The organism is Krasilnikovia cinnamomea (assembly GCF_004217545.1).
Taxonomy (GTDB): Bacteria; Actinomycetota; Actinomycetes; order Mycobacteriales; family Micromonosporaceae; genus Actinoplanes; species Actinoplanes cinnamomeus.
Genome location: NZ_SHKY01000001.1, coordinates 5743966 through 5859308, shown reverse-complemented (window position 1 = coordinate 5859308; position 115343 = coordinate 5743966). Strand labels below are relative to the sequence as shown.

Below are 115343 nucleotides of genomic sequence, written 5' to 3'. Positions count from 1 at the left end.
CGCACCACCTGACCATCCGCGGCAACTACCTGCATCACTGTCCGGGCGCCGGCATCGGCATCGTCTTCGGAGATCACGTCCTGGTGGAACACAATCGGATTCACTCCACCTCGTGGTACACGGTCTTCGGCACCAGCGGGGTCTCGGTCTACGAACCGGTCGACGTGGCAGCCCCGGCGGTTCATCAGCACTACAAGATAACGATACAAAACAACGTCTCCTACGACAACGAGAACAAAATCAAATGGATCGGATGCGGCTGCATCTCTGACGGAAACGGCATCATCGTCGATGACACACTGCACAAGCAGAGCGGAAAGAAGCCCTATACCGGAAAAATTCTCGTCGCCAACAACATCGTTTTCGACAACGGGGGTTCCGGAATCCACGCCTTCTCGAGCAAGAACGTCGACATCGTCCACAACACCGCCTATCTGAACTCCCGCAGCCCGGCATTGAGCAATCCCAACATCGGCGCCTGGTTCAGCGTCGACGTCAACCTGCTCAACAACATCTCCTACGCGCGGGCGGGCAAAGCGACGACCTTCTCCTACGGCAACAGCAACGTCCGGTACGACTTCAACGTCTACTTCGGTGGGCTGCCGCCGCAGGCGCAGGGTCCGCACGACATCATCGCCGACCCCGGTTTCGTCAACCCGGGCACAGATCCGGCCACCGCGAACTTCTGCCTCCGGCCGCATTCGCCGGCCGTCGACAGCGGTACCGGCTCTGTGCCCGTCGTCATCGACTACTACGGCACCCGGCGGCCGCAAGGCGCCGCTGTCGACCGCGGCGCGATCGAGCGCATCCGCTGATCCGGCGATGCGGGCGATGGACGACACATCCGCCATCACCGCCACGCCACCACGAGGAAGAACACGTGAACGAACACTGGATTCTGCACACCGCGCAGACCACGTACGCGGTGAGCCTCGCACCTGACCGCGGCGGCCTGGTCCTCGACTTCTGGGGACCGGCCACCGACGGCCCGGTGACCCGCTGGACGCCGGAGAACCTGCCCCCCTTCGAAACCGCAGCCGACATCGCACCACTGGAGTACGCGACCGACGGCAGCCGGCACATCCACCACACCGAGATGAGGATCGACCGAGGCAACGGCTGGTTCGGCGCGCGCTGGTCCGCGACGTCCGCCGATCTGGACGCCACCGCACAGCAGAGCGAGCTGACGGTCACCTTCACGGATGAGAGCGGCACCCTGCAACTCGTCCAGCACATCCGCGTCCGATCCGACCACGACGTGGTGCAGCGCTGGATCGAGATCACCAATCACGGGTCTGGCGCCGTACGGCTGGACCGGGTGTTCAGCGGAGGGTGGACGGTGCCGTCGCGCGGAGGACTGCGGATCCGCTACCTGGCCGGCGGCTGGGGCCACGAGTTCCGCGAACACGACCTCGAGCTGCGGCTGGGTAGTTTCAGCATGGGCAGCAAGCAAGGCGTCACCGGGCACCTGTTCGCCCCGGCCCTGGCCGTCGCGCCGATGGCTGCCCCACCGGCCGGCGCCTGGGGCGTGCAACTGGCCTGGAGCGGCTCGTGGCGAGCCGTCGTCGAGAACGGTCCGTACGGTGATCGTGCCCGGCTGTCCATGGGCATCGACGATGAATCCGTCACGGTGACCCTCGATCCGGGACGGACCTTCACGACCCCGGCGGTCCTGGGGGTGTTCAGCCCCGAAGACTTCGCCGGCGTCGCGCGTGCGTGGCACCGCTACCAGCGAGCGGCGTTGAACCGTTCCACGGACGCCTATCACCATCCGGTCGTCTACAACTCCTGGTTCGCCACCGGCTTCGACGTTCACGCCGAGCATCAGCTCGCCCTGGCGGACATCGCCGCGGAGATCGGCGCCGAGGTCTTCGTGCTCGACGACGGCTGGTTCACCGGCCGCAAGAACGATACGGCGGGACTGGGCGACTGGCGCGCCGACGAGCACAAGTTTCCGGGCGGCCTGGGGGCTTTCGCCGACGCGCTGCTGCGGCGCGGACTTCGGTTCGGGATCTGGATCGAACCCGAGATGGTCAGCCCGGACAGCGATCTCTTCCGCGATCATCCGGACTGGATCTACCGGGCCCCCGACCGTACGCCGCTGCTGTCGCGTCATCAGTTCGTGCTGGACCTGGGCCGGCCGGACGTGCTCGCCTGGATGGCGGAAACGGTGCGCGGCCTGCTCAGGCGCTACCCGATCACCTACCTCAAGTGGGACATGAACCGCCCGATCACCGATGGCGGGCGCCCGGGCGATCCGCGCGGCGGTGAATGGGCGCTGCAGCACACGGCCGGCTTCCACTCGGTGCTGCGGCTGCTGCGCGAGGAGTTCCCGCACGTCACCGTCGAGGTGTGTGCCGGCGGCGGAGCCCGGGTGGACGCCGCGGTCCTCGCCGCGTCGGACCTGGTGTGGCCGACGGACGAGGTAGGTGCCCGGGACCTGCTCGAGATACAGCACGGGTTCCTGCAGGCATTCCCGGCGTACACGATGAACTCCCTGATCTGCGGCCAGCCGGGCATGCGCCGGCGTGGCGCATCGTCCTTCGGCTACGGATTCGTGGTCGCCATGTCCGGTGTGCTGGGCATCGGCGCGGACGTGTTGCGCTGGACCCGGGAGCAACGCGCCGAGGCGCAGCAGTTCATCTCGCTCTACCGCGAGTTGCGGCCGCTGCTGCAGTTCGGCGCGATCACCCCGCACGGCACGCCCGCAGACCATCCGTACGCCCGCGAGTACTCCGACGGACCGGGCTGCGACGGGCGCGTGTGTGTCCTGGTGTGGGACACGGCCGGTCAGCGCCCCAGCACCCGGCCGGCCGTGGCCGGCAACCAGATCCATCACCATCCGCGGATCTTTCCCCGGCGGCTCGATCCGGACCGGACCTATGCGCTGCGCGGTACCACCATCGTGGCGTCAGGAACGGTGCTGAGCTGCCAAGGCGTCGAAATCCCCTGGCGCTACGCCCCCGACGCCGACGTGCTGATCTTCGATCCCCTGCCGGACCACCCGGCCGGGAACTGACAAACAAGCCGCACAACGCCTCCTGGAGAACAACTGTGAAGGCACTTCGAGCCGGATTGGCCGCCGCGCTGGCACTGGTCACAATGACCTGCGTCGGCGCCTGTTCGGGTACCAGCGTCGGTACGGACACCGAGCCCGGCACCATCACCTTGAAAGTCAACTACTGGGGGGACTTCGGGCTCAAGAACCTCATACCGCTTTACACCAAGGATCATCCGAACATCAGGATCCAGCTGAATCCCGGCGACGTGGCCCAGCAGCACGAGGATCTCCAGAAGTATCTCGTGGCCGGTTCCGGAGCGCCCGACATCGCGGCGCTGGACACGTCCTACACAGTGTCCTTCCGAAACCAGGCGCAGAGATTCGCCGACCTCGGGCAGCTCGGGGCCAGCACGTACCAGGACAGATACCTGCCCTGGAAGTGGCAGGAGACGCTGTCACCCGAGGGCCGGCAGATCGGTCTGGGCACCGATATCGGCGGCCTCGCCATGTGCTACCGCAGCGACCTGTTCAAGGCCGCCGGCCTGCCCACGGAACGCGACAAGGTTTCCGCACTGATCCAGGATTGGGACGCCTACATCAGGACCGGCGAACAGTACCTCAGCAGATCCGGAGGCAAGAAGTTCGTCGACGGCGCCGGCCTGCTCATGGAGGCGGTCCTCCAGCAGCAGCAGACCGGATATGTCACCCCCGGCGACATTCTGAACATGGACGGCGGCCCCAAGATCGCCTGGGACACCGCGACCAAGGTGGTCGCCTCGGGTCTGTCAGCCAACCTCAAGCCCTTCACCCCGGAATGGAACGCGGGGATGAAGAACGGCTCCTTCGCCACCATTCCCTGCCCGGCCTGGATGCAGGCCTACATCAAGGACCAGGCACCGAACACCGCGGGTAAATGGGACATCGCACGCCCGCCGGGCGGTGCCGGCAACTTCGGCGGATCCTTCTGGTCCATTCCGGCCCAGGGCAAGCACATCAAGGAGGCGTACGCGTTCGTCGAGTGGCTGGTCCAGCCCGCCCAGCAGCTCGCGATCTTCAAGGAGGTCGGGAACCTTCCCGCTCAGCCTGCCCTCTGGGACGACCCCGCGATCCGTGACGCGCGGAACCCGTTCTTCAACGGCGCCCCGGTCGGCAGGATCTTCACGGAGTCGGCGAGGAATGTGACGCCGCAGTACCAGGGCAAGCAGACCGCACGGGTACGCACCGAGGTGTCCAACGTCTTGGATCAGGTTCAAGAAGGCAAGATCAAGGGTGCGGCAGCCTGGGAGAAGGCGAAATCAGCGGCCGTACGGGCCGCCGACCGATGACCAGCCAGCTCAGCGCGTCGCCGTCCGCAGTGACGAGCCCGGTGACGGCCTCGTCCGCGGCGGCGCCGCAACCGCCGTCCTGGCGCAACCGGCTGACCCGCTGGGACACCGCCTACACCCCGTACGCGTTGATCGCGCCGTTCTTCCTGATCTTCGGTGCCTTCGGATTGTTTCCCCTGCTCTACAACGCCGTCGTGTCACTGCGTACCTGGCGGCTGGACGACCCCGCGAGTGACGGCTGGGCCGGATCCGCGAACTACACCGCCGTGCTGGGTGACGGCCGGTTCTGGAACGCGATGCTGAACACGGTCGGCATCTTCCTGTTGTCCTCCGTGCCGCAGCTCGTCCTGGCCATGCTGCTGGCCGCGGTGCTCAACCGGCGGATGCGGTGGCGCACCGGTCTGCGCATGGGGGTGTTGCTGCCCTACATCACGCCGATCGCCGCGTCGACAATCGTCTTCGGTGCCCTGTTCGCCAACGAATTCGGACCGATCAACTACCTGCTCTCCACCGCCGGTCTCGACCAGGTCGACTTCCGCGCCGAGAAGTGGTCGTCCTGGCTGGCCATCGCCACCATGGTGAACTGGCGGTACATCGGCTACAACGCGCTGATCTACCTCGCCGCCATGCAGACCGTGCCCAAGGCGCTGTACGAGGCCGCCGTGCTGGACGGCGCGGGTGCGTGGCGGCAGCTGTGGCACATCACCGTGCCGTCGATCCGGCCGGCAGTGGTCTTCACGGTGATCCTGTCGACGATCGGCGGCATGCAGCTGTTCACCGAACCCCTGCTGTTCGATCCCGAGTCCCGCGAAGCCACCGGTGGTTCCGACGGTCAGTTCCAGACCATCGCCATGCTCATCTACCGAACCGGCTGGAAGGAGCTCGACCTGGGCCGGGCGGCAGCGATGTCCTGGGTGCTGTTCCTGATCATCGTTGTGCTGGCCGCCGTCAACGGGCTGATGACCAACCGCCTCGGTGGGGGACGACGATGACCGGATCAACCGACGTGCGCAACCGGACAGCGGTGACATCGATGCGGCGAGGACGACCGCCGGCGGACAGCCCGGCCGGCCCGCTCACCTATGTCCTGCTGGTGGTGACCATCGCGCTGTCCGCACTTCCGCTCTACTGGATGTTCGTCGTCGGATCCAGCGGCGAGGAGGACGTCTTCCGGTTGCCCCCGGTCACAACGCCCGGAGATGAACTCGGCGAGAACGTGCGTGCGGTGTTCGCCGCCGACAATGTCTTCTTCATCGCGTCCCTGCTCAACAGCCTGTTCGTCGCGATCGTCGTCACCCTGTCCGTGCTGCTGTTCTGCTCGCTGGCCGGCTTCGCCTTCGCCAAGCTGCGCTTCCGCGGGCGCGGTCCCCTGATGCTGTTCCTCATCGTCACGATGACCGTGCCCAATCAGCTCGGCGTCGTCGCGCTCTACATCGTGATGGGAAAGCTCGGGCTCAACGGCACCCCGGCAGCCGTCATCCTGCCCGGACTCGTCACCGCGTTCGGGGTCTTCTACATGCGCCAGTTCATCACCGATGCGGTGCCCGACGAGCTGATCGAGGCGGCCCGGGTCGACGGCGCCACCACGTTGCGGATCTTCCGCAGCGTGGTGGCACCGACCCTGCGGCCCGCCCTGGGCGTCCTCGGCCTGCTCACCTTCACGGCCACATGGAACGATTTCCAGTGGCCACTGATAACCCTCGGTGGGTCGGAGTACCCGACCGTGCAGGTCGCCCTGTCGAATCTCGCGTCCGGCCAGTACGTGGTCTTCTCCCGGCTGCTGGCGGGCGCCCTGCTCGCCACCCTGCCGCTGGTGATCGTGTTCGTCATCGCCGGCCGGCAGATCGTCACCGGGATCATGGAGGGCGCGGTGAAGAACTGACGCGCGGCACCGAACGGACAAGTCATGCATGATGACCGCGTCCTGGTGGAACAGCGCCTGCAGCGAGTGCTTCGCGAACGGATACGTCCGGCGGGTCACCCGTGCCGATGGCGGCGCCACCACGACGGTACGGCTGTCGCTGCTGCAGCGCGTCACGCTACCCGGACCCGGACACCGACCAGGGGATGCACCGGCTGCGGTATGCCGTCGTGACCGGCGCCCGGATCGCCGACGCGGTCCGGTACGGGTACCGGATGAACCTGCCGGTGCGCACCGTGGCCGGCGCCTCCGCGGTGCTGACGCTGCGCCCGTTCCAGATCATCACGCTGCGCTTGCGCCGGCGTCACCCGGTCGCCCGCAGCCGCGTGCCCAGCACGGCCATCTCCTCCGCGTGACGCTCCCGCACCAGCGCGCGCGCCGCACGCGCGCGGGCCTGGGCCGCGGCGAGATCCTTCGTCACCGCCAGTACGGCCGGCACGATCCTGCCGATCGACGCCTCGTCGTCCATGTCGAACAACCAGTCGGCGAGCCCGATGCTGCGCCACATGAATCCCTTGCTGGTCTGCTGCTTCCACCGGCACAGCAGCGCCGGCACCCCGTGGCCGATGGACAGGATCGGTGAGTGCTGCTCATTGCTGAGCATGCCGGCCGACCGGGCATAGACACCGACCGCCTCTGCCAGCGAGGTCCAGAAGGAGTCCCGCCAGACCACTCTGGCCCGCACGTCGGCCGGCAGCGGGTCGACCAGTACCTCCTTACCGAGTCTCACCTGGCTGGCGTCCTCGGGACAGACCAGTACCCGCAGTGACGTCTGCCGGACGACCTGGATCATGGCCGCGCGCAGCGGGGCGTGGTCATGCTCCTTCATCGACTGGTTGAGCGCGTCGTTGCGCCGGTCCGCGTCGGTCATCGGCCGGTTGTAGATCTCCCAGTACGGCGTGGTCCGGTACCGCGGAATGACACACAGGAACTGGCCGGTCCGCAGGCCGGCACCATCGCAGAAGGCGGACGCCGCGACATCGTCACGCAGGTCCGTGGCGAAGGCCCCGTCCGGGCCGAAGCCCGTCACGGGCGTCTTCAGTCCGTCCGCCTGGGCGCGCTGCAGCGAGGGGTAGTCGCGGAAGTAGGCGAAGCGTGCCGCGTTGAGCAGGTCGAGTTCGTCCGGGCCACCGTAGGTGATGCCGAGGACTCCGTACGGTTTGCCCGTCTCGGTACGCCACCGGGCCACTTCCCTGGCACCGAGCAGCATGGGTCCGGAGCCGTGCAGCAGGAAGTCGTTGTACGCGAGCGCCTGCCGTACCTCTGTCTCGGACGACTGGTTGATCACCTTGAGCTTCGGGAAGCGCGCCAGGAGCATCTGGCGCACGCCGTGGCCGACGTCGCTCGGCCACAGTTGCACCTCGGCGTGCGGAAGGTGCTTCTCCAGCAGGGCAAGCACGCCGGGAGTATGGGCGACATCGCCGATGTTGACCGTCTGCCAGGAGGAACGCAGCAGGATGCGGGGTGCCCGGTTGCCGGGCGCATCCGCTCGGCATCCGGGGTCGGCGGCGGCTTGTGCGCTGCCCGGCGCCTGTGCGATCAGCCCGGCCGCGAGCACCGCTTCCAGGAAGTTACGTCGGTTCGCCATGTCACAGCCTCGTTTCGTGGTCAGGGGGTCGTCGATGTCGAAGCGGGCGGGTGGACTGCGTGGGTGGTGCCGGACCGTCGGCGCGGCCCGGCACCGTTTCAGGAGAGGGTCACGGCCGCCGTGTCGGTCACCGTCTGCCCGGCGACGGTGGCGGTCACCTCGACGGCGTTGTCGCCGGGCCGCAGCACGTCGGCCCACTCGAAGATGCGGTCGGTCGGGCTGCTGCGCTGCTGTGTGCCGATCTCCCGGCCATTGATCTTGAGGGTGACCCGCTCGGCGTTGGAGTACACCCGCAGGTCGTCGATCAGCGGTCCGTTGTGTGCGGCGTTGTCGCGCCGGCGGTCAGTCCAGCCCTTGCTGGTCAGGTGCAGCGTGGGATGCGACGACCAGGTGGCCTTGTAGAAGTAGAAGGGGTCCTTCTTCACGCCGCGGTCGTAGCTGATGAGTCCCTTGTCGTTGATGCCGGGGACGGCTCCTTCGGCGCGCCAGTCTGAGGCGAACTCGTTGAGGTTCCAGATGAAACTGCCCCACACGAAGGGCCGTGCCGACAGCTGTGCCCAGTAGCGTTCGTGGAAGTGGTTGCCGTATTCCACGGGGTGGAAGTCGCCGTCGTTCTTGGGAATGTAGGTGAGGTGACCGGTGTGATCGTCGACATCGATGCCGGCGCCGTACTCGGAGACCGCGACGGGCTGGTTCGGCAGGGCGGCGTGGATCGCGTCGAGTTGCCTGCCGAGCCCGTTGATGCCGGCGTCGGCCTTGCCATCGCGGGTGGCGGGATCCTCCGAGTTGGTGTACCAGCCGCTGTAGATGTTGTGCCCGGTGGTGTCGGCGTGGTTGGCGATCCTACCGGTGTCCGGCACGCAGCAGGTCGCATAGGTGGTGAGCCGCTGTTCCGGGCTCTCCCGCTTCGCGAGGGTCTGCAGGTCGGAGAGCAGGTCGTTGACGGGTTTGGCGTCGTCGGCGTAACGCTGCTCGTTGCCGATGCCCCAGAACGCGATCGACGGGTGGTTGTAGTTCTGCCGGATCAGTTCGGTCAGCTGCGCACGCGTGGACGCGCGGAACTGGTCGGTGTCCTTGACCGAGTTGACGAGCGGGATCTCGGTCCACAGTACGATCCCGCGCTCGTCGGCGAGCGTGTAGTTCAGCTCGGGATGCTGGTAGTGCGACATGCGTACCGCGGTCGCGCCCATCTCGTCCAGGTTGTCGAAGTCGCGGCGGCTGTCCCCGTCCGTGACGGCGCTGCCGCGGCGCTTGACATCGGTGTGCAGGTTGACCCCGTACAGCCGGTAGGGCTGGCCGTTGAGCCTGAAGCCCGTTTGCGCGTCGACCGCGATGGTGCGCAGGCCCAGCGGCTGGGACACCAGGTCGGTGACCTTACCGGCGGCCTTGTCCCTGACCTGGACGTGCACCCGGTACAGGTACGGGTCGCGGCGGCCGTTCCAGCGGTGCGGGTTGGCGATGGTCACCCGCTGCACGAGGTTGCCGGCCGAGCCCGCCGCCAGGTCTCCGGCGGAGTCGGTGCGCTCGGCGACGGTCATGCCACGCTTGTCGGTCACCACGGTGCGCACCTCGACGGCGCGGGCGCCGGCGTGGTTGTTCCACAGCCGGGTGGTCACGTCGACCGTGGCGGCGGCGTCGGTCAGGTCGCGCTGGTTGAGGTAGACACCGGGGCCGCCATGGTCGAGCATCCGGATCTGCAGGGGGTCGGTCGCGATGAGGCTGACCGGACGGGTGACGCCGCCGAAGAAGGTGAAGTCGGCGTCGAGCGGCGCCAGGTCCTGGCCCCAGGCGTTGCTCACCTTGACGGCGATGACGTTGTCCTGGCCGGGTCTGAGCCCGTTGGCCTGGATCCGGAACCGGCTGTAGCCGCCCTCGTGGTGGCCGGCGGCCACCCCGTTGACGTAGACGTCGGCGATCCGGCTGACGGCGTCGAACTGCAGGTACAGCATCTTGCCCCGGTAGCTCGCCGGTACAGTGACGTGCTTGCGGTACCAGGCGACGCCGCGGGCCACGCCGTCGTAACACGGTTCTGTCGTGTCCTGCTCGAAGATCTTCTGGATGGCGGTGAGGCCGGTCCGGGTTTCTGTCCTTGCGTTCCTCCCGGGGCAGCCGTCGGCCCCATCGACGGCGTTGTACGTGTGTGGCACATCGACCGTGCGCCAGGAGCTGTCGTCGAAGTCGACGGCTGCGGCGCCGGCGGGCCCTTGACCGCCGGTGTCCGGGCCGGTGAATCGCCAGCCCTGGCTCAGGTCGAGGCGTTGCCGTACCTCGGCCGGAACGGGGGCCGCCACCGCGGGTACGGCGACGACGATCGCACTGCTGACCACCGCCAGCACCGCGGCTGTCGATGCGCCGAGCCGGACGCTGCGACGCCGCGGTGACATCGCGCCGGATGTTTGCGAGGACATGAGGCTCCTTTCGGTGCCCGGTGGCCCGGGCGTCGGGAGGGATGGCTGAGGCTGGGCCAGCGGCGCCCGCGGGACGGGACGCCTGAATGGGGTGTGATCAGCTGCCGGCTGAGCGCGATGGCCGCCGAGGCGTCGGCGTGAGTAGCCGGGCCACGTGTGCGGTGAGCAGATCGCGAAACACCGGATGGGCGGGCAGATCGTCGCCGAATATCTCGGTAACGCCGAGCAGCACCGCCACGATCCGGGCGGCGTCGTGGGGCCTGGGTCGGTCGCACAGTCGGCCTAGCTGGGTCCGCAGGTGGCCCAGCATCGGATCCTCGACGGCCAGCACCCGATCGTCATCGGTGCGGCCACGGACGAGCAGGACCATCCAGGCGGCTACCGCGAGCGCCGCCCAGGTGGGTTCGGTGCCCGCGGCGAGACGATCGCGGACCGTACCCAGCACTCTGATCGGCAGCTTCAGTGAACCATCCGCGGCGACCTGCAGCGTCCGGTGCCCCAGGGCGGGGTTGGCGAAGCGGCGCAGCACGGCGTCGCAGTAGCCGGACAGTTCGAGGCCGGCCGGCGGGCGCAATGTCGGGCTGGCATCGTGCACCATCAACGCCGCAGCGGCGGCGGCCAGTTCCGGGTCGGCGACGGCCGCGGCGATGGTTTCGTGGCCGGCCAGCGCTCCGGTGTAGGCCAGCAAGGAATGCGCGGCATTGAGCAGCCGAAGCTTGACCGCCTCGTAAGGGGTGACGTCGGCGGTCAACAGGGCTCCGGCACGGTCCCAGGCCGGACGCCCGGCGGCGAAGTCGTCCTGCACGACCCATTGGCGGAACGGTTCGGCCACCACCACTGCCGCGTCCGTCACGCCGAACGTCCGGGCGATCTCGTCGCGGTCGCCGGACCGGGTGGTGGGCACCATCCGGTCGACCACGGTCGACGGGAACGACACCTCCCGCGCGACCCAGGCAGCGAGGTCCTCGCCACCCGGGGCCGGCAACGCGGCGCAGAACCCGGTGACCAGTTTCCGCAGCACCGATCCGTTCCCGGGCAGGTTGTCACACGACACCAGGCTCAGCCCACGGCCGTGCCCGGCCCGGCGCCGCGCCAGTGCCGATACCAGCGTGCCGACCACCGTCCGGGGCCGGTGACCGGCCCCGGCGTGCCCAGCCAGGTCGGCACGCACGCCGGCGTCGCGCAGATCCGGTTCGCCGTGCCGGTCCAGGCGGTAACCCTTCTCGGTCACGGTGAGGGTGACGACCCGCACCGCCGGGTCCGCGAGGCGGGCCACCACATCGTCCTCGGTGGTGGCCAGTACCTGGCGGACCGACCCGACCAGCCGCGGCTCGCGGGCGCCCGTTCCCCGCTGCAGCACCGTGTACAGACCGTCCTGCGGAACCAGCTGGTCGCGGACGTGCGCGGAGCGTTGGGTGACACCGCAGATGCCCCAGTCGCTCTCTCCCGCGGCAGCGAGGGCGTCCTCGGTGTAGACGGCCTGATGCGCGCGGTGGAAGGCGCCGATGCCCAGGTGCACGATGCCGATGTCCAGCGCGGCCGGATCGATCCGCGGCGCCCGCATGCCGGCGCCAGCCGCGCTGGGCAGCGTGGCCATGCTCAAGCGCGGTGGCACGCTCACCTTTGTCCTCCTTCGTTACGGGCTCACCGGCCCGGCCGCCCCGCTGCTCGATGAGGTTGAATGCCGACCGGGAACGCGCGGGGGTCACCAGTGGTGCAGCGTGCCGTCCTCGAGGCGGTTCACCGGCAGCGAAGCCGGCCGGTACGGGTAGCCGGCAGCGAGCTCCTCGTCGATGTCCACGCCCAGCCCGGGTTCCTCCGACGGGTGCAGGTAACCGTCGGCGAAACGGTAGGTGTGCGGGAACACCGCGTCGGTGGCCTCGGTGTGGCGCATGTACTCCTGCAGCCCGAAGTTGGGGATGCTGACGTCCAGGTGCAGGGCGGCGGCCATACACACCGGAGACAGGTCGGTCGCCCCGTGCGAACCGCTGCGCACGTGGTGCAGTGCCGCCAGATCGAAGATGCGCCGCAGGTGCGTGATGCCGCCCGCGTGCACCACGGTGGCCCGTACGTAGTCGATGAGTTGCTCGCGGATGAGCTGCTGGCAGTCCCAGACGGTGTTGAACACCTCCCCCACCGCGATCGGCGTGGTGGTGTGCTGCCGGATCAACCGGAACCCCTCCTGCAGCTCAGCCGGCACCGGATCCTCCATCCAGGTCAAGGCGTACGGCTCCAGGAGCTGGCCGAGCCGGGCCGCCTCGATCGGGGTGAGCCGATGATGCACGTCGTGCAGCAACTTCAGGTTCGGCCCGAACTCGTCACGGACCCGGGCGAAGACTCCCGGGATGTGGTGGAGGTAACGGTCGGTGGACCACTGCGCCTCGGTGGGAATCGCGGCGTCCGCCGGCTCGTAGAACAGTTTGTCCTTGCCCACTCCGTAGGTGGCCGCCAGGCCCGGGATGCCGGTCTGCACCCGCACCGCCCGGTAGCCCATCTCGACATACCGCGCGACCTCGGCGCAGACCTGCTCGACCGATTCGGCGTTGGCGTGGCCGTACACGGTCACGCCGTCGCGGGAGCGGCCGCCGAGCAGCTGGTACACCGGCAGACCGGCGACCTTGCCCTTGATGTCCCACAACGCGGTGTCCACCGCGGCGATCGCGCTCATCGTCACCGGGCCCCGCCGCCAGTACGCGCCCCGGTACAGGTACTGCCAGGTGTCCTCGATGCGCGCCGCGTCCCGTCCGATCAGTGCCGGCACCACATGGTCGGTCAGGTAGCTCGCCACCGCCAGTTCCCGGCCGTTCAGCGTGGCGTCGCCGACGCCGGTGACACCCTCCTGCGTCTCCACCTTGAGCGTGACGAAGTTGCGTCCGGGGCAGGTCACGATTACCCGGGCATCGATGATTTTCATTCCACGTCCTCTTTCACCCGGGCCACCAACTGCGTCGGATTCACGAACCGCAGTGCCACCAGCAGCAGGACGAGCATCATCGCGGTGTACATCACGGCCATGGCATCGACCGACTGCTGGGCCCGGATACCAGAGGCGGACATCGAGTAGTAAAGCGCGACGATCAACGTCTGAGAGTCGGGACCGGCGGTCAGGAACGTCAGTTCGAACATGCCGACGGTGCGCACCAGCACGAGAATGGACGCGGCCAGGACTCCGGGAAGCAGCAACGGCCCGACGATCCGTAGCAGCACCCGGCGGGTGTTCGCCCCGCACATGCGCGCCGCCCGCTCGATGCCGGGATCGATCTGTTCGATGAACGGTGTCATGGTCAGGATCACGAACGGCACCGACGGCACGAGGTTGGCCAGCACCACACCCGACAGGTTGCCCGCGAGCCCGAGCTCGTACAGCAGCGTGGCCAGTGGGATCCCGTAGGTGACGGGCGGCATGAGGATCGGCAGCAGGAACATCAGGTACACCACGTTGCGCCCCGGAAATGTGCGCCGGGCCAGCACGTACGCGGCCGGCGCACCGATCAGCACGGAGATGCCGACCACCAGCAGCGCCACCTCGACGGTCACCGTGAGCACCTGCAGCAGGCGGAACTCCTCCCAGGCCTGGCCGTACCAGTCGGTGGTGAAGCCCTCGGGGAGCCAGGTGTCGAACCAGCGCCGGCCGAAGGAGTTGACCAGCACCGATCCGATCACACCGGCGACGTTCAGGAAGAAGAAGATCACCGCACCCCAGAGCAGCCAGGCGACCGGGGTGGCGCGTACGCGCCTTCGGCGGGGTGGCCGCGAAGCGGGTGCGGACGGATCCAACACGGTGGACATCAGCCCTTTCCTCCCGCCGTCGAGCCGGTGTACAGCAGCGAACGGGCACCGAGCACGACCGCGATGACGATCAGCTCGACCGCTCCCATGACGATGGCGATCGCCGAACCGAGCGCATAGTCGAACTGTTCGTAGGCGGCCTGGTACGCCGCGATGGAGATGACCCGGGTGGACCCGGACGGATCGCCGACCAGTACGGCCGACGGGAACACCGCGAACGCCAGCACGAACGTCAGGCAGAAGGTGGTGGCGAGCCCGGGCGCCAGCAGCGGCAGGGTGACCCGGCGGAACCTGTTCCACCAGCCGGCTCCCAGCGTCGCCGCGGCTCTCTCCAGGCTCGGGTCGATACCGGACAGGTAGGAGAGCACCAGCAGGAAGGCGAACGGGAACCCGGTGATGACCAGCGACATCACCACACCCCAGTAGTTGTGCGTCAGCTCCAGCGGCGCGTCGACCAGTCCCGTCGAAACCAGGGCCCGGTTGAACCACCCGGTGGGCCCGAGGAAGTTGAGCAACCCCTGGGCCGTCAGCACGGTGCCGAGCGTGATGGGCACGACCAGCGCGGTGGTGACCAGCCGCTTGCCCCGGAACCGGCCCCGCATCCGGTATGCGATGGGCACCGAGGCGAGCACGTTGGCCAGCGCGACGGGCAGCGCGATCCACAGCGTGGTGCCGATGGTGTCGCGCTGGAAGGTGTCGGTGAAGAACGCCCGGTACGCGGAGAGCGCGTCGCCTTGCCCGGGCTGGAACGACAGCGCCACCCCGTAGCCGAAGGGGTAGACGAACAGCCCGAGTACGAAGATCGCCGCGGGCACCAGCAGCAGCAGCTGGCCGTCGACTCCACGCTCGGCCAGCCGGTGCCGCAGCGCCGGCCGGGCGCCGGGCGGCACGGCACCGGCGGTGAGGCCGTTCCCGGTCCCGGTGGCGGACTGCGTGGTGACGGTCGTCATCGGCTCGCTCCGGCACTCACGGCCGGCGCTCGCCGGGCGGACGCCGCGACGGAGCCCGGTTCGCCCGCCACGGCGTCCCGATCAGCGGGGAAGACCAGCAGGTGCGCAGGGTCCACGGCGACGCTGATCCGGTCGCCCGGTACGGGCCGGCACGCGCTGCCGGCACGGATGTGCAGGTTGGTGCCGCCGTCGGTGCGGGCCTCCACCGCGACCTCGCGTCCCTGGTACTCGACCACCTCCACGGTGGCCGCCACGGCGTCCGGTGCCTGCGGGCTGCCGATGCGCAGATTCTCCGGACGTACCGCCGCGATGGTCTCCGTGCTGCCGGCGAGCGTGCCGACCGCCGTCCCGGTCAGCCGGAGGCCGGCGCCTTCCACTGTCACGTGGTCGCCGGCGCGGCCGGTCACCCGCAGCGGCAGCAGGTTGCGGAAACCCATGAAGTCGGCGACGTGCCAATTGCTCGGCCGATCGTGCAGGTCTTCCGGTGTGCCGACCTGCTGGACCCGTCCGCCTCGCAGCACGACCAGACGGTCGGCCAGCGACAGCGCCTCCTCCTGGTCGTGCGTGACATAGATGGTGGTGAGGCCCAGCGACTGGTGCAGGCGGCGGATCTCCGTACGCATCTCCAGCCGTAGCTGCGCATCCAGATTGGACAGGGGCTCGTCCATGAGTACCAGAGACGGCTCGAGCACGACCGCACGGGCGATGGCGACCCGCTGCTGCTGTCCACCGGACAACTGCCCGGGCAGTTTGCCGGCCTGCTCCTCGAGATGCACCAGCCGGATCGCCTCCGCCACGCGCCGCTTGATCTCCGGGCGCGGCAGGCGGCGCATCTGCAGGCCGAAGGCGACGTTCTTGCGGACCGACATGTGCGGGAACAGCGCGTAGTTCTGGAACACCATGCCGAAACCGCGTCGTTCCGGCGGCAGCGTGTCCAGCCGGGTGTCGTCGCGGAAGATGCTGCCGGCAGTGAGGGGGACGAGCCCGGCCAGACAGTTCAGCGCCGTGGACTTGCCGCAGCCGGACGGGCCGAGCAGGGCGATGAACTCGCCCTGTGTGATAGTCAGGCTCAGGCCGGTCAGCGCGTCGTGGTGGGCGAAGCGGCGCGACACACCGTCCAGGCGCAGCTGCTCGAAGCGGCGGTCCGTGGTGGTCACTTGCCGACCTGCCGATCGAACTCGGCGAACATCTCCTGGATGGTGCCCGCCTCGAATGACGGCACGACGGGGCACTGCTCGATGAGCGGTCGGTAATAGTCGGGCCGGTCGAACTTGTCGAACACTTCGCGGCTGCTCGGCGGCGCCTTGGACAGGTCGACGCCTTCGATGGCCCACCCCGTGTACAGGTAACCCTGGTCCGCTGTGATCGCCTGCTGCTCCGGGGTGAGCATGAACGCGATCAGCTTGCGGATGACGTCCTGCTTACGCTGGGACAGCCCTTTGGGCATCAGGACGTAATGCGCGTCGGCGATCCAGGTGAAGGTGCCGCAGTCCGCTTTGCCGGCGGTAACCGCGGTGCCGGGCGCCACGACCTTGACGTCGGGCGGCACCGTGCCCAGCGCCCGCGGGTTGAGGTCCCAGCCGGTGCTGCTGACGACGACCTTCGAGGAGCCGTTGGCCAGGTTCTTCATGGTCTCACCGGTGCTGGAGGCCAGCGTCACGTGGGGCTTGAGCAGCTTGAGGTAGTTCCAGGTCTTCGTCCACTTCGCCGGCGGCAGCTCGTTCTCGCCGAAGTGGTGTGCCAGGGCCATGAGCAACGCGCGGCCGGGGCCGGACTTGGCGGGCAGGGCGTACTGGAAGCGTTTCGGGTTGGCCCGCGCCCAGGTGAGCAGCGATTCCCAGGACGTCGGAGGGTCGGTCACGTCCGCCGCGAATTCCAGCAGTGGACCGTTGGGGTTGTAGTTGATGGTCACGGCGTACGTGCCGGCGAGATTCTGCGCGGCCCGGGCGCCGGCGAGGTAGTTCTGCTGGCCGGGGATCGCGCCGACCGGGTCCAGCAGGTTCTTGCTGACCGTCGCGGCGTACCCGTCGATGCCGGTGAGGACCATGTCGATGTCCGTGCGGCCCGCCTTGAACTGGGCTTCGAGCTTGCCGGGCATTTGAGTAACATCGGTCTTGCTCGCGGTGTAGGCCTTCAGCTCCTGCGGATAGGCCTTCTGGAAGTTCTTGATGATCTGCTCGGTGAGCTGCAGGTTCCCGGCGACGTCGACGATGTTGAGGGTGACGGGTCCAGCGCCGTCGCCGCTGCGGGAGGAGGGGCCACCGCATGCGGTTGCGGTGAGGGCCAGCGCGAACGCTGCGGCCACGAGGCCCGCACGGTGGAGGGGGGAAGCCATGCTGTACCTTTCCGGTGCTCAGGGGTCGGCAGGACGGCGTGCGTTAGGGGCTGGTGGCGCGGGCCTGCGGTTACGCTCACGCCTCGATGAGATGACGACGGCGCGGCCGTCTGAGTCGGGTGGTTTCGCCCGGGAGATCAGTCGACCGGTCCGGGCACGCCGGTGGAGCCACGGACCATGAGCTGGGCGGGCAGTTCCCGCCGGCGTGCCACGGCGGGGTCCTCACTGCGCATGATCTCGAGGAGGAGATCGACACCGACCCGGCCGATCTGGTCTTGCGGCTGCGCGACGGTGGTCAGCGGCGGGCTCACCATCTCGGCCATCGCGATGCCGTCGAAACCGATGATGCTGATCTGCCCGGGCACGTCGATGCCGCGGTCCGTGAACCGGCTCAGCATGCCGAGGGCGATCAGGTCGTTGTAGGCCATCACGGCGGTGACACCAGCGGCGAGCACGAGGTCCGCCGCGGCCACCCCGCCGGCGAACTGCGGTGCCACCGTGCCGACTTCGACCAGATCCACCTCCTGCGCGGCGGCGGCGCCGCGCAGGGCCCGTACCCGCTCCCGGTTCGACCAGGAAGCGCGGGGCCCAGCCACGTATGCCACCCGGCGGTGGCCCAGCGCGGCGAGGTGGCTCACGGCCTGCCGGACGCCGGCGAGGTTGTCGATCGTCACTGCGGGAATCCGCCCACTGCGCCGGTTGATCAGCACGAGCGGGGTCGCGCCCACCAGGGCACGCAGGTCGTCCTCGCTCATCCGCGGCGCGCAGAGCAGGATGCCGTCCACCTGCTTGGTCAACGCCCGTACGAGTGCCGCCTCCTCGACCGGGTCCTCGTTGGCGTCGGCGAGGAACACGGAGTACTCGAAGTCCCGGGCACGGGTCTGCACACCCTTGACCACCGCGGGAAAGAACGGGTTGGTCAGGTCGGGCACGATCAGGCCGAGGTTGCCGGTGCGGCCGAGGACCAGGCCCTGGGCGGTCGGGTTGGGCTGGTAACCCAGCTCGGCGACCGCTCGCTGCACCTTCTCCCGGGTCGGCGGCCGGACCAGGTCCGGCATGGACAGCGCGCGGGAGACCGTGGCCGGGGACACCCCGGCCAGCTTCGCCACGTCTTTGATCGTCACTGCCATCTGGTGCTCCCCACCGGCCAGCTCCTACGTGGACTCAGTCTGAAATCGTTTTCGGAGCTCGTCAAGGGACTGATTGGTTTCAGGAAGATCACGAAGGTTTCCTTGCTATGAACTGCGGCTTGACGCCATCGTCGTCGGCTCGTAAACCTTGAAAACGTTTACACCGACGCTGCCTCAGGAGGTACGTGTGCGCCGTTTGCACCTGGACGAGGATCGAGCCTTTCCCGCGGAAACCATGGCGAGGGACGCGGCTCGGCGGATCTACGCGGCCACCCGGCATCTCCCGTTAGTGTGCCCGCACACGCACGTCGACGCGGGCCTGTTGGCCGACGACCTGCCGTTCCCCGACCCGGCTCGGCTGTTCGTCACGCCCGACCACTACGTGACCCGCATGATCCACTCCGCGGGCGTGCGGCTGGAGGAACTGGGCATCGACGGCCTCGGCGACCAGGGGAACGCCCGTGCCGAGGCGGACGCCCGGCGCATCTGGCGCACGTTCTGCGAACATTGGCACCTGTTTCGCGGCACACCCAGCCGCTTCTGGCTGACCCACCAGCTCGTCGAGGTCTTCGGCGTGGCCACAGTGCCGTCGGCCGAATCGGCCGACGCGTTGTTCGACGAACTCGTCGACCGGCTGCGCAAGCCGGCATTCTCGCCACGGGCGCTGTTCGAGCGGTTCGGCATCCACCAGTTGGCGACGACCGATTCGCCGCTGTCCTCGCTGTCCGGACATGCACGACTGCGCGCCGCCGGCTGGGGCGGGCGGGTGGTGCCCACATTCCGGCCCGATTCACTGCTGCACGTCGCACACCCGCACTGGATCGCCGAGACCGACGAGCTGGCAGCCCTGACCGGCATGGACACCGGCGACTACGCCGGCTTCGTCTCCGCCCTCGCACACCGGCGCCACGTCTTCCGCGCCGCCGGCGCCCTGGCCACCGACCACGGTCACGCAAGCGCCGACACCACCTCGCTGTCCCCCGCCGAGGCCGCCCGCATCTACACGGCCGCCCGGGCCGGCCGGGCCACCCCGGCGCAGGCGGCCGCCTTCGCCGGACACATGCTCTTCGAGATGGCCCGGATGTCTTGTGAGGATGGTCTGGTCATGCAACTGCATCCCGGAGTACTCCGCAACCACCACCGCGGCATACTCCGCCAGTACGGCCACGACCGCGGCTTCGACATCCCCACCCGGATCGAGTTCACCCGTGCCCTGCGTCCACTGCTGGAGGCCTTCGGGCACACCCCCTCCTTCCGGATGATCGTGTTCACCGTCGACGAGACCACCTACTCGCGGGAACTGGCGCCCTTGGCCGGCGCGTATCCCGCCCTGACGCTCGGCGCTCCCTGGTGGTTCCTCGACAGTCCGCAGGGGCTACGCCGCTACCGTGAAGCGGTGACCGAAACCGCCGGCTTCTACAACACCGCGGGATTCGTCGACGACACCCGTGCCTTCACGTCCATTCCGGCACGCCACGACCTCGCCCGCCGCATCGACGCCGGATACCTGGCCACCCTGGTGTCCGAGCACCACCTCGACCTCGAAGAGGCGATGGACACGGCCATTGACCTGGCATACCGCCTGCCCTTGACCCACTACGGACGCCGCCCGGCCAATGCGCCGGCATTGGTCGATTCCACACCTGTGAGCACCGCTTCCCGTGTCACCGGGAAGCGCTGACCTGTGGTCGGGGCAGCCGGCGGCGACGGCGGCGCCTGCCGGAAGGCGCCGGGACCGCAACCGGTACCGAGCCAGCCGAGAACCGGTGCGGCGCTGTTCGCGTTCCGGCTGCCGAAACCGGCGGGTGCGACGGGCAGCCCATCCGCGCCCTTCGTCAGGCGAACGGCATCCCTGCGCGCGACCGCTGCCGTGCCGACTGGAACGGCTCCCCTGAGCCGACACGCCTCACGGGACTTCTACGCCGGCGTGGCCGACGCCCTGCAAGATCATAATCGCGGAGAGTACCGCAACGATCTTTTTCGGCGAGGTTGAGTCTTACCACGCCTGGGCTCCGTCTTGAGGGGCATGGATGAGACGATGACGGCGGGAATGCCGTGGTGAGCCATGCGCAGGGCCGGTGGACGGAGCCCTCCTCGATGCCGGCCGGACGACAGGATGCCGCGGGCGGCGCGCGGGCCGGCACGACGGCCGCGGCGCTTGACGACGACTTCGCGGCCTTCGTAGGGATTCATCACGCCCGGCTGCTGCACCTGGCCGAACTGATCATCGGTGATGAACACCGCGCGCAGGACCTCCTGCAAGCCGTACTGGCCAAGACCTATCTGCGCTGGTCACGCATCCGTCAGCAGAACCCGGTCGGCTATGTGCGCACGGCTCTGATCCACGCGCGCACCGACTGGTGGCGGCGGCGCTCGTCCTCAGAAACACCCGTGGCGGTTGTACCGGAGCCCCGCAGCATTCCCGACCACGGCGGCCAGGTCGCCGACCGCGACGCGATCCACCGGGCGCTGGCCGTGCTCAACCGCAAGGAACGGGTGGTCATCGTCCTGCGATTCTACGAAGACCTGGAACTGGCTGACATCGCCGCCGAGCTGAACATGCCCATCAGCACGGTGAAGAGCCTCTGCGCTCGCGCACTGACCAAGCTGCGCATCTCCCCCAGCCTGTCCGACATGCACTCCACCGACTCCCTGACCTGAGGAGAAACCATGCACACCACCGAAGACCTGCGGGCCGCGCTGCAGAACCCGCATACCGTGAGCGAACCCAACATCGCGGCAATCGTCGCTCGGGGCCGCCGACGGCGACGAGCCCGGCGCATCCTCGGCGCCGCAACCGCCCTGCTCGTCGTCGGCGCCGCCGCGGCCGCCCCTAACCTGGTGTCCGGCCTGCGCAGGCCGGCATCGGCGCACACGGCCGCCGACACGCAGCAGCACAGCACGGACAACCGATTCCACTACTACCGCAGTATCGGTTACCGGCAGGACTCCCCCGGCAGCCCGCGATGCGGCTACGTACACGAAGCCTGGTACCCCTTCGACAGCCGCCAACCCGGCCGGGCGGTACTGGCAGACGGCGTAGTTCTGCCGGCCCCGGACTGGGCCGGTGACCCCCGCGCACTCGCCGCGCAGCCTCGATGCAGCTACAAGGTCCAGGAAACCGACCGCCTCATGCAAGGAACCACCGGCATGCCCGGCATGCCGGAAAACCGCGGCAGCTGGGGCCAGCCGAGCAAAGAGTTCATCGCCGCGCTTCCGGACACCCCCGAGGCGCTGCTGCAACACGCCGTCACCGCAGTCGTGAACGACCCGGTCAACCAACAGCAGCGCAAGTCACTCACCGATCCGAGCTCCAACCTGCGGTACGTGTACGCGTTCGGCAGCCTCGCGGACCTCATCAGCAGCGACTACCCCGACGTGACCCCACAGGTGCAGGCAACCACCTTGCAGGCGATGCTGCTCATCCCCGGAGTCCGCAAAGACTCCTCGATGAAAGACCTTCTCGGCCGTACCGGCATCGGGCTGGTCGGGCCCGCGGAGAAAGGCGAGTCCCCCCGCGACGTCGTCACCTACATCATCGATCCGCAGACCGGGCAGTACCTCGGCGCCAGCTACACCGGCGGACGCTCCGCCAGCACGTCCACGACCGTCGACGACACCACCACCCGCCCCGGCGAATAGCCACCTACCGACGTAGCCGGACCGACTTACCGGCAGTTCGTCAAGTCGCCGATCCGTACCGTCCTGCGGCGCGGTATCGACCGCGGCGAGCTACCCCCAAACTGACCCCGACGAGGTCATCTCAGTGCCCTGTCGGCGTTCTCGCGGCGTGGTGCAGGGTGTCCGGCGGGGGCGACGCGAATCCGCGGCATTCCGGGCCGCAGGGTGGCGATCGCCCTGAGCGCGGCCGCGGCACTGGCGGCCGGAGTGGGGGTCACCGCTCGGACGATGGCCCCGGCGGATCAGCTCGGCGATCCTGGAGTGCAGGTGCGGCTTGGTGGTGCCGCGGCCAAAGCGCCGCGGCACCACCAGCCACCGCTCAGAGCGGGACAAGCGACCGGTCGGCGAGCAGCACGGGTGAGTCGTACACCGGCACGCCGGTGAAGGTGTACGTGGCACCCGACCTGGACCACGACCCGTCCGGAATGTCGTAGACCTCCGCGGTCCGCAGGTCGACATAGACCGGGTCGGTGAAGTTGCCGGCGGGCACGGTGACCGTGGCGAACTCGCGGGTGGTGCCGGCCGAAGGGATGCCCTCCTGGCCGCCCCGAAGCCACAGGGCGACCGCCTGACGGCCGATCGCGTTGCGGAAGGTGTGCACGGCCGCGTCGCGCCCGTCGACGGTTGCGCCACTGGACCTGGTCGGCGTCAGCCTGCCGTCCAACACCGAGGCGGCCGCCTGGATGGAGTAGTACGCCGGCTTGGCATACCGGACGGCGCGTGTGTCGTCGTGGATGCGCAGCAGGCCCTTGTCGTTGATGCCCGCCGGGGGCGCGCCGTAACGCATGTCGGATATCCCGAACACATTCGTCGGCACCCCGTTGCCCAGGTCGGCGATGAGCCGGCGCAGGTCCCACTTCGCCTGGCTGACCGGGGTCCACGGCTGCTCGGCGAGCGCTCCCGTACCGCCGGAGCGGCTCGGCGCGCCGCCCTCACCCATGCGCAGGCTGACGCCCGGTGCGATGCCGGCCAGCCGGCCACGCACCTTGGCGATCTGGTCGTACAACGCCTTCTGGTCGGGGTTGTAGCTGTACGCGTGGTAGGTGACTGCGGTGACCAGGTGCAGTTTGCCCAGCTCGGCGAGCCGGCTGAGCACCTGCTCGGGGTAACTGGGATTGCCCCACAGCCCCGCAGCGGCAACGCCGTAGATGCGCGCGTTCGACTGCGCCGCCCGGATCCGCCGCGCGGTGAAGATCAGGAAGTCGGCGTACTGCTCCGGGGGCACCTGGTCCCGCAGGTCCGGTTCGTTCCACACCTCCCACTCGTCCACCGCACCGCGGAACTCGGTCACCAGCGCGTCGACGTAGTTCCCCCAGGCGGTCAGCCCTTCGCCCGTGGGTAGCCGGCCCCCCGAGCCGATCTCACCGCCCGCGCTGCCGTACACCGCCGGATTGCCGTACGACACGCTCAGCCACGGACGGACACCCCGTGCCGTGGCGTCGTCGACGACCGAGCGGAGCCACCCGAAATCGTAGACACCCCGGGTGCGCTCCGTCTTGGCCCAGCCGGTCTGCATGCGGATGCCGGTGGCGCCCAGCGGATCGAGGTAGCGGCGGTAGGACGCGTAGTCGGTGTAGTCCCGATCGAGGGTCTCGCCGCCGACCGACACCGAGGAGGCGCCGATGGCGCCCGCGTCCCGCGGCCGGACGACACCCAGAGAGGGCCATGATGCCGCGGCAGCCTCGGCCTCGATGCGGACGTCGTCGACCCACACGGCGCCGACGCCCGATCGGGAGACGGTGATCTGCAGGTGGTCCAGCGTGTCCACCGGCGACCGGAAGGTGAGGCCCGAGGCGAGGAGCCGGCCGTCGAGATAGACCGTCGCCGTATCGGTGGCGGGGCGAGCAACGATCCGCAGGTCGTACCACCGGTCAGCGGTGTAGCCGCGCAGTGTGGTGCGCTGCGCACCCCGGTAGCTGTACCAGTTGGCGGAGTCGTCGAGCGCCACGGTGACCGCCCGGCCCTGAGGGCCGTCGAGGTGCACCCCGATCACCGCCGAGGACTGTTCGGCCCGCAGCCGCAGACTGACCACCACCGGGTCGGACGTGGCCGCGAAGCTGCGGCCGGCGAGCGTGGAGGTCGACGCCGACGTGTCGGTCAGTCGCAGGCTGCGGTCTCTGGTCGCGGGCAGCTCGGCCACGGCTGCCTGCCCGCCGGAACCGGTCCACCCGGCCGGCAGTGCGCCGATCGCGGTGCTGTCGAACTCGTCGTCGGCACTGGGCGCCGCGGCGGCCGGCGCGATGCCCAGGGCTGCCGCGGTCAGAACTGCGACGCCGGCGGCCAGCCAGCGCCGGTGGTGAAGGAGAAACACGGAGCGACCTCCTGAACGGGAAAGGTGTCAGGACTGCGCGACCGGTCCCGTCGCGGTGCGTGCGGTACAGCCGGATCGGCGGCCGTCCCGGCACTGCTTCCGGAACGACGCGCCGACCGCGTTTACGGCACCGCGGACCGGCGCTGTTTCATACCGGTCCGATGGCCACCTGGTTTAGCGGTGCCGCATGAACGGCTGTCGGGCTGCTCGTTCGACCGTCCAGTGACGGCCTGTCGCCGCTGAGCGATGCCTCGCCGCATTCCCGGGCCGGCTCCCAGTCCTGGATCTGCTTCCAGCCTCGGGCCGCTTGATCCACCCAGTCTCTCAACAGGCGACCCTTAACCGTCAGCCGCACCAGTCGAGTGTGGCGATCCAGGAGACGGTTGCCGAAACTCTGCTCCAACCGGCGAATTCGCACCGAGAGAGCCGGCTGTGTGATGTCGAGCCGGACCGCCGCCCGCGTGAAGCTGAGCTCTTCGGCGAGTACGCGGAAGGCGATCACGTCGCCCCAGTTGATCCCGGCTTGCCCGGCCCAGCGGTGATCAGCCTTCTTCACGGCTCTTCCTCCCACTTGCACCCAGGTACCCACGTCCTGTGGTTGCGATGGAGATCCCTCCGGGACGCCCGGCGTAACAGGAATCGGAGGATCTGTCACGGCCGGTGGGAACCTGGCCCCGGCAGAGCGGTCATCGCGTCGCCGGTATCGCGCGGCTGGGAGCCGGGTCGGCGGGCCATGACGAGCCGGTCCTCTGATGCGGGGAGCGGGTGCTGCAGCCGATCTGGAGCCAGCCGACGACCGGTCCGGTGCCGAGGGCGTTGCTGCTACCGAAATCGGACGGCGCGACAGGGAGCCCGTCGGTGTCCTTGGTCATCGGGACCGCTGATTCGGCATCGGAGGTGACCAGGAGATTCACGTCTTGGGAAGGGATCCTGGGGTTGATGAGGAAGCTGATGCCGCCGCCCTCGTGCAGGGGTGGCCCGGCGACATCCACTGCGGCGCTGACACCGATGAGGCGCCCGGCGGGGCATCCCTCTGCTCGGGTCTCGATGAGGGTGGTGGGAACGCCGTGCCGGCGTAGCGCCTTGTGCAGTCCGTCGATCTGGTCGAAGTCGGCGATGTCGTCGATCGTGACCTTGACCAGGCCACTGGGCATGACGTCGACCGCGTAGGCCTCGGGTGTTTGCACATTCACGCCCACGGCGAGAGCGGCGGTGACGGTGACGGTGACGGCCAGGGTCGCCCACGCCCAGCGGTGCCCATGTCGGCGGCGTACCGGGGCGGGCCCGGCAGTGTGGGCGCAGTCGTGGTCGCGGCGGTAGGCGTCGACCACGTCGAGCAGTTCGGGAAGCAGGCGGCTCTGGAAACCGGTGAGCGGTTCGGTGGGGGGCATCAGGAGACCTCCGTACGGGCGAGCGATACAGCGGTGGGGGCGGGCGTGGCAGCGCTGAGCAGGGCACGTAGTCGACGGCGAGCGCGACTCAGGCGCATCCGGGCGGTCGCGGGCCGGATACCGACGACGGCTGCCGCCTGGCTCGGATCGAGCCCGTCGAGGCTGACCAACTCCAGCAGCTGCCGCTCGTCGTCGCTGAGCTGGTCCATCACCGTGGTCAGGGTGTGGGCATCGCGCGCGGCGTCCAGCTGGCGTTCGAGAGTGTCGTAGTCGTCGGCCTGCAACAGCCGACGTCCGGACAGCCGGCCGACAGCTTGCGCTTCTCGAGCCCGTCGGCGGCGCTGCTGCGCGGCGACGTTGGCGGTGATGCCGTACAGCCACGGCACCGCCTTACCGCGGCTGGGGTCAAAGCGTTGCGCTGTCTCGATCACGGTTACGAACACCGTGGCCACCACGTCCGCGACGTCATCGGCCACCTGAAGGCGCCGTACCGCGGCGGCCTGCACCCGTGCGACGTGGCGCCGGTAGAATTCCTCGAACGCGGCCGGATCGGTGGACAGCCGGGTCAGCAATTGCTCGTCGTCTACCTCACGCATCGCGCCTCCGCAGCCGAAACGATCTTCATACCTATGACTTCACCGCAGCGACGTCAGCGCAACGGGTCAACCTCTACCTCACGGAGGCCCTGTCTTGCGATGGAGACCTCCGCGCCCAGCCTCGCGTAGCCGCCGGGCCGTGCTCCGCGCGAGTGGTCGCGGTTCCAGAGGCCGAGCACAGCCTCGACCAACCGACGGCTCTCCGGCGGCTCCGCTATCGATAATCGCGGCGACATAATTCGTGAGCCAAGGCGGTTACCGCTTCGTCACCCACAGCTGAAACTCATTGATAACCTTTCCTATATAACTGCTGTTCAGCGCCAGAACCTCGTCCCTGATGGCACTTAAAATATTCCTGAATTCACTGCGGGCGATTCGACTCCGGGAATTGTTGTGGCTAATCTGGCGCCGCCGCACTTAGCGAGTGGCGGCAATCCCGGACCCCGAACCACGGAGTTGTCATGCCCGTTCCGCACCATGCCATCACCGGCGCCGCCGGCCCCCGGCGGCGCCGGCGTTTGCTGATCACGGCAGCCGTCTTGGCCGCCGTCGCCACGCTGGGCGCGACCGCCCGTACCGTTGCCTTCGCCGGCGACAAACCGGCGGTCAACTCCGTGGTTCTGCTGGATGCCACAAGCAACCAACGGATCGCCGGCCGGGCCCCGCTGGGTGCGGAGGAGACGGTCGATCTGGCGGCGTTGCGCACCCGCGAACTGAGCGTCCAGGCGCTCACCTCCGGGCAAGTGGGCAGCGTGCGTTTCGAGGTGGACGGTCGGACCACCCGAATCGAGAACCACCTGCCTTACGTACTCAACGGCGACGCCGCCAAGGGAACCGACTTCCTGCCGTGGCGCCCGGCTCCCGGCCGGCACCGCCTGGTGATCACGCCGTACAGCAAGGACGGCGCGAAGGGTCGCAGCGGCGATCCCGTTCGCATCACCCTGGTCGTCACCGATGGCCGTTCCTCGGTTCCCGAAGCGACCAAACCGACCCCGACCAAGCCGACCGCCAAGCCGGACAAGACCAGCCCTGCGAGTACGCCGCCGGCGCCCCCCGGAGCCACCGGGCTGCCGGTGGGCCGGATCGCCGGCGCCGGCATCGGCGGGCCGACCTGGTCCGCCGGCCAGCTGGCACCGACGCAGGGCGGACGGCACCTCTACGTCAGCGGCAACGGCAACGACAAGGCGGACGGCCGGACCCCTGCCACCGCGCTGCGCACCCTGCAACGCGCCGCCGGCATGACCCGCCCGGGTGACACGGTGGTGATCGGCAACGGCACCTACTCCGCGCCAGGCAGGCAGTTTGTACTCGGTATCGACCGATCCGGCACCGCCGACAAGTGGATCACGTACGCCGCCGCGCCGGGCGCCACCCCGAAGATCAAGGCCGCGGGCTGGCAGGGGATCGCGGTCAACGCCCGGTACATCACCGTCGCGGGTCTGACCGTGCAGGGGCCGACCGACCTGCTGACGGATAGGCAGAAGGACGCCGCCCGCAAGGGCGACCTCAAGGATCCCATGATCAATACGAGTTGCATCGCGGTGTCCGAGCCGTTCGGCGGTGGCGAATCGACCTACCCGCACCACGTCCGAATCCACGGCAACACCGTGTCAGACTGCCCCCTGGTCGGCATCGGCGCGCTGCGCGCCGACTATGTCGAGGTAACGAACAACCTGGCCTTCGGCAACGCGAACTGGTCGCCGTTCGGCGGCAGCGGCATCTCCCTGTTCCAGGCGTGGAACTCCGACAACAGCACCGGCATCAAGATGATCGTGCGCGGCAATGTCACCCGGGACAACGGTTCGTTCGTCAAGTGCAAGTGCAGCCGCTTCACGAAGATCACCGACGGTAACGGCATCATCGTCGACTCGTTCGACAACAAGGAATCAAAGGTCAAGATCCCGTACCGCGGTCGCACCCTGGTGGAGAACAACATCACGTACAACAATGGCGCGCGCGGCATCAACGTCTTCCACAGCGACCACGTCAGCGTCGTCAACAACACCGTCTACCACAACGGCGCGCAGCCTTCGATCCGGAACAACCTCGACGTCAACAAGGCCAATGACGTTCAGGTGGTGAACAACATCCTGGTCAGTGGCCGAGGTGACATCACCGCTGCGACCGCGTCCTCAACCGCCCGGGTCACGTTCGATTCCAACCTCATCGTCGGCAGGACCAACATTTCGGATCCCCGTCGGCTGACCGGCGACCCGAAACTGGCCAACCCGGCCAAGGACGACTTCCGGCTCAAGAAGGGTAGCCCGGCCATCGACAGCGGGACGGGAAGCATCGCCGCGCGGACCGATGCCAGCACCGCGTCGCGCACCGGCCCTGTCGACCGGGGCGCCCTCGAATTCCGCTGAGAAGACGGCGGCGGCGATCGTCACCCGCCAGCGCTATCGGTCGTCGAACCGCCGTCGGACACAACCACCCGGGATCATGTGGGCCCACCGATGGCCGACGGCACCCTGGTTCTGCACGAGGTCGTGTCCGGTGGCACCGTGGTGCCACCGGACTCGGCTGCGGCGGGCGGCAACCTTCGCGCAGATGGGGACCTACCGGTTCGATGAGAAGGCCGCGTCGAACGCCGCCGCCGGCGCCTCGAACGCCAACCGGCGAACGAATGCCGAAGCTTGGTCAGACGCGCAGGAGCCGATCATCTGTGTTCGTGGAAGGGTGCTGTGGCGCGGCAGTCGGGAGCCGGATCGTGATGGCGGTGCCGGCGCCTTCGTGGGAGTCGACGTCGACGGTCCCGCCGTGGCGTTCGACGATGGTCGCCACGATGGCCAGGCCGAGTCCGGTGCCGGGGACGGCCCTGGCGGGTGGCGTTGCCGGCGCGGAAGAATCGGTGGAACAGGTAGGGCAGGTCCGCGGCGGCCGGTGTGACCACCTGGGATACGGACTCGATCAGTGCGGCGAGGTCGACCGGTTCGGGGATGAGCACGAGCTGGCCGGCCTCGATCCGGGACATCAGCAGCAGGTCCTCGATGAGCCGGCGGAGTCGTTCGACGTTGCGGTCGATCACGCTGAGCATCTTGTCCTGGGTCGTGGTCAGCGGCCCGACGTCCTCGTCGAGGATGACCTCCAGATACCCGGCCACGCTGGTCAACGGGGTACGCAACTCGTGGGAGACCGTGGCGAGGAATTCCGTCTTGGCCGCGTCCACCTCCTGCAGGCGGGCCACCAGTTCGCTCGCATGCTCGAACAGCCTGGCCTGGGTCAGGATCCGCCCTAGTTCGGCCGCGAGCATGCTGATCAGGTGCACCTCGTACGGGCGCCAGGCCGCCCGTCCGTCCCGCCGGATACCGGTCAGGTGCCCGACCGGTTCGGTGCCCTCGCCGAACGCCACCGTGATCACCGGCCCGGCCCCGGCCGTTCGCAGCGCGACGAGCTCTTTCTCGGAGGGCTGCGGGCCGCTGTCGGGGACGGCGACGAAGGCCATCGACGGGCCGACCGCGAGCCACTCCACGGGTATGGCGGCCAGCGGGCTCACGTCCCCGGCGGCGTCCGGGGCACTCCAGACGTGCGGCCCGGACGGCCCCTCCTCGTCCGGGACCAGCCGGATCACCGCGTGGTCCGCGTCGACCAGTTCGCCCGCCGACTGCGCGGCCGCCACGACCGCGTGCGTCCGCGAGAGGTGCTGGCGCACCGCCGCGCTGTGCTGCTGAAAGGCCCGGAGCATGTCGCGCTCCGTGGCTGCCTCGTCGGCGGCGGCGTTCAGCGCGGTGGCGACGGTGTCGACCTCTGCCGGGGCCTCGGTGAGCGTCACGCGCGCGTCATGATCGCCCCGGCCCATCCGGTCGAGGACGCGGAGCATCTGAGCCAGCGGGGTGGTGATGCGCCGGGTCATCGACCGGCCGATCCGCGCACCCAACAGCACACCCACCGCGACGGTCCCAGACCTTCCCCGCCGGGTCGAACAGGCACGGCAGGCGCCGACTCTCCCGGAATGTTCAGAGCCCGGTACAGGACCCGCAGAGGCTCAACAGCTACAGCAGCCGGGCCGCCCTCGGCGCCGCCCCACCGCTGCGCTCGCTGCTGCCGAAGCTGTTCGGCCCGGTCTCCGTGGTCAGCGCCTACGTCGGCAGCGGCCTCCACGGGGATCGGCGCGCAGCCCCGGCTGGCCGTGACTACCCCGGTGCGGCACGCCACAGACGCCGATCGTGAAGCCACGAGGGCAGCCGCCGCGCCCGGCCGTCCAGCTACACCGATGGCCCGGGGCGCGCCCACTGGACGGGCGGCCCGCGTCAGTCTCGATCGTCCGACGTGAGCACCCGTCAGTAAGGGCCGGCCAACAAGACGATCGTCACGGCGCCGACGCCGCCTCGATGATGTGCCGCAACGCGGCCAGGTCCTTGGCGTTGGCCCGCCGCATCGCCGCGGCCAGCGCGGGAGATGCGACCCGCGCGAACCCGGAGGGCGTCCCACGGTTGCGTAACGTCATCAGCGTGCCGGCGTCGTGGGCGCGCCATGTGTAGGTCGTCTCCATCGGGAAAGGGCCCTGCGCCGTGCGCATCACCAACCGCTCCCCCGGTACGAACTCGACGAACTCGTACGTGTAGGCCAGCCGCCGGCCCAGGAAGTGCGCGACGAACTCCACCCGCGAACCGACCGCGGCCGGCGCGGGTGTCTGCCACCGCACGGACTCGATGTTGGCGTACCACCGTGGCGCGTTGTCCGGATCGGCCGCGTACGCGGCCACCCGGTCCGGCTCGGCGTGGATCACGATCTCGGAGATCACGTCGACGGTCACCCCCTCAGTGTCGCTCCGCGGCGCAGCCGGGTGCACCGATCGAACCCCCATCCGCCCGCGCGACGCTCACGCCAGCCGCAGACGAGCGCGACCGCGTGATCAACTTGCGCGACGCGCTGCGGTGACGGCAGCCCGGGCGGCAGGCTGGCGAGAAGCAGCATTCGACTGCGAAGGGAGCAGCCATGGCAGGCCGTACGATGACCGGCAATACCGCCGTCGCGGGCGAGACCGCCACTCGTCCCGAGCCTCACGGTGCCACCCGGCACGCCGTGTTCGTCCAGCTCAACGACCCCACGGGAAACAGCGTGCTGGCGTACCAACGCTCGGGTGACGGCAGCCTGCTGGAGGCGGGCCGGTATCCGACCGGCGGCAACGGCGGCGCCGCCCTCCAGGCGCCCGTCGACGCGCTGGCGTCCCAGGGATCCCTCGTCTACGACCAGCACCACCGCATGCTGTACGCGGTCAACGCGGGCAGCGACACCCTGACCGTGTTCGACGTCGACGGCGCCCGGCTCACCCGCCGGCAGATCATCGACTCCGGCGGCGCGTTCCCGGTGAGTATCGCCGCGCACGGCAACCTCCTGTACGCCCTCAACGCCGGCGACGACGGGACGGTGCAGGGTTTCCGGATCACTCCCGACGGGTTGGCACCGCTGCCCGGCTCGCGCCGGTCCCTGCGCCTGGGCAATACCAACCCACCGGTGTTCATCAGCGCCCCGGCACAGATCGGCATCAGCCCGGACGCGCGGCATCTGGTGGTCACCACCAAGAACCACAACGCGATCGACGTGTTCCTGCTCGACTCCGACGGGTGCCCGCAGGGAGAGCCGGTCGTCACCGCCACCGCGAATCCCGTACCGTTCTCGTTCGCCTTCACCGATCAGGGCATCGCAGTGACCGAGGTCGTCACCTCCTCGGTGACGCACTACCAGCTCCACCGCGACGGCACCCTGACCCCGCTCAGTTCGGTGGCCGACGGTCAAGCCGCCCTGTGCTGGATTCAACCACTGGGCGGCAGGCTCTACGGCGCGAACGCGGGCAGCGGCACCATCACCGCGTTCGACCTCTCCCGCGACGGCGGTGTCGCCCTGTCCGGCCACGACGGCGGTGTCGTGGCCCAGCCGGGTGGAGCCCCCATCGACATGGCAGCCAGCGGTGACTACCTCTACGTCCAGAACCCCGTCTCCGGCCGTCTCGACGGATACCACGCCGCAAGGGACGGCACGCTGCGCCAGGTCGCCACCGTCACCGGCCTACCCGTCTTCGCCGACGGCAACGGTATGGAAGGCATCGCGGCCAGCTGACCGCCGCGGGTTGGCGCGAAACGCGCCTTGTCTGCGGCAGCGGGCGGCCAGGTGCTGGAGATGCACCTCGTCGGCGATGGCCGCGCCCGTACGGTCCGGCAGGATCACGTCGGTGATGAGCAGGTCCACGTCGTCGAATTCGGTAGGCAGCGCGGAGTCGGCGTCGGATACGGCGGCGGTGCGGTAGCCGTGGCGGCGGAATAGCGCTCGGCCGGCGGGATCAATGGCCTCGACATATGCGGTAATGCCTGCAGCATCGAGATAGGCGTGGTGGTGCCTGAGAGGCTCGTACCCAGCCCGCAACGCTGCCGTTCTGGTCGCACGGCCAAGAAAGGCCAGTTCACCCTCGTCGCCCCGATCCAACCGGTCACGACCAGCGGTCCTGACCTCCAGCCCAAACACGAAACAGACCTAACGCGCACTTATAGCTCCCTCACGGTGCCGACTGGGCAGCTGGGCTTGGTGCCTCGGCGTTGTCCGGGTCGGAGCTGAGTGGCTCGCGGCAGATCCAGAGATGTGCGGGTGGCACGTTGCGCCAGACGATCGGACTGCGCGTCACCTCGCCGAACGTCGCGGTAAGACGCCGGCGGAACTGCCTTGCCGCCGGCAGCGGCCGGACCGGGACAGTGATGACCGTGGCGAAGGTGCCGTGCGGGTGCAGTACCTGGGCGACCCCGCTGAGGATCTGCTCCTGGGCTGGCGGTGGTATCAGTGACCAGGGCAGAGCGCTGATGATCAGGTCGACGGGTCCGATGCCGACGTCGTTGAGCAAGCGGGGCAGGTCGGCGGCGTCACCGTGGATGACGTTCAGCGCGGGCCACGCCTGGGTCAGGTAGGCCGCCATCGCGGTGTTGCGTTCGACCGTGCAGAACGTGCTGCCGGAAGGCAACCAGGACTGTATGGCGCGGGTGATGGTGCCGCTGCCGGGGCCGAGTTCGACGACGGTGCGTGGCGCGCGGGCGGTGTCGATCAGGCCGGCGGCCTGTGCCGCCAGGGCCCGGCCGGTCGGGGCGATAGCGCCGATCTCGCGGGGCCTGCGCAGCGCGGCCAGGAGAAACCAAGTCGTGCCGCGCGACTGAGCAGTCTTGGTCTGGATGCTCTGGGGGCTGGGTTGATGCTGGGCCGTGGTCACGGTGATGCCCTTCTGTCGATCTCGGACGCGGCGGTCAGCGATTGACTCACTGCGTGACTGCTGGCCGCCCGGGCCGGCGCCTCCGGCCGGCCGGTGAGGTGCAGCAGCGTGACACCGCCGATGATGAGGACGATCGCGGTGATCTTGCGGGCGGTCATCGCCTCGCCGAACAGCGCTGCGCCGATGATGGCCAGCGCTGCCGTACCGACTCCCGACCAGATGGCGTAGGCGACGCCGACCTCGATGCCGGCCTTGAGGGCGCGAGCGAAGCAGACGTAGCTGACGACGTAGAGGGCGGCCGTAACGAGGGTCAGGATTCGGCTGCTCAGACCGTTGGAGGCGGTGAGCGTCGCTGTTGCGATGACCTCGGACAGGATCGCCGCGCTGAGCAGGAGCCACGCCGTCATGGCTGCTTCTGCTGGGTCTCCTGGCAGACCTCGCGCCCGGCATGTCGCGTTGCGACAGCACGCAGTGCTCGCAGCAGCTGGTGGTCGATGGGGCGCTCGGGTGGCCTGTCGGCTCGTTGCGGGACCGTGCTCAGGGTGGCCGCCGGCGAGGACCGTGATGTCGGCTCAGCGGCCAGCCGACGGCGCATCATGGCGTAGCCGTGCAGCAGGAGCCCGAGGTCGTTCGCGTGGATCATCGCGGGTTGACGATGACGGACAGCGACGGCGTACGCCTCGTGCGCGTGACGCATGAGGCCGGCAGACTGCTCCATGTCCAAGGCGAACACGTGGGTATACTCACCACTGTCAATGTGCAATTTGCACCTCCCTTACACGCATTAGTTCAAAAGTACGGCGGATAGAGATCTCTCACGAGCGGAAACGTGTCACGTGGGTTATCCTCGCCAGTGTCAATGTGCAATTTGCACATCCTTTACATGTATTTAGTTCAAAAGTACGGCGGATAGAGCTCTCTCACAAGCGGAAACGTGTTCGGAAATCGAGAGTGGACGGGTATGCATCAGCAAGCCGGACGCCCGGCGCCGGGCTCGGATTTCCTGAACCCGCCATCATGGGTCGGGGTCGGATCGTGGCGGAGTTCCTCGACGCCGGTACGTCGCGCAGTGGCTCGGTGGTCCGCGACCTCGGGATTGTCCTGAATGTACTGTTCCATGCTGGTGCCGATGGACCCGTACGCAGAGCGCCGAGCAGCCCCAGACCGATCACCCATCCCGCCAGCGCTCCGCGCTGCAGCCGCCAGGCCAGCGCATAGGCGTTGCGCAAGGACCGGGTGGCAGCCGCCCGTCCGAGCCGGGTTGCACGAGGCCGGCGCCGAAGTCGCGGCGATCCTGCGGCACCACCGCAGCGATCATCAACAGAACGGCGGTGGCAAGCGGCGGCAGCAGCGGCCACCAGCGATCGCCTGCGTACGGGAACGTGCGCTGGCCCCAGCCGATCGGGGACAGCCAGGCCAGCGCCTCGTGGCCGGCGTCGCCTGCGGCCCGCAGCGCGTACGCAGCTCCGAGCACCAGCGCGACCGAGCCGTAGCCCGCGCGTACGCTGTCAAAGACCTGCGCAGCGACAGCCGTGAGTGAGGTGAAGGTGAGCCCGACGGCCGCGACCGCCGCGCCCAGCAGGACCGAACCGCCGGTCGGCAGGCCGGTGGCAACGGCCACGGCGAGGACGAGTACGCCCACCGCGGTTCGCAACAGCGGCGAGGACGACCGCGGCGGCCAGCGGAGCGCCTCGGCCGACCCGTGCCGATCGGATGAGCTCGGTTCTGGTCAGCTTGCGAGGAAGACCGGGCAGTTGGCGTGCTGAACCATGGCCCGACTCACCGAGCCCAGCATCGTCACTGGGTTGACGCCGATCCCCCGCCGGCCGACGACGACCGCCGCCGCCTGGCGTGAGTAGTCGATCAGCGCCGGTGACGGGTCCGCGTCGACCGTCCGGTGGTGCACGAGAACGCCGTCGATGGTCTCGGTCCGCTCCGAGGACGCGGCGTTGGGCTGTGCGTGCAGCATTACCAGCTCGCATCCGCGCAGGCGGGCTTCGTGCAGGGCGAAGGTGACCGCCGGTGTCGGCGATGCCGGGTTGTCCACGCCGACGACGAGGGGCAGCGCGCCGAATCCAGGCCCGGGTGGCCAGTACGGCATGCGGACGACCATGACGACTCCCGCATGCTGGGCGGCCACTCGATCGCCGACGCTCAGTCCCAGCGTGGTGCCCATCGCGCTGTGCCGGTGTCCGACGACGAGCAGGTTCGCGTTGCCGCCTTCGATGAGCAGCAGCGACGCCGCCGATCCGGTCGCCAGATGGCTGGTCACCGCCACCGCCGGCGCAGCGGCATGCACCCGCTCCGTCACGGTGTGGAGCAGCTGAAGATTGGCATCGTGCGTTGCCTGCCGCCCACTCGCGTGCTGTACGTGCAACAGCCGCAGCTCCCAGCCATGCATTTCCGCTTCGATCGCGGCGTGATCGACCGCCATGTAACTGGCTGGCGAATCATCCACGCCCACCAGAACCGTTCCGGTGACCGTCGCGACCGGGCGCTCAAGAGGCCTGGCCGGGGCCGACTCGCCTGCGGCTCCGAGATACCCGTGGAGAGCATTGGAGTACCGGCTCGGGCGAGAAGGCCCCGCACCAGCACTCCAGGACTCCTGTTGAACGTGATACCTGCCGACGTCACTCATGACCCACCTCCCGCACCAGTTCCGGCTTTTCCCCACTTTCAGCACACCGCTCGGGGCGGTTCACCGGCCAGGGTCATTGGTCCCTCGCTGGGCGGCCCCCGCCCCTGCCCGTCAGCACCGGGGACCACCGGCTTCAGCTGAGCGGACACACGATCCGGGTCCGGTAGTCGGGTTCGCTGGCCGTCCCGGGTAACGCTGTCTGCCGACGGCGCCGCAGCCTTACCGGTCATGATTCCCCCGTTGGCCATGCAGGTACCGACCATGGCCGCGCCTGGAGCATTCAATGCCGACTGCCCGGGCGCGCAGAGGCGTTCTGCCCCATCGGCCAGGCCTTTCGCAGGTCGCCATCCGGTAGATCCGCCGCGGAACGGTCGGAGTCCCCGAGGCGCTGGGACGTTCGGCTCTGCGATGTCGCCACAGCCCCGGATGACGATGGCGGTGTCAGCGGATCGACCCCGCTGGGAGGTGACCATGCCGGGCTGGCGGGACATTCTGAACCGCTTCCGCGCCGCAGGGCCGCCGGGACCGGCCGCACCGGTCGCGGTCCCGGTCGACCGGCGAACCGCGCTGATCGAGGAACTGGCACCGGTGTTCGCCGCCCTGCGGGAAACCCGTGCCGAGGCCGCCGACGTGATCCGTTCGGCGCGTGAAGCCGCGGAGACCGTCCGGACCGACGCCGACCGAAGGGCCGCGCGGTTGGTCACTGACGCCGAGGCGACGCGGGCGCAATGGCGCGCGGCGGCGTTCACGGCCCAGCGGACCGGCGCCCAGACCGAGGCTGCGGCACGCGTCACCGGCGGGCGCCGGGAAGCCGACCGGGTGCACCGCCGCGCCGCCGAGCGCCGAGCGGCGCTCGTCGATCGGGCGGTCATCGAGGCACAGCAGATCCTCGGACCCGCCGCCGGCTCCGGCACGACGAATCACGATCACCGGCCCGCGCCGACCGGGGCGCGGTGATGGGCGCCGCCGAGGTCGCTGGTGCCGTGCGGGCCCGGGCCCTGGCCCGGCGCCGCGTCGGGCCCGCGGCCACCCGCCGGCTCGCCGGCTGCCCGAGCCTCGCCGCCGCCGTGGACGCGCTCGCGGAGGGACCGTACGGGCGGCAGGTGCATCGCGGACAGACGCTGGCTCAGGCCGAAACGGCCACGCTGCAAACCCTCCTGTGGCATCTGCGGATGCTCGCCGGGTGGCAGTCCCGGACCGCCGCGGCACCGGTACGCCTGCTGGCTGCCGCGTTCGAGCTGGCGAACGTGGACGAGCAGGTGCTGCGCTGCGACGGCGGCGCGGCGGCGGACCCCTTCGACCTCGGCGCGCTGGCGGTGGCCTGGCCCCGGCTGGCGCAGGCCTCGACCCGGGCCGAACTGCGCGACGCGCTGGCCCACTCCTTCTGGGGCGATCCGGGCGCGGACAGCGGCTGGGCGCTCACGACCGTCCCCCGGCTGGTCTGGCTGCGCCGGGTGGCCGAGCGGATCCCGGTGGCCGCGGGCTGGGCCGGTGGCGCGGCTCTGCTGATCCTCGCCCGCGAGCAGATCATCCGCGGGCGGCCACTCGATGCGGCGGCCGTCGCCGCGGCGCGCCCGCTGGCCGGTCCCGGATGCCTGGCCGCGACGACGGTCGGCGCGCTGCGTGACGCGGCGGACCGGCGCGCCAGGTGGGCGCTCGACGGCGTGTCCGGGCCGGAGGATCTGTGGCGGGCCGAGGCCCGGTGGTGGGGCACGGTGGAGAAGGAAGGACTACAGCTGGTCCGGGGCGCGGGGTTCACCGGGAAGGTTGCCGTCGGGTGTGCCGCGGTCCTGGCCGCCGATGCCTGGCGGGTGCGCGTGGCGCTGGCGTCGGCCGTCCGCGGCGGCGGATTCCTGGACGTGTTCGATGCGATCGACTGACCGGAGCCGGCCGGCGCGGCGCGAACCCGTACGGATGCAGCGGATCGCGGTCGTCGCGCCCGTGGACCGGCTGCGCGACGCGCTGGTGGGGGTGGCCCGGTCGGGCGCCGTTCAGCTCGACGACGCGGTGGACGGCACGGTCGAAGGCGCCGCGGCGGCGGCGTTGCGCCGGACCGGTGGCTCCGCCGCTGCGGCGCGGTTGGCGGCCCACCCCGTCGACCCGGTGGCGCTGGCACGCTCGGGGCGTGCGGACCTGCTGGCCGGCGAGGCCCAACTGGAACGGTACGCCGCCGGTGCCGTCACCGACGACGGTGTGGCCGCGTGGGCCGGCTGGTGTCCTGCGGACCGGCTGGAGCGGCTACGGGACACCCTGGCCGCGGTCGAGGCCGCCGCCGTGTCGTTGCGGCGGCCGCCCGGTGCCGTCGCACCCACGCTTCTTCGCCAGGACACCGCCGTACGGGCCTCGTTCGCGCCGCTGGTGTCCACGTACGGCACGGTGCCCTACGCCGATGTCGACCCGACCGTGTTCGCCGGGGTCGCCTTCATCGTCATGTTCGGGGTGATGTTCGCCGACGCGGGCCACGGCATGCTCCTGGTGATCGCCGCGCTGGTGTTGCGGGCCAGCCACCGGCCCCGATGGCGTCGGCTGCGGCGGATGTGGCCGTTCGTGGCGGGCGCCGGGGTGGCGAGCGCTGTCGCCGGAGCAGCGCTCGGCGAGTTCTTCGGCCCGACCGGGGTCGTGCCGGTGCAGTGGCTGTCACCGTTGGACAAGCCGGTCAGGCTGCTCGCCGCCGGTGTCGGGCTCGGGGCGCTGCTGCTGGCCGTGGGTTACCTGGTCGGCACGGTGAACCGCTGGCGCGAGGGTGGCGCCCGCGTGGCCCTGTACGCCCCGTCCGGCATCGCGGGGGCGGCGTTGTTCGCGGGCCTCGGCGCCCTCGCGGTGGGTCTCTACCTGGGCCACTGGGCCATCGCGGGACCGGGCGCGGTGGTGGCCGGGGTGGCGCTGATTCTCGCGGGCGCTGGCCTGTACGCGGGCTCCGGCGGTGGCGGCGCCGGGCTGGCGCAGACCGGGGTACAGCTGTTCGACCTCGTCATCCGGCTCGGCGCGAATCTGGTGTCGTTCGCGCGACTGGCCGCGTTCGGGCTGACCCATGCGGCGCTCGGGGCGCTGGTGTGGGCCGGCGTGACGGTGCTGTGGGGCGCTGGCGGGGCGGCCGCCCTGGTCGGTGCGGTGCTGCTGTTCGTGGTGGGCAACGCGGTCACGTTCGGTCTCGAAGCACTGGTCGCCGGCATCCAGGCGTTGCGGCTGGAGTACTACGAGCTGTTCTCGCGGGTGTTCGAGGGAGAGGGGCGGCCGTTCCGCCCCTGGACGGTCGAGGTCGAGGGGGTGCCCTGATGATTTTCTGGTTGACCACACTGGCCGTGGTGGCCACGGCTGCCCTGGTGGGTGGCTGGTGGTTGCGGCGCCGCAGGGTGCCGGCGCGCCGGGCCCTGGCCGTACACGCGGCGCTGCTGACGGCTGCGGTCGTGGCCGGTGTGCTGGCCGTGAGCGGGTCGGCCGCGCAGGCCGCCGACGCGGCGGGTGGTGGCTCGGGCGCGGGTTGGGCCGCCCTGCTGGGCGCCGCGATCGCGGTGGCGGGGTCGTCGATCGGTGCGGCCATCGCGGTCGCCTACACGGGGGCTGCGGCCCTGGCCGCGATGAGTGAACGGCCTGAGCTGTTCGGCCGCGCGATGGTGATCGTGGGCCTGGCGGAAGGCATAGCGATCTACGGACTGATCGTGGCGATCATCCTCATCGGACGGGCCTGACCATGGGACAGATAGCCGTGCTCGGCGAATTCGTCCAGGTCCGGGGCTGGGCGACCGCCGGCCTGCTCGCCGTGGCCGCCGACGATGCCGAGCAGGTGCGAGCCGGCTGGGCGGCGTTGCCCACGGACGTGGACCTGGTGCTGTTGACCCCGAACGCGGCGCGCGCCCTCGGAGAGACTGCGGACGCCCGGCTGGTGGCGGTGCTGCCGTGACCGGGAACCTCGACAGCCTCGCACCGGTCCGTTCGGCGCTGCTCAACCGGGCCCGCGCCGACGCCGAGAAGATCCGGGCCGGCGCGGCAGCAGAGGCCGGGCAGGCGACCGCGGCGGCACAGGCGCGGGCGGAGGCCATCCGCGCGGAAGCCGAGACCGCGGGCCGCGCGGAGGCGCGCGCCGCGGGCGCCGCCGAGGTGGCCGCGGCCGGACGGACGGCGCGCGGGCTGATCCTGCGGGCGCGGCGGGAGGCGTACGAGGAGCTGCGCGACGCCGTACGGCAACGGCTCGCGGAGGACCCGCTGCTGATCGAGGTGTTCTCGGCGCGGATCCGGCGCGCGCTGTCCCCCGGCGCCACGCTGACGGTGGTGCCCGGCGGTGTGGTCGGCGTCGACGAGGACCGGCAGGTCGAGTGCACCATCGACGGACTGACGGACGAGGTCCTGCGCCGCCTCGGCTCGTCGGTGGAAGACCTGTGGTCGAAATGAACACGATCCCGGTCCGTACGGGCACGGTGATCCGCGTGGACGGCCCGCTGGTGGAGGCCGCCCAGGCCACCGGCATGGCCATGTTCGACCTGGTGGAGCTCGGGTCCACCGCGATACCCGGCGAAACGGTGGCGATCCGGGACGACCGCGTGACCATCCAGGCGTACGAGTACACCGGCGGGTTGCGACCGGGTGACCCGGTGCGGGGCACCCATGCACCGCTCACGGCTCGGCTGGGCCCGGGCCTGCTGGGCGGCGTGTTCGACGGGCTGCTGCGCCCGCTGACCGGTGGCCCGGTGTGGCTGCGGACGGGAACCCGTGCGGCGCAACCCGCCGGCTCGGAATGGACCTTCACGCCCGCCGTACGGCCGGGTGAGCGCGTCCGGGCGGGTCAGCTGATCGGCACCGTCGCGGGTTCCGGCAGCGTCGACTACCGGATCCTCGCACCGGCGGGCGTGGACGGAACCCTCGACGCGGTCGCCGAGCCCGGCATGATCCAGGATCACGCGGACGTGGCCACGGTGGACGGCACACCAGTGCCCATGCACGAGCGGTGGCCGGTACGAACGCCGCGGCCGTGCCGTCGCAGGCTGACTCCCGACACCCCGCTGCAGACCGGCCAGCGCGTGATCGACCTGCTCTTTCCGGTCCTCAAGGGCAGCACCGTCGCGGTGCCGGGCGGATTCGGCACCGGCAAGACGGTCCTGCTGCAGCAGATCGCGAAGTGGTGTGACGCCGACGTCATCGTCTACGTCGGTTGCGGGGAGCGGGGCAACGAGATGGCCGACGTCGTCACGGAGCTGTTCGCGTTGCCGGATCCGCGCACCGGGGGGCGGCTCGCGGACCGCACCGTGGCCATCGCGAATACCTCGAACATGCCGATGATGGCGCGCGAGGCGAGCGTGTACTCGGCCGTGACCGTCGCCGAGTACTTCCGCGACATGGGCTACGACGTACTGGTCATCGCGGACTCGACCTCCCGGTGGGCGGAGGCGCTGCGCGAGTTCGCCACCCGCAACGGGGCCCTGCCCGCCGAGGAGGGCTACCCGGCGGATCTCGCCTCGGCGCTGGCCGCGTTCTACGAGCGCGCCGGCGCCGTGCTCACCACCGAGGGCCGCCAGGGCTCGGTCACGATCATCGGTGCGGTGTCCCCACCCGGCGGCGACCTCACCGAGCCGGTGACCGCGCACACCCAGCGCTTCGTACGCTGCCTGTGGACCCTCGACCGGGACCTCGCCTACGCACGGCACTACCCCGCCGTGTCCTGGTCCGGGTCCTTCTCCCGCGACACCGACCGGGTCGCGGCCTGGCACAGCCGGCACGATGCCGGGGCCTGGGCAGTGGCGCGGGCGCGCCTGCTGCAGTCCCTGGCGGAGGGTGACCGGCTGTCGGCGCTCGCGGAACTTGTCGGCCTGAGCGGGCTCGCGGCCGCCGAGCGGGTGACCGTGCTCACCGCCCGCCTGATCCGCGAGGGTGTGCTGCGGCAGAACGCCCAGTCGTCCAACGACGGACACTGCGAGGTGGGCAAGTCCGCCGCCCTGGTCGACGCGGTGCTGAGCGTCGGCGACCGGATCCGCGCCGACGTGGACTCCGGCGCGGATCCGGCCCGCTACGAGGAAACGGACTTCGGTCCCCTGGTCCGCCTGCGGGACACCGTCGGTCCCAGCGACGCCGAGGCCGTGTCGGCCGGGCGGGACGCGATGCTGGGGAGGCTGCCGTGACCGGCTTCGGGACCCTCACGTACACCGGCATCCACGAGTTGCGGGGCCCCTTGGCCGTGCTCGGCGGGGTGACCGGGGTGGGCTGGGACGAGTTCGCCACCCTCCGGCTGCCCTCGGGGGAGGTCCGGCACGGCCTCGTGCTGGCGGTCGACCGTGATCTGGCCGTCGTCCAGGTCCTGGAGGGGACCGCGGGCATGGAACCCACCGGCACGACCGTGACGTTCGCGGGTGAGCCGCTGCACGTCGGTGTGGGCCCAGGCTGGCTCGGGCGTACCTGCAACGGCCGCGGCGACCCGATCGACGACGGGCCGCCGGTGCTGGGTGAGCGGCGGGTGGCGGTGAACGGCGCGCCGCTCAACCCCGTCTGGCGGGAGCCGCCCGCCGACCCGGTGCTGACCGGCGTGTCGGCGATCGACGTCCTGACGACCCTGGTCCGGGGACAGAAGCTGCCGATCTTCTCGCATGCCGGTCTGCCGCACCTGACGCTGGCGACGCAGATCGCGCGGCAATCGTCCGCGGGTGGTGCGCCGTTCTGCGTCGTCTTCGCCGGCATGGGGCTGACCCACACGGACGCCGACGCCGTACGCGACGCCCTCGACGAGCGCGCCGCCGCCGGTGAACTGACCCTGTTGCTCAACACCGCCGACGACCCGGTGATCGAACGCATGCTCACCCCACGGCTGGCGCTGACGGTGGCGGAGGACCTGGCCTTCACCGGCGGCCGGCACGTACTCGTCGTGATGACCGACATGACCAGCTACGCCGAGGCGGTCCGGGAGGTCTCCGCGTCCCGCGGTGAGATTCCCGGCCGCCGCGCCTACCCCGGATACCTCTACAGCGACCTCGCGTCACTGTACGAACGGTGCGGCCGGATCCGCGGCCGCCCCGGCTCGGTCACCGTCCTGCCGGTCCTGACCCTGCCCGCCGGCGACATCACCCACCCGGTGCCGGACCTGACCGGCTACATCACCGAGGGCCAGATCGTCCTCTCCCCCGACCTGCATACCGCAGGGGTGTATCCCCCGGTGGACGGCCTGTCGTCGCTGTCGCGGCTCATGCGGCACGGCGCCGGTCCCGGTCGCACCCGCGACGATCATCTGGATCTGGCCGCACAGGTGCTGGCGGCGCTGTCGCGGGCCCGGCGGGTCGCCGAGGTCGCCGACCTGGTCGGACCATCGGGTCTGAACAGCACGGATCGGCGCTACCTCGAATTCGCCCGCGCCTACCGGGAGATCCTCGTCAGCCAGCGACCCGATGAGCGGCGGGATCTCGGCGACTCCCTGGACCGGGCCTGGCGCGCGGTCGGTGTGCTACCCCGGCGTGAACTCACCCTGCTGCCGGAGGCGATGCTCGACGCGAAGGGACCACCGGCATGACCGCGCTGCGGGTGCCGCCGGGCCGGGCCGGGGCGCTGGTGCTGCGGCGCCGGCTGGCGGCTGCCGACTCCGCCGCCGACCTGCTGCGCCGCAAGCTGGCCATGCTGAGCGCGGAACGTGACCGTCTGCTCCGGCTCGCCGACGAGAGCGCGAAGCGCTGGCACCACCGCGCCATGGAGGCGCAGCGGTGGCTCGACCGGGCGGGCGCACTCGGCGGCGACCGGGGCCTCCGGCTCGCCGCGCTGCCACCGTCGGCCACGGCGTCGTACACCTGGACGAACCTGATGGGGTTGCGGTACCCGACCGCGGTCGAGTGCGTCCTGCCGGACCGGCATCCGGACGACGTGTCACCCGGTTCCAGCGCGCTGGTGTGCGCCGAGGCCGCGGTGCGCGCCGCCGTACCGGCAGGCGCCGAGTACGCCGCCGCCCGCCGCGCGGTCGATGTGGTGGAACGGGAGACGGCGCTGACCCGGCAGCGGCTGCGCGCGCTCGAACACCGCTGGATCCCCCGGCTCGGCGCGGCCCTGGCCGTGGCCCAGGCGCAGCTCGACGAGCTGGAGAACGCCGACGCGGTACGCCGACGCTGGGCCAAGGCAGCCCAGACCACCGGCGGGTTCTGACGGGGCGGGGGCACAGATCTCCGGGCCGGACGGCCGCATCGGCTGGGCCGCTCGCCCCTGTGCCAAGCGGGGCGAATCGCCAACGGTGAAACCTATGGCCCGGACGACGTATCCCGCCGACGATCCGCAGACCGCCATCGACGAGCAGGAGCCGCTCACCGCGCTGTTCCGTGACCTCCGTACGTCCCCGGCGGGGCTCGGCGGCCGGGAGGCCGCCCGCAGGCTGATCGTGTACGGGCCCAACGAACTGGTCCGGCGCGGCGGCCGACGGTGGCCGCGGGAACTGCTGAACCAGTTCACGCAGCCGTTGGCCGTGCTGCTGTTCGTGGCCGCCGCCCTCGCCTGGTTCAGCGGTAATGCGCCGCTGGCCGTCGCGGTCGTCGCGGTCATCCTGCTCAACGCGGCGTTCGCGTTCATGCAGGAGATGCAGGCCGAGAAGGCCGTCGAGGCGCTGGCCGCATACCTGCCCGCGACCGCGCGGGCGATACGCGACGGCATCGAACGAACCGTCGTCGCTCGGGAACTGGTCCCCGGAGACATCCTGCTCGTCGCGGAGGGCGACCGGGTGTGCGCGGATGCCCGCTTGATCGACGGGGCCGTCGCGATCGACCTGTCCGCCCTCAACGGCGAATCTGCGCCGGTTGCCCGCGCCGCGGGCGCCGCCGCGCAACCCGGGCCGCTGCTGGAAGCGCAAGATCTGCTGTTCAGCGGCACCGCCTGCACGGCGGGCGCTGCCACGGCGGTGGTGACCCGCACCGGCATGCACTCCGAAATCGGCCGGATCGCCGCCCTCTCCCAGCGGGTCCGCACCGAGCCCAGCCCACTGGAACGGCAGATCTCCCGCGCCACCTGGATCATCGCAGCGGTCGCGGTGCTGGTCGGCGCGGCGTTCCTGCCGCTCGGCCTGCTCGCTGGACTCGGATGGGCGGCCGCCGTCAGCTTCGCCATCGGCCTCATCGTGGCCAACGTACCGGAGGGGCTACTCCCGACGATCACGCTCGCCCTGGCCGTCGGCGTCCGCGAACTGGCCCGCCGCGGTGCGGTGGTCAAACGGCTCTCCGCCGTGGAGACCCTCGGCTCCACGACCGTGATCTGCACGGACAAGACCGGGACCCTCACCGAAAACCGCATGCGGGCCGTACGGCTGTGGCTGCCCGGCGCCGGCGACGTGCCCGCGACCGGCGTCGCCGCGGACCCGGACGCCCTCGCGCTGGCCGCGGCCGCTGCCGCGTGCTCCACCGCCCGGCTACCTGGCGACGGCGCCGCCGAGGGCAGCGGTGACCCGACCGAGCTGGCACTGCTGCGCCTCGCCGCCGACCTCGGTACCGGCGTGTCCGGGCGGGAGCGTGACGCCGCACGGGCGGCCGTGTTCGCCTTCGACGCGCGCATCAAGCGCATGTCGACCGTGGACCGCGTCAACGGCGTCGCCGTCGTCCACACCAAGGGCGCCCCCGAGAGCGTGCTGGCCTGCTGCACCGCGATGGCCGGCACCACCGGCCTCGACGGCGCACAGCTGACCGCCGCGATGGACCGGTACGCGGCGGCGGGCCTGCGCGTCCTGGCCGTGGCGCAACGCCCGGTCGACGGCCCGATACCCACCGGCCGGGAGACAGCCGAGACTGAACTGACACTGCTCGGGCTGATCGCGATGGTCGACCCGCCCCGGGACGGGGTGGCCGACGCCGTGACCGCCGCCCACGGCGCGGGCATGCGGATCCACGTCATCACCGGCGACTACGGCCCCACCGCGGCGGAGATCGCACGCCGGGTCGGCATCGGCGGCGCGGCACCGCGCATCGTCGCCGGCGCCGATCTCGACCGGATGAGCGAACAGGAGCTGGACGACCTGGTCGCCGGAACCGACGAGATCGTCTTCGCCCGCTCCTCCCCCGAGGCCAAGCTGCGCATCTGCGAGGCGCTGCGAGCCGGCGGCGAGATCGTCGCGATGACCGGCGACGGAGTCAACGACGCCCCCGCACTGCGGCACGCCGACATCGGCGTAGCCATGGGCCGCTCCGGCACCGACGTGGCCCGCGAGGCGGCCACCATGGTCCTCACCGACGACAACTTCACCACCATCGTCCGGGCCGTCGACGCCGGACGCCGCGTATTCGACAACGTCCGCAAGTTCGTGCTCTACATCTTCGCCCACGCCGTGCCCGAAGTCGTCCCCTTCCTGATCTACGCCCTGTCGGGTGGCCTGATCCCGCTGCCACTGACCGTCTTGCAGATCCTCGCGATCGACCTGGGCACCGAGACGCTGCCCGCGCTGGCCCTGGGCCGCGAGCCCGCCGAACCCGGCCTGATGACCCGGCCGCCCCGACCGCCCGGAGCGGGCGTCATCGACCGGCGCCTGCTGGCGCGCGCGTGGGGTCTGCTCGGTGTCACCTCCGCCGTCCTCGTCATGGGCGCCTTCCTACTCACCCTCTGGCAGGCCGGATGGCGTCCCGGCGACCCGACCGGTCCCGGCTCGCCGCTGCACCACGCCTACCTTCAAGCCACCACGATGACATTCGCCGGCATCGTCGCCTGCCAGGTCGGCACCGCCATCGCCGCCCGCACCGACCGCGCCTCGCTGCGCGCCATCGGACTGTTCAGCAACCGCCTGCTGATCTACGGCATCATCTTCGAACTCGCATTCACCGCCGCACTGATATACGCCCCACCGCTGCAGACGGTGTTCGGCACGGCGGCGCTCCCCCCGCAGCAACTGGCCCTGCTGCTCCCCTTCCCCTTCATCGTGTGGGGTATCGACGAGCTGGCCCGATGGATCCGCCGTCGGCAGACAGATCAAACCCCCTCGGCAGTGTCATAGGCAGGGGATCGCCACGACGGGCGCCGGGCCGTGACGCACACGCCTGCGACATGTCGCGGATGAGCCGCACTCCGGCCAAGCTGAACGTCGTCAGCTCGGCCGTCCTGTGCCGCAGGCACCTGCCTCCGCCGGCCGCACGGGTCCGTGGACAATGCCCGACATGACACATAGGCCACACCCATGACGCTGCCACCACGACAAAGCCGAGCGAAAGGGCCGGAACGCACCGCCCGCATCGCACGACTGGATCCCGCCGACATGCCGCCGAGCTACCCCACACACTACGAGCGGGTGGTACACCTGCGCGACGACCGTACCGTCTTCATCCGCCCCATCGTGCCGCGCGACGCCGCGGCGCTGTCCGAGGCGATCGCGGAGGCCGACCCGGACACCTTGTACCGGCGCTTCCTTGGCGCACCGCCCCGCGTCACCCCACGCCTGCTCGCCCGCCTGACCACCGTCGACTACGCCCAGCGCTTCGCGGTCGTGGCCGGCGACGCCACCGGCCGCGGCGTCGGGATCGCCCGGTACGAGGCCGCCGGGGAGGGCAGCGCCGAGGTGGCCGTCGCCGTCGACCGGGCCTGGCGGCGCGTCGGCCTGGCCACCGAACTGATCACCACGCTCGCACGGGCGGCGCTGGACCACCGCATCCACACCTTCACCGCGACCTACCTCGCGCAGAACCGGCCCGTCGCCGCGCTGCTCGAGCACACCGACGCCGCCGGACGCGCACAGATCAGCCAAGGAATCGCCGAGGCGATGATCGCGCTCGACGAGGAAGACAACGATCTGTGAGCCGGCAGGGGAACAATCGCGAGGGCGCCGACGCCACGACGGCGAGGGCTGTCCGGTGGCTCTGCCGCCAGTAGCCGGCGATCGGATCAGGATGCTGGGGCGCCGGCGGGCACGGTGGCATGGTGGTGTGGGGCCCGGCGGCCGTGCGGGCGGCAGGCCTCGCGCAGGAGGGCGACCTCCTCGGTGACGAAGCCGGCGAACTCGTCAGCTTCCGGCACCGACGCGAAGTCGGTCGTGACGCCGAACGCCGCCTGACCGCCGTACGTGAAGACGGCGACGCCGATGCGCAGCCGCTCGGCGATCGGCACGTACGGCAGGATCTCGCGGATCGGGCGCCCGAGGACGTACAGCTGCTGATCGGGACCCGGAACGTTGGTGGTGACGGTCGTGATCGCCGACTGCGGCACGCGCAGGGCGGTACGGATGATCATTGACACCGGCGTGAACGGCTCCAGATCCGCGAACGCCACCAGGGCCGCCTCGGCCTCCACCTCGCCGCTGGCGCGCAACTGCGCCACCCGCTGGTGCACCGCGTGCACTCGTCGCACGGGGTCGTCCAGCTCGACCGGCAGGAGCAGCAACATCGAGGCGAGCCGGTTGTCGAGCATCCCCTCCTGGCCACGGGCACGCACGCTGACGGGGATGAGAGTGCGGACGGCGTCTGCCACCGGCTCCTCGCCGCGCTGCACCATGAGACGCCGGAAGGCACCCGCCACGGCGGCGAGATAGACGTCGTTGATGGTGACCGAGCAGAAGTTGGCGACCGTGGCGATGTCGGCCAGCGGCGTACGGGCCAGCGCATACCGCCGGGCTCTGCCAATCGGCCCGGACAGCGAGGTCTGCGCCGTCGGGGTGAACCCGGCGGCCAGCGTGGCAAGCCCACGCGCGGTGCGGCGCAACCATCCGGCTGGCGAGCGGACCGCCCGGACCACAAAGCGGGCCTGGTCGAAGGGCATACGCGCGAGTTGCCCGAGCGCATCGAGGGTCAGGTCCAGGGCGCCGGTGCCACCACGAGGCTCCCAGTGGTCCGCAACGGCGGGCCGCGGCACGGCAGTGGTGTCGCAGATCAGCTTGTAGAGCTGGGTTCCCGAAACGCCGTCGAGAAGGCAGTGATGCACCTTGGACAGCAGAGCCCAGCGCCCCTCGGGCAGCCCCTCGATGAGCCAGTTTTCCCACAGCGGCCGGTCACGGTCGAGACGCTGGCTCATCACCCGGCCAACGAGCCCTTCGAGCGCGGCGTCCCCGCCGGGCGAGGCCAGCGCCGTACGGCGCAGGTGGAAGTCGAGGTCGAAGTCGGGATCGTCCACCCAGACCGGCCGGCCCAGGTTGAACGGCACCCGGCGAACCCGCTGCCGGTACCTCGGCACCAGCGGCAGGCGGCCGCGGATGAGATCGGTGAAGTCGGCCTGGCTCGGCGCTGGACCGTCGAGGACGGCGATCGAGGCGATGGCGAGGCAGGCGTGCGGGTCCTCGTCCTCGGCGTCGAGGAAGGAGGCGTCCAGCGGGCTGAGATAGTCCACGGCATCCTCCTGCGTCAACGGCCATTCTCAGTCACCATCCACTGGCTGCGCCGCGCCACACCAGAGTCGTACGGCCCGTGCGCCAGGGTCCGGAGCGCGGCAGATTGAGGTGATGGTCGAAGGGGTCGCCCGGCACGGTGCCGTACACATTGCCTACGAGGTGGAGGGCCCGCCCACCGGCAAGCCGCTGCTGCTCGTCATGGGGCTGGGTCTGCAGATGCTGTTCTGGCCGGAGGACTTCCGGAGGTTGCTCACCGGCCACGGCTTCCAGGTGGCCCGGTTCGACAACCGCGACGTCGGGCGGTCCACCCACCTGGACACCCTCGGCCTGCCCTCCCCGCTGGATCTCGCCCTGGGGCGAGGCCCCGGGTACACGCTGGCCGACATGGCGGAGGACGCCCGGGCGGTGATGGACGCCCTCGGCTGGGAGAGCGCGCACGTGGCAGGGGTGTCGCTGGGCGGGATGATCGCGCAGACCCTGGCCATCCGCCATCCCGCGCGCGTCAGGTCGCTCACCTCGATCTCCTCCACGCCGTCGCCGCGCATCGGACGGCCCCGGCCGCGCGCGGTGGTGGCTCTGCTGCGGCGTGCCGCCTCCAGCCGCGAGGATGCGGCCCGGCAGGTCGTCGACATCTTCCGGATCATCGGGTCGCCCGCGTATCCGCGTGACGAGGCGTGGCTGCGTGACGTGGCGCGCCGCAGCTACGACGTGGCCCACGACCCGGACGGGGTCCGACGCCAGCTCGCGACGATCGTCTCGGCGGTGGACCGCCGCCCGGCGCTGGGTGGCCTGCACCTGCCCGCGCTGGTCGTGCACGGCGCTGCGGACCCGCTCATCCGCCTGCCCGGCGGAGAGTCGACCGCCCGGGCGATTCCCGGGGCGCGGCTGATCGTGCACGCCGGCATGGGGCACGATCTGCCGGCCCCCCTGCAGCCGTCCCTCGCCGCCGAGATCGCCGCCCTGGCGCATCGATGGCACGACCAGGGGCGGGGCGCGGGCTAGGCTGCTGCCGTGCGTGGTGTGGCGCGCGACCACGGCCGGCCACCGTTGCTGTCGACGTGGCGTCGCGGGTACGTCGGGGTCTACGCCAAGCGGTCGTCCTGCGGCTCGGCGGACGCCGTCACGCCGGGGCGGGGCGCCAGCACCACAACGGCGGTTTCCGCCGGCCGCAGCGCGGCGTAGGAATCCAGCTTCGGATCGACATCACGCCAGCGGGCCCACAGCCGTGGTCGCTCGTCCGCTGTCGCCGCGTGCGCGCGTACGAGCCGTCTCCCGTCGGCCAATTCGACGGTCGCGTCCGGATGTGCTCGCAGATTCAGCCACCAGGAAGGTTCGGCCGCTCCCCAGCCGTTCATCGCCAGCGACACCAGATTCCGGCCGTCCTCAAAGTACGCGAGCATGACGCTGCGCCGGCGACCGGTACGCCGCCCGACAGTGGTCAGCCGCAGCATGCCCCAGTGGCCAGGGCGCGGCCGCCGCAACCCCACCCGGCCACCCGTCACGCGGTACAGACTCCGGTGCACCGACCAGGCGAATCGGATGACCCAGCGCGGGGGGAGCCATGGTTTACCGGCCCTCTGGTCCGTCGGCATAGCGACCTCCTCTGTCGGTTCGTCCGGCGCCACCCCGAAGCCGGTCAGCCGCGCCGGCCGACCGGTGATCTGCTCGATGTCGCCAGCCGTGGCGTCCAGCAGCTGCCGACGAGAACCTCGACATTCCAGGTACGAACGTGGATCATCGTCGGCCTCCCCGGTCGTCCAGGGGAACCCTACCGGCAGCAAGGCAACCCGGCTCCTGGTGACCGCGACCCGGTTGATGCCGACTTGGGTGTGCGACGCGGTCATCTCCTTCAGGGTGGCGCCCTGGCCGTTCGCATACCGGGTCAGCTGGGCCAAGCCGTGCTTCAACGTGCCTCGCCGACCTGACCATAGGCCTGCTGGGCCACCGCCCGCTCGACGCCGAGCAGGCGTCCGTCGCCCGGCAACGGGCCCGACGGCCCCAGGTGGAGGTTGCCGTCGAGGCCTGCCCGAAGCGTGGCCCCGGGGCTGGTAGCACGGGGAACCGACCCGTCCATGGAATATCCCCTCGAAACAGGACGAACGGCCCTGACCGTCGAACCGCGGCGGAGGTGGGATGGAGGTAGGGACAAGGAGAAGGGAGGATGAGATGACATCCCTGCTGCCGCGTCTGTTCGGCGACGTCACTGACTGGTTCGACGCCGAGTTTCCGCGCACTGGTCAGCTGATCCGCTTCGAGGACCGGCTGTCCGACACGGAGTACCTGTTGCGTGCCGAGCTGCCGGGCGTTGACCCGGAGAAGGACGTCGAGGTCACGGTCGATCACGGGCTGCTCATCATCCGGGCGGAACGCCGCGAGGAGGAGCGGGGCATGAACCGCTCCGAGTTCCGGTACGGCGGACTGCAGCGGGCGGTGCGGCTGCCCGGCAACGCCGACGAAGACCACGTCGCGGCCACCTACCGCGACGGGATTCTCGAGGTGACCGTCCCGTTGAAGGCTGCCGAGCCGACCGGCCGACAGATTCCCATCGCCAAGCAGGAGTGACCCGCCCGGCCCGTCCGGGCGGGCCCGAAGGGGAGTGATGTGCTGTGGCTCCGCCGGGACCCGTTGACGCCGCCCCGTCGTCGACAACGCTGACGCGTCACGAGGCCTCAGTGTCGGCGACGGACCCGGCACCCGTTGCCGCGGAGGTCGACCAGTTGGTCGACGGGTGGGTGTCCGACGGCGTGGTCACCGCCGAGCAGGCCGTGCATCTGCGTACGGATCTGCGAGGCTGGTCGCGCCGGGCCCGTTCGCACCCTGCCCAGGGGCGATCCGGGGCGGACCGTAGCTCAATGGTCATCGAGGCCATGGGCTACCTCGGCGGAGCCGTCATCGTTGTGGCGCTGAGCCTGGTGGCCGGCTGGTACTGGGACGTACTGCCGCTGGCGGCCAGGCTCGCCCTGCTGGGCGGTGCAGCGCTGGCCACGGGCGTGGCCGGCGCTATCGCGCCGCGCGGTGACGTCGGACGGCGCCTGCGCGCGGTGCTGTGGCTTGCTGCGTGCGCAGGCCTGATGGCGTTCCTCGCCGTGCTGGCCGCCGACGGGTTCGGCTGGGCCGGGGAGGCGGTCGGCGCGTTCGCCGCCGGCCTGACCGCGGCGGTCGCCATCGGGTTGTGGACGGCGCGCCCGCATCCCCTGCAGCACGGCGCCGTCGTCGCGTTGCTCGCGATCACCGCGGGCGCGGCAACCGGGCTGCTGCCCCACCCCGGCTCACTGCCCGGCGCCGCGATCTGGGCCGTCGGGGTGACGTGGGCCCTACTCGCGTGGGGTGGGCTGCTGCGGCCGCCACGGCTCGGGGTGATCATCGGGACGGTTGCCGCGGTGATCGGCGCCGTCGCGGTCGCCGATCAGCCGTGGGGATCGGTGCTGGCGCTCATCACGGTCGGCGCTGCCGTGGCCGCCGCCGTACTCATGCGGGACCTGGTCCTGCTCGGGATCGGGTCGGCGGGCATGTTGCTGGTGCTGCCGCCGATCGTGAACCGGTACTTCCCCGGCGTCCTCGCCGCCGCGCTGGCGCTGCTGGTCGTCGGCCTCATGCTCGTGGCCGCGGCGGTGACCACGGCTCGGCGCCGTCGGCCGTCCGACGAGCGGGACACGGACCGGGACTGGCGGCCCGGCCCGGCCCGGCTCGCTGTCGCCGCCGCGGCTGTGGTGGCCGGCGGCACCGTTGTGGCGGTGCTGCTCGCCGGTGGGTGAGCAAGCCCGCAGGGCGGATTTGTCACCGGCCGTGTGTCCCAAAGCGTCGTCGGCGATCTGGGTGTTGCGTGGCTCTGTGGCGCAGCCCCCGGGGCACGACCAGGCGGTCGTCGAGGGTGAGATTAGACCGCGACGGTTCCGGCTCGCCGCAGCGCGGCATCGATGAGGCCGCCGATGGTGTCCGGGTGTCCGGAGCCCATCTCCCAGCCGACGTCGGCCAGCACCACGACCACTCGGCCGGTTCGGGCCGCGATGAGATACGAGTCCTTCCCGGCCGGCTGACCGGACGGGTCCTCGAACTCCTCGTGCAGCTGGATGAGCAGGGAGCGCGGCCCTGCGACGTCGACCTGCTCCACCGTCCACCGCCCGGTGTGATCGGTGCACCCGCCGTTGCGGCTCACTGCCAGGCGCAGTTCACGTAGGTAGGCAGCGGCGCCAGCGCCACGGAATCCAACGACGTGCTCCAGCAGCGTGGTGTGAAAGTCCCTGATCGGGTAGTCGATCAGGATAGTGCCCTCGGTGCGGCGCAATAGGAGGCTGGGGTATCGGCGGCCGTCGCACGGCAGCGGCGGGCGCAGATGCCGCCCGAACTCCTCGGCGGGTTGGACGGGCACGGCACCTCCCAGATCCTGCGGCTGCAGAAGCGCCGAATCCGCGATGGGCGCCGGCGGCCGTCGGCCCGCCACACCGGGCAAGCATTCCCTCGGGTCGCCGATCGATTCGACTGCATTGTCTCCGGTCACGGGCATCTTGGACCTCCCCAGGAAGTCGCTCCCTTGGCAGCGGCGTGGAGATTCCGCGTGGAGCCGGCACCCACGGGTACCGGGATGCCGCTGCCCCTTCCAGCAGCCTCGCCCAGCCCGCGGAAATCGTTCAGGGCCAATGGGCCCGGGGGCCCTGCCAATCGACCGTGGGCACTCGACATACCCTCGGCAGCCCGGGAATCCGCTCCCACCTCTGTGGCCAGAATCCGCATGCGTGATGAGAAGCGTCGGCGGGTCCGGCGGGAAGCCAACGGGTTCAGTCATCGGTTGGCCACTGTGCTCCGTCAACGTCGGCGGTCGCCGACCAACAAGTGCCGTGGGTCCTGCTGAACCGCCAGAAGCGAGAATGCCGCCACATGGCGCCGGGACCTTGTGCCCTGCCATTCGATCTCCGGACGGTGCACCGTCGGGGGTGAGAGATGCCTGACCTGTCCGCCTCGGACCGGCTTGTGGTGGTCGCCGCGCGACCCGACCGTAATGGAGCTCAGTACGATGAGGAACAGAATGATCTTCCCGGCGGCGCTGGTCCTGTTCGCCTCGTTCGGCGGGGTCAGTGCCGCCAACGCCGACGTCGCTACGGCACAGCAGTCGACGCTGGTCGACATCCGCGCTGCCAATCACACCACCTACGACCGACTGGTGTTCGAGTTCCGAGGTCCACTGCCGCAGGAACGCGATGTCCGTTTCGTGTCCCAGATCATCGAGGACGGCTCCGGGGCGCCGGTGCCGATGATCGGCGACGCGGTGCTCCAGGTTCGGTTCTTCCCCGCGGTCGGTCACGACGATGCCGGTAACGGCACGTTCGGACCCCTCCGCCGCACCTTCGCCCTGCCCAACCTCATGCAGGTCAACTCGGCGGGCGACTTCGAAGCGGTGCTGCGGTTCGGCGTGAGCCTGGCACAGGCCAAACCGTTCCGCGTGTCCACCCTCACCAACCCGAGTCGGCTGGTCATCGACATCGACACCCCGGCGCAGACCGTTCCCGTTCAGGTGTTCTTCATCGACAACGCCAATCAGCAGCGGCCGCGCGCGGTGTCTCGACCGGTGATCCCGCCGGCCACCTCGCGGGGCGCGCTGCAGCGGATGTTCGCCGGTCCGACCCAGCAGGAGGCGGCCGGCGGTTTGGTGTTCGTCGACTCCGGGGCGGGCAACTTCGCCACCGTCTGGATCACCGACCAGGTCGCGCGAGTTCAACTCACCGACGACTGCGACAGCCGGGGCTCGACCACCACCATCGCGAACGAGATCATGCCGACGCTCAAGCAGTTCTCGACCGTGGACTGGGTGAAGATTCTCGACCCGAACGGCAACACGGAAGAGCCCGAGGGACGCAGCGACTCGATCCCGTTCTGCCTCGAACCCTGATCCCGGCTGCGCCGGCCCGGGTGGTGACAGAGTCGGTGCCCGAGGCGGCCGACCACGCCTGGGGCGTTCGTTGCCCGACCCGCAGTTGTCCATCGTCGGTTGCCTCGTGCAGTGACATGTAGGCGCGGCAGCTGTACGTCCCGATGCCGGCGACCACCACCGCCTGCACGGTAACGATGCCGGTCACGACCGCCGACCGCGGGAGAAGGAACGTGCGACCGACCGCCGGAGCGGCACCGTTGTCGGCCTCGCGGTCACGCCCACCAGACCCGGCATCCTCCCAACCCGGCAACGCCGGCACTGGAAGCCGGCGCCGACCCGACCATCGTCACCGGCTGGATCGCCGAGGTCGAAACCGAACGCCGCCGCGCCCTGGCCGCGCTCAACCAGCCACGACCGCAAACAGCGGCCCAGCACCTGACCCGAGATCAAATCCACGACCTCGTAACCAGGCTGGGAGACATCGTCAGCGTGCTCAGAGAGGCGGACCCGGCCGACCGTGCCGAGGTCTGTTGGCGCAGCGGCAGCGGGGCTTCCTCACCCGCGCCGTGACGGTCGCATTGGCCACCGGGTTCGCCCTGACGATAGGTCTGAGCCGGGTGCGCCTCGGCCTGCACCGGCTCACCGTTGTCCTCGTGGCCTGGACCGTCGGGCTCGTCTGGCTCGCCGCCGTCGTCACCGCGCACCGCCTGTTCCTCACCGTCCGGCAGCGCCGGACCGGTCCGGTAATGGGTTGACGTGGCCACACACGTGGCGTGACCGTAGGAGAGGGCTCCCGGCAGCCTCACCGCCAACATCTTTTCGCGGCGCCCGAGGGAGGTACCGCCATGATCGTCGACATTCTGCTCAGCGCGCTGCTGATACTCAGCATGTTGATCGCCATCGCCGCCCTATTGCCCCCGCCGGGCCGGCACAAGCCGGGCGGATACCGCCACCGGCACGGGTGACAAACGGGCGGCGCGGCTGCGGCCGGGCTTGCCGGCAGCCGCGCCGGATCATGCCGGGTGCCGCACCCGCCGACCCGGGGCAGGATCGGCGCAGAGGTTCTCACCTGATGGCGAGCGGAGGCGCATCGAGGGCCGCGCGATAGGGGTGCACAGCCGCCGCGAGCCCACCGGCACCTCCACCACAACGCGGCCACGAACGCTGCCAGGATTACGAAGCCGCCGAGCCATCGAGAGCGCTCGACTCGGAGCGTGCGGCAGCCTCTGCGGGCGCGGCGTCGATGTATGCCGCCGCCGTGGGCGAGGTGGCGCCGACGACGCTGGGAGTCGGGTGACCATCTGGGCAAGGCGGAGGTCATGGGTTGCCGAGGTTCCGTGCCAGCAGCAGCCAAGATGGACTTCTGCTGGCACAGGTGAGGCGCGCGGTGTCCCGACCGGCAGAGGCGCCGTCCCGACCTTACGCGGGATTCGGCGAACCCAGGCCGGCGTCGCGGGCTCGTGCAACTGCCTGGGCGCGGTGGGCGGCGTGCAGCTTGGTGAGGATGGTCGACACGTTGTTACGGACGGTCTTCTCCGACAACATGAGCCGGTGGGCGATCTCGGCGTTGCCCTGCCCGCGGGCCATCAACTCGAGGACCTCACGCTCGCGGACGGTTAGCTCGGGGAAGACGCCTCCGCCGGGGTGAGCGGCTTTGACCAGAGTCAGTAGCCGTCGTGCCACCCCCGTGCCAAACATCGCCTGCCCGTCGGCGACCGCCCGGGTTGCCCGTAGCAGGTCCTCCTGCCCGGCGCCCTTGAGCACGTACCCGCTGGCCCCGGCGGTCACCGCCGCCACCAGCGAGGCGTCATTGTCGGACATGGTCAACACGAGGACGGCGGTGTCCGGCGATGCGGCCTTGACCTGGCGGGTCGCCTCCAGGCCGTCCATGCCGGGCATGGCCAGGTCCATCAGGACGACGTCGGGTGCCAGGTCGCCGGCCAGTCGCACCGCGGTCTGCCCGTCGGCGGCTTCGCCGACGACCTCCACGCCGGCAGCGGACTCGAACAGCCACCGGAGCCCGTCGCGGACCACCGGGTGATCATCGACCAGCAGCACCCGCAGTCTCTCCGTCATGGCCGGCTGCCCGTCGGCAGGGTGGCGGACACGGTCGTCCCGTCCGGTCCGCTGGCCAGGTCGAAACGCCCGCCGATCTCCTCCACCCGTTGACGCATCGTCGTCAGCCCCTGCCCCTGATCGGCGGCCGGCTCGATGCCGTGGCCGTCGTCGGCCACGGTGAGTTCGAGGCGCCCGTCGGTGGCCGCCAGCGACACGGTCACCCGCCGGGCACCGGCGTGCCGTATCGCGTTGTGGACGGCCTCGACAGCCACGTGGTAGCAGGCGACCTCCACCTCCGGTGGCAACGCCGGCAACGATTCCGCGTCCACCTCAAGGTGGGGTCCGCCGTTCGACAGCGGCAGGAGACCGTCACGGATCGCCGCCACCAGGCCCACCTCGTCCAACGCCGGCGGCCGCAACCCGTCGATGATGCGGCGCAGGCCGTCCACGGCCGCGGACACCACGATCCGGACGCGGCTGAGCTGCTCCGCGGCGGGTGACCCGGCCGCCACCCGATTGCCGGCCGCGTCAACGCCCAACGCCACGCCGGTCAACATCGCGCCCAGGTCGTCATGCAGCTCCCGGCGCAACGAGCGACGTTCCTCCTCCCGCGCGGCGACCAGGCGTTGCCGTGACCGGCGCAGCTCCATCAAGGTGGCCACGCCATGCGCCGCCGGCCCGGACTGGCGGGCCAGGTCAGCCAGCAGGCGCCGTTCAGCGGCCCGCAGCGCCACCCCACGGCCGGGGGTGGACACCACCAGGTTCCCGACCGGCGCGCCGAGATACTCCACCGGCAGCACGATCAGGTCGCCGCGGACCATCCCGTGCTCAGCCACCGCCACCTCCCCGTCCGGACCATTGAGGTGGAAGGCCGCGTACGGCAGCCGCAGCTCGTCGGTGATCGTGCGGGCCACCGCCGGCAACACCTCATCAGCGGAAACGTTGCCTTCCAGCCGCGCCGACAACGCCGCGACGCTGGCGTACGGGTCGGCGCGCGCGCCATACAGCAGCCGGTCCACGCTGCGCTGCAGCCGAGTCCGCAACGGCGCGATCAGCAACGCGACCACCCCGCTCGCGGCCACCGCGAGGCTGACCCCGGTCGCCCGCTGCATCACCGCCGCCAACACGGTGACCACCAGCAGATACCCGGCGACCACGCAGGTCGTCAAACTGACCCACAGGTAGCTGCGGCCGAGCACCCGGTCGACGCTGGTATCGCCGTACCGCAACAGCCCCACCGCCACCATCACCGCGAACACCGGAACGACTAGTATCTCCAGCCACTTCCCGACGACGGGCACCTCGGCCCAGGGCAGCAGCAGCCACGCGGCTACGGTCAGCACGGCCAGGCCAGTGCGCTCGCGGCCGGTGGCTCGCCGCCATCGCCAGCTCAGATACCCCACCCCGGCCACAAGCGCACCCAACAGCACCGCCCAGGCCACAATAAGAACCGGCCAGATCAGCCGCTCCAGTGCGGGCACTGCCAGCGGATTCGGCAACGCCACCGTGTCGCCGGTGGTGGGATCGGTAGCCGTGGATCCCGATAGTGCCGAGACGACGGCGAGTGCGCCGATCGCCGCCCACCCGGCGATGAAGACCGGCCGCCGCCAGCCGCGCATCCGGCCATCCGGCAACAGCAGGACCACCAGGGACGCCCCCAGCGCTGCCGGCATCCACGCCCACTTGGCGGCCCAGACCCCCGCGCCGGCCCACCCGTACAGGCCCGGACGCGGCACCGCCCACGCCGCGAACGCGAATCCGAACGCCGCCACACCCGCGCTCAGCCCGCCCAGGATGAACAACCAGCCGATCATCCGGTACGGACCGCGCCCCACCAGCACGAATCCCACGGCGGGCAGCACCAGCGCCGGCCAGATGTTATCCAGATACACCTCGGGCATCGGCAGCCCGGACCGATGCACCAGCAACACGAAGGTGACCGCACCCGCCGCCGCGGCGACCGCCACGATCCAGACCACCAGCGCCGCCGACCGCGGGGACGGCCACCAGCGCCGCCCGGCCGCCTGCGGCGGTCCGGCGGGCAAAGTCAACGGCATCGCGGTCATCGAAGCCCCCCACCGGCTCTCAGCCTATGCCCGCACATCGCCCAGACCCAGACCTCACTCGCATGCGGGCCGTGCCGCGCCGACGCGGCACCGGACCAGGAATCCACCACGCCGGCAATAGCAAGTGAAGCGACGCAAGACGCCCCGTCCGCACCAAACCGTCCGAAACGCCCGGCATCGCCCATCCCCGCGACGTACGGCTGGTTGCGCCGTGCCGCCAACGCCGCTCATGGCGGGTCACGGTTGACCTCCACCTCGGCGCCGACCATGAAAAGCAGCGCCCAACACACGAGGGCAATGCCCCACCCGCGGCCAGGACTGGTCAGGTCGTCCGGCCAGACGATCGCGGCGAGACCGGTGCAGACGGCGACCAGCGCCACGAACCGCGGCAACCAACGGCTGCCCCGCGGCCGGAACCCCGCGAAGACCACCTGAACGGCGAGGACAAGGCCGAGTCCGGAGGAGACGTAGTAGACCTCGACCCTCCCGTTGAGTCCGGTCGCCAGGTCACCTTGGCGCACCGCATACACGCACAGCGGCACCGCGGCGACAAGGGCAAGCGGCAACAGGACCGCGCTGGGTCGCGCATGGAAACGAGCCAGCTCACCGCGGTGCGGCCGCAGCAGCACCAACGGCAGCAACCACAACACCACCGTCGCGATCATGGAGGCGGCCGGGGTGGCGTCCGCCGGGTGTACCGCGTACAGCAACTCGGAACCCCACCAGCCCACAAAGCCGACCACGACCGCCTGGAACGCGACGACCGAGCGGCCCCCAGTCCAGCTGACTCCGAGGACACCGCCGAGCGCGAGCAGCTTCCACGCGGTCACCACGACGTACGTGAACCGTTCGTCGGCGCCGGCATCGCCGAGGATCAGGCGAACGACCCCTTGCGACATCGACAGCGCCCACAACCCCAGCAGGCCGTACCAGATCCTGATGATCCACACCCGCCACCGCGGCCAACGTTCACCCGCACCGGACGGCGTGGAAGCGCTCTGAACAGCTGCTGCACCCATGGACACACCATGGCCGACCGCGATCCCGGCCATCAGAGGCACCCGTCCCGACCCCACCGGGAACCGTCGCCCGGCCCACCAAACGTCACAGTCCGCTGGCCCGATGCGCCAACCCGCAGCGCGGCTCGCGGCCGCCGAGATCCCGGCCCGAGCCCGGACCGCTGCCTCTGCCGACCGGGATCGGAATTCGACACCGTCATCGTGTTGACGCCGGAATGCCCGGGACAGCATCCAAGGAACCTCGCCAGAGCGGCGGTCGAGGAACGCCATCGGCTCCACACCGAAGGGAGAACGCCTGGGTACACGACTTACCAGCGGATCATTCCTTGCGCCGCCACAGCTCTCACGAAGTCCTACCAGCTGCCGGCCCGCAAACGCTACCTCAGAGGAGAAATCACGTGAGTACACGATTCACGCGGCGGACCATCTATTGCGCCGCTACAGCCCTCGTTGTGTGCAGTGCCCTGACCGGTAGCGCCAACAGCGCGTTGGCCAGCACGACGAACGATCAGCAGGCGCACCAGCTGACTTCCAGCAATCTGCTCGCTTTGCAGTCTCAACAGTGGGCCGGCTGGACACACGCTCCCGAAGCCGGACTAACCTTCGACGCACCCGCCATCACCACCTACAACAACAAGCTGTACGCATTCGTACGCGGCACCGACAACGGCCTCCACTTCGCCTCCTTCAACGGAACATCGTGGAACGGCTCCCACTCGGTTCCCGGCGGCGGCCTGACCCTCAACGCACCCGCCGTCACAAGCTACAACAACAAGCTGTACCTCGTGACACGCGGCAGCACCGGAAACGGCATCCACTACAACTCGTTCAACGGATCGTCGTGGGCCGGCTGGACACACGCTCCCGAAGCCGGACTAACCTTCGACGCACCCGCCGTCACCACCTACAACAACAAGCTGTACGCATTCGTACGCGGCACCGACAACGGCCTCCACTTCGCCTCCTTCAACGGAACATCGTGGAACGGCTCCCACTCGGTTCCCGGCGGCGGCCTGACCCTCAACGCACCCGCCGTCACAAGCTACAACAACAAGCTGTACCTCGTGACACGCGGCAGCACCGGAAACGGCATCCACTACAACTCGTTCAACGGATCGTCGTGGGCCGGCTGGACACACGCTCCCGAAGCCGGACTAACCCTCGACGCACCCGCCGTCACCACCTACAACAACAAGCTGTACGCATTCGTACGCGGCACCGACAACGGCCTCCACTTCGCCTCCTTCAACGGAACATCGTGGAACGGCTCCCACTCGGTTCCCGGCGGCGGCCTGACCCTCAACGCACCCGCCGTCACAAGCTACAACAACAAGCTGTACCTCGTGACACGCGGCAGCACCGGAAACGGCATCCACTACAACCAGTTCTCCTGACATTCCCAATCATCCATCGATTCGGATGAGCCTTTCCGCCCATCTTCCAAGGAGGATTGAAATGCGAAACTCTTCTATCCGCTGGCACCTCGCAAAGATCAGCACCGTGGCTGCCCTGACGGGCAGTATCGCCGCTGCCACCGCCGGCGCAGCGCAGGCGGACACGACGCCGTCACCAGCCCCGCCCACCGATCGTTCCATGGCGACGACGATGACACCGCAGATCCCGGTGATCGTTGCCGGTAAACGCTATAGCCCACAGGATTTCGCCCGCATCGCGCCGACCGTCCACTTCTTCACGGTCTCCGCTGACGATTTGGCACGCGGCGTGATGCACGGCTACACCGACAAGTCCGACTACGATCGAGCCGCCGCGCAAATGGACCGACAAGCGAACGAACTACGGGCGCAACACACACGGGTCGCATCGACCACAGTGACCTATTACGAGGACATCTACTACAGTGGTGACCGTTTCACCCGCGGCCCTTACGAGCCCGTCGCCGATCTCAGGACGCTGCCGGCACACTGCACGATCATCCCCCCGGTTTGCACGGCAAATTGGAACGACCGGATCTCGTCCCTCACCACGGGGGCTTACAACACTCGGCTATTCGCCGACATCGAATTTGGCGGCGACCAGATCGTTTTTCCCGCCTACCGGAACATCGGCGACCTCCGCCTATACGGCTACGGCTGGAACGACAGAGCTTCATCCGTCACTAGCCCGGCGTAACCAACGGTGTGTCGCGGAGGCAGCCCCTCGGGCGCCTCCGCGGCACACCATCACGCCAGAGAAGAAGGGCATGCATCATGAACCAATCAACCGACCTCCTTAACGCCGCCCGCGCAGAGGCCCTCTTCACCAGCCCACTGTCCGCCCTCGGTCAGCCCGGCCCAGCCGAGGTCACCGACGCCATCCGCCGTTCGGTGCGCGCCCATCGCGGTACCCGCGGCTGCGCTATCGAGGTTGCCGGCGAGTACGGCGACCACCCGGAGACCGCCGTACCCCGGATGCGCTGGGCGCTGCAATGCATCGAGGCGATGCATCCACGCCATCGACGATGAGTCCTACCTCGGAGTGCCGACGGAAGAGTGTCTGGATCTCGCCGAGCAGATCAAGGCGGCGCAGGACAACGCGAACGGCGGCTAGCCAGCTCCGGCGCCTGCCCGCTAGCCGGTCGTAGCGTCCGCGACGGTAAAACATGATCATCTTCCTTCGGTCGGCCGCCCTCGGCCGCCTGATCCGGGCTGCGGCCCTGGACGCCACGTCGTCCAGGGCAGCGCGCAGGCCTGGACTGGTCACCACGGCCGGCAAGTCCGCGATCAGGCGCGCAGCTTCGTCGGCGTGATGACCAGGGCGACACTGTAAAGCTCGGCGAAGCGCGTGGACGTGCCGAACACGGTCTGGATCCGCTCGCTGTACTTCGCCTGGAACGCCGGCTCCCGATCCGCGGTCAGCTGGTCGTCGACGGTTGCGGCGACGCCCTCGATGCGCACGACGTCACGGCCGAGGTCGGTGCCGTCCAGGGTCAGGCTTACCCGTGGGTTGGCGGCGATGTTGCGCAGCTTTACCTTCCCGGGCTGGCTGTAGATCAGGATCGTCCCGTCGTCGCGCACCAGGAACCACACGGGGACGCTAACCGGTTGCCCGTCGGGTCGCACGCTCGTCAGCCACGCGATGAGGTCGTGACGCAGCCGAGTTTCGACCTGACGACGACGTTCGGTCGGCAGGTGTGAGATGAGATCCATGCTTCGCAAGGTACCCGAGAAGCGCGGCCGTTTCGCCGTTCCCTAGTAGACCTGCGAGCCGTCATTTGCCTGAACCCACAAGCACCCGGCGAGGTGAGGAAATCACCGGTGGAAGGTGACGTAGTCCGACGAAGACGGCCTGCCTGGGCGAGGCCCGACCAGGTTGACCAATACGGTGATGTGTTGTTTCGGGATCCGCCGCGGCGGCACCGCCATGTCGCAACCCGTGGCCGTCGACATAGGCTCGACGCTATGAAGGACGCCGCCCACCACGACGCCGGGGCGCCCGGCCCCGAAGCGATCCTCGACGCGGCGACGGAGCTGATGGCGCGGCTCGGCTACGCCGGTACCTCCATCTCGAAGATCTCGGCCGCCTGCGGGTCACCGGCCAGCTCGATCTACTGGCACTTCGGCAGCAAGGACGGGATCTTTCTCGCTGTGCTCCGTCGTGCCCGCCGGTATCTCGTCAGTTCGCTTCCCGGAATCCCGGCCGGCGACACGGTCGGGGATCGGCTCACGGCGTTCCTCGACGGCGCCAGTGCCGCGTTCGAACGCCATCCACACGACCTACGGCTGCTGCTCGGCATCGGCATGCTGGAGGAGGGCACCGGCGCCACGGCAATCGCAGAGCTGGGGCGGTATCGGCTGGCCTTGCGGCAGTGGGCAACGGAGTCACTCGGCCACGTCTTCGGCCTCGCCGAACGGCCGGCCGTCGCCGAGGACCTCGCCCGTTTCATGCTCAGCGTGGTCGGCGGGACGGCGATCGCGCGCTGGTTCGACGGTCCGGTGACGTCGCTGCCCGTACCGCAGCTGCGCGTCGCCCTGCTGGCACTCGCCCGCGATCATGGATTGACGGTGGACGAGGCCACGCCGGAAGTCGACAGAGGTGCAGGTTCGGCGTCGCGCGGGGCCTCGCCCACTTCGGACTGAGCGGTCGGACCCGGCGATTCCTTTCGCCGCACGATGGTGGCACCTCGTTTCCATTGACATCGGTCTTCAATGCTGGCCATCCTGGCCACATCAGGTTACTGAACGGTCACTATCCATATGCGTCCATTTTTGGACCTGTTTCGGGAGTATCGCGCAGTAAAGGAGGACGTGGTGTCTCTACGTAGACGGACGTTGACGATGGTTCTCGCGGTCGCCGTCGCCGCCACCACGGTCGCCGACAGCCCGGCGGCGAACGCCGCGGACAACGGCGACCTGCGGGTCGCGGCGACCGAGACGAGGACCGTTCGGTACGGTCCGTGGACTCTTCCGGCCGCTACCGGCCACACCCACGACGAGATGGGCAGCACCGGGAACCAGCTGGCCTTCAACGTCGAGAAGCCGTGCACCGACTGCATGGTGACGGCGATCAGACCGAACCTGGTGTACGAAGATGGCAGCACCGCCAACGTCAACACCGGCCCGATGTTGCACCACGCCGTGATCGGCCAACTCGGCGAGCCGGACCTGGTGTGCCGCCTCGGCGGGCTGGGCCCGAAGCGCGTGTTCTCGTCCGGCAACGAACGCACCCCGGTGACGCTGCCCGCCGGGTACGGCATGCGAGTCGACCGGGGCGACCGCTGGACCATGGTGTTCGACCTGATGAACCACGCCCACGAGGAGAAGACGGTCTACCTCTCCTTCGAGTACACCTATGTCACCGGCCCCGCCGCGCGGCGCCTGACCCCGGTCACCCCGATGTGGCTGGATGTGGTCAGCTGCCTTTACCCCGCCTACGACGTCCCCGCCGGGGACACCACCCGAACGGCACGCTGGCGGTCCACAGTGAGCGGCGAGATCGTCTACATGAAGGGCCACCTGCACCACGGCGGTAGGACGATCACGACCACCAACCTGACCACGGGTCGACCCGTCTGCGAAGTCACCGTGGTGTCGGGCGGATCCCCAGAGTTCATCGACCCGCATGGCAATCCGGAGATTTCCAGCGCGCCGCCGTGCGTCGGCTCGCCGGTCGCGACGATCCGCCGCGGCGATGTCCTGGAGGTCGCGGCCCGCTATGTCGCCGACCACCCGCACGAGAAGGTCATGGGCATCATGACCGGTTGGATCGCGATTGACGGACGCTGAGCGCAGGACCGGCGGCGCCGAACGGGCGGACCGCGGCAGTGCCCGGCCCGCCCACGCCGCTGCGGCCCACTGGGGTCCGAACGGGGTACCGGACAATCGCCCACCTACGTCGAGACGATCGATGTAGGCCGCTCTCCAAGCACGCGGAGATCGCCATGGCAGCTCGGGACGGGGGCGCGCGCGCCACCCGATCGCATCGTTCCCGGCCACGACGTCGGAGCCGGTCCTGTCTGCTGGCGCTGGCGTTGTCCGCAGGCTGGACGGCGATGTTCCTCGCCGCCCCACACGTGCGGGCCAGCGCGAACGTCCAGCAGGTCGCGCTGTTCGCTCATCTGGCGGCATTGGTGCTGGGCTTCGGCGCGGTGCTGACGCTGGACTGGTTCGGTCTGATGTGGCTGTTGCGACGGCAGACGCTGACCGCCGTCGTGCAGGTCGCGCAGGGCGTACACCTGCCGATCTGGCTCGGCCTGGGTGGACTGGCGATCAGCGGCGTGGTTCTCGCGCCTGACACGTCCGCGCCCTTGACCATCGTCAAACTGGTCGCCGTGTTTGCCGTGGCGATCAACGGCCTCTGCGGGTGGCAGGTGCAGCGTCGTCTCGTGGACCTGAACGGGAACATCCCTCCGCGCGGACTCCTGCTGGCCGCCGCCCTGGTGGTGATGATCTCGCAAGCCGGCTGGTGGACCGCCACCGCCGTCGGCTTCCTCAATACCCAGCGGTAGGTGCCGCGAGCCACGTCGACCTTCCCCGACTGGGCCCGGCACTCACGACTGTGCGATGACCGCCTGCCCTGATCGAGTCCAGCAGTGAAGCTCAGCGCGCCGTGACGAGGTCGATGATGCGGTCGATGTACCTACTGCGCTCCGCCGCGGTGCCGGGCACGACCTGCGGCGTGGCATGCGCGAGCTGGGCGTGACCGAGGTAGGCGCTGACCGCCAGCAGCGCTCGGTGCCGAGCCGCCTCAGCCTGCAGGCCGAGCGCCTGGAAAAGCTCTGCCGTGTACGCGACCCGTCGTTCCGTCACTCGGGCCAGCACCGGGGCGACGTGCGGGTGGTCGGCGGTGGCGAGCATGGCGAGTTCGATGGAATCGGCCGGGTTCGCCGTCGACTCGATCACTGTCGCGATCAGGGTCCGCAGCTTCGCCAGCGGGTCAGGTTGCGCCTCCACCAGGAGGATCACCGCGTCGGTGTGGTCGGTCTCCCAGCGTCGCAGGGCGGCCTCGATGAGGGCGTCCCGATTGGCGAAGTGCCAGTAGAAGCTGCCCTTCGTGGCGCCCAGATGGGTGGCGAGCGGCTCGACCGCTACCGCTGCGAGGCCGCCGCGGGCCATGGCGTCCAAGGCGGCGGACGTCCAATCGTCCGCGGTGAGCCTGTTCACGGATTGCTTGCGGGTGCGGCGCTCGACCATCTCCATACGGTACGGTACGGAAGAACATACGCCACCGTATGGAGGTGTGATGGCTGTGATCGAGAATGTCCACGAGCGTGTGCTGGCCGCGCCGACCGCCGACGTCGGTCGGCTGCTCGACCGGCTCGGTGGGCCCGACGACCTGCTCTGGCCATCGCCCACCTGGCTCCCCATGCGGTTCGATCGACCGCTCGGCGTCGGCGCCGATGGCGGACACGGGCCGGTCCGCTACCACGTGACGGCGTACGAGCCGCGCCGGCGCGTGGAGTTCACGTTCGGCTCCAGGATCAACCTGTCCGGCACGCATACCTTCGAGGTCCTGGATCGCGGACCGGCCTCATGCGTGCTGCGGCACCGCCTCGCCGCCCGTCCCGTCGGCATGATGCGACTGCTGTGGCCGGCCGCAGTCCGCGTCTGCCACGACACCGTTCTCGAACACCTGCTGGACAACGCCGAGCGCACTGTTACCGGCACGGTCGCCCAGCCGGTGCGATACCCGTTGCGCGCGCGCCTGGCCGTGGCGTTCGAGAGCGTCCGTTTACGGGCGGTGCCCGTACCCGAAAATGCCGCCCTGTTGCACGCCGCGCTGCCCCACCCGGATCTCGCCGACGCCTTTGCCGTGCGTGTCCCACGAGGGACGAGCATCGATCCGCAGACCTGGGCCGATGGCATCTTCCGCAACCCGCCGCCCGCGGTCGCCGCCATGCTGCGCCTGCGCAACGCACTCGTCACCCCGTTCGGCATCGAGCCTGGCGACACCTCCGTCTTCGAGACCGTGGCCCGCACCGAGCGGGAGGTCCTGCTCGGCGTCGACGCCCCGCACCTGGACTTCCGCGCGAGCGTGCTGGTGGAGCCGGCAGAGGACAGCACGACCGTCACACTCTCCACGCACGCCACGGTTCGTTCGCGGGGCGGTCGCGCCTACCTCGGTGTGGTGCGCCTCTTCCACCCGTTGGTCGTCAGGGCCATGCTACGCCGCGCGGCTCGTCTGGCTGTCGCCCCGGCCGGCCATCAGTGACCGATGACCATGGGTTGAGGAGTTCATCGTCTCGTCCGATCTGATCACCTGTCACGCACATCCCTTCCAGCACCGGCACGAACTGCGGGCCGTCACCGCGCTGTCGGCGCCCTTCGGCTGCCCAGTCGCCGCCGTGCTTACGGAGGTCGCGGCGGGCGCAAAGATCGATATGGGGTCTAACGTGTCCGATCAGGGTACGTATAGCACGTTGGTTTTGGGGTCGTCCGGCAGGTAGAGCACGGTGACCTCGGTGGCTTCGGCCCAGCCCTGGAGATCCGCCTCCGGGCACCCGGGGTGAGTTTGCGCGGGGCGGGGGGCACATGCGCCGGTCCCGCGGTGTACGGGGCGTGCTGCGGCTGCGACGGATCCCCGGGCGACGACACGAAATCGCAGCCTAGCCGCAGATATCCGAGGCCTGCGTCCGCAGAGCCGCCAGAACCCGCGCCCCTACCGGGTCGTTGTAGACCGGCCGCAGGTCGTCGACGGTCACGCCGGTCCGCGCGACCACCGTGGTCACGAGTTCGGCGAGCAGTTCCTCGGTTTCCGCCCACAGCAGCTCCAGGGACCACTTGTCGCTCCCCAAGTCCACCAGCTGGATCCGCTGCCGGCCGTCGCGCCCCTCGAACCGCTTCATGTGCTTGAAGGTGTCCGGCAGTCGCTCCAGCGCCGCGCCCATTCCGGCCAACTCGTCCGGCTCGAGGCCACGGGAACGTCCGGACAGCCTGCAGCCCGCGTCGCCCGGGTCGTCCCAGACCCGGATGAGCGCGAAGTCGGAGAAGCTCGACGCGAACGGCTGCCACTCGCTGTGCGGGGCGACCTCGTCCATCGCCGCGACCACCTCGGGGTCGTCGCTGCCGTCGAGGCGCACCGCCCAGTACCAGACGCCCTGGTTCTCCACCATCACCGGGAGCAGGCCGTCAGCGACCGGGTCGTACGTCCGCTCCTCCTCTTCCTCCAGCTCCTCGCTGTCGAAGTGGTACACCTCGATGTTGCCCAGGTCTTCGACCTTGTACGGGTGGTCGCCGTTGGCGCGGCGCCGCAGCATCTCGACGGCGCCTTCGAGGCGATACCACTCCCGCACCGCTGCGGGCAGGGTCACGCCGTGCCGCGCCTCGAGCCGGTCCAGGAGCGCGTCCGCCTCCGCCGAGACCACCGGTTCCACGCCGTCCAGAGCCACCGCACGCTGGTGGTACCGCAGTTCCATGGAGACTGCTCCTGCCCGGTTACATGATCGGAGGCCAAGAACGATAGTTCGCCGGATCATACGTGGGGTCGATCCACCGACCGTGTCGACTCTGCTGGCCGGGTTGCTGCGCTGCGGAACCTGTGGGCGCAGCATGGAATCCCAGCTCAGTCACGGAAACGCGGCCTACCGGTGCCGCCACGGCCACACCAGGGCTCGGTCGGTCGCGTCGAGGCCACGTGGGCCCGGGCCAGGGTCAGCACGTACTCGGCCAGTTCGTCGGCGTTGCTGGCCCTACGCTCGCTCCCAGAAGCTTCCCAATGGTCCGAAGCCAGACCTCCACCCCAAATCGGTGTCTAGACCGCTGACACCACGCGGCGCGGGTCACGCCCGGGCGCGGCGAAGCGAGGTGCTCCGCCGACGCCGGGGTGCGACCCGCGCCGTCCCGCGAGTCACGACCCGATCGGCTCCCGGGCCAGCGCGGCGATGTACCGGGGCAGTTCCCGCCACACCGGCGGGGTGTAGAAGTGGCCGCCCGGCAGCTCGTCGTGCCGGAACCCGCCCCGCGCCAGCACCCGCCACTGCGCGACGGTGTCCGGGGCGATCACCGTGTCCCGGTCGCCGGTGAGCACCTGCAGCGGCACGCTCAGCTCGCTGCCCTCGGTCCAGGTGAACGTGTCGCGCACCCGAATGTCGGCCCGCATCAGCTCGACCGCCATCTCGCGCAGGTCCGGGTCGTCCAGCACGTAGTCGGGAAGCAGACCGTTCACCCGCATCCAGTCCACCAGGCCGCCGTCGCTGTCCTCCCGGGACGGGAACATGTCCCGCGGGGTCAGCCCCCGGCTGGGCGCGTTCGCCGAGGACACCACGAGCGCCTCGGGCAGCGGCCCGCCCCGGCGCTCCAGCCGGCTGGTCACGTCGGCCGCCATCCACCCGCCCATGCTGTGCCCGAACAACACGTACGGGCGCAGCGACGCGGCGACGGTCACCGCGGCGAGAGCGTCCTCGGCCAACGCGTTCCAGTCCTCGGCGTACGGGTCGAGGAACCGGCCGTCCCGGCCCGGATAGCAGATCGTCGCCAACTCCACGTCCGGCGGCAACACGTCCGCCCACGGCAGGTACCCGCCGGATCCGCCGCCGCAGAAGCCGAGGCAGACCAGCGTACGGGTGGCCTGCGGATTGGGCCGGGCCCGCACCACGATGTTGTCGATGTCGCGCATGCGCGTCTCCCCCTCGATCAGCCGGCCTCAGCCGGCGGTCAGCGCCTCGCCCCGCGCACCGGCCAGCTCCTCGACGTGCCGGGCCAGTTCGGACAGGCGCGGATGCCGGTAGACGTCCCGCGTGGAGATCGCCACCCCGAACGTCCGCTTCAACCGGGCCACCGCCCGCAACGCGACCAGTGAGTGCCCGCCGAGCGCGAAGAAGTCGTCGTCCGCGCCGACCCGGTCGCGGCCAAGGACCTCCGCCCACACCTCCGCAATCACCTGCGCGACCGCGCCCATCGGCGCGTCGTCACCGGCGCCGCCGTCGGTGTCGTCCTCGGTGGTGGGGTCGGGCAACGCCGCCGGGTCCAGCTTGCCGTTCGCGGTCAGCGGCAACGCCGCCAACCGGACCAGGTCACCGGGGAGCATGTACTCCGGCAGCGTCTCGGCCAGCGCCGCCCGCAGCGTCGCCGCGGGCACCGTCGAGACGTGGTAGCCGACCAGCTGGGTGCCACGGCCGGGCAGCTCACGCAGCACCACCGCCGCCGCGCTCACCCCGGCGCAGGCCCGCAGCGCCGCCTCGATCTCACCCAGTTCCACCCGGTAGCCGCGCAGCTTCACCTGCCCGTCGGCGCGGCCGAGGAACTCCAGCACGCCGTCGGCGCGCCGCCGCACCCGGTCGCCGGTGCGGTACATCCGGGCGCCCGGCACACCGGTGACCGCCGGCACGAACCGCTGCGCCGTCAGCCCCGGCCGGCCCAGATAGCCCAGCGCCACCCGGGGACCGGACAGGTACAGCTCACCGGGCTCCCCCACCGGCACGGCACCCAGGTGCTCGTCCAGCACGTGGGTGTCCACGCCGGTCAGGGCGGTGCCGATGTGCGGGCCGCCGGGTCCGGCGATCCACGTGGCGGTCGCGTCCACGGTGCACTCGGTCGGGCCGTAGACGTTCACCGCGTCCAGGCGCCCCTCGGCGGCGGCGTCGGCGATCTCCCGCCACACCGGTTCGCGGATCGGCTCGCCGCCGATGAACAGCCGCAACGGACGCTCGGTGGAGAGCAGCCGTTCCCGCAGCAGATCCCAGTGCGACGGCGTCAGGTCCAGGTCGGTCACCGCGCACTCGGCCAGCCACGCCGCCAGGCGCTCCGGCTCCGTACGGTGCTCCTGCTCCAGCACGACGACGCTGTCGCCCCGGCAGACCCGGGCCCACTGCTGCACCGACGCGTCGAACGAGGCGCTGGCGTTCCACGCCACCACCCGCGGCGCCGCCGCGTACATGCCGGCCCGCTCCAGCGCCGTGACCAGTGCGGCCACCGCGCCGCGGGGCACCAGCACGCCCTTCGGACGGCCGGTCGAACCGGACGTGTAAATCAGGTACGCCGGATCCAGGCCGGTCACCTCGGCGTCCACGAACGCCGGACCGGCGGGCGAGTCGGCAGCGGAGTCGGTGACCGCGATCGCCGGCACGTCGGCCGACAGCCACGCCGGACGCGACGCCGTCACCAGCGCGCCGAGGCGGGCGTCGTCGGCCATGAACGCCAACCGGTCCGCCGGGTAGGCCGGATCCAGCGGCACGTACGCGGCACCGGCACGCCACACCGCGAGCATCGCCACCAGCAGGTCGGTGCCGCGCGGCAGGCAGACGCCGACCCGGTCGCCGCGGCCGATGCCGTACCCGCGCAGCGCTTCGGCCAGCGCGGCGGTGCGCCGGTCGAGCGCGGCGAAGCTCAGCGCGCCGGCGGTGTCCCGCACGGCGGTCCGCTCCGGGTCGCGGCGCACCGCGTCCCGGAAGCGCGTCAGCAGGTCGCTGCCGCTCATCGCGCCGCCTCCCCGCCGGCGTCGGCCACCGGACCGGCGGCCGGGGCCACCGTGGGCGCGCAGTCGGTCAGCTCGACCGGCTCGCCCATCGCGACCAGGATCCGCCGGTCGCCGCGGAACGGGTCGCGGCCGTGCGTGTTCAGGATGTTGTCCACCAGCATCAGGTCACCGGGGCGCCACGTCTGCCGCACCGTCGCGGCCCGGTACGCCTCGTCGAGCGCGGCCAGATCCTCCCGGGTCAGCGGCGTGCCGTCGCCGAAGCCGGTGTTGAACGGCAGGTCGTCGCGGCCGAACTCGTCGATCAGCGTCTCCCGCAACTCGTCGTCGAGCGCCCATTCGTTCCAGAACGCCATGTGGTTGAACCACACCTCGGCACCGGTCACCGGGTGGCTGATCAGGCCGGGACGGCGCTGGCTGGTGCGCAGGTGCCCGTCGGGCTGCCAGCGGCAGTCGATCAGGTTCTCCGCGCAGTACTGCTCCACGTCGGACTTCTGGTCGGTGCCGAACGCGGTCTGCCAGTCGGTGGAGATGTGCTCCGAGTAGCTGCGGTACAGCATCCAGCCGGTACGGCGGACCCGCTCGACCAGCTCCGCCGGAAGCGACTGCAGCACCGCCCGACAATCCGCGACCGGCGTCGCGCCGCCCTCCGGCGGTGCGATCAGGCAGGCGAACATCAGCAGACCGGGGAACGTGAGGGTGTAGCTGTTCTCGTTGTGCATCCGGATCGACTGCGCCGCCGGCAGGTCCGTGGAGGAGAAGACGCCGTTGCCGAAGTCGCTGCGCGGCGTGGCCTTCTCCCGGTACGGCGTACGCCCGCGCATCAGCGTGTCCCGGACCAGGCCGAAGTCCTCGACGCTGCCGATCGGCAGGCCGCGCAGGAAGACCGTGCCGTACTCGTGCAGCGCGGCGCGCAGCGCCGGCTCCGCCTCGGCCAGCCAGGACAACGCCGTCGGCAGGTCGTCGAGCCCGGCGATCTCGGCCGTCGCCGGCCGACCGGGCTCGCGAACCCAGGTGATCGGGTCGAGCGCAGTGACGCTTGTGGTACCCATCGCGCTTGTTTCCTCTCGCGCCAGTGCCACCTCGCCGCCGGATCGCCCGGACACGTGTGGCTCGTTCGACTGGTGGGGTGTGTGGTTTGCGGCGGCTCCGTCCGGCCCCGCCACTAATCGACAGCCGACGCTAGCGAGGGCGCCGACCGGCTTGCGGCAGCCGCGGAGGCAGCTTGGCGGCAGCTTGACGACGCCGCCGCCCGCACCGACGGGGTCACTCCCGAGCTGTCCACGGAGGACCCGGCCGCGGCGGCCACCGCCGGTTCTTCCGCACAGCTGCCGGTCGAGCTGCCGCTCACCGAGCCGGCCGGCCCCTACGGTCGTTCCCGACACGTCGTACGCGACGCCGGCCCACCGCCGTCGCCGCCCGGCCGGGCATCGCCTCCGGCTGCCGCACGGCCGTCATCCAATGAAGTGCGTTCTCCGATTCGGGGTGAAGACAATGTCGGTCCAGCAGCGGCCGGGCACCGGCGCGGACCAGCGGACCGGTCCGGTCGGGGCAGCGCCCGCCAGCCCGGACACCGAGCCGATCGCCGGTCCACCGCACGGCGCGACGACGCCGACCGTGCCGGCGCGGATCGCCCGGATCGCGGCGCGGGAGCCGGACCGGATCGCGCTGCGCCTCGGCGAGCGCCGGGTCACCTACCGCGAGCTGGTCGGCCGCGCCGGCCGGCTGGCGGCCCGGCTGACCGGCGCCGGCGTCCGCACCGGCGACGTCGTCGCGGTCGCCGGAACCGACCGGTTCGCGACGGTCACCGGCACCCTCGCCGTGTGGTGGGCCGGCGCGGTCCACCTCGCCGTGGACCCGGCCGCGCCGGCCGCACGGACCGAGGCGATCCTCGCCGACGCCGACGCCCGCTTGCTGCTCACCGACGCCGTCACCGGCACGGCAGGCAACGACCACACCGACACCAGCTTGGCGCGCGACGACCACGCCGACACCGGTGCGGAGGACGCGCCGGAATACGCGGCCCGGCCCGGGGCCGGCTGGCTGGCCGACCTCACCACGGCACCCGGCCCCGCCGAAGGGGCCACCACCGGTGACGCCGCAACCCTCACCGGGGTGGTGCCCGCGGCACGGGCGGAGCAGCTGGCGTACCTGGTGTACACCTCGGGGACCACCGGGGTGCCGAAGGCGGTCGCGGTCACCCACGGGGCGCTCGCCATGCACGTCGCGGCAGCCCGGGAAGGCTTCGGCATCGGGCCGGACGACGTGGTGCTGCACCTGGCCCGGCCCACGGTGGACGTGGCGGTCGAGCAGATCGCCACGGCGCTCACCGCCGGCGCCCAGCTGGTGCCGCCGCCCGCCGGGCTGCTCTCCGCGGACGAGTTCCTGCGGCTCCTCGCCGCCGAACGGATCACCGTGGCGAACGTCGCCGCCGGCTATTTCCACGAGGTGGTAGCGGCGCTGCGGGCCGGGGCGCGGGTGCCGGCCACCCTGCACACGATGATCTCCGGCAGTGACCGGCTCGCCGCCCGCGCCGCCGCCGACTGGACCGCGCTGACCGGGGTGCGGCTGCTCAACGCGTACGGTCCGACCGAGACGGTGATCACCGCGACGGTCGCCGAGATCCCCGCCCACCCGGACGCGCCCGCGTCCGGCGTGCCGGCGGACGGGGCCAGCGTGCCGATCGGCGAGGCGCTCGGCGACCGGCGCGCGCACGTCCTGGACGCGCGGCTGCGGCCGGCGGACGAGGGCGAGCTGTACCTCGGCGGTGACCTGCTCGCGGCCGGGTACCTGGGCCGTCCCGGGCTGACCGGGCAGCGGTTCCTGCCCGATCCGGCCGGTGTGCCCGGCGCCCGGATGTACCGCACCGGCGACCTGGTCCGGCGGGTCGGTGACGGCCTGGAGTTCGTCGGCCGCACCGACGACCAGGTGAAGATCCGCGGGTTCCGGGTCGAGCCCGGCGAGATCAGCCACGCGCTCGGCGCCCACCCGGCGGTCGCCGCCTGCGCGGTGGTGCCGCACGGCAGCGCCGAGACCGGGCAGCGGCTGGCCGGCTACCTGGTGCCGGTGCCCGGCACCGAGCCGGACCCGGCCGAGGTCCGGGCGTTCCTCGCCGACCGGCTCCCGGAGCACATGGTGCCGGCGACACTGACCGTGCTGGCCGCGCTGCCGCTGACCTCGGACGGCAAGCTGGACCGGGCCGCGCTGCCCGAACCGGTGGCCGACTCCAGGCCGGACGACACCTTCGTCGCCCCAAGTACCCCGGCGGCGCAGCTCGTCGCCGGAATCTGGGCGGACGTGCTCGGCGTCGCCCGGGTCGGCCTCACCGACAGCTTCTTCGACCTCGGCGGCGACTCGCTGACCGCGGTCCGGGTCGCCGGCCGGGTGTACGAGGTGTTCGGCCCGGTCTCGCCGTACACGATCTTCGAGGCGCCGACGCTCGGCGCGTTCGTCGACGCGGTGCAGGAACGGCTCGACGACGGCCAGGCCCCCCGCCCCGGCCCGCAGCGCCAGCCGGCGGCGACCGCCCCGCTCTCCCGGGTCCAACGCGCACTGTGGCTGGCCGACTGCTGGGAGCCGGGCAGCCCGGCGTACAACGTGCCGTGGGTGTTCGAACTCGGCGGACCGGTCGACGCCGACCGGCTGGAGCGGGCGATCGGGCTGGTGGTGGAGCGGCACGAGGCGCTGCGGACCACGTTCGCGCTCGACGGCGAGCTGCCCCGGCAGGTGATCCACGACAGCGTCGGAGTGCGGCTGGCGGTCAGCGCGGCCGCCGATCCCGAGCCGCTGATCCGGGCCGAGGTGAGCCGTCCATTCGACCTGGCCACCGGGCCGCTGCTGCGGGCCCGGCTGATCCGTACCTCGCCGACCACGGCGAGCCTGCTGCTGGTCTTCCACCACATCGTCTGGGACGAGGGCTCGCTGCCAGTACTGGAGCGGGAGCTGTGGGCCGCGTACGAGGGGCGCGGGCACACCCTGGCCCCGCTGCCGATCCAGTACGGCGACCACGCCCGGTGGACCCACGACGGCACCGACGGCAGCCGATCCGACTACTGGGTGGAGCGGCTGCGCGGCGCGCCGACCGGGCCGACGATCCGCCCCGACCGGTCCCGGCCCGCGACGCCCGGCCACCGCCTCGACCACCGCCGGTTCGCCCTCGACGACGCGCTCGCCGACGCGGTACGCCGGCTGGCCCGATCCGCCGACGCCACCCCGTTCATGGTGCTGCTGACCGGGCTGGCGCTGGCCGCGCACCGGCACGACGGCACCGACGACCTGGTCGTCGGCACCCCGGTGAGCCTGCGCGACCGGCCCGAGTTCGCGCCGCTGATCGGCTACTTCATCAACCTGCTGCCGCTGCGGCTGCGGCTGGCGGCCGGCGACACCGGCCGGGACCTGCTGGAGCGGGTCCGGGAGGCGGCGCTGGGCGGCTACCAGCACCAGGACGTGCCGTTGGAGGAGATCGTCGACCGGATCCGGCCGGCACACACCGACGCCCGGCATCCACTGTTCCAGCTGGTCTTCGAGATGCACCAGGCCACGCCGCAGGCGCCGCCGCTGGGCGCGATTCCGGTCACCCGCCGACTGCACGTCAACAACGTCTCCCGGTTCGACCTCTCCTGGTCGGTGGAGGACGACGGGGTCGGCTTTGCCGGCCGGATAGAGTTCGACACCGACCTGTTCGACGCCGCCACCCTGGAGGTGTTGCGGGACCACTGGTTCGCCGCACTGGAGACGCTGACCGCCGACCCGGACGCCGAGGCGGTCACGGCACCCGCCGTCGCCGGGCGTTCCCCGGCGCACGCCGGGGCGGGCACCGACCGCGATCTGCCCGTGCACACCCTCTTCGAGCGGCGGGCCCGGCAGGCACCGGACGCGGTCGCGGTGATCGCCGGCGACACCCGGCTCACCTACGCCGGATTGAACGCGCGCGCCAACCGGCTCGCCCGCCACCTGCGGGCACACGGCGTCACGCCCGGCGCCGTGGTGGCGGTCCTCGTCGACCGGGACGCCGATCTGGTGACCGCCCTGCTCGCGGTGCTCAAGGCGGGCGCCGGCTACACGCTGCTCGACCCGGAGCTGCCGGCCGCCCGCCGCGCCGACGCGATCGCCGACTGCGCCGCCCACCTCACCGTCACCCGGCAGATGATCCGGGACGCGGGGGCCGCCGCCGAGCAGACCGACGCCGAGGCCGGCGGCGAACCGGACCTGGACCTGGCGGTGCCCGCCGACGCGGTGGCCTGCGTGATGTTCACCTCCGGATCCACCGGCCGGCCCAAGGGCGTCACCGCCACCCACCGCGCCCTCACCGCCACCTACCTCGACCAGCGGTACGCCGACTTCGACGCCGATCAGGTGTGGTTGCAGTGCTCCCCGGTCTCCTGGGACGCGTTCGGCCTGGAACTGTACGGTGCGCTGCTCTTCGGCGGTGTCACCGTGCTGCACCCCGGGCAGCGCCCCGACCCGGAGACCATGACCGACCTGGTGCTGCGGCACGGCGTCACCCAGCTGCAGCTGTCGGCGAGCCTGTTCAACTTCCTGGTCGACGAGTTCCCGCAGATCTTCACGCCGCTGCGGGTGGTCTTCACCGGCGGCGAACGCGCCTCCGTCGCCCACGTACGCCGGCTGCGCGAGAGGCACCCGCAGCTGCGGATCGTCAACGGCTACGGTCCGGTGGAGAGCATGGGCTTCACCACCTGTCACGAGGTACGCCCGGCGGATCTGGACGCGCCGGCCGTGCCGATCGGCCGACCGGTCGCCCACAAGGACGTGTACCTGCTCGACGGACGGTACCGGCCGGTGCCGGACGGCGAACCCGGCGAGCTGTACATGGCCGGCGACGGGCTGGCGCTCGGCTACGTCGGGCGCCCCGGGCTCACCGCGCAGCGGTTCCTGCCCGACCCGGCCGGGCCACCCGGCGCCCGGATGTACCGCACCGGCGACATCGGCCGGTGGAACGCCGACGGCACGCTGGACATCACCGGCCGCGCCGACGACCAGGTGAAGATCCGCGGGTTCCGGGTCGAGCCGGGCGAGGTCGCCGCCGCGCTCGCCGGCTGCCCCGGCGTGGGCGACGCGGCCGTGGTGGCACACCCGGTCGGTTCCGGGCCGGACGCGGAGCTCCGGCTGGCCGCGTACCTGACCGCGCCGGACGGCGCGCCCGGCTACCCGGAGATCTGCGACTACCTCGGCACGCTGCTGCCCGACTACATGATCCCGAGCAGCATCACCGTGCTCGACGCGCTGCCACTCACCCCGAACGGCAAGCTCGACCGGGCCGCCCTGCCGGCACCGGACGACCCCGCCGACCGGAGCAGCCCGGCCCGGTCCGAGAACCCGCTCCACGGCGCTGGTGACCCGCTGAGCGAGGCGGAGCGGCTCGTCGCGGCGGTCTGGCGGGAGGTGCTCGGCGTCGACGAGATCCGCGCCGACGACAACTTCTTCCGCCTCGGCGGCAACTCGCTGTCCGCGGTGCGGGTCGCGCTGCGGCTGACCGCCGAGACCGGCGTACGGGTTCCCCCGCGCCTGGTCTTCGCCGCCCGGACCGTCGCCGCCATGGCCCACCGGATCGGCACCCGTTGACCCGCCCCGACGAAAGGGAGTCCATCGTGCACAGCCGCACAGCACCCGTGTCCGGCCTGCAACGAGGCATGTGGTTCCTGGACCGCATGCATCCCGGGTCCGCCGCGTACACCGTCCCCTGGGTGTTCACGTTCGACCGGCCGGTCGACGCGGAGCTGCTGCAGCGCGCCGTCGACCGGATCGTCGACCGGCACGAGGCGCTGCGCACCACGTTCACGCTCGGCCCGGACGGCCCCCGCCAGGTGGTGCACGACCGGCTGCCGGTGCCGCTGCGCCGCGGCGGCTACCCGGACCTGGCCGCCGCGATCGCCGGCGAGGCCGCGTTCGACCTGACCACCGGGCCGCTGCTGCGCGCCGTCCTGGTCGACGCCCGCACGCTGCTGCTGACCGTGCACCACATCGTCTGGGACGGCGCCTCGGCCGGCGTCTTCGAGCGGGAGCTGGCCGAGTGCTACACCGCCGAACACGAGGGACGCGAACCGGTCCTGCCCGCGCTGGCCACCCAGTACGCCGACCACGCGACGACGCCGGTGGACGACGCGGACGAGCAGCTCGACTACTGGCGCGCCCAGCTCGCCGGGGCGCCCGCCCGCCTCGACGTCCCCGCCGACCGGCACCGGCCGACCGCGGGGAACTTCGCCGGCCGTACGCGGGAATTCGACCTGCCCGACGGGACCGGGAGCCGCGTGCGGACCCTGGCCACGACGGCGGACGCGACGCCCTTCGTCGTGCAGCTCGCCGCGTTCGCGGCGCTGCTGAACCGCTACACCGGCGCCGCCGACCTGCTCATCGGCGCGCCGGTGAGCACGCGGAACCGGCCGGAGCTGACCGACCTGATCGGCTACTTCGTCAACCTGGTGCCGCTGCGGGTGCGGGTGGATCGCGCGGACAGCTTCCGGGCGCTGGTCGAGCAGGTGCGCGACACCGTCTTCGACGCGTTCGGCTACCCGGACGTGCCGTTCGACGCGATCGTCGACGCGGTGCGCCCGGAACGTGCGGCCGGGGTGCCGCCGCTGGTACAGGTGGTCTTCGGCGCGCACGTGGAGGACCCGGCTCCGCTGCGGTTCGGGCCGCTGGCCGCGACCCGCCGGGTGGAACACAACGGCACCAGCAAGTTCGACCTGACGTGGTCCACGTTCGACGACGGTGACCTGCGCGGCGAGGTCGAGTTCAGCACAGATCTGTTCGACGCGGCCACCGTGGACCGGATGATCGGGCACTGGCGCACGCTGCTCGACGCGGTCCTCGCCGACCCCGACCGGCCGCTGTGGTCGGTGTCGCTGGACGTGCCCGCCGCGGCGCCGGAACGCGACCGCGCGCCCGCGGCACACTGCCTGCACCACGGCTTCGAGGCGGCCGCCGACCGGTTCCCGGACCGGCCGGCGCTCACCTACGGCGACACCACCATCTCCTACGCCACGCTCGAGCAGCGGGCCAACCGGCTGGCGCACGCACTGATCGCCCACGGGGTGCGCCGCGGCGACCGGGTCGGCATGCTGCTCGACCGGACCGATCTCACCGTCGTCACCATCCTGGCCGTGCTCAAGGCCGGCGCCGCGTACGTGCCGGTGGATCCGGCGGCGCCGGACGACCGGGCCGCGTTCGTCTTCGCCGACACGGCGGTCCGGCTGGTGGTCGCCGACCGGGAGGTCCCGGACGGGCTCGTGCGCCTGGACCCGGCGGTCGCGTCCGACGGCGCCCTGCCCGCTGCGCGCCCCGAGGTGCCGGTCGGTCCGGACGACCTGGCCTACCTGATCTTCACCTCCGGCTCGACCGGCCGGCCGAAGGCGGTCGCCGTCGCGCACCGGCAGGTCGCCCGGCTGATGGCGTCCGGCCTGCCGCACTTCGACTTCGCCGAGACCGACGTGTGGACGCTGTTCCACTCCTGCGCGTTCGACTGGACGGTCTGGGAGATCTGGGGCGCCCTGCTGCACGGCGGCCGGCTCGTCGTGGTGCCGTACCTGCTCAGCCGCTCGCCGGAGGATTTCGCCGGGCTGCTCGCCGCCGAACGGGTGACGATGCTCTGCCAGACCCCGTCCGCGCTGCGGCAGCTGGAGGCCGCGCTGCGCGCCGCGCCGCGGCCGCTGCCGGCGCTGCGGTGGGTGATGCTCGGCGGCGAGGCGCTCGACCCGGCGGTGGTCCGCCGCTGGCACGCGCTGTCCGGCGGCGCCCCGGCGCCGCTGTGCAACCTGTACGGCATCACCGAGACGACAGTGCACGTCACCACGCACGACGTCACACCGGACCACTTCGCCCGCAGCCTGATCGGCGCGCCGATGCCGCACCTGTCCGTTACGGTCCGCGACGCCTGGCTGCAGCCGTGCCCGATCGGCGTCCCCGGCGAGATGTACGTGGAGGGCGCCGGGCTCGCCGACGGCTACTGGGCGCGCCCCGGCCTGACCGCGCAACGCTTCCTGCCCGCGCCCGGCGGCGGCCGGATGTACCGCACCGGCGACCTCGCCCGCCGGCTCGCCGACGGCGGCCTGGAATACCTGGGCCGCGGCGACGACCAGGTGAAGATCCGGGGCTTCCGGATCGAACTCGGCGAGATCGAGAGCGTGCTCGCCGCCCACCCCGCGGTCGACGACGCGGTGGTCACCGTGTACCGGCCGGACGGCGACGAACCGCGCCTGGCCGGGTACGTCACCGCCCGCGGCCCCGCACCCACCTACCCGCAGCTGCGCGAGCACCTCGCCGCCGCGCTGCCCGTGCACATGATCCCGGCGACGGTGACCGTGCTGCCCGCGCTGCCGGTGACCGTCAACGGCAAACTGGACCGGGCCGCGCTGCCCGCGCCGACCGCCGAGCGCGCCGACGCGGGCACCCGGTACGCGGCACCCGCCACCCCCGCCGAGCGGCTGCTGACCCGGGCCTGGAGCCAGGTCCTCGGCGTCACCGACGTCGGCGCGCAGGACAACTTCTTCCACCTCGGTGGTGACTCGATCCGGGCCGTGCAACTCGCGGCCGCGCTGCGCGAGCAGGGCTGGGCGGTCACCCTGGCCGACCTGTTCACCGCGCCCACCCCGGCCGCGCTCGCCCCGCTGCTGCGCCCGGTCGACGCGTCCGCCGGCCGCACCCGGCCGTTCGACGGGCTCACCGCGGACGAGGTGGCGGCGCTGCCCGCGGACGTGGTGGACGCGTACCCGATGGCCGCCATGCAACTCGGCATGATCTTCCACATGGAGCTGTCCGGCGACGCCGGCGGCTACCACAACGTCAACAGCTTCCGGGTCGCCGGCCGCCTCGACGAGGCGGCGATGCGGACCGCGGTCGCCGATGTGATCGCCCGGCACCCGGTGCTGCGTACCAGCCTGCACGTGGTCGGCCACCGGCAGCCGCTGCAGTTGGTGCACGCCCGGATGCCCGCCCCGGTCGAGATCACCGACCTGCGCGCGCTGTCGCCGGCGGACCGGGACGCCGCGGTCACCGAGGTCTTCGACGCGCTCTGCGCGACCCGCTTCGACCCGCGCCGGCCGCCGCTGTTCCGGGTGTGCGCGCAGCGGCTCACCGACGACGAGTTCCAGCTCACCATCGCCGAACACCACGCCATCCTGGACGGCTGGAGCTTCACCTCGCTGCTCACCGAACTCCTGGACCGGCACCGCGACCCGCACCGGCCGGCCGCGCCGCCACCGGAATCGACGTTCCGCGACTTCGTCGCCGCCGAACAGGCCGCCGCCGACTCCGCCGACAGCGCGGCGTTCTGGCGGGAACGGCTCGCCGGCGCCAGCGGCGCGCTGTTCTCCGACCGTACCGACTCGACCGAGGCCACCATCGAGCTGCCGCGCACCGTGGAACGGCTGCTGCCGGACGCACCGGCGCAGCTCGCCGCGGCCGCCGAGGCGGCCGGCACGCCGATCAAGGCGGTCGCGCTCGCCGCGCACGTCACCGCGCTGCACCGGATCACCGGCCGCAGCCGGCTCACCACCGGGTTGTCGGTCAACGGCCGGCTGGAGGAGCGCGGCGGCACCGACGCGTACGGGTTGTTCCTCAACACCGTCCCGCTCGCGCTCGACCTCGACGCGCTCGGCGACGGACCGGAGCTGGTCCGGGCCCTGCACGAGATCGAGACCGCGCTGCTGCCGCACCGGCGCGTGCCGTTCGCCCGGCTGGCCCGGTACATGGCCGGCGCCCGCCTGGAGACCTGCTTCGCGCTGCTGCGATTCCACCAGCTCGGCCGTGCCGGCATCGTCGACGACGCCCGCACCGGATGCGAGCCGACGCTGCGCTACGAGCCGACGAACTTCGCGCTCGGCGCCGCCCTGGTCCAGGACCCCGGCTCCGGGCGCACCCTGCTCGCCGTCGACCACCTGCGCTCGCTGGTGCCCGACGGTGTGGCCGACGCCTACGCGGACGCGTTCGCGTCGGCCCTCGGCGACCTGGCCACCGCCACCACGCCCACGGCCGGTGGGAGCGCCCACCGGCCCGTCGAATCCCCTGGGAGGAACTAAATGGACGCGTTCGAGACCTTCACCGTGCTCATCAACGACGAGGAGCAGTACTCGATCTGGCCGACCGACCTGGACGTGCCGGCCGGGTGGCGCCCGGTGGGCGTGACCGGCACCCAGGAGCAGTGCGTCGCGCACATCGACGAGGTCTGGACCGACATCCGCCCGAAGAGCCTGCGCGACGCGCTCGCGACGGCCTGACCCTTGGGCGAGTTTCGAGGAGGTACATGATGTCCACTGACGACATCGACCGCACGGTGGCCGAGGTCTGGGCCGACGTGCTCGGGGTGCCCGAGGTGCAGCCGACCGACGGGTTCTTCGCCCTCGGCGGCCACTCGCTGGCCGCGCTGCGGGTCGTCTACACGCTGCGCGACCGGCTGGGTGTGCCGCTCGCCCTGCGCGACCTGATGGCGGCGCGCACCTGCGCCGACTTCGCCGAGACGGTCCGCGCCGCGCTGCGCGGCGACGCGCCCACCCGGCCGCTGACGCCGCTGGTCGGCCGCCGGGGCACCCGGTGACCGCCACGCCGACGGTGTCCGTGCCGGGTGATCAGGTACGGCCGGACGTGGTGGACGCGTGGGCCTATCGGCCGTACCCGCTGCCGGCGGGCACCCCCCGGGTGATCTGCTTCCCGCATGCCGGTGGCGACGTCACCGCGTTCGCCCCCCTGGCCGCCGCGCTCGCCCCGGACCTCGAGGTCTGGGCGGTGCGGCTGCCGGCGCGCGGTGGCCGGTACACCGAGGCGATGCCCGCCGGCTTCGACGCGCTCGTCGCGGCGATCGTCGCGGGCATCGGCCGGCACGTCCGCCCCGACACGGTCTTCTACGGGCAGAGTCTGGGCGCGCTGCTCGGTTACGAGGTGGCCCGCGCGCTGCCGGCCGGCCGACGGCCCCGGGCCATGGTGGCCGCCTGCGCCGGGGCACCGGACACCTGGCCCGGCACGGTGCCCGCCGACACGCTCGGCGCCGCCGCGCTGCTGCGCGCCTGCGGCCTGGAGGTCGACGACGCGATCCGGGACCTGGTCGTCGACACGATCCGCGCCGACCTGACGGTGGGCCGCGACTACCGGTACCGGCCCGCACCACGGCCCGGGTTCGCCCTGCACGCGGTCGCCGCCACCGGTGACCCGATGATCCGCCGGGCCGACGTCGCCCGCTGGGCGACCGCCACCACCGGCCCGTTCAGCACCTCGGTCGAGGCGGGCGGGCACCTGCTGGCCACCCCGTTCTCCGCCGGACCCGCCACACTGCTCCGCCGTCTGGGAGGCCGCCATGACCGCGACCACGATTGACCTCACCGACCCGGCCCTCTGGGCCCGCGACGACATCGGCGCGCTCATCGACGAGCTGCGCGCGGTGCCGGTGCGGCGCACCGAGACCGCGCAGGACGGGCCGGTCTGGTCCGTGCTCGGCTACGAGCTCGGCGCCCAGGTGCTCACCGACAACCGCACGTTCGGCTCGACCGGCGGCTCGCTGCTCGGCACCGGCGGCAACCCCGCCGGCGCCGGGAAGATGATGGCGCTCACCGACGGCCCCCGCCACCGGGAACTGCGCGCCCCGGTACTGCCGTACTTCTCCCCGCGCGGGGTGCGCAGCCTCACCGAACGGGTCGACGACCTCGCCGACGCGGTGATCGCCGACGCGGTCGCCCAGGGCGAGACGGATCTGGTGCGCATGCTGGCGCCGGTGCCGCTGATCGTCATGTGCGACCTGCTCGGCATCCCGCACGACGACCGGGACCTGGTCGTCGCGGTCTGCGACGAGGCGTTCCTGGCCCACACGCCGGAGCAGCGCCGGGCCGGCCACCAGCGGCTCATCCCCTACCTGTTCGAGCAGGTGATGCGCCGCCGGGCGACACCCGGCGACGACCTGATCAGTACGCTCGCCGCGCACCGGATCGGCGGCCGGCGGCTCTCCGTCGAGGAGGTGGTGCTGAACCTGGACAACATCCTGGTCGGTGGCGTGCAGACGGTCCGGCACACCGCGGCGATGAGCCTCTGGACGCTGATCCGCCACCCGGAGGCCTGGCAGCGGCTGCGCGACGGCGCGGTCGACCTCGGTACGGCCCTCGACGAGCTGCTCCGCTACACCTCGGTGGGGCTGCACGTGCTGCGCACCGCGAACCAGCGCACCGAGCTGGGCGGCGAGGTGATCGAGGCGGGCGACCGGGTGGCGGTCTGGGTCTGGGCCGCCGACCACGACCCGGCGGTGTTCGACAACCCGCACGAACTGCGCCTCGACCGGTCGCCGAACCGGCACCTGGCGCTCGGCGTCGGCGCGCACTACTGCATCGGCGCGCCGCTGGCCCGGGCCGAACTGAGCGCGATCTTCCGGGCGCTGTTCCGCCAGGTCGCCTCGATCGAGCCGGTCGACGCGCCGACCTACAACCAGTCGATCATCAACTTCGGGCTCGACCGGCTGCCGGTCCGGCTGCATGTCCGCTGAGGAGCCTTCGGTGACCCAGACGCAGATCCGTCCGCCGAAGCGCACCGCCACCGGCTGGGGCCGGGTGAGCCTGCTGCTCGCCGGGCAGGGCACCTCCCTCGTCGGTGACCAGGTGTTCTTCATCGCCGTGGTGTGGGCCGCCGCCGAACTCGGCGGCACCGCCGCGGTCACCTGGGTGACGCTCGCCGAGTCGGTGCCCCGGGCCCTGGCGATGATCTTCGGCGGCGCGGTCTGCGACGCGTTCGGGCCACGCGCGGTGTTGCTGCGCACCACCGGGGTACGGGTCGGTGTGCTCGCCGCGGCGTCCGCGGTGGCGCTCACCGCCGAGTCGGTGCCGCTGCTGGTGGCGGTCGCCGCGGTGGAGGGGGCCCTGCTCGGGCTCGGCACGCCGTCGTTCGGCTCGCTGATGCCCCGGATGGTCCCGGCCGCCGAACTCGGCCGGGCCAACTCGCTGCGCACCATGGTCGGCAGGTTCGCGCCGATCGTCGGCTCGCCGTTCGGCGCCTGGCTCGTCGCCACCGGCCACCTCGCCGGCGCGCTCGCCGTGGTCTGCGTCGGCTGCGCGGTCTCGCTCGGCTGCCTGCTGCCGGCCACCCGGGCGCTCACCCCGCCGCCGCCCACGACGGGCCCCCGGGTGCCGCTCTGGCGCCGCTCCGGTGACGGTCTGGCCCTGCTGCGCCACGACCGGCGGCTGCGGATGCTCTTCCTCTCCTCACTCTGCCTGGATGTCGCGTTCGCCTGGCCGATGAACCCGGGCCTGCCCGCCGTCATGATCGACCGGGGTTGGGGCGTCGCCGCCGTCGGCATCCTGATCGCCTGCTGGGCGGTGGGCGCCCTCGCCTCCGCCGGGCTCGGCGCGCTGCTCGGCGACCGGATCCCGGTCCCGATCCGGCTGGTCGGCGGCGCCACCGGCATCGCCATCCTGCTCACCGTCATGATCTTCGCGCCGACACTGCCGCTGATGGCCGCCGTCGCGGCCGCGCTCGGCTTCTGCTCCGGCCAGAACGGCCCGGCCGCCGTCACCCTGTACCAGCAGGCCGCCCCGCCGGACCGGCTCGGTGCCGCGATGGCACTGGTCGCGCTCTCCGGCATCGGCTGCGCGCCGCTGGCGTACGCGGCCATCGGTGCGCTGGCCAGTCTCACCTCCCCCACCGTCGCCTGGACAGCCAGCGCCCTGGTCGCCGTCGGCGGTCCGGTCGCCGCCGCTCGGGCGCTTCGCATCCCTCCCGCCCAGCAGTGAAGGAATTCGCCGTGCGTGCCTTGTCGTTCGGTCAGCAGCGCCTCTGGTTCCTCGATCAGCTCGACGGGCCCGGCGCGACCTACAACGTCCCGTTCGCGCTGCGCCTGCACGGGCCGCTCGACCAGCCGGCGCTGCGCGCCGCACTCACCGACCTGCTGGACCGGCATGAGGTGCTGCGCACGGTCTTCCCCACCGAGGACGGCGTGCCCCGGCAGCAGGTCCGGGTGATCGCCGCGGCGCCGCTGACCGTCCATTCCGGACCGGTCTCCGAGGCGACGCTGCCGGACGTGCTGCGGGCGGAGCTGACCCGGCCGTTCGACCTCGCCGCCGACCTGCCGGTGCGCGCCACCCTCGTCCCCCTCGGCCCGGACACGCACGTGCTGTTGCTGGTGCTGCACCACATCGCCTGCGACGGCTGGTCGCTCGGCCCGCTCGGCCGGGACCTGGCCGCCGCGTACACCGCCCGGCACGCCGGCACCGCGCCGGACTGGGCGCCGCTCGCCGTGCAGTACGGCGACTTCGCCGACTGGCAGCGCGAGGTGCTCGGCGACCCGGACGACCCGGACAGCCCGCTCGCCGCCCAGCTCGACTACTGGAGCGCCCGCCTCGCCGACCTGCCCGCCCCGATGCCGCTGCCCACCGACCTGCCCGGCGCCCCCACCGACCTGCCCGGCGGCCCCACCGACCTGCCCGGCGTCGACGGCGCGGACGGCGAACGCGCGGTCGACGCCGGGATCGTCACGGTGACGCTGCCCGCCGACCTGCACGCCGGGCTGCTGGCGACCTCCCGCGCCGCCGGCTGCACGCCGTTCATGGGTCTGCGCGCGGTGGTCAGCGCGCTGCTCTCCCGGTGGGGCGCGGGGCCGGACGTGGTGCTCGGCACCCCGGTCGCCGGGCGCTCCGAGGAGGTGCTCGCCGACCTGATCGGATTCTTCGTCAACACGCTGGTCCTGCGTACCGACACCGGCGGCGACCCCAGCCTCCGGGAACTGCTGGCGCGGATCCGGGAGACCGGCCTGGCCGACTACGCCCATCAGGACACCCCGTTCGAGCGCCTGGTCGACCGACTCGCCCCGGACCGGATGTCGGCCGCCCACCCGCTGTTCCGGGTGATGCTGGTGCAGCAGAGCGACGACGGCGACCCGCCCCGGCTGCCCAGGTTGACGGTCGCGGCGGAGCCGATCGACCTGCCGACCGCGAAGCTCGACCTCAGCGTCGTCCTCGCCGAGCGGTACGCCGACGGTGCCCCGGCCGGCGTCGACTGCCAGTTCGAGTACGCCGCCGACCGCTTCTCCGCCGACCGGGTGTCGGCGCTCGCCGCCGGCCTGGTCCGGCTGGTACGGGCCGCGCTGGCCGACCCGGACGCCCCACTGGGCACCCTCGACGCCGGCGACATCCCGGCGAGCTCGACCGCCGGCACCGCCCCGATCGACGCCGCGCAAACCGACGCGCGGGTGGCGCCGGAGCCGCGTGCCGACGACCCGCGCGTGGAGATCCTCCGTGGGCTCTTCGCGGACGTGCTCGGCCGCTCGGAGGTCGGGGTGCACGACGGCTTCTTCGCCCTCGGCGGGCACTCGCTGCTCGCCACCCAGCTGATCAGCCGGATCCGTGGCGCGTTCCGCGCCGAACTGGGCGTACGCACGCTGTTCCGCGCCCCCACCGTCGCGGGCGTGCTGGCCGCGCTCGACGCCGCCGCCGACGGCCCGCCCCGGCCCCCGCTGCTGCCCGCGGGGCATGCGGACGCGTGGCCGGACGGGGCGCCGCTGTCCTACGCGCAGCGCCGGCTCTGGTTCCTGGCCGGCGTCGACGGGCAGGACCGGGCGTACACGATTCCGCTGACGCTGCGGCTGACCGGCCCGGTCGACGTGGACGCGCTCGCGGCGGCCTGCCGGGACCTGGTCACCCGCCACGAGATCCTCCGTACCGTCTACCGCGCAACCGACGGCGACCCGCGCCAGCACGTGCTCCCGAGTGACGGGATCGGCGCGGTGCTCACCGTGGTCCGGCTCGCCCGCGCGGAGCTGGCCGACCGGCACGCGGCCGCCGCGGCCGCGCCGTTCGACCTGGCGTCCGACATCCCGCTGCGGGCCACCCTGTTCCTGCCCGACGACGCCGACGGCGACGGGGCCGTGCTGCTGCTCTGCCTGCACCACATCGCCGCCGACGGGGAGTCGCTGGCGCCGCTGCTGCGCGACCTGGACGCCGCCTACCTGGCCCGCCGGGCCGGTACCGCGCCGGACTGGGCGCCGCTGCCCGTGCAGTACGCCGACTACGCGCGCTGGCAGGCCGCCCTGCTCGGCGCCGAAGACGACCCGCAGAGCCTGGTCGCCGGGCAGCTGCGGTACTGGACCGGTACGCTCGCCGGGCTGCCGGTCGAGGTGCGCCTGCCGGCCGACCGGCCCCGCCCGGCGCGCCCCAGCCACCGCAAGGGCCACGTCCGCGCCGAGGTGGACGCCGCGACCCGCGACGCGCTCGCCGCGCTGGCCCGGGACAGCCAGGCCACCCTGTTCATGGTGGTGCATGCGGCGCTGGCCGCGCTGCTGAGCCGGCTCGGCGCCGGCCACGACATCCCGATCGGCACCCCGGTCGCCGGACGCGACGACGAAGCCCTCGACGGCCTTGTCGGCTTCTTCGTCAACACCCTCGTCCTGCGCGTCGACACCGCCGGCAGCCCCACCTTCCGCGACCTGCTGGACCGGGTCAGGGACGCCGACCTGGACGCGTTCGCGCACCGGGACCTGCCGTTCGAGCGGCTGGTCGAGGCGGTCAACCCGCCCCGGCTGCTCGCCCGGCACCCGCTGTTCCAGGTGCTGCTCTCGTACCTCTCCGCGGATGCCGGCGCGACCTCCGGCGAGGGTGACGGACTTTCGATGCCTGCACTGGGGGCCCGGGCCGAGGACACCGTGGCCGGCACCGCCAAGTTCGACCTGTCGCTGACCGTGGCGCAGACCAGGGACGGCCTCGACTGTCATCTGGAGTTCGCCGCCGACCTCTTCGACGCGGCGAGCGCCGGCCGGATCGTCGCGGAGTTCGTCGACCTGCTCACCGCGGTCGCGGCCGACCCCACCGTCGCCGTGACGGCGCAGCCCCCGCCCACCGCACCGGGCGCACCGGCCGAGGTCGGTGCCGTGCCCGACATACCCGAGGGTGAAGCGACCACCGCGGACGGCGCCCTGACCGGCACGGTGGTCGGCGCGGGCTGGGAACGGGCCTACCGGGCGCCGCGGGACGCGCGGGAGGAGATCCTGTGCGCGCTGTTCGCCGAGGTGCTCGGCGTCGAGCGGATCGGTGTGGACGACGGCTTCTTCGCCCGCGGCGGGCACTCGCTGCTGGCGGTACGGCTGCTCAGCCGGATCCGGCCGGCGTTCGGGGTGCCGGTCGCGATCGGTGACATCTTCGCGGCGCCGACCGTGGCCGGCCTCGCCACCCGACTCGCGGCCGCCGCCGACGAGGCCGCCACCGACGGGCACCGGGCGGTTCGGCCGCAGCTGCGGGCGGTGACGCGGCCGGAGCGGGTGCCGCTGTCCTACGCCCAGCGGCGACTCTGGTTCATCCTGCAACTGGACGGCGACAACGGGGCCTACGACATGCCGTACGCGCTGCGGCTGCGCGGCCGGCTGGAGGTCGGGGCGCTGGAAGCCGCGCTGGCCGACGTCACCGACCGGCACGAGTCGCTGCGTACGGTCTTCGCGGTGCACGACGACGAGCCCTACCAGCGGGTGCTTCCCGCCCACCGGCCGGCGCTGCACCGGGCCCGCTACGACGCGGAGGCGATGGCCGAGGCGCTCGGGCGCCGGTTCGACCTGGCGGTGCAGCCGCCGCTGCGCGCGCACCTGTTCGACGTGGCGCCGGACGAGCACGTCTTCCTGCTGGTCACCCACCACATCGCCGGTGACGGCTGGTCGATGGGGCCGCTGCTGGCCGACCTGGCCACCGCGTACGCCGCCCGGTCCGCCGGCGCCGCTCCGGAGTGGACACCGCTGCCGGTGCAGTACGCCGACTACGCGCTGTGGCAGCGCGACCTGCTCGGCGACCCGGACGACCCGGACAGCGTGCTCGCCCGGCAGCTGGCCTACTGGCGGGAGCGGCTCGCCGACCTGCCCGAGGAGCTGTCGCTGCCCACCGACCGGGCCCGGCCGGCGGTCGCCAGCCACCGGGGCGACTCGGTTCCGGTGGCGATCGACCCGGTGCTGCACCGGCGGATCCGGGCGCTGGCCCGCGACAGCCGGGTGACGTTCTTCATGGTGCTGCAGGCCGCGTTCGCGGCGGTGCTGAGCCGGCTCGGCGCCGGCCACGACATCCCGATCGGCACCCCGGTCGCCGGACGCGACGACGAAGCCCTCGACCACCTCGTCGGATTCTTCGTCAACACCCTCGTCCTGCGCGTCGACACCGCCGGCAACCCCACCTTCCGCGACCTGCTGGACCGGGTCCGGGAGACCGACCTCGGCGCCTACGACCACCAGGACGTGCCGTTCGAACGCCTGGTGCACGAACTCAACCCCGCCCGCTCGCTGGCCCGGCACCCGCTGTTCCAGGTGATGCTGGTGCTGCAGAACACCGGCGACGGCGAAACCCGGCTGCCCGGCCTGGAGGTGGCCGAGGAGCTGCTCGACTCGGACGCGGTCAAGTTCGACCTGGGCCTGTCCCTGGCCGAGGGGGACGGCGTCACCGGCTCGCTGTCGTTCGCCGGCGACCTGTTCGACCGGGCCACCGCCGAGTCCATCGTGGACCGGCTGATCCGGCTGCTCGACGCGGTGACCGACGACCCGGACGCTCCGATCGACGCGATCGACCTGCTCTCCCCCGCCGACCGGGACCGGATGGCGCGGTGGAACGCGACCCGGGTGCCGGTGCCGGACACCACGCTGCCGGAGCTCTTCGCCGCCCAGGTGGCCCGCACCCCGTCCGCGGTCGCGGTCCGGTACGAGGACGAGGAGATCAGCTACGCGGAGCTGGACGCCCGGGTGGAGGCGCTGGCCCGGGCGTTGCGCGGGCGCGGGGTACGCCCGGCCGACCTGGTCGCGGTCCAGCTGCCCCGCTCGGTGGAGCTGATCGTCGCGGTGCACGCGGTGCACCGGGCCGGTGCGGCGTACCTGCCGGTGGACCCGACGTACCCGGCCGACCGGATCGCGTTCATGCTCGCCGACGCGCGGCCGGCGCTGGTGCTGACGCCGTCGGTGCTGGCCGGCCTGGTTCCGGGCGGTGACGGCCCGCTGCCGGCGGTGTCCGGGCGGCATCCGGCGTACATGATCTACACGTCCGGGTCGACCGGCCGGCCGAAGGGCGTGCTGACCTCGCACGCGGCGATCGTCACCCACCTGCTCTGGATGCAGCACGACTACCCGCTCGGCGGCGACGACCGGGTGCTGCAGAAGACCTCGTCCAGCTTCGACGTCTCGGTCTGGGAGTTCTTCTGGCCGCTGATCGCCGGCGCGACGCTGGTGCTGGCCCGGCCGGACGGGCACCGCGACCCGGCCTACCTCGCCGCGCTGATCCGCACCGCCCGGGTCACCGTCGCGCACTTCGTGCCGGCGATGCTGGAGGCGTTCCTGGCCGAGCCGGCCGCCGGCACCGACAGCCCGCTGCGGCAGGTCTTCTGCGGCGGCGAGGCGCTCACCCCCGAGTTGGCCGGCCGGTTCACCGCCGCGCTGCCGGCCCGGCTGTCCAACTTCTACGGGCCCACCGAGGTGGCGGTCGAGGCGACGCACCAGCCGTACGCGGCGCACCTCGCGGCGGCCCGCACCGTCCCGATCGGGCGTCCGGTGTGGAACACCCGGGCGCACGTGCTCGACGCCCGGCTCGCCCCGGTGCCGCCCGGCGCCCCCGGCGAGCTGTACCTCTCCGGCGACCAGCTCGCCGACGGCTACCTGCACCGGCCCGGGCTCACCGCGCAGCGGTTCGTCGCCGATCCGTACGGCGCACCGGGGCAGCGCATGTACCGCACCGGCGACCTGGTCCGGTGGACCGGCGACGGCCGGCTGGAGTACCTGGGACGCGCCGACGACCAGGTCAAGATCCGCGGGCAGCGGCTGGAGCTCGGCGAGGTGGCCGCGGTCGCCGCCGGATGTCCAGGGGTGGTCCAGGCCGTGGTGACCCTCCACGCCGACGCCGGTGGCCCGTCACTCGTCGGGTACATCGTGGGCGACGCCGATCCGGCCGAGGTACGCCGGCACCTGGCCGCCCAGCTGCCCGCGTACATGGTGCCCCGGGTGGTGCTGCGGCTGCCCGCGCTGCCGCTGGCCCCGAACGGCAAGGTGGACCGGCGCGCGCTGCCCGCCCCCGAACCGGTCACCGCCGAAGCCGCCTACCGGGCGCCGCGCGGCCCGGTGCAGGAGATCCTCTGCGACATCTTCGCCAGCCTGCTCGGCGTGGACCGGGTCGGCATCGACGACGACTTCTTCGACCTCGGCGGGCACTCGCTGCTCGGCACGCGGCTGATCAGCCGGGTGCGCGGCGCGCTCGGCGTCGAGCTGAGCGTGCGGGAGCTGTTCCGCACGCCGACGGTCGCCGGGCTCGCCGACGCGGTCGACGCCGGCCGGCCGGCGCGCGCCCCGCTGCGGGCGATGCCGTTGCCGGAGCGGGTCGGGCTGTCACCCGCCCAGCGCCGGCTCTGGTTCCTCAACCAGATGGACGTGCGCACCGGCGGGTACGCGCTCACCTGCGCGCTGCGCCTGGCCGGCACGCTCGACACGGACGCGCTGGCCCGGGCGCTCGGCGACGTCGTCGCCCGGCACGAGGTGCTGCGCACCGTGTACCCGGAGGTGGAGGGCCACCCGTACCAGCGGGTGCTGCCCGCCCCGGCCGCCGGGACGCCGTTGCCGCTGCCGGTCCGGCGGGTCGGCGACGACGCGCCCGCGGGGCTTTCCGGCGACGGTTCGCTGGCAACCGCGCTGGAGGGGGCCGCGGCAGCGGTCTTCGATCTCACCGTGGACCTGCCGTTGCGGCCGGAACTGCTCGCGCTGCCCGGCGGTGACCACGTGCTGCTGCTGGTGATGCACCACATCGCCACCGACGGCTGGTCGATGGGGCGGCTCACCGCAGACCTGGCGACCGCGTACACCGCCCGGCTCGCCGGTGAGGCGCCGGACTGGGCGCCGCTGCCGGTGCAGTACCGGCACTACACCCTGTGGCGCCAGGAGGTGCTCGGCGACGGGGCCGCGCCGGCCGCGGGCGGCCCGGAGTCGCCGTTGGAGGCTCAGGTGGGGTACTGGCGGGAGCGGCTGGCCGGGCTTCCCCACGAGCTGGCGTTGCCGTTCGACCGGCCGCGCCCGCCGGTCGCCGACAACCGGGGCGACTCGGTGCCCGTGACGATCGACGCGGCACTGCACGGCGGTCTGCTGGCGCTGGCCCGGCAGAGCCGGACGACGCTGTTCATGGCGCTCCAGGCGGCGTTCGCGGCGCTGCTGAGCCGGCTCGGCGCCGGCCACGACATCCCGATCGGCACCCCGGTCGCCGGACGCGACGACGAAGCCCTCGACCACCTCGTCGGATTCTTCGTCAACACCCTCGTCCTGCGCGTCGACACCGCCGGCAACCCCACCTTCCGCGACCTGCTCGAGCGGGTCCGGGAGACGTCGCTGGGCGCGTACGCGCATCAGGACGTGCCGTTCGAACGCCTGGTGCAGGAGCTGAACCCGGCCCGCTCGCTGGCCCGGCACCCGCTGTTCCAGGTGATGCTGGCGTTGCAGAACAACGAGGACAGCGACCCGCGCATGCCCGGCCTGGCGGTCTCCGGCGTGCCGGTGGGTGTGCGCACCTCCACGTTCGACCTGGCGCTGTCGCTGCACGAGATGGTCCCCGGCCGGCCGGAGGGCATCGGCGGCGGGCTCACGTTCCGCACCGACGTCTTCGACGCGCCGTCCGTCCGCGGCATCGTCGACCGGCTGGTCCGGTTGCTGGCCGCCGCGGTCGCCGACCCGGACGCCCCGATCGGCCGCCTCGACCTGCTCACCCCGGCGGAGCGGCACGACCTGCTGGTCCGCCGCACCGACACGGCCGCGGACCTCGGCCCGTGGCGGGACGTGCCGAGCCTGGTCGCCGCGCACGCCGACGCCGAACCGGACCGGGTCGCCGTCGCCGGTCCGGACGGCCTGCTGCGCTACCGGGACCTCGACGAACGCGCCAACCAGCTGGCCGGGCGGCTCGCCGACGCCGGCGTGCGCCGCGGCGACCTGGTCGGCGTCTGCCTGCCGCGCGGACTCGACCAGGTGGTCGCGCAACTCGCGGCGCTGCGCGCCGGGGCGGCGTACCTGCCGCTCGACCCCGACTATCCGGCCGGCCGGCTGGCCTACATGTGCCGGGACGCGGCGGTCGCGGTCGTGCTGACCCGCACCGACGTACCGTTCGCCGGGGCGGCCGGCGTGGACGTGGCGCCGGTGGTGATCCGGCTGGACCGGGAGGCGGCGGACATCGCGGCCCGGCCGGCCGATCCACCGGCGAGCCGGCCGCATCCGCGGGACGCCGCGTACGTCATCTACACCTCCGGCTCGACCGGCGCGCCGAAGGGCGTGGTCATCGACCACACCGGGCTCGCGCACCTGTGCGCGTGGTTCCGTCGCGCGTACGCGGTGGGCCCGCAGGACCGGGCCAGCCAGGTCGCCGCGCTCGGCTTCGACGCGGCGGTGTTCGAGGTGTGGCCGCACCTGTCGGCCGGCGCCTCGGTGCACCTGCCGCCGGGGGCCGCGCTGACCGACACGGGCCGGCTCGCCGAGTGGCTCGTCGACACCGGGATCACCACCGCGTTCCTGCCCACGCCCCGGCTGGAGACGATGCTGGACGAGCCGGCGCTGCGCCGGGCCGCCCTGCGCACGGTGATCGCCGGCGGCGACCGGCTGCGCCGCCGTCCCCCACGAGACCTGGGATTCCGCCTGATCAACGGGTACGGGCCGACCGAGTGCAGCGTGATGGCCACCGGCGCCGACGTGGCACCGACCGGTGACGCGCTGCCCGACATCGGCGTCCCGGTGCCGAACACCCGCGCGTACGTCCTGGACCGGTACCTCGCCCCGGTGCCGGAGGGGGTGCCCGGTGAGCTGTACCTGGCCGGCGACGGCCTGGCCCGCGGCTATCTGGGCCGGCCGGGGCTGACCGCGACGCGGTTCACCGCCGACCCGTTCGGCGCCCCCGGCCAGCGGATGTACCGCACCGGCGACATGGTCCGCTGGCGCCGGGGCCGGCTGGAGTTCATCGGCCGGGTCGACGACCAGGTCAAGATCCGCGGCGTACGGATCGAGCTGGGCGAGGTCGACGCGGTGCTCGGCGGCTGCCCGGGCGTACGGCAGGCGGCGACGGTGGTCCGCGGCGACCACCTGGTCGGCTACCTCGTCGACGCCGGCGGCGACGGCGGCACGGACGGGGGGCTCGACCTCGCCGCGGTCCGCGCGCATGCCGCCGCGTTCCTGCCCGCCCACACGATCCCCACGCATCTGGTGGTCGTGGACGCGCTGCCGCTGACCGCGCACGGCAAGCTGGACGTCGCAGCGCTCCCGGCGCCGCCCCGCCCGCCCCGGGTGGTCCGGGAGCCGCGCACCGCCCGGGAACGGCTGCTGCGTGGGCTGTTCGCCGAGGTGCTGGCGGTGGACGAGGTCTCCGTCGACGACAGCTTCTTCGATCTCGGCGGGCACTCGCTGCTGTCCGCCCGGTTGATCAGCCTGATCCGGCGGGAGCTCGGCGTGGACCTGGGCATCCGGGCGCTGTTCGAGACGCCGACGGTGGCCGGATTGGCGGCCAGGCTGGACGGTGCGGCGAGCGCCGGCCGCTCCGGTGTGGACCGCGACGACCTGGCCCCGCTGATCCCGCTGCGCGCCGACGGCGACCGGGCACCGGTCTTCTGCCTGCCGCCCGCGGTGGGCATCGGCTGGGTGTACGCCGGGCTGCTCGCCCGGATCGACCCGGCCCGGGGCGTGTACGGCCTGCAGTCGCGCGGGCTCACCGCGCCGGACCGCCAGCCGGGCACCATGGAGGAACTGGTCAAGGACACCGTCGAGCGGATCCGCCAGCAGCGCCCCCACGGCCCGTACCACCTGCTCGGCTGGTCGTTCGGCGCGCAGGTGGCGCACGCGGTCGCGGTCGCGCTGCGCGAACACGGCGAAACGGTGGGGCTGCTGGCCCTGCTGGACGGCTACCCGCCGGCCGGCGCCGCGTCGCCCGGTACCGCCCCGGCGGATCGGGACACGCTCGCCGCGCTGCTCGTCTCGCTCGGCCACGACCTGACCGACCTGCCCGACGACGCGCCGCTGGATCACGCCGAGTTCGTCCGTAGGGTCCGGGCCGACGGCGGCCCGCTGGCCGGGCTTCCCGCGGCGACGCTGGACGGGCTGCCGGCGGTCTTCGCCGGCAACGGGGCGCTGGCCACCGGGTACCGCCCCGGCCGGTTCGACGGTGACGTGCTCTTCTTCCAGGCCACCGAGGGCCGGCGGCCGGACGCACCGACGCCCGACACGTGGCGCCCGTACGTGGGGGGCCGGCTCCTGGTCCACCAGGTGGCCGCCCGGCACGGCGAACTGACCCGGCGCGCGCCGATCGCCCGGATCGGGGCGGTGATCGCCGCGCACCTGGCCGACCAGCCCTAGCCGGCCGGCCCGCCGGGCGGCGCAACTGCCTGTCGACTGCCGCACTTGCTGCCGCCCGGCACTCACCCACCACCCCTACCCTCGACGGGTACCCCGCCGTATCGTCCACAGAGGAGCGTGCCATGTCCGCAGGTCCGGCCGTCGCTCCGGACCGGCGCCGCCACGTCGTCCTCACCAGCACGGAGTCCGACTCGCACACCTGGAACCTCGTGTTTCTCCAGCTGGTGCTGGAGGAGCTGGGATACCTCGTGACGAATCTGGGCGCCTGCGTGCCCGACCAGGTCCTGGTGGCGGAGTGCCTGTCGCCGCCGCCTGACCTCATCGTCATCAGCAGCGTCAACGGGCACGGCTACAACGACGGGATGCGGGTCATTCCGCTGCTGCGCAGCCGCCCGGAGCTGGCGACGGTGCCGATCGTGATCGGCGGCAAGCTGGGCATCGGCGGCGCCGCCGACGCGGACCACCCGGCGGCGCTGCTGCGGGCCGGCTTCGACGCGGTCTTCGCCGACGACGGCGGCGTCGAGCTGTTCCGTTCGTACGTGCGGGAGTTGCCGGCGCGGGCGGCGGCATGACCCTCGACACGCTCGGCGCGGGCGGCCCGCCGTGCGCCACCGGCCCGGCTGCCGGCGCCGGTGACCTGTCCGGCATCGGCCGGGGCTTCGGTGCCTTCGTGGCGCGGGCCAAGGCCGCCGGCCGGCTCGTGGTCCAACCACGCATGGGCATGGGCAGCCCCCGCCTGATGCGCGAGGGTCTGCTCGCCACGCGCCGGGCCGACGCCACCACGGTCGGCACGATCACCATCGACAGCTACACCCGGGTCGGCAACCACGCCGCCGCCCGGCGCGCCCTCGCCGACGGCATCGACCTCAACGGCTACCCGATCGTCGGGCACGACACGGCCGTCACCCGGGCGGTGCTGCACGGCGTACAGGACGACTCGTTCCCCGTCCAGGTGCGGCACGGCTCCGCCACCCCGCAGCAGATCTTCGCCGCCCTGGTGGCCGCCGGGCTCGACGCCACCGAGGGCGGACCGGTCTCCTACTGCCTGCCGTACAGCCGCACGCCGCTGCGCGAGTCCGTGGCGAACTGGGTGCAGTGCTGCGAGCTGCTGGCCACGCTGGCGCAGACCGGCGCCGAACCGCACCTGGAGACGTTCGGTGGCTGCATGATGGGCCAGCTCTGCCCGCCGGGCCTGCTGGTCGCGATCAGCGTGCTGGAGGCGATGTTCTTCCGCCAGCACGGGGTGCGCAGCATCTCCCTGAGCTACGCCCAGCAGACCGACCCGGAGCAGGACGCCGAGGCGGTACGAGCGTTGCAGCGGCTCGCCGCCGAACTGCTGCCGGACACCGACCGGCACGTCGTCATCTACACCTACATGGGGTTGTACCCGCGGACGCCGGCCGGCGCCCGGGATCTGCTCGTGGCGGCGGCGCGGCTGGCCGTACGGTGCGGCGCCGAGCGGCTGATCGTCAAGACCGAGGCCGAGGCGCACCGGATACCCACCATCGCCGAGAACGTCGCGGCGCTGGAACTGGCCGCGGCGACGGCGGCCGGCGAGCCACGCGGCGGCGGGCCGGTCGGCGACACCGGCGTGTACGCGGAGGCCCGGGCGCTGGTGCAGGCCGTACTGGAGCTCGACGCCGACCTGGGGCGGGCGCTGGTCCGCGCGTTCGACCGCGGCTACCTCGACGTGCCGTACTGCCTGCACCCGGACAACGCCGGGCGTAGCCGCAGCTACATCGACTCCGCCGGCCGGCTGCGCTGGGCGGAGATCGGGGCGATGCCGATCGGCCACGTGGTCGGGGCGTCCCGGCCGCGCCGCGTCACCGCGGCGGACCTGCTCGGCGCCCTGTCGCATGTGGAGAGCAAGTACGACCGTGCCGCGCTTGGGCGGCCGGCGGCGGCGCACCTCCCGGCCCACGACCGGGTGCGGTGCGCGGACGGAGGAGAGATGGCGGAGCACGATGACTGAATGCACCGGCGCCGGGGTCCCGGCCGGGTTCCCCGCCTCGCCGCGGGAGCACCTGTCCTCCCCGGTCACCCGTACGGTGCTGCGGGTCCAGCATCGGATCCTGGACGCCGCGCGCGAGTACCTGCGCGGCGAGGGCTTCACCGAGCTGCTGCCCCCGCTGCTCGGCCCCGTGACGGACCCCGGCGGCCGGGGATCCAAGCCGATCGACGTCGACTACTACGGCCACCGGTACAAGCTGATGACCAGCGCAATCCTGTACAAGCAGGCGTCGCTGCTGGCCTTCGACCGGATCTTCTACGTGGCGCCGAACGTGCGAATGGAGCCGCCGGAGACCGCCACGACCGGCCGGCACCTGGTGGAGTTCCACCAGATCGACGTCGAGCTGGCCGGCGCCGGACGCGACGACGCAACCCGGATCGCCGAGGGGCTGGTCCGGCACGCGGTCCGGCGGGTGGTCGACGAGCTGCCCGGCGAGCTGGAGGAGCTGGGCCGCGACGTCGGGGCCTTCACCGAGCTGCTGACCGCGCCGTTCGGCCACCGGACGCACGCCGACGCCGTGGCGGAGCTGCACGGGATGGGTCACGCGCAGAGCCCGGACGCCGAGATCGACTGGCGGGCGGAGGTGAAGCTGTCCGGCAAGGCGAGCCGGCCCTTCTTCGTCGAGGACTATCCCAAGGGCTCCCGCGGCTTCTACGACCGGGAGGACCCGGACCGCCCGGGGACGCTGCAGAACTTCGACCTCGTCGCGCCCGAGGGTTACGGCGAGCTGTGTAGCGGCAGCGAGCGGGAATCCGCGTACGACCGGATCGTCACCCGGATGCGGGAGACCGGCGAGAACCCCGCCAAGTACGGCTGGTACCTGCAGTTGGCGCGCGACGGCATCCCCGCCAGCGCCGGGTTCGGCCTGGGCCTGGAACGGTTCACCCGCTATGTGGCCGGCCTCGACGCGGTCTGGCAGGCCAACGCGTACCCGAAGCTGCCCGGGGTGAAGTCGCCGTGACCGCCCTGCAAACCTCCCGCTTCCCGGAGGCCGAGGTCCGGGACCGGGCGCGGCGCGGCGCGGCCGCGGTCTTCCCGGACGTCGCCGGCTACGGCCGCACACTGTACGGTTCGGAGCCCGCCGAGCGCAGCGACGACGTGCTGGACGCGATGCGGCTGGTGCCGCCGGTGTTCATGCCGCAGCGGCTGGAGAAGCTGGTGGAGCTGGCACGCGAGCCGCTCTACCCGGACGTGGACCTGCGCACCACGGTCGGCGGGTTCGCCGCCCCGCTGCCGGTCTACCTCTCCGCGTTCGGCTCCACCCAGGTGGCCAGCGCCGATCTGGGCGTGGCCGCCAGCCGTCAGGCCGGTGCGCTGGGCATCCCGATGGTGATCGGTGAGAACGTGGTGTCGGCGGGCGGCTACCGCAGCTCGGGCGGCGCGCAGCGCTCGCTGCTGGACCGGGTCGCCGCGTACGCCGAGGCGCTGCCCGCCGGGCTCGGCGGCCTCGCCGTGCAGCAGAGCACCGAGGACGCCGACTGCGAGGTGTGGAACCTGGTCTACAGCGACCCGGCGGCGCAGCCGCTGCTCGACACGGGACGGCTGGCGTTCGAGCTGAAGACCGGGCAGGGCGCCAAGCCGGGACTGGGCGGCATGACCGTGCTCGACGGGTCCGCCGCCGCCCGCGTCGAGGACCTGTACGCGATCGACCCGGTGTTCGGCCCCGGCGCCGGGCGGGTGCTGCGCAGCAGCTCCCCGGGAACCTTCACGGACGAGATCCTGCGCCAGCAGATCCGGTTCATGCGCAACAACTTCCCGCGCGCCCGGGTGTGGGTGAAGCTGCACCCTGGCCGGGACGTGCGGGAGGCGGCGACGGTGGCGTGGGAGGCCGGCGCGGACGCCGTCACGGTGGACGGCGCCGAGGGCGGCACCGGCTGGGCGCCGACGTCGTTCCTGCACCAGGTGGGTCTGCCGCTCGGCGAGTGCCTGCGGCGGATCGGCCACCACAGCGGCTGCCTGCTGGTGTCCGGCCGGATCTGGGAGGGCGCCCGGGCCGCGAAATGCCTGGCCCTGGGGGCGCGGGCGGTCGGCCTGGGCCGGGCCGGACTGCTCGCCGTGGACGAGGATCCCGACGCCGGTCTGCTGCGGATGGTCGACTGCCTGGCGCTGGAGCTGCGCCTGCTGATCAGCGCGTTGGGCAAGTACGCGCCGGGCGCCCTCGACGCCGAGGACGTCTGGTCGGCCGCCACGGTCCGGCCGGAGGGTGCGCTGCGGGTCGGCTGATCCTGCCACCGGGGTCGGCGCGGAACCCGCCGCGCCCGGTCAGTCGGCCGGCGACCGGCGGTGCCGGCGCTGGGCGGCGGCGTACTCGACGAGCGCCGCCCGGCCCGGCCGGTCCGTCTTGATGATGAGGCTCGCCACGTGCTTCTCCACCGTGCGCGGCGAGATGTGCAGCCGGGTGCCGATCGCCCGGTTGTTGAGCCGCTCGGCCAACAGCTCGAACACCTCGTACTCACGCACGGTCACGCTCAGGGCCCGCAGCGCGGCCGGCACCCGGTCGGCGCCGGCGCGGCGCTGCTGGACGGACGCGCCGATCTGCCGCAGCAGGCCCCGGCAGGCGCTCGCCACGGCGGGCACTCCGGCGCGGTGGAAGTGTTCCTCGGCGCGGCGCAACCAGCCCTCCGCGTCGCCCCAGCCGCACCGGTTCGCCTCCTCGGCGACCAGCCGCAGTCCGAGATGCCGGGCGGTCGGGAACGGCTCGGCCGCCACCTGGGCCGCGGCCGCCGCGGCGTCGGCTGCCGGGACGTTGCCGTCGCGGCCCAGCAGCACGGCGCGCGCCAGTTCGACGAAGTGCCGGTTCCACCGCATCTGGCCCGCCGCCACCCCGGCGACCTCGTTCAGCTCCGGCCAGCCGGCCCGGCCAGCCAGAACGTCGAGCAGCAGGTACAGGCCGTGCCGGCCGGACAGATGGAACGCCGACGGATTCTCCCGGTCGATCTCGGCCGCGGTGGCCAGCTCCCGGTCGAGCTGGTGGGTGTCCTCCTCCAGCAGCGCACAGAACACCCGGGCCAGGCCCACCGCGAGCGGCAGTTCCGGCGAATGCTCGCCGTCCCAGCGTTTGAACTCGTCCAGCGCCTGCGCCATCTCCGCCCGGTCGGCCCGGTGCGCGGCCAGGGTGGCGCGGACGACCAGCACGTACCGCAGGATGGACAGCAGCTGCAGCCGGCTGGTGGACCGCTCCACCTCGGCCAGTTGCCGGCCGGCGGACTCGAACTCGCCGGTGAGTACCGACTGCATGGCGAGGATGGCGTCCACGGTCAGCCCCGCGGTGATCGCGCCGACCCGCAGCGCCTCCTGGCCGGCGCGCCGCAGCCCGCTCGTGTCGCCGTCGGCCAGGCAGCGGTTGCCGCCCAGCCGGACCAAGGCGTAGATCCGCGAAATGGGCAGGCGGTGCTGTTCGGCCAGCCGGATGGCGCGCTCGAAGCAGAGGTCGGACTCCGCCAGGTCGCGGCCCCGGGCCAGCGTCCCGAGCAGCTCCCACGCCTGGCACGCCACCTGCGGCAGCGGCACCCGTTCCGCCGCGACCACCGCCCGCCGCGCCAGGTCGGCCGCGATCTCGATCCGGCCGGGGCTGGGCGAGTCCAGGGCCAGGAACGCCGCGACGGTGTCGACCGGCGCGGTGTCCTCGTCGGTCCCTTCGTCGCCGAGCAGCAACCGTGCCTTGCTGATCTGGGCGATCCCGTCCGGCCACCGCCCGGCCAGATGGGCGACCTTGGCGAGGCGGGTGTGCAGGGCAGCGCGGCGGTGTGCGTCCAAGCCGGCCCAGCCGAGCTCGTCCGGCGCCTCGCCCAGCTGCAACGCGCGCTCGAAGGCGCCGCTCTCGGCCAGCGCGGGCAGCAGCGCCTCGAGGGTGTCGGCGCGGGCGCTGGGGTCGCCGCCGTCGGCGGCCAGCTCCCGCGCCCGTTCCAACAGGGTCACCGCCGAGCCGGCGGCGCCGTCGTCCAGGGCTCGCCGGCCGGCCTGGGTGTACCGGCGGGCGGCCTCGGCCGGGTCGCCGGCGGCCTGCCGCAGTGCCGCGACCATCGGGCACCAGGGACCGGGCAGCCCGGGATGCAGCGATTCGATGACGTCGGCGGCGCGGCGGGACAGCTGAGCGCGGTCCATCGGGGTGAGCTGGGCGAGTAACGCCCGGGCGGTGGTGGGATGGCGGAACGCGAACCAGTCCGGTGCCGGCTCGTCGGGCACCACGAGCTGCGCCTCGATCGCGGCCTGCACCCGGGCGTGGGTGGCCTCCTCGGCCGTGCCGAGCATCCGGTGCACCACCGAGAGCGGGAACCGGTAGCCCAGTGTCGCGGCGGCCGACAGCAGCGTCCGGCCGGAGGGTCCCAGCCGGTCGATGCGGTGCGCGACGCCGCGTACGAGCGTGGCCGGCACGTCGGTGCGCAGCTCCCCGGCGACGCGCCAGCGGGTCGCGCCGCCGACCAGCACGCCGTTGTCCACCATGGCATGCAGCAGTTCCTCGACGATGAACGGATTGCCGGCGCTGTGCTCCCACAACTGCCGGGCGACCGGGTCCGGTACACCGTCGCGTTCGGTGTCCAGGGCGGCGGCGACCAGCCGGTGCACCTCGTCGCGGTCCAGCGGGGGCAGCTCCAGCACCCGCCCGGTGTGCCGTCGGGTCGCCGAGTGGGCCAGGTCGCGGGCCTCGGACGGCTCCGCGCTGACCGCGGCCAGCAGCACGATCGGCTGACCGGCCGCATTGTCGACGAGGTACTCCACGACCGCGAGGGTCTCGGCGTCGGCGTCCTGGAGGTCCTCCAGCACCAGCAGGCAGCCGGCGTCGCGGCCGAGCGCGGCCAGCAGCCGGAGCACCGCTTCGGCCAGCACGATCAGCGAGTCGCCGTACTGGCCGCCGGGATGGCCCCACTCGGGCATGAGCCGGCCGAGCACCGGACGGTACGGGGCCAGCTCCCGGTCCTGCGGCAGCGGTCGCCCGCGAAATTGGGAGAGCAGGGCCTCGGTCAGTGGCCGGAACGGCACCGTGGGCCCGACCGTGCTGCCCCGGCCGCGCAGCACGTGCATGCCGGCCGCGGCGGCCCGCTCGGCCGCTGCCAGCGCCAGACGTGACTTGCCGATGCCGGGCTCGCCGACGAGGAAGACCGCGCTCCCGGTGCCCGTCCTGGCTTCGGTCAACGCCCGCTCGATGGTGTCGAGTTGCGCATTGCGGCCGATAATGAACGGCGCTCGGGTTTGCATATCGAGGAGCCTAGTTACCGACCGCTAGTCGCGAGATTACGCCACCCCTCCCCGACTCGTCGGACCTGCGATCTGTCACGACCCGGCCGACCGGGATGTGCCGGTTCCTGACGAAGACCGCGGCGCCGCGGGCGGGCGCCGGGCCGGGCCCGGCGCGCCGCCCGTCAACGCTCAGAACGGCAGCGGCGGTACCGAGACCGTCGTGTCGCCGGCGTTGACGGCGAGCACCGTGGACAGGCCCACGGCCAGGCCGAATCCGGCGAGCGCGCGGGATCGCGCGCCGACCCGGCCGCGCCGGCCCAGCACCATCTCGCCGGCCGGATGCCCGGTCGCCGGCGCGGCGGCGGTGCCGGCGTCGGAGAAGTCGGTCGCCCCGGCGACTGAACCGGGGGACATCGGAACGGTGCTGTCACACATTATTCGTGTGCTCCCTTTCTTGAACATCGACAAAAACGGATAAGCTTCGGACGTAACTGGGGTCACCGCAGCAATACCGACGGGACCCGCTCGCCGTATCCGATTCGCAGCAGACCGTAGCCGAGCCCGGCAAGTCCGGTGAACAGGCCCGGAGAGGGCACCCCGCCAGGAGTGCCGCATCCGGCCCGTCCACGCTCCAGCGCCGTGAGAACGGCGTCGGTGCGGCGCTCCCGCGCCGCCCGGGCGCCCGGGAGCCCGGCCCCGTCCAGTGCGGTGAGCACCTCCACCACACCGAGCTCGCCGTGGCACAGGCTCAGGTCGGGCGACACCGCGGCACCGGCGACGGCCGCGACGTACCGGTGAGCCGCCGCACCGTCCATGTCGGTCAGTGCGGCACCGGCGAGCGCGCCACACCAGCCGACGCTGACCGGTCCGTCGGTCCCCGCAGCGGCCGCACGACCGACGGCCGGGGCGGGCGGGACGGCGTGAGTGGCAAGCCGGTCCACGGCGGCGTGGCCGCGCAGCGCCCAGGCGACGCCGACGGCGCCCCAGGGCAGCCCGGCACCCGGCGGCGCCGGCAGCTCGGGCAGACGGGCCGCGAACGCGTCGGCCAGCCGGCCGGCCGACGGCAGACCGGTCTGCGCGTGCACGGCGCGCATCGCCACCAGCCCGCCCGCGAGACCGGCCGCGAGACCGGCCCGTTCGTCGTCGCCGTCGTCGGTGCGTACGTCGGCGGTCAGCTCGACGGCGGCCGCGCACCACCGCCCCAGCTCGGCGTCGCGCAGCAGGGTGGCGGTACGGGCCAGCACGTACGCGATACCGCCGAGACCCTCGAAGAATCCGCAGCCGACCGCGTCGATCAGGTCCTGGTCGCCCGCCAGCCGGTGGAGCAGGCGCGGTACCGGGTGCAGCGCGGCCCGGACCAGCTCGTCGTAGCGCCGCTCACCGGTGAGCGCCGACAGCTCGGCCAGAAACAGCGCGATCCCCGGATACCCCTCGCCGAGCCCGGCGCTCAACGGGGCGAGCGCCCAGTGCCGGTTGTCCAGGCGCACCAGCCCGGCCCAGTTCGCCCGCTGCCCGTCACGGTGCGCGCTGTCGGCCAGCTCGGCGGCGATGCGTTCGGCGGCCGCCAGCAACCGGCCCGGCGACCGGCCGTCGTCGTCCCCGCCCCGGCCGGCCGCAGCCGACCAGGCCGACGGCGGCCGCGCCGGGGCGTGCGACAGGCTGTCGTGCCGGACCGTTCCGGTACGGGTGGCCAGCGACGCCGCGATCACCCACTCCTGCTCGCGCCGGTCCCGCGGCCCCATCGCCCGGATCTTGCCGACGGCCGCCGACAACCCCGTGACCGGCAGCGCCGCGGGCAGCCGGCGACCGTCCGCCGTCCACAGATCCCGGCTGTCCGCCCGGCCGGTGAACAGCGGGACGTCGCCACGCCACAGGTCGTCCAGTTCGGCGGGAACCAGCCGCTCGCGCTCCGGGTCCTCCGCGGAGTCGTCCCACAGCAGCGCGAACGCGCGGTCCCGGTCGCGCGCGTCACGCAGCACGTCGGGATGTGTCGACTCGTCCAACAGCCGGGCGTAGACCTCGCTCGGCCGGGCCACCACGCGCATCGGTGCCGCGGCGCACCCGGACAGGCGGTCCACCAGCTCGTCGCCGTGCGCCGCGATCGCGTCGTACGCGGCCCGGAAGCCGGCCAGCAGGTCCTCATGGTGCGCGCCCGGATCCTGGGCCCGCTCCCCCAGCCGGGGACGGTTGTCCGCGGCGGCGACCGGGGCGACGCGGCGGACCAGGCGCATCCGGTCGGTTCCCGGATCGGCCCACGTCACCACCTCGGCCGGGTACCGCTCGCCGCCGAGCCCGGACCGGTCGACCGCGCCGTGCTCGCCCGGCAGCCCGGTGGGCAGCAGCCCGGTACGCCGTACCGAACGGGTCAGGGCGCGAGCGGCCGGATCGGGGCCGGCCCCGGAGGGCGGCAACAGGTCCGGATGGAACAGGGTCTCGACGTCCACCAGCAGCGGCTGGGCACCGCACGCCAGGACGTTCTCGCAGTGCATGTCCGTGCCGTCCAGCGCGTACAGCAGGGCCAGCAGCGCGCCCTGCCGGCGGTAGAAGAGTCCGACCTCGGCGGCGTCGGCGCACGGCCGCGCGCGGACGTACTCCTGCCAGCCGTATCCGGGTCGGGTCACCGTCGCCACCGTGGCCAGGTCCAACCCGGTGACCCGGTTGTTGAGCCAGCCGACCAGGTCGTTGAACCGGCGGTGCAGGGTGAGCGGTCGCGGCTTGTAGACCACCGTGGCGCCGCCGGCGAACCGCAGCAGCGCGACCGTACGCCCACCGGCGTGGGGGTCGCCGCAGGGCTGGACCTCGGTCAGCGGGCCGGGGTCCGCGTCGCCCCGCAGCCGCCGTATCGCCGACCGGTCGGCCGCGTACCGCTCGATCGTCTCGGCCAGGGCGTCGGCCGCGTCGAGGACCTGCTGTCCCAGCAGCCGGGCCAGGACGGGGTACCGTCCGAACAGGCCGGCGAGACCAAACCGGGTCCCGAGAGCGGCGGCGAACGCGGCGAACCGTTCCGGCCCCGTGGCGCCCGCCAGCCGGCCGCCCTGGCGGGCCTCGTGCAGTTCCAGCACCAGCGTCCGGGCGGCCAACGTCGCCAGGCGCCGCCCCTGCCCGGCGGCCCACCGCGCGCACACCGCGGCCAGGTCGACGTCGGCGGTGGCGGCGACGCGCCGCTCGACGCGGTCGCGGGCCACGTCCACGAGCGGTCGCAACGCGCCGGCGAACGCCTCCCGCCAGTCGTCGTCTGCCCGGCCGGCCACGGCCCGGGTGGGCGCGCCCGCGACGGCCCGCTCGACGAGGTGAGCCCAGTCCGGGCGTCCGCTGGTGGCGAGCCGGTCGGCTCCGTTGCGGCCGGCCGCCCACCACCGCGGCGGAAGGTCGGCGGTGTTGATCACGACCCTAGGTTCGCATCCCCCCGCCCGTACCCACATGGGTAGTCATTGCCCAGATTCGGAGCGTCATCGCAACATCGCAGGTCAGCCGCGCGTCAACCGCCCGGGCGGCGGCGCGTTCCGCCGCGCCGCGGCGCGGCGGAACGGGCGCGAAGCGCCCGCGGCGGGTCGGGGCCGGCGGCCGGCCCCGAATATGGGGAGGGCGATCCCCTGTCCGGTGGGCGGCGCGGGTGGCACCGTCGGCGGCGACCCGGGGCGACACCCCGGTCGTGAGCTCAGCGGGCGCCAACCAGGGAGGGCGGTATGTACACCCAACACGCCGTGGGAGACTTCGGCACACTGCTACGGCGCCACCGCATCCGGGTACGGCTGACGCAGCAGCAGCTGGCGGACTTCTCGACGCTCAGCGTCCGAGCGATCCGTGACCTCGAGCGCGGTCGGGCGCAGCGGCCGCGTCCCGACACGGTCCGGCTGCTGGCCGACGTGCTGCGCCTGGACGGGCCGCACCGCGCCGACTTCGAGCTGGCCGGGCGGGGCGGGCCCGAGCCGACGGCCGCGGACCGGGTCGACGCGACCCGACTGCACCCGCCGGTGCCGGTCACCCCGATCATCGGACGCGACGCCGAGGTATCGGCGCTGACGGAACTGCTCACAGTGGACGGTCAACGGCTGGCCGCGGTGGTCGGTGTGACCGGGGTCGGCAAGACCCGGCTGCTGATCGAGGTGGCGAGGGTGGTCCGGGAGGAGGCCGGCTGGCAGGTGCTGTGGCTGTCGGCGGCCGAGACCGCCACCTTCTCGGCCGCAACCGTCGCCGCCCTGGCCGAGCTCGTCGGTGACCGGCACGCGTTGGTGGTGGTCGACGGCCAGGCCACCGCCGGGCCGCCCGGCGCGGTGCTGGAGCTGCTGCAGCACTGCCCGCGGCTGCGGGCGGTGACCACGGCACTCGCGCCGGGCGGCATCCCCGCCGAACAGGTCTTTCCGCTGGCACCGCTGGAGGTGCCGGCGCCGGAGGCCGAGGCCGACCCGGCCGCCCTCGCCCGGGTCGGCTCGGTGCGGCTGCTCACCCTGCAGCTGCGCCGCTACCGGCCGGGTTTCCGGCTACACGCCGACAACGCGGCGGTCGTCGCGGGCCTGTGCCGCTCGCTCGACGGCATCCCCCGCGCCCTGGCGCTCGTCGCGAGCTGGAGCCTCGTGCACCCACCGGAGCAGCTACTCGACGCCGTCACCCGGAACCCATTCGCCCTGTCCGCCCTCCCGGCGTCCGGCGCCGGGGTCGACGCCGGCCTGCGTGACTCCCTGCGGCGCAGCCTGGACGCCGTCGAGCCGGCGCTTCAGCCGCAGCTCACCCGCCTCGCCGGCCTGCGCGGCAGCTGGTCCATCCCGGAGGCGGCACGGCTGACCGGCAGCCACGTGGCCGAGCTGGCCGGGGCGGTGCATGCGCTGATGGTGCAGGGCCTGGTCCGTCAGCGTGCCGAACGGGCGGCCGGCTACTTCTCCGTCCTCAACCTCGTCCGGAAGATGCACGCCGAGCCCCGGTGGCCGGAGGTGGCCCGCACCGCGGCCGTCCCCTCCGGACGTTCGGGCGAGGTCCTGGTGCGGTGACCGGCGGCCGCGTCGGCACCGGCCGCAGGAGGCACCGGTGACCAACCTGACCCGCGCTCAGCAGCGCATCTGGTATCAGGACCAGCTGGCGGGTCCCACCCGGGCGTCGCACGTGGCCGTGCTGCTGCGGCTGCACGGCGACCTCGACGAAGCCGCCCTCTGCCGGGCGTTCGGCGACGTCACGTCCCGCTACGACGTGCTGCGCAGCCGGTACCCGGCCGTCGGTGGTCACCCGTACCGGGATGTCATGGCGCCGGAAGACGCGCCGGTGGTGACGCTGGTGGACTGCGCCGAGCGGGAGTTGGCGGCCGCGTTGGACGCCGCCGGCCGCCGGCCGTTCGACCTGACCGCCGCGGCGCCGGTCCGGGCGGTCCTGTTCCGGATCGACCCGCCGAGGATCAGCGCAGACGGGCCCCGAGCGGCGTCACCGGACCGGTGGGCGCTGCTGCTGGTGGCACACCGCATCGTCTGGGACGGCGCCGGCCTGACCGCGTTGGTCGGTGAGCTCGGCACCGCCTACGCGGCCCGGCGCGACGGCGCCGCCCCGGTGTGGCCGGTCGTCGCCGCCCCGCCCCGGCGCGGCGGCGGCACGGAGGAGACCGACGGGCTCCGGTATTGGCGCGAGGAGCTGGCCGCGCTGCCGGTCGGGCTGCCCCTTCCGTACGACCGGGCCCACCCGCCGGTCGCCAGCAATCGGGGCGAATCGGTGCCGCTGGACCTGTGTCCGGTGGCCCGCGAGCGCCTGGCCGAGCTGGTCCGGACGGGTCGGGCCCGGCCCGCCACGATCGGGCATGCGGCCCTCGCCGCGCTGCTCACCCGGCTCGGCGCGGGCACCGACATCCCGATCGGCACCACCGTGTCGGACCCTGCCCCCGCGCGGCCCTTCGCCGCGCCGGCGACCACGGTGCTGCTGCGCGTGGACACGTCGGGCGACCCGAGCTTCCACGACCTGCTGACCCGGGTACGGGCCACGGAGCTCGCCGCCCACGCGCACCGTCATGCGCCGCTCGACCGGCTGGTCGACCGGCTGGGCGCGGGTCGGCTGCCGCACTCACCGCCGCCGGTGCAGGTGATGGTGGTGACCGCCGAGGCGCCCGTCCGGCTGAGCCTGCCCAACCTGGAGGTGCGGGCACAGCGGCTCGACCCGGAGGTCACGGACTGCGACCTCACCGTGGTGCTCACCCCCGCCGACGTCGGCGCCGGTCCCGCCGGCCGGCTGCGGTACGCCACCGACGTCTTCGATCGGGCCACCGCCGCCAGCCTCGCGGACCGGCTGGTCGGGCTGCTGGACGCGATGGCGGCCGAGCCGGACGCCGGCCTGGGCGCCGTCGAGGTGGGGACGACGGGCTGCGGAAGTCCGGCGTGTCGCACCCTGCCGGGCGGGACCGGCATCGGTGTCCGAGGGTAAGACCGAGATCAAAGCGAGGATCGGCGATGGCAGACCTGCTCGGTCTCGTCCCATGCCTCGTCCAGCGCCGCATCGCGCTCGCCGGTCAGGCCGTCCAGGTCGAGTCCGGCGATCTGGCCATGGGCCGTCACCCGGTCGCGCAGCAGCCGGGTCGTGGCCAGGGCCGCGCGCGTGCCCTGCGCCGTAACCGGGTCGAGGTGGTAGCCGCTGTCGCCGACCAACGCCCAGCCCGGCCCGGTCATCGGCCGCCGCAGCATCCACAGCCGCCCGGCACCGGCGACCGCCGTGGTCCGCCGTCCCCGCGCCACCGCCGGGCCGAGAAGTGGTTCCTCATTGACCAGTCTGGCGTACGCCGCGGCCGGGTGCTCCCCCGTCGAGCCGTGCACCTCGAAGTGGACGTCGCTGGCGATGCACCACTGATTCCTCCCGCACGGCGTGGCGATCAGGATGCTCCCCCCACTCATCGAGAAGTATGCCCGGTCGGTCGGCAGTGGCAGATCCTCGTAGTAGGCCAGCATCGCCACCCACGGCGAGCGAACCGTCCGGTACGGCCGGGCGCCCAGATCGGTGGCGTTGCGGGAGCGCCGGCCGTCGGCGAGCACCAGCAGGTCGGACGTGACCGGCTGGTCGCCGTAGGCGGTGCGTACCGTCGCCCCGGTGACCCGGCCGTTCCTGAGCGCGACGTCGCGCACCCGGGCCGGGCGCACCACCGTCACGTTGCCTCGGCTCTCGGCGGTCTGCATGAGGGCTGGGTCGAGCACCTCGCGGGGCACACTCATCCGGAACCCGTAGTCGTCGACCTGCGGGTAGTGGTGTTCGACGACGTCGTTGCCGGTGCGAAAGTCGTGGCCGAAGGTACGCGGCGCGCCGCAGGCGAGCACCGTGTCGAGCAGGCCCAGTTCGTCCCACTCCTGGTTGCCGGCGCGATCCCAGGTGCTCTGCTGCGCCCAGAACGTGTCGGCCCGCGACGCGTCGACGACCAGGATCCGTTCGGCGTAGGGTGCGAGGGCCCACGCCGTCGCCGCTCCGGCGATCCGCCCACCGGCGATGACGACATCCCAGTGCCCGGCGACGTTCACCCCCGGGGCCGGGTGCCGTTGATGGTGATCCGTTGGCCGTAGCGGGACTGCGGGAAGTAGTCCCAGATCGCGTGGTGCTGCGTGCAGCGGTTGTCCCAGAACACGAGCGTGCCCGGCGTCCAGCGCACCCGGCAGGCCAGGTACGGCTCGGTCCGCACCAGCCCGAACAGCAGGTCGAGCAACGCCCGGCTCTCCGCCTTCGACAGCCCGGCGATATGCGTGGTGAAGCCCTCGTTGACGAACAGCAGCTTCCGCCCGGTGTCGGGGTGGCGCACGACCACCGGGTGCTCGCTCTTGGGCACGACGTAGTCGTCCGGCGGCTGATACCCCTGCCACGGCACCAGGCCGTCATGCACGGCGGTCAGCCCGTCGAGGAAGTCCCGCATCGGGGGCGACAGCATCTCGTACGCCAGGTGCATGTTGGCCCACATGGTGTCACCGCCCGAGCCTGATTCCGGCGTACGGGTGATGTAGAGCATCGAGCCGAGTGAGGGCTCGGCGTCGGCGGTGCCGTCGCAGTGCCAGCCGTCCCCGGCGACGAACTTGGAGTCGGAGTCGGAGCTGAGCTCGAGGATCACCGGGTCGCCGCCCTCGTCGATCGGCTGGGTGCGCAGCGTGCCGAAGTGGGCCGCGAAGCGCTTGTGGTCCTCGGGGGTCAGCGTCTGGTCGCGGAACACGAGCACGTGGTGGGCGAGAAACGCCCGCCGGACCTCGTCGAGCCGGTCGGCGTCCAGGTCGCGGCTCAGGTCCACGTCGGACACCTCGGCCCCGATGATCGGGGTGATCGGCCGCACCGTGATGAGCTTGTACTCCTCGGGCGTGCGGGTGTTGAGCTGTTTCATCGCGTCGAGCGCGAGCTGGTCCATGGTGGTCTCCGCTGTGGGTGAGGGGGTGTCCGGGCTCAGAGCCCGCGGTCGAGGAGCTCGGCGAGGATCAGCCGGCCGAAGGCGAGGTTGCCGTGGATCGGGTCGTCGGGCTCGCACAGCTCGGGGCGTTGCATGCCGTGCTCGTCGGTGACTCGCCCACGCAGGTCGACGAGCTCGACGCCGGCCGGGGCGAGCGCGCGGCACAGGCAATCCTCGGCGGCCTTGAAGATGGTCGCGTCGGAATGCACCGGCACCCGCTGCGGCGGGAGCACGGCGAGCACCCGCAGCCCGGCGTCGACGGCGTGGCGGTAGAAGGCGAGCGCGTCGGCGGCCATGGCCTGCACGATGGCGTCGAACAACCGGCTGGTGGTGAAGCCGGGAAGATAGCCGCCGGCCGGGTCACGGTAGATACGCCAGTTCTCGGTGGTGGCGTAGAAGTGCGCGCTGAACCCGAAGGTCAGCACCAATGGAACGGTGAGGTCGGTGAGGTCGGCGACACCCAGTTCCTCGAGGAAGCCGCGATAGAGCCGCTGCGCCTCCTCCGCGTGGAAGGTGAGCGCCCCGTCGGTGACCGCGAAGAACGAGGCGGTGAACTCCCGCCCGGCGCCCATCGGCCCGCCCACGAAGGGCAGCCCGGCGGCCGTCGCAGCCCGCCCGATCGGCCCGGCGTGCGAGTCACCCATGAGGAGAAAACGGGCTTGGTCAGTGCGCGTTGTAGTAGTCGAGGACGGCATCGTCACAGGACAGGTCACCTCCATCCGCAGTGGACGACACCGACGTGGGCCCGAGGAAATGCCGCATCACGAACGCGACCCCCTCGGGGCCGACCGTACGCAGGTTGGCCTGGTAGAAACGGGATCGGAACGGCGCACCGGTGATCAGCTCGTAGGACGGGAAGTAGTCGACGTCGCCGCGCTGCGCGGCGAGCTCCCCGGCGACCGCCCGCAGCACCGCCTTGGTGTGCGTGCTGGCGACGAGCGCGTGCGAGCCCGTCGCGGTCGCGGTGATCGGGTGTGGTGACACGGTCAGCAGCACCCGCAGCCCGGGGTTGACCGCCCGGCACAGCTCGACAGTCGCCGCGAGATCCTCGTACACCTCGAAGAAGGTGAGGTTGCGCAACACGTGCCGATCGGGGTCGAAGGTGCCCCGGATGGTTCCCGGACAGGAGGGGAAGACGGTGCCGTCGGCCCGGTCGGCCCAGACTTCGGTCAGCCCCATGGTGAACACGAAGCAGGCGGCCGTCTCGACCGCACGCCGGATCGCGGCGAGAGTCGTCTGCCGGGCGGCGAGCAGGTCATCCAGCGACGCGAAGCCGGCCGGGTCGACGGAGGGCCGGTACGGGTCGAAGTGGCGCCCGTCGTGCTCCCAGCTCGACGCAGGTGGCTCGGCCTTCCCGAACGCCCACTCGACCCACTGCCGCAGCAGCGCTGTCGTGTAGATGTTGCCGGTGCGGAAGGAGAACTCGCCGTAGTGCCGGTCGGCCCGCTCGGCGGCGCTCAGCCCGGGCGGCGGCAGCTCGGCGACGTACCAATGCATCCCTCGCTCCAGCAGTGCCCGGCCGATCTCCCGGGCGAAGCACGACCCGGCGGTGATGATCGGGTCGTCCTGGCCCATGGCGAACTTCGGCCGCCACACGTCGGTGATGTCGAGGGGATCGGGTTCGGCGACGCCGGTACGCCAGAAGGCGCGGGCGGGCTGGTCCTGGTACGGGTTCCTCGGGTCAACGGCGGTGAGCCCGGCCCGCAGCAGCGCGGCGACGGCGGCTTCGTGCTCACGCAGGAAGAAGTGCCCGCCGGGGAACATCGTGACGTGCGGCGGATAGGTCGTCTCCCGGGTCCAGCCGGCCACCGGGTCGGTGACCACGTGCGGGTCGTCCGAGGCGTGCAGCACGTGGATCGGCAGCGCCAGCGGCGGCTCCGGCCGGTACGTGTAGCGCTCGTTCATCGCGAAGTCGGCCCGCACGCCGGGCAGGATCAGCTCGACGAGCTCGCGATGTTCGAGGAGTTCGGCGGAGGTACCGGCATACTCGCGCAGCACGTCGATCAGCTCGTCGTCGGGCATGTCGTGCACCCGTCGGCGCTGCGAGCGCAGCTGCGGCCCTTCGGCGCCCGACACCCACAGCGCGACCGGCGCCGGCCCGCCCGCCCGGCGCAGCGCCCGGGCGATCTCGAATGCGACG

General features: G+C 71.9%; 87 protein-coding genes and 3 pseudogenes (2 of these 90 only partly in view). 49 read left to right on the top strand and 41 right to left on the bottom strand.

Going from position 1 to position 115343, the window contains the following annotated elements:
* The 6 genes from EV385_RS26570 to EV385_RS34445 all read left to right on the top strand — a co-directional run.
* Positions 1-815 carry the 3' portion of a right-handed parallel beta-helix repeat-containing protein gene (locus tag EV385_RS26570; protein WP_130511912.1) on the top strand. The gene continues 529 nt to the left of window position 1, outside the view, so the window shows 815 of its 1344 coding nt (coding positions 530-1344); its start codon lies beyond the left edge, outside the window; it ends in the stop codon at positions 813-815.
* 65 nt (positions 816-880) lie between these two features.
* On the top strand, positions 881-3019 hold the full coding sequence (locus EV385_RS26565) for an alpha-galactosidase (RefSeq protein WP_130511911.1): 2139 nt from the start codon (positions 881-883) through the stop codon (positions 3017-3019).
* A 35-nt stretch (positions 3020-3054) separates the two neighbouring features.
* Positions 3055-4326, top strand: coding sequence for an extracellular solute-binding protein (locus EV385_RS26560; protein WP_242625085.1), 1272 nt, complete (start codon positions 3055-3057; stop codon positions 4324-4326).
* Entirely contained in the window at positions 4323-5318 is a 996-nt protein-coding gene (locus EV385_RS26555; protein WP_130511910.1) for a carbohydrate ABC transporter permease, read from the top strand. The genes EV385_RS26560 and EV385_RS26555 overlap by 4 nt, the downstream gene beginning before the upstream one ends.
* Before the next feature lie 41 nt (positions 5319-5359).
* Positions 5360-6208 (top strand): carbohydrate ABC transporter permease, encoded by an 849-nt coding sequence (locus EV385_RS26550; protein ID WP_165449612.1) that lies wholly within the window; start codon positions 5360-5362, stop codon positions 6206-6208.
* A gap of 185 nt (positions 6209-6393) precedes the next feature.
* The gene (locus EV385_RS34445) at positions 6394-6603 is read left to right on the top strand and encodes a hypothetical protein (protein ID WP_207229962.1); all 210 of its coding nucleotides are present in this window, start codon (positions 6394-6396) and stop codon (positions 6601-6603) included.
* Here EV385_RS34445 and EV385_RS26540 read toward each other — a convergent pair.
* The 9 genes from EV385_RS26540 to EV385_RS26500 form a co-directional block, all read right to left on the bottom strand.
* Positions 6552-7835 (bottom strand): polysaccharide pyruvyl transferase family protein, encoded by a 1284-nt coding sequence (locus tag EV385_RS26540; protein ID WP_130511908.1) that lies wholly within the window; start codon positions 7833-7835, stop codon positions 6552-6554. The genes EV385_RS34445 and EV385_RS26540 overlap by 52 nt on opposite strands.
* A gap of 98 nt (positions 7836-7933) precedes the next feature.
* Complete coding sequence (locus tag EV385_RS26535) at positions 7934-10243, bottom strand: glycoside hydrolase family 2 protein (protein WP_207229960.1); 2310 nt, start codon at positions 10241-10243, stop codon at positions 7934-7936.
* Between the two features lie 97 nt (positions 10244-10340).
* A complete protein-coding gene (locus tag EV385_RS26530) occupies positions 10341-11864 on the bottom strand; it encodes a mannitol dehydrogenase family protein (protein ID WP_207229958.1) in 1524 nt (507 codons plus the stop codon).
* Positions 11865-11948: 84 nt separating this feature from the next.
* Positions 11949-13157, bottom strand: coding sequence for a D-mannonate dehydratase ManD (gene manD / locus EV385_RS26525; protein ID WP_130511907.1), 1209 nt, complete (start codon positions 13155-13157; stop codon positions 11949-11951).
* On the bottom strand, positions 13154-14032 hold the full coding sequence (locus EV385_RS26520) for an ABC transporter permease (RefSeq protein WP_130511906.1): 879 nt from the start codon (positions 14030-14032) through the stop codon (positions 13154-13156). Before EV385_RS26520 ends, manD begins: the two co-directional genes overlap by 4 nt.
* On the bottom strand, positions 14032-14982 hold the full coding sequence (locus EV385_RS26515) for an ABC transporter permease (RefSeq protein WP_130511905.1): 951 nt from the start codon (positions 14980-14982) through the stop codon (positions 14032-14034). The genes EV385_RS26520 and EV385_RS26515 overlap by 1 nt, the downstream gene beginning before the upstream one ends.
* Complete coding sequence (locus EV385_RS26510) at positions 14979-16139, bottom strand: ABC transporter ATP-binding protein (RefSeq protein WP_130511904.1); 1161 nt, start codon at positions 16137-16139, stop codon at positions 14979-14981. The genes EV385_RS26515 and EV385_RS26510 overlap by 4 nt, the downstream gene beginning before the upstream one ends.
* Positions 16136-17317, bottom strand: coding sequence for an ABC transporter substrate-binding protein (locus tag EV385_RS26505; protein WP_130511903.1), 1182 nt, complete (start codon positions 17315-17317; stop codon positions 16136-16138). The genes EV385_RS26510 and EV385_RS26505 overlap by 4 nt, the downstream gene beginning before the upstream one ends.
* Positions 17318-17454: 137 nt before the next feature.
* Positions 17455-18447, bottom strand: coding sequence for a LacI family DNA-binding transcriptional regulator (locus EV385_RS26500; protein WP_130511902.1), 993 nt, complete (start codon positions 18445-18447; stop codon positions 17455-17457).
* A 187-nt stretch (positions 18448-18634) separates the two neighbouring features.
* Between EV385_RS26500 and uxaC the strand changes: the two genes are divergently transcribed.
* The 3 genes from uxaC to EV385_RS26485 all read left to right on the top strand — a co-directional run bounded on the left by uxaC (position 18635) and on the right by EV385_RS26485 (position 22089).
* Positions 18635-20128 carry a glucuronate isomerase gene (gene uxaC / locus EV385_RS26495; RefSeq protein ID WP_207229957.1) on the top strand — a complete coding sequence of 498 codons (1494 nt, stop codon included), beginning with the start codon at positions 18635-18637 and terminating at the stop codon, positions 20126-20128.
* A 377-nt stretch (positions 20129-20505) separates the two neighbouring features.
* Positions 20506-21108 (top strand): SigE family RNA polymerase sigma factor, encoded by a 603-nt coding sequence (locus tag EV385_RS26490; RefSeq protein WP_165449611.1) that lies wholly within the window; start codon positions 20506-20508, stop codon positions 21106-21108.
* Between the two features lie 9 nt (positions 21109-21117).
* Positions 21118-22089: a hypothetical protein gene (locus EV385_RS26485; protein WP_130511900.1), complete on the top strand. Its 972-nt coding sequence runs from the start codon at positions 21118-21120 to the stop codon at positions 22087-22089.
* A gap of 358 nt (positions 22090-22447) precedes the next feature.
* Here EV385_RS26485 and EV385_RS26480 read toward each other — a convergent pair whose 3' ends face one another.
* The 4 genes from EV385_RS26480 to EV385_RS26465 form a co-directional block, all read right to left on the bottom strand.
* Positions 22448-24439, bottom strand: coding sequence for a glycoside hydrolase family protein (locus EV385_RS26480; protein ID WP_130511899.1), 1992 nt, complete (start codon positions 24437-24439; stop codon positions 22448-22450).
* Positions 24440-24587: 148 nt separating this feature from the next.
* A complete protein-coding gene (locus EV385_RS26475) occupies positions 24588-24995 on the bottom strand; it encodes a LysR family transcriptional regulator (RefSeq protein WP_242625083.1) in 408 nt (135 codons plus the stop codon).
* A gap of 130 nt (positions 24996-25125) precedes the next feature.
* Positions 25126-25830 (bottom strand): hypothetical protein, encoded by a 705-nt coding sequence (locus EV385_RS26470; RefSeq protein ID WP_130511898.1) that lies wholly within the window; start codon positions 25828-25830, stop codon positions 25126-25128.
* Complete coding sequence (locus EV385_RS26465) at positions 25830-26426, bottom strand: RNA polymerase sigma factor (protein ID WP_130511897.1); 597 nt, start codon at positions 26424-26426, stop codon at positions 25830-25832. Before EV385_RS26465 ends, EV385_RS26470 begins: the two co-directional genes overlap by 1 nt.
* 461 nt (positions 26427-26887) lie before the next feature.
* Here EV385_RS26465 and EV385_RS26460 point away from each other — a divergent pair, with 461 nt between their 5' ends.
* Positions 26888-28792, top strand: coding sequence for a choice-of-anchor Q domain-containing protein (locus EV385_RS26460; protein WP_130511896.1), 1905 nt, complete (start codon positions 26888-26890; stop codon positions 28790-28792).
* Positions 28793-29066: 274 nt separating this feature from the next.
* Here EV385_RS26460 and EV385_RS36190 read toward each other — a convergent pair.
* From EV385_RS36190 to EV385_RS26450, 3 genes and pseudogenes are all read right to left on the bottom strand, one after another.
* Positions 29067-29252: pseudogene (locus EV385_RS36190) on the bottom strand (ATP-binding protein); the annotation flags it as partial.
* Positions 29253-29391: 139 nt separating this feature from the next.
* Positions 29392-30279, bottom strand: a pseudogene (locus EV385_RS35805) (histidine kinase dimerization/phospho-acceptor domain-containing protein); the annotation flags it as partial.
* Between the two features lie 456 nt (positions 30280-30735).
* Positions 30736-31182: an SRPBCC family protein gene (locus tag EV385_RS26450; protein WP_130511894.1), complete on the bottom strand. Its 447-nt coding sequence runs from the start codon at positions 31180-31182 to the stop codon at positions 30736-30738.
* 182 nt (positions 31183-31364) lie between these two features.
* On the opposite strand from EV385_RS26450, the gene EV385_RS26445 reads away from it, so the two are divergent.
* Positions 31365-32486 (top strand): lactonase family protein, encoded by a 1122-nt coding sequence (locus tag EV385_RS26445; protein WP_130511893.1) that lies wholly within the window; start codon positions 31365-31367, stop codon positions 32484-32486.
* On the opposite strand, the gene EV385_RS26440 is transcribed toward EV385_RS26445, so the two are convergent.
* The 6 genes from EV385_RS26440 to EV385_RS26420 all read right to left on the bottom strand — a co-directional run bounded on the left by EV385_RS26440 (position 32436) and on the right by EV385_RS26420 (position 36082).
* Positions 32436-32888 carry a response regulator gene (locus EV385_RS26440; protein ID WP_130511892.1) on the bottom strand — a complete coding sequence of 151 codons (453 nt, stop codon included), beginning with the start codon at positions 32886-32888 and terminating at the stop codon, positions 32436-32438. The genes EV385_RS26445 and EV385_RS26440 overlap by 51 nt on opposite strands.
* Before the next feature lie 31 nt (positions 32889-32919).
* Positions 32920-33618 (bottom strand): class I SAM-dependent methyltransferase, encoded by a 699-nt coding sequence (locus EV385_RS34065; protein ID WP_165449610.1) that lies wholly within the window; start codon positions 33616-33618, stop codon positions 32920-32922.
* A complete protein-coding gene (locus tag EV385_RS34060) occupies positions 33615-34025 on the bottom strand; it encodes a DMT family transporter (RefSeq protein WP_165449609.1) in 411 nt (136 codons plus the stop codon). Before EV385_RS34060 ends, EV385_RS34065 begins: the two co-directional genes overlap by 4 nt.
* Positions 34022-34351: a hypothetical protein gene (locus EV385_RS26430; protein WP_130511890.1), complete on the bottom strand. Its 330-nt coding sequence runs from the start codon at positions 34349-34351 to the stop codon at positions 34022-34024. The genes EV385_RS34060 and EV385_RS26430 overlap by 4 nt, the downstream gene beginning before the upstream one ends.
* A gap of 435 nt (positions 34352-34786) precedes the next feature.
* On the bottom strand, positions 34787-35260 hold the full coding sequence (locus EV385_RS26425; RefSeq protein WP_130511889.1) for a hypothetical protein: 474 nt from the start codon (positions 35258-35260) through the stop codon (positions 34787-34789).
* Positions 35261-35347: 87 nt separating this feature from the next.
* On the bottom strand, positions 35348-36082 hold the full coding sequence (locus tag EV385_RS26420; protein WP_165449607.1) for a universal stress protein: 735 nt from the start codon (positions 36080-36082) through the stop codon (positions 35348-35350).
* A gap of 645 nt (positions 36083-36727) precedes the next feature.
* On the opposite strand from EV385_RS26420, the gene EV385_RS26415 reads away from it, so the two are divergent.
* From EV385_RS26415 to EV385_RS26365, 11 genes are all read left to right on the top strand, one after another.
* Entirely contained in the window at positions 36728-37213 is a 486-nt protein-coding gene (locus EV385_RS26415; RefSeq protein ID WP_130511887.1) for a hypothetical protein, read from the top strand.
* Positions 37213-38136, top strand: a complete 924-nt coding sequence (locus EV385_RS26410; protein ID WP_130511886.1) for a hypothetical protein — start codon at positions 37213-37215, stop codon at positions 38134-38136. The genes EV385_RS26415 and EV385_RS26410 overlap by 1 nt, the downstream gene beginning before the upstream one ends.
* On the top strand, positions 38123-39532 hold the full coding sequence (locus EV385_RS26405) for a V-type ATPase 116kDa subunit family protein (RefSeq protein ID WP_130511885.1): 1410 nt from the start codon (positions 38123-38125) through the stop codon (positions 39530-39532). Before EV385_RS26410 ends, EV385_RS26405 begins: the two co-directional genes overlap by 14 nt.
* Positions 39532-39945 carry an ATP synthase subunit C gene (locus EV385_RS26400; protein WP_130511884.1) on the top strand — a complete coding sequence of 138 codons (414 nt, stop codon included), beginning with the start codon at positions 39532-39534 and terminating at the stop codon, positions 39943-39945. The genes EV385_RS26405 and EV385_RS26400 overlap by 1 nt, the downstream gene beginning before the upstream one ends.
* A 2-nt stretch (positions 39946-39947) precedes the next feature.
* A complete protein-coding gene (locus EV385_RS26395) occupies positions 39948-40157 on the top strand; it encodes a hypothetical protein (protein WP_207229955.1) in 210 nt (69 codons plus the stop codon).
* Complete coding sequence (locus EV385_RS26390; RefSeq protein WP_130511882.1) at positions 40154-40645, top strand: hypothetical protein; 492 nt, start codon at positions 40154-40156, stop codon at positions 40643-40645. Before EV385_RS26395 ends, EV385_RS26390 begins: the two co-directional genes overlap by 4 nt.
* Complete coding sequence (locus EV385_RS26385; protein WP_130511881.1) at positions 40642-42366, top strand: V-type ATP synthase subunit A; 1725 nt, start codon at positions 40642-40644, stop codon at positions 42364-42366. The genes EV385_RS26390 and EV385_RS26385 overlap by 4 nt, the downstream gene beginning before the upstream one ends.
* Complete coding sequence (locus EV385_RS26380; RefSeq protein WP_130511880.1) at positions 42363-43742, top strand: V-type ATP synthase subunit B; 1380 nt, start codon at positions 42363-42365, stop codon at positions 43740-43742. Before EV385_RS26385 ends, EV385_RS26380 begins: the two co-directional genes overlap by 4 nt.
* Positions 43739-44362, top strand: a complete 624-nt coding sequence (locus tag EV385_RS26375) for a V-type ATP synthase subunit D (RefSeq protein WP_130511879.1) — start codon at positions 43739-43741, stop codon at positions 44360-44362. Before EV385_RS26380 ends, EV385_RS26375 begins: the two co-directional genes overlap by 4 nt.
* 94 nt (positions 44363-44456) lie before the next feature.
* Positions 44457-47177 (top strand): cation-translocating P-type ATPase, encoded by a 2721-nt coding sequence (locus tag EV385_RS26370; RefSeq protein ID WP_130511878.1) that lies wholly within the window; start codon positions 44457-44459, stop codon positions 47175-47177.
* Positions 47178-47435: 258 nt separating this feature from the next.
* Complete coding sequence (locus tag EV385_RS26365) at positions 47436-47972, top strand: GNAT family N-acetyltransferase (RefSeq protein ID WP_130511877.1); 537 nt, start codon at positions 47436-47438, stop codon at positions 47970-47972.
* An 86-nt stretch (positions 47973-48058) separates the two neighbouring features.
* Here the strand turns inward: EV385_RS26365 and EV385_RS26360 are convergent, their stop codons facing one another.
* Entirely contained in the window at positions 48059-49492 is a 1434-nt protein-coding gene (locus tag EV385_RS26360) for a WS/DGAT/MGAT family O-acyltransferase (RefSeq protein WP_130511876.1), read from the bottom strand.
* Between the two features lie 112 nt (positions 49493-49604).
* Here EV385_RS26360 and EV385_RS26355 point away from each other — a divergent pair, with 112 nt between their 5' ends.
* Positions 49605-50495 (top strand): alpha/beta fold hydrolase, encoded by an 891-nt coding sequence (locus tag EV385_RS26355; protein ID WP_130511875.1) that lies wholly within the window; start codon positions 49605-49607, stop codon positions 50493-50495.
* Positions 50496-50575: 80 nt separating this feature from the next.
* Here EV385_RS26355 and EV385_RS26350 read toward each other — a convergent pair whose 3' ends face one another.
* Positions 50576-51085: a nitroreductase/quinone reductase family protein gene (locus EV385_RS26350; RefSeq protein WP_130513574.1), complete on the bottom strand. Its 510-nt coding sequence runs from the start codon at positions 51083-51085 to the stop codon at positions 50576-50578.
* A 574-nt stretch (positions 51086-51659) separates the two neighbouring features.
* Between EV385_RS26350 and EV385_RS26345 the strand changes: the two genes are divergently transcribed.
* Together EV385_RS26345 and EV385_RS26340 are read left to right on the top strand one after the other, a co-directional pair.
* Positions 51660-52055: an Hsp20/alpha crystallin family protein gene (locus EV385_RS26345; RefSeq protein ID WP_130511874.1), complete on the top strand. Its 396-nt coding sequence runs from the start codon at positions 51660-51662 to the stop codon at positions 52053-52055.
* Positions 52056-52165: 110 nt separating this feature from the next.
* Positions 52166-53248 (top strand): DUF2157 domain-containing protein, encoded by a 1083-nt coding sequence (locus EV385_RS26340; protein WP_165449606.1) that lies wholly within the window; start codon positions 52166-52168, stop codon positions 53246-53248.
* Between the two features lie 122 nt (positions 53249-53370).
* Here the strand turns inward: EV385_RS26340 and EV385_RS26335 are convergent, their stop codons facing one another.
* Entirely contained in the window at positions 53371-53862 is a 492-nt protein-coding gene (locus EV385_RS26335; protein ID WP_130511872.1) for a hypothetical protein, read from the bottom strand.
* Between the two features lie 642 nt (positions 53863-54504).
* Between EV385_RS26335 and EV385_RS26330 the strand changes: the two genes are divergently transcribed.
* Both EV385_RS26330 and EV385_RS26325 read left to right on the top strand, forming a co-directional pair.
* Positions 54505-55377 (top strand): AMIN-like domain-containing (lipo)protein, encoded by an 873-nt coding sequence (locus EV385_RS26330; protein ID WP_130511871.1) that lies wholly within the window; start codon positions 54505-54507, stop codon positions 55375-55377.
* A 512-nt stretch (positions 55378-55889) separates the two neighbouring features.
* Entirely contained in the window at positions 55890-56114 is a 225-nt protein-coding gene (locus EV385_RS26325) for a phosphatase PAP2 family protein (RefSeq protein ID WP_130511870.1), read from the top strand.
* Positions 56115-56778: 664 nt separating this feature from the next.
* Here the strand turns inward: EV385_RS26325 and EV385_RS26320 are convergent.
* The 3 genes from EV385_RS26320 to EV385_RS26310 all read right to left on the bottom strand — a co-directional run bounded on the left by EV385_RS26320 (position 56779) and on the right by EV385_RS26310 (position 60535).
* Positions 56779-57435 (bottom strand): response regulator, encoded by a 657-nt coding sequence (locus EV385_RS26320; protein ID WP_130511869.1) that lies wholly within the window; start codon positions 57433-57435, stop codon positions 56779-56781.
* The gene (locus EV385_RS26315; RefSeq protein ID WP_165449605.1) at positions 57432-59474 is read right to left on the bottom strand and encodes a sensor histidine kinase; all 2043 of its coding nucleotides are present in this window, start codon (positions 59472-59474) and stop codon (positions 57432-57434) included. Before EV385_RS26315 ends, EV385_RS26320 begins: the two co-directional genes overlap by 4 nt.
* Positions 59475-59710: 236 nt before the next feature.
* On the bottom strand, positions 59711-60535 hold the full coding sequence (locus EV385_RS26310; protein WP_130511867.1) for a hypothetical protein: 825 nt from the start codon (positions 60533-60535) through the stop codon (positions 59711-59713).
* 419 nt (positions 60536-60954) lie between these two features.
* Here EV385_RS26310 and EV385_RS26305 point away from each other — a divergent pair, with 419 nt between their 5' ends.
* From EV385_RS26305 to EV385_RS26295, 3 genes are all read left to right on the top strand, one after another.
* Positions 60955-61896, top strand: coding sequence for a DUF8189 domain-containing protein (locus tag EV385_RS26305; protein WP_207229954.1), 942 nt, complete (start codon positions 60955-60957; stop codon positions 61894-61896).
* A gap of 61 nt (positions 61897-61957) precedes the next feature.
* Complete coding sequence (locus EV385_RS26300) at positions 61958-62632, top strand: hypothetical protein (RefSeq protein ID WP_130511865.1); 675 nt, start codon at positions 61958-61960, stop codon at positions 62630-62632.
* A gap of 77 nt (positions 62633-62709) precedes the next feature.
* Positions 62710-62964: a hypothetical protein gene (locus EV385_RS26295; protein ID WP_130511864.1), complete on the top strand. Its 255-nt coding sequence runs from the start codon at positions 62710-62712 to the stop codon at positions 62962-62964.
* A gap of 258 nt (positions 62965-63222) precedes the next feature.
* Here EV385_RS26295 and EV385_RS26290 read toward each other — a convergent pair whose 3' ends face one another.
* Positions 63223-63648 carry a TIGR03667 family PPOX class F420-dependent oxidoreductase gene (locus tag EV385_RS26290; RefSeq protein ID WP_130511863.1) on the bottom strand — a complete coding sequence of 142 codons (426 nt, stop codon included), beginning with the start codon at positions 63646-63648 and terminating at the stop codon, positions 63223-63225.
* 252 nt (positions 63649-63900) lie between these two features.
* Here EV385_RS26290 and EV385_RS26285 point away from each other — a divergent pair, with 252 nt between their 5' ends.
* The 3 genes from EV385_RS26285 to EV385_RS26275 all read left to right on the top strand — a co-directional run bounded on the left by EV385_RS26285 (position 63901) and on the right by EV385_RS26275 (position 66446).
* The gene (locus tag EV385_RS26285) at positions 63901-64578 is read left to right on the top strand and encodes a TetR/AcrR family transcriptional regulator (protein ID WP_130511862.1); all 678 of its coding nucleotides are present in this window, start codon (positions 63901-63903) and stop codon (positions 64576-64578) included.
* Positions 64579-64749: 171 nt separating this feature from the next.
* On the top strand, positions 64750-65724 hold the full coding sequence (locus tag EV385_RS26280) for a hypothetical protein (RefSeq protein ID WP_130511861.1): 975 nt from the start codon (positions 64750-64752) through the stop codon (positions 65722-65724).
* Positions 65725-65990: 266 nt separating this feature from the next.
* Positions 65991-66446, top strand: coding sequence for a hypothetical protein (locus EV385_RS26275; protein ID WP_130511860.1), 456 nt, complete (start codon positions 65991-65993; stop codon positions 66444-66446).
* Positions 66447-66537: 91 nt separating this feature from the next.
* Here the strand turns inward: EV385_RS26275 and EV385_RS26270 are convergent, their stop codons facing one another.
* Positions 66538-67131, bottom strand: coding sequence for a TetR/AcrR family transcriptional regulator (locus EV385_RS26270; protein WP_130511859.1), 594 nt, complete (start codon positions 67129-67131; stop codon positions 66538-66540).
* Here EV385_RS26270 and EV385_RS26265 point away from each other — a divergent pair.
* Positions 67088-68149, top strand: coding sequence for a DUF2867 domain-containing protein (locus tag EV385_RS26265; protein ID WP_242625082.1), 1062 nt, complete (start codon positions 67088-67090; stop codon positions 68147-68149). The two genes, EV385_RS26270 and EV385_RS26265, sit on opposite strands and share 44 nt — an antisense overlap.
* A gap of 394 nt (positions 68150-68543) precedes the next feature.
* Here the strand turns inward: EV385_RS26265 and EV385_RS26260 are convergent, their stop codons facing one another.
* Complete coding sequence (locus EV385_RS26260; RefSeq protein ID WP_165449602.1) at positions 68544-69353, bottom strand: SMI1/KNR4 family protein; 810 nt, start codon at positions 69351-69353, stop codon at positions 68544-68546.
* On the opposite strand from EV385_RS26260, the pseudogene EV385_RS36185 reads away from it, so the two are divergent.
* Positions 69352-69537, top strand: a pseudogene (locus tag EV385_RS36185) (recombinase zinc ribbon domain-containing protein); the annotation flags it as partial. The gene EV385_RS26260 and the pseudogene EV385_RS36185 overlap by 2 nt on opposite strands.
* Positions 69538-69784: 247 nt before the next feature.
* On the opposite strand, the gene EV385_RS26250 reads toward EV385_RS36185, so the two are convergent.
* Genes EV385_RS26250 through EV385_RS26240 form a run of 3 tightly spaced genes read right to left on the bottom strand, consistent with a single transcriptional unit; the run spans position 69785 to position 73401 of the window.
* Positions 69785-70552, bottom strand: coding sequence for a thioesterase II family protein (locus EV385_RS26250; RefSeq protein WP_130511857.1), 768 nt, complete (start codon positions 70550-70552; stop codon positions 69785-69787).
* A 27-nt stretch (positions 70553-70579) separates the two neighbouring features.
* Positions 70580-72352, bottom strand: a complete 1773-nt coding sequence (locus EV385_RS26245; RefSeq protein WP_130511856.1) for a non-ribosomal peptide synthetase — start codon at positions 72350-72352, stop codon at positions 70580-70582.
* The gene (locus tag EV385_RS26240; protein WP_130511855.1) at positions 72349-73401 is read right to left on the bottom strand and encodes a TauD/TfdA family dioxygenase; all 1053 of its coding nucleotides are present in this window, start codon (positions 73399-73401) and stop codon (positions 72349-72351) included. Before EV385_RS26240 ends, EV385_RS26245 begins: the two co-directional genes overlap by 4 nt.
* Before the next feature lie 442 nt (positions 73402-73843).
* Between EV385_RS26240 and EV385_RS26235 the strand changes: the two genes are divergently transcribed.
* From EV385_RS26235 to EV385_RS26180, 12 genes are all read left to right on the top strand, one after another.
* The gene (locus EV385_RS26235; protein WP_130511854.1) at positions 73844-78931 is read left to right on the top strand and encodes a non-ribosomal peptide synthetase; all 5088 of its coding nucleotides are present in this window, start codon (positions 73844-73846) and stop codon (positions 78929-78931) included.
* Between the two features lie 26 nt (positions 78932-78957).
* A complete protein-coding gene (locus tag EV385_RS26230; protein ID WP_130511853.1) occupies positions 78958-83382 on the top strand; it encodes a non-ribosomal peptide synthetase in 4425 nt (1474 codons plus the stop codon).
* The gene (locus EV385_RS26225; RefSeq protein ID WP_130511852.1) at positions 83383-83580 is read left to right on the top strand and encodes an MbtH family protein; all 198 of its coding nucleotides are present in this window, start codon (positions 83383-83385) and stop codon (positions 83578-83580) included.
* A gap of 29 nt (positions 83581-83609) precedes the next feature.
* Positions 83610-83897 (top strand): phosphopantetheine-binding protein, encoded by a 288-nt coding sequence (locus tag EV385_RS26220; protein ID WP_207229949.1) that lies wholly within the window; start codon positions 83610-83612, stop codon positions 83895-83897.
* Positions 83894-84670, top strand: a complete 777-nt coding sequence (locus EV385_RS26215; RefSeq protein ID WP_165449601.1) for a thioesterase II family protein — start codon at positions 83894-83896, stop codon at positions 84668-84670. The genes EV385_RS26220 and EV385_RS26215 overlap by 4 nt, the downstream gene beginning before the upstream one ends.
* Positions 84651-85823: a cytochrome P450 gene (locus EV385_RS26210; protein WP_130511849.1), complete on the top strand. Its 1173-nt coding sequence runs from the start codon at positions 84651-84653 to the stop codon at positions 85821-85823. Before EV385_RS26215 ends, EV385_RS26210 begins: the two co-directional genes overlap by 20 nt.
* Positions 85824-85833: 10 nt before the next feature.
* Positions 85834-87063 (top strand): MFS transporter, encoded by a 1230-nt coding sequence (locus EV385_RS26205; protein ID WP_165449600.1) that lies wholly within the window; start codon positions 85834-85836, stop codon positions 87061-87063.
* 11 nt (positions 87064-87074) lie between these two features.
* Positions 87075-97637 carry a non-ribosomal peptide synthetase gene (locus tag EV385_RS26200; protein ID WP_130511847.1) on the top strand — a complete coding sequence of 3521 codons (10563 nt, stop codon included), beginning with the start codon at positions 87075-87077 and terminating at the stop codon, positions 97635-97637.
* 122 nt (positions 97638-97759) lie between these two features.
* Positions 97760-98209 (top strand): cobalamin B12-binding domain-containing protein, encoded by a 450-nt coding sequence (locus tag EV385_RS26195; RefSeq protein ID WP_130511846.1) that lies wholly within the window; start codon positions 97760-97762, stop codon positions 98207-98209.
* Positions 98206-99609: a methylaspartate mutase gene (locus tag EV385_RS26190; protein WP_130511845.1), complete on the top strand. Its 1404-nt coding sequence runs from the start codon at positions 98206-98208 to the stop codon at positions 99607-99609. Before EV385_RS26195 ends, EV385_RS26190 begins: the two co-directional genes overlap by 4 nt.
* Positions 99602-100609, top strand: coding sequence for an asparagine synthetase A (locus EV385_RS26185; protein ID WP_130511844.1), 1008 nt, complete (start codon positions 99602-99604; stop codon positions 100607-100609). Before EV385_RS26190 ends, EV385_RS26185 begins: the two co-directional genes overlap by 8 nt.
* Entirely contained in the window at positions 100606-101871 is a 1266-nt protein-coding gene (locus tag EV385_RS26180; RefSeq protein ID WP_130511843.1) for a glutamate synthase-related protein, read from the top strand. The genes EV385_RS26185 and EV385_RS26180 overlap by 4 nt, the downstream gene beginning before the upstream one ends.
* 39 nt (positions 101872-101910) lie before the next feature.
* Here EV385_RS26180 and EV385_RS26175 read toward each other — a convergent pair whose 3' ends face one another.
* From EV385_RS26175 to EV385_RS26165, 3 genes are all read right to left on the bottom strand, one after another.
* Positions 101911-104844, bottom strand: a complete 2934-nt coding sequence (locus tag EV385_RS26175) for a helix-turn-helix transcriptional regulator (protein ID WP_130511842.1) — start codon at positions 104842-104844, stop codon at positions 101911-101913.
* A 171-nt stretch (positions 104845-105015) separates the two neighbouring features.
* Positions 105016-105240, bottom strand: a complete 225-nt coding sequence (locus tag EV385_RS26170; protein ID WP_130511841.1) for a hypothetical protein — start codon at positions 105238-105240, stop codon at positions 105016-105018.
* 83 nt (positions 105241-105323) lie between these two features.
* A complete protein-coding gene (locus EV385_RS26165; RefSeq protein WP_207229947.1) occupies positions 105324-108212 on the bottom strand; it encodes a type 2 lanthipeptide synthetase LanM family protein in 2889 nt (962 codons plus the stop codon).
* Between the two features lie 300 nt (positions 108213-108512).
* On the opposite strand from EV385_RS26165, the gene EV385_RS26160 reads away from it, so the two are divergent.
* Positions 108513-109811, top strand: coding sequence for a helix-turn-helix domain-containing protein (locus EV385_RS26160; protein ID WP_130511839.1), 1299 nt, complete (start codon positions 108513-108515; stop codon positions 109809-109811).
* A 37-nt stretch (positions 109812-109848) separates the two neighbouring features.
* Complete coding sequence (locus EV385_RS26155; protein ID WP_165449599.1) at positions 109849-111219, top strand: condensation domain-containing protein; 1371 nt, start codon at positions 109849-109851, stop codon at positions 111217-111219.
* 8 nt (positions 111220-111227) lie between these two features.
* Here the strand turns inward: EV385_RS26155 and EV385_RS26150 are convergent, their stop codons facing one another.
* The 4 genes in view from EV385_RS26150 to EV385_RS34430 are tightly spaced (at most 35 nt apart) and all read right to left on the bottom strand, a layout consistent with a single transcriptional unit that may run on beyond the window.
* Positions 111228-112298, bottom strand: a complete 1071-nt coding sequence (locus EV385_RS26150; RefSeq protein WP_165449598.1) for an NAD(P)/FAD-dependent oxidoreductase — start codon at positions 112296-112298, stop codon at positions 111228-111230.
* The gene (locus EV385_RS26145) at positions 112295-113164 is read right to left on the bottom strand and encodes a TauD/TfdA dioxygenase family protein (RefSeq protein WP_130511836.1); all 870 of its coding nucleotides are present in this window, start codon (positions 113162-113164) and stop codon (positions 112295-112297) included. Before EV385_RS26145 ends, EV385_RS26150 begins: the two co-directional genes overlap by 4 nt.
* Before the next feature lie 35 nt (positions 113165-113199).
* On the bottom strand, positions 113200-113847 hold the full coding sequence (locus EV385_RS26140) for a hypothetical protein (protein WP_207229945.1): 648 nt from the start codon (positions 113845-113847) through the stop codon (positions 113200-113202).
* Between the two features lie 19 nt (positions 113848-113866).
* On the bottom strand, positions 113867-115343 hold the 3' portion of the coding sequence (locus EV385_RS34430) for a GSCFA domain-containing protein (protein WP_207229943.1). It continues 290 nt past the right edge of the window; the window shows 1477 of its 1767 coding nt (coding positions 291-1767); the start codon falls outside the window, past its right edge; its stop codon occupies positions 113867-113869.

What these genes read in the sequence shown, in the direction of transcription:
- EV385_RS26555 (WP_130511910.1), top strand. Translation starts at nt 4,323, where the DNA reads ATGACCAGCCAGCTCAGCGCGTCGCCGTCCGCAGTGACGAGCCCGGTG.
- EV385_RS26550 (WP_165449612.1), top strand. Translation starts at nt 5,360, where the DNA reads ATGCGGCGAGGACGACCGCCGGCGGACAGCCCGGCCGGCCCGCTCACC.
- EV385_RS34445 (WP_207229962.1), top strand. Translation starts at nt 6,394, where the DNA reads ATGCACCGGCTGCGGTATGCCGTCGTGACCGGCGCCCGGATCGCCGAC.
- EV385_RS26540 (WP_130511908.1), bottom strand. Translation starts at nt 7,835, where the DNA reads ATGGCGAACCGACGTAACTTCCTGGAAGCGGTGCTCGCGGCCGGGCTG.
- EV385_RS26535 (WP_207229960.1), bottom strand. Translation starts at nt 10,243, where the DNA reads ATGTCCTCGCAAACATCCGGCGCGATGTCACCGCGGCGTCGCAGCGTC.
- manD (WP_130511907.1), bottom strand. Translation starts at nt 13,157, where the DNA reads ATGAAAATCATCGATGCCCGGGTAATCGTGACCTGCCCCGGACGCAAC.
- EV385_RS26520 (WP_130511906.1), bottom strand. Translation starts at nt 14,032, where the DNA reads ATGTCCACCGTGTTGGATCCGTCCGCACCCGCTTCGCGGCCACCCCGC.
- EV385_RS26515 (WP_130511905.1), bottom strand. Translation starts at nt 14,982, where the DNA reads ATGACGACCGTCACCACGCAGTCCGCCACCGGGACCGGGAACGGCCTC.
- EV385_RS26505 (WP_130511903.1), bottom strand. Translation starts at nt 17,317, where the DNA reads ATGGCTTCCCCCCTCCACCGTGCGGGCCTCGTGGCCGCAGCGTTCGCG.
- EV385_RS26500 (WP_130511902.1), bottom strand. Translation starts at nt 18,447, where the DNA reads ATGGCAGTGACGATCAAAGACGTGGCGAAGCTGGCCGGGGTGTCCCCG.
- EV385_RS26485 (WP_130511900.1), top strand. Translation starts at nt 21,118, where the DNA reads ATGCACACCACCGAAGACCTGCGGGCCGCGCTGCAGAACCCGCATACC.
- EV385_RS26470 (WP_130511898.1), bottom strand. Translation starts at nt 25,830, where the DNA reads ATGCCCCCCACCGAACCGCTCACCGGTTTCCAGAGCCGCCTGCTTCCC.
- EV385_RS26465 (WP_130511897.1), bottom strand. Translation starts at nt 26,426, where the DNA reads ATGCGTGAGGTAGACGACGAGCAATTGCTGACCCGGCTGTCCACCGAT.
- EV385_RS26460 (WP_130511896.1), top strand. Translation starts at nt 26,888, where the DNA reads ATGCCCGTTCCGCACCATGCCATCACCGGCGCCGCCGGCCCCCGGCGG.
- EV385_RS26445 (WP_130511893.1), top strand. Translation starts at nt 31,365, where the DNA reads ATGGCAGGCCGTACGATGACCGGCAATACCGCCGTCGCGGGCGAGACC.
- EV385_RS34060 (WP_165449609.1), bottom strand. Translation starts at nt 34,025, where the DNA reads ATGACGGCGTGGCTCCTGCTCAGCGCGGCGATCCTGTCCGAGGTCATC.
- EV385_RS26415 (WP_130511887.1), top strand. Translation starts at nt 36,728, where the DNA reads ATGCCGGGCTGGCGGGACATTCTGAACCGCTTCCGCGCCGCAGGGCCG.
- EV385_RS26410 (WP_130511886.1), top strand. Translation starts at nt 37,213, where the DNA reads ATGGGCGCCGCCGAGGTCGCTGGTGCCGTGCGGGCCCGGGCCCTGGCC.
- EV385_RS26405 (WP_130511885.1), top strand. Translation starts at nt 38,123, where the DNA reads ATGCGATCGACTGACCGGAGCCGGCCGGCGCGGCGCGAACCCGTACGG.
- EV385_RS26400 (WP_130511884.1), top strand. Translation starts at nt 39,532, where the DNA reads ATGATTTTCTGGTTGACCACACTGGCCGTGGTGGCCACGGCTGCCCTG.
- EV385_RS26395 (WP_207229955.1), top strand. Translation starts at nt 39,948, where the DNA reads ATGGGACAGATAGCCGTGCTCGGCGAATTCGTCCAGGTCCGGGGCTGG.
- EV385_RS26385 (WP_130511881.1), top strand. Translation starts at nt 40,642, where the DNA reads ATGAACACGATCCCGGTCCGTACGGGCACGGTGATCCGCGTGGACGGC.
- EV385_RS26375 (WP_130511879.1), top strand. Translation starts at nt 43,739, where the DNA reads ATGACCGCGCTGCGGGTGCCGCCGGGCCGGGCCGGGGCGCTGGTGCTG.
- EV385_RS26370 (WP_130511878.1), top strand. Translation starts at nt 44,457, where the DNA reads ATGGCCCGGACGACGTATCCCGCCGACGATCCGCAGACCGCCATCGAC.
- EV385_RS26365 (WP_130511877.1), top strand. Translation starts at nt 47,436, where the DNA reads ATGCCGCCGAGCTACCCCACACACTACGAGCGGGTGGTACACCTGCGC.
- EV385_RS26355 (WP_130511875.1), top strand. Translation starts at nt 49,605, where the DNA reads ATGGTCGAAGGGGTCGCCCGGCACGGTGCCGTACACATTGCCTACGAG.
- EV385_RS26350 (WP_130513574.1), bottom strand. Translation starts at nt 51,085, where the DNA reads ATGCCGACGGACCAGAGGGCCGGTAAACCATGGCTCCCCCCGCGCTGG.
- EV385_RS26345 (WP_130511874.1), top strand. Translation starts at nt 51,660, where the DNA reads ATGACATCCCTGCTGCCGCGTCTGTTCGGCGACGTCACTGACTGGTTC.
- EV385_RS26330 (WP_130511871.1), top strand. Translation starts at nt 54,505, where the DNA reads ATGAGGAACAGAATGATCTTCCCGGCGGCGCTGGTCCTGTTCGCCTCG.
- EV385_RS26320 (WP_130511869.1), bottom strand. Translation starts at nt 57,435, where the DNA reads ATGACGGAGAGACTGCGGGTGCTGCTGGTCGATGATCACCCGGTGGTC.
- EV385_RS26315 (WP_165449605.1), bottom strand. Translation starts at nt 59,474, where the DNA reads ATGCCGTTGACTTTGCCCGCCGGACCGCCGCAGGCGGCCGGGCGGCGC.
- EV385_RS26310 (WP_130511867.1), bottom strand. Translation starts at nt 60,535, where the DNA reads ATGGCCGGGATCGCGGTCGGCCATGGTGTGTCCATGGGTGCAGCAGCT.
- EV385_RS26300 (WP_130511865.1), top strand. Translation starts at nt 61,958, where the DNA reads ATGCGAAACTCTTCTATCCGCTGGCACCTCGCAAAGATCAGCACCGTG.
- EV385_RS26295 (WP_130511864.1), top strand. Translation starts at nt 62,710, where the DNA reads ATGAACCAATCAACCGACCTCCTTAACGCCGCCCGCGCAGAGGCCCTC.
- EV385_RS26290 (WP_130511863.1), bottom strand. Translation starts at nt 63,648, where the DNA reads ATGGATCTCATCTCACACCTGCCGACCGAACGTCGTCGTCAGGTCGAA.
- EV385_RS26285 (WP_130511862.1), top strand. Translation starts at nt 63,901, where the DNA reads ATGAAGGACGCCGCCCACCACGACGCCGGGGCGCCCGGCCCCGAAGCG.
- EV385_RS26275 (WP_130511860.1), top strand. Translation starts at nt 65,991, where the DNA reads ATGTTCCTCGCCGCCCCACACGTGCGGGCCAGCGCGAACGTCCAGCAG.
- EV385_RS26270 (WP_130511859.1), bottom strand. Translation starts at nt 67,131, where the DNA reads ATGGTCGAGCGCCGCACCCGCAAGCAATCCGTGAACAGGCTCACCGCG.
- EV385_RS26260 (WP_165449602.1), bottom strand. Translation starts at nt 69,353, where the DNA reads ATGGAACTGCGGTACCACCAGCGTGCGGTGGCTCTGGACGGCGTGGAA.
- EV385_RS26250 (WP_130511857.1), bottom strand. Translation starts at nt 70,552, where the DNA reads ATGCGCGACATCGACAACATCGTGGTGCGGGCCCGGCCCAATCCGCAG.
- EV385_RS26245 (WP_130511856.1), bottom strand. Translation starts at nt 72,352, where the DNA reads ATGAGCGGCAGCGACCTGCTGACGCGCTTCCGGGACGCGGTGCGCCGC.
- EV385_RS26240 (WP_130511855.1), bottom strand. Translation starts at nt 73,401, where the DNA reads ATGGGTACCACAAGCGTCACTGCGCTCGACCCGATCACCTGGGTTCGC.
- EV385_RS26235 (WP_130511854.1), top strand. Translation starts at nt 73,844, where the DNA reads ATGTCGGTCCAGCAGCGGCCGGGCACCGGCGCGGACCAGCGGACCGGT.
- EV385_RS26225 (WP_130511852.1), top strand. Translation starts at nt 83,383, where the DNA reads ATGGACGCGTTCGAGACCTTCACCGTGCTCATCAACGACGAGGAGCAG.
- EV385_RS26220 (WP_207229949.1), top strand. Translation starts at nt 83,610, where the DNA reads ATGTCCACTGACGACATCGACCGCACGGTGGCCGAGGTCTGGGCCGAC.
- EV385_RS26210 (WP_130511849.1), top strand. Translation starts at nt 84,651, where the DNA reads ATGACCGCGACCACGATTGACCTCACCGACCCGGCCCTCTGGGCCCGC.
- EV385_RS26195 (WP_130511846.1), top strand. Translation starts at nt 97,760, where the DNA reads ATGTCCGCAGGTCCGGCCGTCGCTCCGGACCGGCGCCGCCACGTCGTC.
- EV385_RS26190 (WP_130511845.1), top strand. Translation starts at nt 98,206, where the DNA reads ATGACCCTCGACACGCTCGGCGCGGGCGGCCCGCCGTGCGCCACCGGC.
- EV385_RS26185 (WP_130511844.1), top strand. Translation starts at nt 99,602, where the DNA reads ATGACTGAATGCACCGGCGCCGGGGTCCCGGCCGGGTTCCCCGCCTCG.
- EV385_RS26175 (WP_130511842.1), bottom strand. Translation starts at nt 104,844, where the DNA reads ATGCAAACCCGAGCGCCGTTCATTATCGGCCGCAATGCGCAACTCGAC.
- EV385_RS26170 (WP_130511841.1), bottom strand. Translation starts at nt 105,240, where the DNA reads ATGTCCCCCGGTTCAGTCGCCGGGGCGACCGACTTCTCCGACGCCGGC.
- EV385_RS26160 (WP_130511839.1), top strand. Translation starts at nt 108,513, where the DNA reads ATGTACACCCAACACGCCGTGGGAGACTTCGGCACACTGCTACGGCGC.
- EV385_RS26145 (WP_130511836.1), bottom strand. Translation starts at nt 113,164, where the DNA reads ATGGACCAGCTCGCGCTCGACGCGATGAAACAGCTCAACACCCGCACG.
- EV385_RS26140 (WP_207229945.1), bottom strand. Translation starts at nt 113,847, where the DNA reads ATGGGTGACTCGCACGCCGGGCCGATCGGGCGGGCTGCGACGGCCGCC.